This window comes from Bradyrhizobium acaciae (assembly GCF_020889785.1).
GTDB lineage: Bacteria > Pseudomonadota > Alphaproteobacteria > Rhizobiales > Xanthobacteraceae > Bradyrhizobium > Bradyrhizobium acaciae.
The window spans coordinates 1-113,915 of sequence record NZ_JACMYK010000003.1 but is presented as its reverse complement, the minus strand read 5'-3'; the positions used below and the strand labels follow the sequence as shown (position 1 = coordinate 113,915).

103 protein-coding genes, 1 pseudogene and 1 riboswitch (1 of these 105 running past the window's edge) are annotated in these 113,915 nt (G+C 64.7%); of the genes and pseudogenes, 36 read left to right on the top strand and 68 right to left on the bottom strand.

Annotated features, from left to right (window positions below; all coding sequences use genetic code 11):
• The 3 genes from urtC to urtA all read right to left on the bottom strand — a co-directional run.
• Positions 1 to 670: the 5' portion of an urea ABC transporter permease subunit UrtC gene (gene urtC, locus H8A92_RS02860; protein WP_229194347.1), read on the bottom strand. The gene continues 464 nt to the left of window position 1, outside the view; only the first 670 of its 1,134 coding nucleotides appear in the window; it begins with the start codon at positions 668 to 670; its stop codon lies beyond the left edge, outside the window.
• A 17-nt stretch (positions 671 to 687) separates the two neighbouring features.
• Positions 688 to 1,614, bottom strand: a complete 927-nt coding sequence (gene urtB / locus H8A92_RS02855; RefSeq protein WP_229194346.1) for an urea ABC transporter permease subunit UrtB — start codon at positions 1,612 to 1,614, stop codon at positions 688 to 690.
• Between the two features lie 115 nt (positions 1,615 to 1,729).
• The gene (urtA, locus tag H8A92_RS02850; protein WP_050400067.1) at positions 1,730 to 2,992 is read right to left on the bottom strand and encodes an urea ABC transporter substrate-binding protein; all 1,263 of its coding nucleotides are present in this window, start codon (positions 2,990 to 2,992) and stop codon (positions 1,730 to 1,732) included.
• Positions 2,993 to 3,161: 169 nt separating this feature from the next.
• Here urtA and H8A92_RS02845 point away from each other — a divergent pair, with 169 nt between their 5' ends.
• On the top strand, positions 3,162 to 6,530 hold the full coding sequence (locus H8A92_RS02845) for a hybrid sensor histidine kinase/response regulator (protein WP_229194345.1): 3,369 nt from the start codon (positions 3,162 to 3,164) through the stop codon (positions 6,528 to 6,530).
• Positions 6,520 to 7,446 (top strand): response regulator transcription factor, encoded by a 927-nt coding sequence (locus H8A92_RS02840; protein WP_229194344.1) that lies wholly within the window; start codon positions 6,520 to 6,522, stop codon positions 7,444 to 7,446. The genes H8A92_RS02845 and H8A92_RS02840 overlap by 11 nt, the downstream gene beginning before the upstream one ends.
• Positions 7,447 to 7,511: 65 nt before the next feature.
• Here H8A92_RS02840 and H8A92_RS02835 read toward each other — a convergent pair whose 3' ends face one another.
• Positions 7,512 to 8,504: an AraC family transcriptional regulator gene (locus H8A92_RS02835; RefSeq protein WP_229194343.1), complete on the bottom strand. Its 993-nt coding sequence runs from the start codon at positions 8,502 to 8,504 to the stop codon at positions 7,512 to 7,514.
• 129 nt (positions 8,505 to 8,633) lie between these two features.
• Here H8A92_RS02835 and H8A92_RS02830 point away from each other — a divergent pair, with 129 nt between their 5' ends.
• Together H8A92_RS02830 and H8A92_RS02825 are read left to right on the top strand one after the other, a co-directional pair.
• Positions 8,634 to 9,170: a carboxymuconolactone decarboxylase family protein gene (locus tag H8A92_RS02830; protein WP_229194342.1), complete on the top strand. Its 537-nt coding sequence runs from the start codon at positions 8,634 to 8,636 to the stop codon at positions 9,168 to 9,170.
• 402 nt (positions 9,171 to 9,572) lie between these two features.
• Positions 9,573 to 9,764 carry a hypothetical protein gene (locus H8A92_RS02825; protein ID WP_229194341.1) on the top strand — a complete coding sequence of 64 codons (192 nt, stop codon included), beginning with the start codon at positions 9,573 to 9,575 and terminating at the stop codon, positions 9,762 to 9,764.
• Between the two features lie 36 nt (positions 9,765 to 9,800).
• Here H8A92_RS02825 and cobF read toward each other — a convergent pair whose 3' ends face one another.
• The 6 genes from cobF to cbiE are packed head-to-tail and all read right to left on the bottom strand — an operon-like array spanning position 9,801 to position 14,921.
• Complete coding sequence (cobF, locus tag H8A92_RS02820; RefSeq protein WP_229194340.1) at positions 9,801 to 10,547, bottom strand: precorrin-6A synthase (deacetylating); 747 nt, start codon at positions 10,545 to 10,547, stop codon at positions 9,801 to 9,803.
• A gap of 7 nt (positions 10,548 to 10,554) precedes the next feature.
• Positions 10,555 to 11,283 (bottom strand): uroporphyrinogen-III C-methyltransferase, encoded by a 729-nt coding sequence (cobA, locus tag H8A92_RS02815; protein ID WP_229194339.1) that lies wholly within the window; start codon positions 11,281 to 11,283, stop codon positions 10,555 to 10,557.
• Positions 11,280 to 12,590, bottom strand: a complete 1,311-nt coding sequence (locus tag H8A92_RS02810; protein ID WP_229194338.1) for a cobyrinic acid a,c-diamide synthase CobB — start codon at positions 12,588 to 12,590, stop codon at positions 11,280 to 11,282. The genes cobA and H8A92_RS02810 overlap by 4 nt, the downstream gene beginning before the upstream one ends.
• Complete coding sequence (gene cobM, locus H8A92_RS02805; protein WP_229194337.1) at positions 12,587 to 13,378, bottom strand: precorrin-4 C(11)-methyltransferase; 792 nt, start codon at positions 13,376 to 13,378, stop codon at positions 12,587 to 12,589. Before cobM ends, H8A92_RS02810 begins: the two co-directional genes overlap by 4 nt.
• Positions 13,375 to 13,743 (bottom strand): cobalamin biosynthesis protein, encoded by a 369-nt coding sequence (locus H8A92_RS02800; protein ID WP_229194336.1) that lies wholly within the window; start codon positions 13,741 to 13,743, stop codon positions 13,375 to 13,377. The genes cobM and H8A92_RS02800 overlap by 4 nt, the downstream gene beginning before the upstream one ends.
• Positions 13,740 to 14,921, bottom strand: coding sequence for a precorrin-6y C5,15-methyltransferase (decarboxylating) subunit CbiE (cbiE, locus tag H8A92_RS02795; RefSeq protein ID WP_229194335.1), 1,182 nt, complete (start codon positions 14,919 to 14,921; stop codon positions 13,740 to 13,742). Before cbiE ends, H8A92_RS02800 begins: the two co-directional genes overlap by 4 nt.
• Between cbiE and H8A92_RS02790 the strand changes: the two genes are divergently transcribed.
• Positions 14,920 to 15,669, top strand: a complete 750-nt coding sequence (locus H8A92_RS02790) for a cobalt-precorrin-6A reductase (protein ID WP_229194334.1) — start codon at positions 14,920 to 14,922, stop codon at positions 15,667 to 15,669. The two genes, cbiE and H8A92_RS02790, sit on opposite strands and share 2 nt — an antisense overlap.
• On the opposite strand, the gene cobJ is transcribed toward H8A92_RS02790, so the two are convergent.
• The 7 genes from cobJ to H8A92_RS02755 are packed head-to-tail and all read right to left on the bottom strand — an operon-like array spanning position 15,645 to position 23,552.
• Positions 15,645 to 16,379 (bottom strand): precorrin-3B C(17)-methyltransferase, encoded by a 735-nt coding sequence (gene cobJ / locus H8A92_RS02785; RefSeq protein WP_229194333.1) that lies wholly within the window; start codon positions 16,377 to 16,379, stop codon positions 15,645 to 15,647. The genes H8A92_RS02790 and cobJ overlap by 25 nt on opposite strands.
• Positions 16,376 to 17,107 carry a precorrin-2 C(20)-methyltransferase gene (locus H8A92_RS02780; RefSeq protein WP_229194332.1) on the bottom strand — a complete coding sequence of 244 codons (732 nt, stop codon included), beginning with the start codon at positions 17,105 to 17,107 and terminating at the stop codon, positions 16,376 to 16,378. The genes cobJ and H8A92_RS02780 overlap by 4 nt, the downstream gene beginning before the upstream one ends.
• Before the next feature lie 2 nt (positions 17,108 to 17,109).
• Positions 17,110 to 17,739 (bottom strand): precorrin-8X methylmutase, encoded by a 630-nt coding sequence (locus H8A92_RS02775; RefSeq protein WP_229194331.1) that lies wholly within the window; start codon positions 17,737 to 17,739, stop codon positions 17,110 to 17,112.
• A complete protein-coding gene (gene cobG / locus H8A92_RS02770; protein ID WP_229194330.1) occupies positions 17,739 to 18,902 on the bottom strand; it encodes a precorrin-3B synthase in 1,164 nt (387 codons plus the stop codon). Before cobG ends, H8A92_RS02775 begins: the two co-directional genes overlap by 1 nt.
• Complete coding sequence (cobN, locus tag H8A92_RS02765; protein ID WP_229194329.1) at positions 18,899 to 22,147, bottom strand: cobaltochelatase subunit CobN; 3,249 nt, start codon at positions 22,145 to 22,147, stop codon at positions 18,899 to 18,901. The genes cobG and cobN overlap by 4 nt, the downstream gene beginning before the upstream one ends.
• Entirely contained in the window at positions 22,147 to 23,181 is a 1,035-nt protein-coding gene (cobW, locus tag H8A92_RS02760; protein ID WP_229194328.1) for a cobalamin biosynthesis protein CobW, read from the bottom strand. Before cobW ends, cobN begins: the two co-directional genes overlap by 1 nt.
• On the bottom strand, positions 23,178 to 23,552 hold the full coding sequence (locus H8A92_RS02755; protein ID WP_229183828.1) for a DUF1636 family protein: 375 nt from the start codon (positions 23,550 to 23,552) through the stop codon (positions 23,178 to 23,180). The genes cobW and H8A92_RS02755 overlap by 4 nt, the downstream gene beginning before the upstream one ends.
• Before the next feature lie 93 nt (positions 23,553 to 23,645).
• Positions 23,646 to 23,856, bottom strand: a riboswitch (cobalamin riboswitch).
• A gap of 36 nt (positions 23,857 to 23,892) precedes the next feature.
• On the opposite strand from H8A92_RS02755, the gene cobO reads away from it, so the two are divergent.
• On the top strand, positions 23,893 to 24,546 hold the full coding sequence (gene cobO, locus H8A92_RS02750; protein ID WP_229194327.1) for a cob(I)yrinic acid a,c-diamide adenosyltransferase: 654 nt from the start codon (positions 23,893 to 23,895) through the stop codon (positions 24,544 to 24,546).
• 11 nt (positions 24,547 to 24,557) lie between these two features.
• The gene (locus H8A92_RS02745) at positions 24,558 to 26,006 is read left to right on the top strand and encodes a cobyric acid synthase (RefSeq protein ID WP_229194326.1); all 1,449 of its coding nucleotides are present in this window, start codon (positions 24,558 to 24,560) and stop codon (positions 26,004 to 26,006) included.
• On the opposite strand, the gene cobD is transcribed toward H8A92_RS02745, so the two are convergent.
• Positions 26,003 to 26,971 carry a threonine-phosphate decarboxylase CobD gene (gene cobD, locus H8A92_RS02740; RefSeq protein ID WP_229194325.1) on the bottom strand — a complete coding sequence of 323 codons (969 nt, stop codon included), beginning with the start codon at positions 26,969 to 26,971 and terminating at the stop codon, positions 26,003 to 26,005. The two genes, H8A92_RS02745 and cobD, sit on opposite strands and share 4 nt — an antisense overlap.
• 11 nt (positions 26,972 to 26,982) lie before the next feature.
• Positions 26,983 to 27,924, bottom strand: a complete 942-nt coding sequence (gene cbiB, locus H8A92_RS02735; protein WP_229194324.1) for an adenosylcobinamide-phosphate synthase CbiB — start codon at positions 27,922 to 27,924, stop codon at positions 26,983 to 26,985.
• 126 nt (positions 27,925 to 28,050) lie between these two features.
• On the opposite strand from cbiB, the gene cobU reads away from it, so the two are divergent.
• The 6 genes from cobU to H8A92_RS02705 all read left to right on the top strand — a co-directional run bounded on the left by cobU (position 28,051) and on the right by H8A92_RS02705 (position 31,669).
• Positions 28,051 to 28,554, top strand: coding sequence for a bifunctional adenosylcobinamide kinase/adenosylcobinamide-phosphate guanylyltransferase (gene cobU / locus H8A92_RS02730; RefSeq protein WP_229194323.1), 504 nt, complete (start codon positions 28,051 to 28,053; stop codon positions 28,552 to 28,554).
• 46 nt (positions 28,555 to 28,600) lie between these two features.
• Positions 28,601 to 29,233: a 5,6-dimethylbenzimidazole synthase gene (bluB, locus tag H8A92_RS02725; protein WP_229194322.1), complete on the top strand. Its 633-nt coding sequence runs from the start codon at positions 28,601 to 28,603 to the stop codon at positions 29,231 to 29,233.
• Positions 29,211 to 29,555 (top strand): hypothetical protein, encoded by a 345-nt coding sequence (locus H8A92_RS02720; protein ID WP_229194321.1) that lies wholly within the window; start codon positions 29,211 to 29,213, stop codon positions 29,553 to 29,555. The genes bluB and H8A92_RS02720 overlap by 23 nt, the downstream gene beginning before the upstream one ends.
• Positions 29,552 to 29,743 (top strand): CbtB domain-containing protein, encoded by a 192-nt coding sequence (locus H8A92_RS02715; RefSeq protein WP_229194320.1) that lies wholly within the window; start codon positions 29,552 to 29,554, stop codon positions 29,741 to 29,743. Before H8A92_RS02720 ends, H8A92_RS02715 begins: the two co-directional genes overlap by 4 nt.
• A 10-nt stretch (positions 29,744 to 29,753) precedes the next feature.
• Positions 29,754 to 30,491 (top strand): CbtA family protein, encoded by a 738-nt coding sequence (locus tag H8A92_RS02710; protein WP_229194319.1) that lies wholly within the window; start codon positions 29,754 to 29,756, stop codon positions 30,489 to 30,491.
• A gap of 62 nt (positions 30,492 to 30,553) precedes the next feature.
• Positions 30,554 to 31,669 carry a LacI family DNA-binding transcriptional regulator gene (locus H8A92_RS02705; RefSeq protein ID WP_338026492.1) on the top strand — a complete coding sequence of 372 codons (1,116 nt, stop codon included), beginning with the start codon at positions 30,554 to 30,556 and terminating at the stop codon, positions 31,667 to 31,669.
• Positions 31,670 to 31,680: 11 nt separating this feature from the next.
• Here the strand turns inward: H8A92_RS02705 and H8A92_RS02700 are convergent, their stop codons facing one another.
• Together H8A92_RS02700 and H8A92_RS02695 are read right to left on the bottom strand one after the other, a co-directional pair.
• Entirely contained in the window at positions 31,681 to 32,091 is a 411-nt protein-coding gene (locus H8A92_RS02700) for a (R)-mandelonitrile lyase (protein WP_163152635.1), read from the bottom strand.
• Between the two features lie 159 nt (positions 32,092 to 32,250).
• Positions 32,251 to 33,882 carry a flavin-containing monooxygenase gene (locus tag H8A92_RS02695; protein WP_229194317.1) on the bottom strand — a complete coding sequence of 544 codons (1,632 nt, stop codon included), beginning with the start codon at positions 33,880 to 33,882 and terminating at the stop codon, positions 32,251 to 32,253.
• 182 nt (positions 33,883 to 34,064) lie between these two features.
• On the opposite strand from H8A92_RS02695, the gene H8A92_RS02690 reads away from it, so the two are divergent.
• Positions 34,065 to 35,291, top strand: a complete 1,227-nt coding sequence (locus tag H8A92_RS02690) for an ABC transporter substrate-binding protein (protein WP_229194316.1) — start codon at positions 34,065 to 34,067, stop codon at positions 35,289 to 35,291.
• 250 nt (positions 35,292 to 35,541) lie between these two features.
• Here the strand turns inward: H8A92_RS02690 and H8A92_RS02685 are convergent, their stop codons facing one another.
• From H8A92_RS02685 to H8A92_RS02630, 12 genes are all read right to left on the bottom strand, one after another.
• Positions 35,542 to 36,375 carry an inositol monophosphatase family protein gene (locus tag H8A92_RS02685; protein WP_229194315.1) on the bottom strand — a complete coding sequence of 278 codons (834 nt, stop codon included), beginning with the start codon at positions 36,373 to 36,375 and terminating at the stop codon, positions 35,542 to 35,544.
• Between the two features lie 57 nt (positions 36,376 to 36,432).
• Entirely contained in the window at positions 36,433 to 37,623 is a 1,191-nt protein-coding gene (gene mmsB / locus H8A92_RS02680; RefSeq protein WP_229194314.1) for a multiple monosaccharide ABC transporter permease, read from the bottom strand.
• Entirely contained in the window at positions 37,620 to 39,200 is a 1,581-nt protein-coding gene (gene mmsA / locus H8A92_RS02675; RefSeq protein WP_229194313.1) for a multiple monosaccharide ABC transporter ATP-binding protein, read from the bottom strand. Before mmsA ends, mmsB begins: the two co-directional genes overlap by 4 nt.
• A 66-nt stretch (positions 39,201 to 39,266) precedes the next feature.
• Entirely contained in the window at positions 39,267 to 40,334 is a 1,068-nt protein-coding gene (gene chvE / locus H8A92_RS02670; protein ID WP_274613197.1) for a multiple monosaccharide ABC transporter substrate-binding protein, read from the bottom strand.
• Between the two features lie 600 nt (positions 40,335 to 40,934).
• Positions 40,935 to 41,651, bottom strand: coding sequence for an HAD family hydrolase (locus tag H8A92_RS02665; protein ID WP_229194312.1), 717 nt, complete (start codon positions 41,649 to 41,651; stop codon positions 40,935 to 40,937).
• Positions 41,648 to 42,580 carry a CbbX protein gene (gene cbbX / locus H8A92_RS02660; RefSeq protein WP_229194311.1) on the bottom strand — a complete coding sequence of 311 codons (933 nt, stop codon included), beginning with the start codon at positions 42,578 to 42,580 and terminating at the stop codon, positions 41,648 to 41,650. The genes H8A92_RS02665 and cbbX overlap by 4 nt, the downstream gene beginning before the upstream one ends.
• A 110-nt stretch (positions 42,581 to 42,690) precedes the next feature.
• Positions 42,691 to 43,116, bottom strand: a complete 426-nt coding sequence (locus tag H8A92_RS02655) for a ribulose bisphosphate carboxylase small subunit (RefSeq protein WP_229194310.1) — start codon at positions 43,114 to 43,116, stop codon at positions 42,691 to 42,693.
• Between the two features lie 12 nt (positions 43,117 to 43,128).
• On the bottom strand, positions 43,129 to 44,592 hold the full coding sequence (locus H8A92_RS02650) for a form I ribulose bisphosphate carboxylase large subunit (RefSeq protein ID WP_106319280.1): 1,464 nt from the start codon (positions 44,590 to 44,592) through the stop codon (positions 43,129 to 43,131).
• Between the two features lie 31 nt (positions 44,593 to 44,623).
• Positions 44,624 to 45,706, bottom strand: a complete 1,083-nt coding sequence (gene fba, locus H8A92_RS02645; RefSeq protein WP_229194309.1) for a class II fructose-bisphosphate aldolase — start codon at positions 45,704 to 45,706, stop codon at positions 44,624 to 44,626.
• A gap of 15 nt (positions 45,707 to 45,721) precedes the next feature.
• Complete coding sequence (tkt, locus tag H8A92_RS02640; protein WP_229194308.1) at positions 45,722 to 47,746, bottom strand: transketolase; 2,025 nt, start codon at positions 47,744 to 47,746, stop codon at positions 45,722 to 45,724.
• On the bottom strand, positions 47,743 to 48,618 hold the full coding sequence (locus H8A92_RS02635) for a phosphoribulokinase (RefSeq protein WP_229194307.1): 876 nt from the start codon (positions 48,616 to 48,618) through the stop codon (positions 47,743 to 47,745). The genes tkt and H8A92_RS02635 overlap by 4 nt, the downstream gene beginning before the upstream one ends.
• 10 nt (positions 48,619 to 48,628) lie before the next feature.
• Positions 48,629 to 49,636 carry a class 1 fructose-bisphosphatase gene (locus H8A92_RS02630; RefSeq protein ID WP_229194406.1) on the bottom strand — a complete coding sequence of 336 codons (1,008 nt, stop codon included), beginning with the start codon at positions 49,634 to 49,636 and terminating at the stop codon, positions 48,629 to 48,631.
• Between the two features lie 178 nt (positions 49,637 to 49,814).
• Here H8A92_RS02630 and H8A92_RS02625 point away from each other — a divergent pair, with 178 nt between their 5' ends.
• Together H8A92_RS02625 and H8A92_RS02620 are read left to right on the top strand one after the other, a co-directional pair.
• On the top strand, positions 49,815 to 50,741 hold the full coding sequence (locus H8A92_RS02625) for a LysR family transcriptional regulator (protein WP_229194306.1): 927 nt from the start codon (positions 49,815 to 49,817) through the stop codon (positions 50,739 to 50,741).
• A 141-nt stretch (positions 50,742 to 50,882) separates the two neighbouring features.
• Positions 50,883 to 52,580: an ATP-binding protein gene (locus H8A92_RS02620; RefSeq protein ID WP_229194305.1), complete on the top strand. Its 1,698-nt coding sequence runs from the start codon at positions 50,883 to 50,885 to the stop codon at positions 52,578 to 52,580.
• A gap of 3 nt (positions 52,581 to 52,583) precedes the next feature.
• Here H8A92_RS02620 and H8A92_RS02615 read toward each other — a convergent pair whose 3' ends face one another.
• Both H8A92_RS02615 and H8A92_RS02610 read right to left on the bottom strand, forming a co-directional pair.
• Complete coding sequence (locus H8A92_RS02615; protein ID WP_229194304.1) at positions 52,584 to 53,006, bottom strand: hypothetical protein; 423 nt, start codon at positions 53,004 to 53,006, stop codon at positions 52,584 to 52,586.
• Positions 53,006 to 53,710: a TetR/AcrR family transcriptional regulator gene (locus tag H8A92_RS02610; RefSeq protein WP_229194303.1), complete on the bottom strand. Its 705-nt coding sequence runs from the start codon at positions 53,708 to 53,710 to the stop codon at positions 53,006 to 53,008. Before H8A92_RS02610 ends, H8A92_RS02615 begins: the two co-directional genes overlap by 1 nt.
• 157 nt (positions 53,711 to 53,867) lie before the next feature.
• Between H8A92_RS02610 and H8A92_RS02605 the strand changes: the two genes are divergently transcribed.
• The gene (locus H8A92_RS02605; RefSeq protein WP_229194302.1) at positions 53,868 to 55,055 is read left to right on the top strand and encodes an HlyD family secretion protein; all 1,188 of its coding nucleotides are present in this window, start codon (positions 53,868 to 53,870) and stop codon (positions 55,053 to 55,055) included.
• An 8-nt stretch (positions 55,056 to 55,063) separates the two neighbouring features.
• Entirely contained in the window at positions 55,064 to 56,665 is a 1,602-nt protein-coding gene (locus H8A92_RS02600) for an MDR family MFS transporter (RefSeq protein WP_229194301.1), read from the top strand.
• A gap of 37 nt (positions 56,666 to 56,702) precedes the next feature.
• Here H8A92_RS02600 and H8A92_RS02595 read toward each other — a convergent pair whose 3' ends face one another.
• The 3 genes from H8A92_RS02595 to H8A92_RS02585 all read right to left on the bottom strand — a co-directional run bounded on the left by H8A92_RS02595 (position 56,703) and on the right by H8A92_RS02585 (position 59,810).
• Complete coding sequence (locus H8A92_RS02595) at positions 56,703 to 58,346, bottom strand: benzoate-CoA ligase family protein (RefSeq protein ID WP_229194300.1); 1,644 nt, start codon at positions 58,344 to 58,346, stop codon at positions 56,703 to 56,705.
• 150 nt (positions 58,347 to 58,496) lie between these two features.
• Positions 58,497 to 59,312 (bottom strand): alpha/beta hydrolase, encoded by an 816-nt coding sequence (locus tag H8A92_RS02590; RefSeq protein WP_229194299.1) that lies wholly within the window; start codon positions 59,310 to 59,312, stop codon positions 58,497 to 58,499.
• Positions 59,313 to 59,315: 3 nt separating this feature from the next.
• On the bottom strand, positions 59,316 to 59,810 hold the full coding sequence (locus tag H8A92_RS02585) for a MarR family winged helix-turn-helix transcriptional regulator (RefSeq protein WP_163152594.1): 495 nt from the start codon (positions 59,808 to 59,810) through the stop codon (positions 59,316 to 59,318).
• Between the two features lie 293 nt (positions 59,811 to 60,103).
• Between H8A92_RS02585 and H8A92_RS02580 the strand changes: the two genes are divergently transcribed.
• On the top strand, positions 60,104 to 61,270 hold the full coding sequence (locus tag H8A92_RS02580) for an ABC transporter substrate-binding protein (protein ID WP_229194298.1): 1,167 nt from the start codon (positions 60,104 to 60,106) through the stop codon (positions 61,268 to 61,270).
• An 80-nt stretch (positions 61,271 to 61,350) separates the two neighbouring features.
• Entirely contained in the window at positions 61,351 to 61,803 is a 453-nt protein-coding gene (locus H8A92_RS02575; RefSeq protein WP_229194405.1) for a cupin domain-containing protein, read from the top strand.
• A 314-nt stretch (positions 61,804 to 62,117) separates the two neighbouring features.
• Here H8A92_RS02575 and H8A92_RS02570 read toward each other — a convergent pair whose 3' ends face one another.
• The 10 genes from H8A92_RS02570 to H8A92_RS02525 all read right to left on the bottom strand — a co-directional run bounded on the left by H8A92_RS02570 (position 62,118) and on the right by H8A92_RS02525 (position 75,330).
• Positions 62,118 to 63,359 (bottom strand): flavin-dependent oxidoreductase, encoded by a 1,242-nt coding sequence (locus H8A92_RS02570; protein ID WP_229194297.1) that lies wholly within the window; start codon positions 63,357 to 63,359, stop codon positions 62,118 to 62,120.
• 311 nt (positions 63,360 to 63,670) lie between these two features.
• Positions 63,671 to 64,066, bottom strand: a complete 396-nt coding sequence (locus H8A92_RS02565; RefSeq protein ID WP_229194296.1) for a RidA family protein — start codon at positions 64,064 to 64,066, stop codon at positions 63,671 to 63,673.
• Position 64,067: 1 nt separating this feature from the next.
• The gene (locus H8A92_RS02560; RefSeq protein WP_229194295.1) at positions 64,068 to 64,907 is read right to left on the bottom strand and encodes an enoyl-CoA hydratase family protein; all 840 of its coding nucleotides are present in this window, start codon (positions 64,905 to 64,907) and stop codon (positions 64,068 to 64,070) included.
• A gap of 10 nt (positions 64,908 to 64,917) precedes the next feature.
• On the bottom strand, positions 64,918 to 65,697 hold the full coding sequence (locus tag H8A92_RS02555) for an SDR family NAD(P)-dependent oxidoreductase (RefSeq protein WP_229194294.1): 780 nt from the start codon (positions 65,695 to 65,697) through the stop codon (positions 64,918 to 64,920).
• Positions 65,694 to 68,009 carry a bifunctional salicylyl-CoA 5-hydroxylase/oxidoreductase gene (locus tag H8A92_RS02550; protein WP_229194293.1) on the bottom strand — a complete coding sequence of 772 codons (2,316 nt, stop codon included), beginning with the start codon at positions 68,007 to 68,009 and terminating at the stop codon, positions 65,694 to 65,696. The genes H8A92_RS02555 and H8A92_RS02550 overlap by 4 nt, the downstream gene beginning before the upstream one ends.
• A gap of 336 nt (positions 68,010 to 68,345) precedes the next feature.
• Positions 68,346 to 69,881: a sugar ABC transporter ATP-binding protein gene (locus H8A92_RS02545; protein WP_229194404.1), complete on the bottom strand. Its 1,536-nt coding sequence runs from the start codon at positions 69,879 to 69,881 to the stop codon at positions 68,346 to 68,348.
• An 11-nt stretch (positions 69,882 to 69,892) separates the two neighbouring features.
• On the bottom strand, positions 69,893 to 71,014 hold the full coding sequence (locus tag H8A92_RS02540) for an SMP-30/gluconolactonase/LRE family protein (protein ID WP_229194292.1): 1,122 nt from the start codon (positions 71,012 to 71,014) through the stop codon (positions 69,893 to 69,895).
• Complete coding sequence (locus H8A92_RS02535) at positions 71,014 to 73,164, bottom strand: ABC transporter permease (RefSeq protein WP_229194291.1); 2,151 nt, start codon at positions 73,162 to 73,164, stop codon at positions 71,014 to 71,016. Before H8A92_RS02535 ends, H8A92_RS02540 begins: the two co-directional genes overlap by 1 nt.
• A 99-nt stretch (positions 73,165 to 73,263) precedes the next feature.
• Positions 73,264 to 74,289, bottom strand: coding sequence for a sugar ABC transporter substrate-binding protein (locus tag H8A92_RS02530; RefSeq protein WP_229194290.1), 1,026 nt, complete (start codon positions 74,287 to 74,289; stop codon positions 73,264 to 73,266).
• Positions 74,290 to 74,367: 78 nt separating this feature from the next.
• Positions 74,368 to 75,330, bottom strand: coding sequence for an ABC transporter permease (locus tag H8A92_RS02525; RefSeq protein WP_163152649.1), 963 nt, complete (start codon positions 75,328 to 75,330; stop codon positions 74,368 to 74,370).
• A 154-nt stretch (positions 75,331 to 75,484) separates the two neighbouring features.
• Between H8A92_RS02525 and H8A92_RS02520 the strand changes: the two genes are divergently transcribed.
• On the top strand, positions 75,485 to 76,480 hold the full coding sequence (locus tag H8A92_RS02520; protein WP_229194289.1) for a LysR family transcriptional regulator: 996 nt from the start codon (positions 75,485 to 75,487) through the stop codon (positions 76,478 to 76,480).
• 11 nt (positions 76,481 to 76,491) lie between these two features.
• Here the strand turns inward: H8A92_RS02520 and H8A92_RS02515 are convergent, their stop codons facing one another.
• Both H8A92_RS02515 and H8A92_RS02510 read right to left on the bottom strand, forming a co-directional pair.
• Positions 76,492 to 77,715 carry an ABC transporter substrate-binding protein gene (locus H8A92_RS02515; RefSeq protein ID WP_229194288.1) on the bottom strand — a complete coding sequence of 408 codons (1,224 nt, stop codon included), beginning with the start codon at positions 77,713 to 77,715 and terminating at the stop codon, positions 76,492 to 76,494.
• Positions 77,716 to 77,774: 59 nt separating this feature from the next.
• On the bottom strand, positions 77,775 to 79,931 hold the full coding sequence (locus H8A92_RS02510) for an alpha/beta hydrolase fold domain-containing protein (RefSeq protein WP_229194287.1): 2,157 nt from the start codon (positions 79,929 to 79,931) through the stop codon (positions 77,775 to 77,777).
• Positions 79,932 to 79,995: 64 nt separating this feature from the next.
• On the opposite strand from H8A92_RS02510, the gene H8A92_RS02505 reads away from it, so the two are divergent.
• Positions 79,996 to 80,679, top strand: coding sequence for a TetR/AcrR family transcriptional regulator (locus H8A92_RS02505; protein WP_229194286.1), 684 nt, complete (start codon positions 79,996 to 79,998; stop codon positions 80,677 to 80,679).
• Between the two features lie 10 nt (positions 80,680 to 80,689).
• Here H8A92_RS02505 and H8A92_RS02500 read toward each other — a convergent pair whose 3' ends face one another.
• Both H8A92_RS02500 and H8A92_RS02495 read right to left on the bottom strand, forming a co-directional pair.
• Positions 80,690 to 81,553, bottom strand: coding sequence for an SDR family NAD(P)-dependent oxidoreductase (locus H8A92_RS02500; protein ID WP_229194285.1), 864 nt, complete (start codon positions 81,551 to 81,553; stop codon positions 80,690 to 80,692).
• A 4-nt stretch (positions 81,554 to 81,557) separates the two neighbouring features.
• Positions 81,558 to 82,115 (bottom strand): carboxymuconolactone decarboxylase family protein, encoded by a 558-nt coding sequence (locus H8A92_RS02495; protein ID WP_229194284.1) that lies wholly within the window; start codon positions 82,113 to 82,115, stop codon positions 81,558 to 81,560.
• Between the two features lie 204 nt (positions 82,116 to 82,319).
• Between H8A92_RS02495 and ilvD the strand changes: the two are divergent.
• A pseudogene (gene ilvD, locus H8A92_RS02490) lies at positions 82,320 to 84,163 on the top strand (dihydroxy-acid dehydratase).
• Between the two features lie 13 nt (positions 84,164 to 84,176).
• On the opposite strand, the gene H8A92_RS02485 reads toward ilvD, so the two are convergent.
• The 4 genes from H8A92_RS02485 to H8A92_RS02470 form a co-directional block, all read right to left on the bottom strand.
• The gene (locus H8A92_RS02485) at positions 84,177 to 84,392 is read right to left on the bottom strand and encodes a hypothetical protein (RefSeq protein WP_163152564.1); all 216 of its coding nucleotides are present in this window, start codon (positions 84,390 to 84,392) and stop codon (positions 84,177 to 84,179) included.
• Between the two features lie 1,159 nt (positions 84,393 to 85,551).
• Positions 85,552 to 86,601, bottom strand: a complete 1,050-nt coding sequence (locus tag H8A92_RS02480) for a hydroxyacid dehydrogenase (protein ID WP_229194283.1) — start codon at positions 86,599 to 86,601, stop codon at positions 85,552 to 85,554.
• Between the two features lie 15 nt (positions 86,602 to 86,616).
• A complete protein-coding gene (locus H8A92_RS02475) occupies positions 86,617 to 87,513 on the bottom strand; it encodes an amidohydrolase family protein (protein ID WP_229194282.1) in 897 nt (298 codons plus the stop codon).
• A gap of 4 nt (positions 87,514 to 87,517) precedes the next feature.
• Positions 87,518 to 88,483 carry a Bug family tripartite tricarboxylate transporter substrate binding protein gene (locus H8A92_RS02470; RefSeq protein WP_229194281.1) on the bottom strand — a complete coding sequence of 322 codons (966 nt, stop codon included), beginning with the start codon at positions 88,481 to 88,483 and terminating at the stop codon, positions 87,518 to 87,520.
• Positions 88,484 to 88,661: 178 nt separating this feature from the next.
• Here H8A92_RS02470 and H8A92_RS02465 point away from each other — a divergent pair, with 178 nt between their 5' ends.
• Both H8A92_RS02465 and H8A92_RS02460 read left to right on the top strand, forming a co-directional pair.
• A complete protein-coding gene (locus tag H8A92_RS02465; protein ID WP_229194280.1) occupies positions 88,662 to 89,237 on the top strand; it encodes a thiamine pyrophosphate-binding protein in 576 nt (191 codons plus the stop codon).
• An 8-nt stretch (positions 89,238 to 89,245) separates the two neighbouring features.
• Positions 89,246 to 89,848, top strand: a complete 603-nt coding sequence (locus H8A92_RS02460; protein ID WP_229194279.1) for a thiamine pyrophosphate-dependent enzyme — start codon at positions 89,246 to 89,248, stop codon at positions 89,846 to 89,848.
• Between the two features lie 135 nt (positions 89,849 to 89,983).
• Here H8A92_RS02460 and H8A92_RS02455 read toward each other — a convergent pair whose 3' ends face one another.
• From H8A92_RS02455 to H8A92_RS02435, 5 genes are all read right to left on the bottom strand, one after another.
• The gene (locus H8A92_RS02455) at positions 89,984 to 91,045 is read right to left on the bottom strand and encodes a ketopantoate reductase family protein (RefSeq protein WP_229194278.1); all 1,062 of its coding nucleotides are present in this window, start codon (positions 91,043 to 91,045) and stop codon (positions 89,984 to 89,986) included.
• Between the two features lie 175 nt (positions 91,046 to 91,220).
• Complete coding sequence (locus H8A92_RS02450) at positions 91,221 to 91,610, bottom strand: DUF1236 domain-containing protein (protein WP_163160259.1); 390 nt, start codon at positions 91,608 to 91,610, stop codon at positions 91,221 to 91,223.
• Between the two features lie 215 nt (positions 91,611 to 91,825).
• Positions 91,826 to 92,623: an NYN domain-containing protein gene (locus H8A92_RS02445; RefSeq protein WP_229194277.1), complete on the bottom strand. Its 798-nt coding sequence runs from the start codon at positions 92,621 to 92,623 to the stop codon at positions 91,826 to 91,828.
• Between the two features lie 158 nt (positions 92,624 to 92,781).
• On the bottom strand, positions 92,782 to 93,189 hold the full coding sequence (locus H8A92_RS02440) for a hypothetical protein (RefSeq protein WP_229194276.1): 408 nt from the start codon (positions 93,187 to 93,189) through the stop codon (positions 92,782 to 92,784).
• A gap of 169 nt (positions 93,190 to 93,358) precedes the next feature.
• Positions 93,359 to 95,488 carry an acetate--CoA ligase family protein gene (locus tag H8A92_RS02435; RefSeq protein WP_229194275.1) on the bottom strand — a complete coding sequence of 710 codons (2,130 nt, stop codon included), beginning with the start codon at positions 95,486 to 95,488 and terminating at the stop codon, positions 93,359 to 93,361.
• A gap of 225 nt (positions 95,489 to 95,713) precedes the next feature.
• On the opposite strand from H8A92_RS02435, the gene H8A92_RS02430 reads away from it, so the two are divergent.
• The 3 genes from H8A92_RS02430 (at position 95,714) to frc (ending at position 99,553) form a co-directional block, all read left to right on the top strand.
• Positions 95,714 to 96,409 (top strand): GntR family transcriptional regulator, encoded by a 696-nt coding sequence (locus H8A92_RS02430; RefSeq protein WP_163160266.1) that lies wholly within the window; start codon positions 95,714 to 95,716, stop codon positions 96,407 to 96,409.
• A 72-nt stretch (positions 96,410 to 96,481) separates the two neighbouring features.
• Entirely contained in the window at positions 96,482 to 98,215 is a 1,734-nt protein-coding gene (gene oxc / locus H8A92_RS02425) for an oxalyl-CoA decarboxylase (protein ID WP_229194274.1), read from the top strand.
• Positions 98,216 to 98,275: 60 nt separating this feature from the next.
• Positions 98,276 to 99,553 (top strand): formyl-CoA transferase, encoded by a 1,278-nt coding sequence (frc, locus tag H8A92_RS02420; protein ID WP_229194273.1) that lies wholly within the window; start codon positions 98,276 to 98,278, stop codon positions 99,551 to 99,553.
• 135 nt (positions 99,554 to 99,688) lie between these two features.
• Here the strand turns inward: frc and H8A92_RS02415 are convergent, their stop codons facing one another.
• Positions 99,689 to 100,252, bottom strand: a complete 564-nt coding sequence (locus H8A92_RS02415; RefSeq protein WP_229194272.1) for a fascin domain-containing protein — start codon at positions 100,250 to 100,252, stop codon at positions 99,689 to 99,691.
• A 509-nt stretch (positions 100,253 to 100,761) separates the two neighbouring features.
• Between H8A92_RS02415 and H8A92_RS02410 the strand changes: the two genes are divergently transcribed.
• Entirely contained in the window at positions 100,762 to 101,244 is a 483-nt protein-coding gene (locus H8A92_RS02410) for a hypothetical protein (protein ID WP_229194271.1), read from the top strand.
• A gap of 77 nt (positions 101,245 to 101,321) precedes the next feature.
• On the opposite strand, the gene H8A92_RS02405 is transcribed toward H8A92_RS02410, so the two are convergent.
• The 3 genes from H8A92_RS02405 to H8A92_RS02395 form a co-directional block, all read right to left on the bottom strand.
• Complete coding sequence (locus H8A92_RS02405) at positions 101,322 to 102,449, bottom strand: GNAT family N-acetyltransferase (protein WP_229194270.1); 1,128 nt, start codon at positions 102,447 to 102,449, stop codon at positions 101,322 to 101,324.
• A 211-nt stretch (positions 102,450 to 102,660) separates the two neighbouring features.
• The gene (locus H8A92_RS02400) at positions 102,661 to 102,894 is read right to left on the bottom strand and encodes a helix-turn-helix domain-containing protein (protein ID WP_338026493.1); all 234 of its coding nucleotides are present in this window, start codon (positions 102,892 to 102,894) and stop codon (positions 102,661 to 102,663) included.
• An 11-nt stretch (positions 102,895 to 102,905) separates the two neighbouring features.
• On the bottom strand, positions 102,906 to 103,460 hold the full coding sequence (locus tag H8A92_RS02395) for a DUF2975 domain-containing protein (protein WP_163160249.1): 555 nt from the start codon (positions 103,458 to 103,460) through the stop codon (positions 102,906 to 102,908).
• A 138-nt stretch (positions 103,461 to 103,598) separates the two neighbouring features.
• On the opposite strand from H8A92_RS02395, the gene H8A92_RS02390 reads away from it, so the two are divergent.
• The 7 genes from H8A92_RS02390 (at position 103,599) to H8A92_RS02360 (ending at position 110,828) form a co-directional block, all read left to right on the top strand.
• On the top strand, positions 103,599 to 104,105 hold the full coding sequence (locus H8A92_RS02390) for a DUF2147 domain-containing protein (RefSeq protein WP_229194268.1): 507 nt from the start codon (positions 103,599 to 103,601) through the stop codon (positions 104,103 to 104,105).
• A gap of 364 nt (positions 104,106 to 104,469) precedes the next feature.
• Positions 104,470 to 104,607, top strand: a complete 138-nt coding sequence (locus H8A92_RS02385; RefSeq protein WP_229181634.1) for a hypothetical protein — start codon at positions 104,470 to 104,472, stop codon at positions 104,605 to 104,607.
• 259 nt (positions 104,608 to 104,866) lie between these two features.
• Positions 104,867 to 106,159, top strand: a complete 1,293-nt coding sequence (oxlT, locus tag H8A92_RS02380) for an oxalate/formate MFS antiporter (RefSeq protein WP_229194267.1) — start codon at positions 104,867 to 104,869, stop codon at positions 106,157 to 106,159.
• A 240-nt stretch (positions 106,160 to 106,399) separates the two neighbouring features.
• Positions 106,400 to 107,713: an oxalate/formate MFS antiporter gene (oxlT, locus tag H8A92_RS02375; protein WP_229194266.1), complete on the top strand. Its 1,314-nt coding sequence runs from the start codon at positions 106,400 to 106,402 to the stop codon at positions 107,711 to 107,713.
• Between the two features lie 288 nt (positions 107,714 to 108,001).
• The gene (locus H8A92_RS02370) at positions 108,002 to 108,436 is read left to right on the top strand and encodes a CBS domain-containing protein (RefSeq protein WP_229194265.1); all 435 of its coding nucleotides are present in this window, start codon (positions 108,002 to 108,004) and stop codon (positions 108,434 to 108,436) included.
• Between the two features lie 250 nt (positions 108,437 to 108,686).
• Positions 108,687 to 109,682: an NAD(P)H-dependent flavin oxidoreductase gene (locus tag H8A92_RS02365; RefSeq protein WP_229194264.1), complete on the top strand. Its 996-nt coding sequence runs from the start codon at positions 108,687 to 108,689 to the stop codon at positions 109,680 to 109,682.
• A gap of 177 nt (positions 109,683 to 109,859) precedes the next feature.
• Entirely contained in the window at positions 109,860 to 110,828 is a 969-nt protein-coding gene (locus H8A92_RS02360) for a zinc-binding dehydrogenase (RefSeq protein WP_229194263.1), read from the top strand.
• A gap of 56 nt (positions 110,829 to 110,884) precedes the next feature.
• On the opposite strand, the gene H8A92_RS02355 is transcribed toward H8A92_RS02360, so the two are convergent.
• From H8A92_RS02355 to H8A92_RS02345, 3 genes are all read right to left on the bottom strand, one after another.
• A complete protein-coding gene (locus H8A92_RS02355) occupies positions 110,885 to 111,379 on the bottom strand; it encodes a septal ring lytic transglycosylase RlpA family protein (protein ID WP_229194262.1) in 495 nt (164 codons plus the stop codon).
• Between the two features lie 313 nt (positions 111,380 to 111,692).
• Positions 111,693 to 112,544, bottom strand: a complete 852-nt coding sequence (locus tag H8A92_RS02350) for a DMT family transporter (protein WP_229194261.1) — start codon at positions 112,542 to 112,544, stop codon at positions 111,693 to 111,695.
• Between the two features lie 84 nt (positions 112,545 to 112,628).
• Positions 112,629 to 113,243: a TetR/AcrR family transcriptional regulator gene (locus tag H8A92_RS02345; protein ID WP_229194260.1), complete on the bottom strand. Its 615-nt coding sequence runs from the start codon at positions 113,241 to 113,243 to the stop codon at positions 112,629 to 112,631.
• Positions 113,244 to 113,915 lie beyond the last annotated feature (672 nt).

The window sequence follows — 113,915 nt, the reverse complement described above, 5'->3', positions numbered from 1 at the left end:
CGAGCTTTGTCAGCCGGATGAATTGCGCGGCGACGATGCATCCGAACAGCAGCACAACCTCGACGAAATACAGAATGAACTTGGCGTGATCGGTGCGGATGTCCCAACCGTGCAGCGTGCGCAAGTCGGTAATGCCGTTGATGCCGCCGGTGTAGCCCTGCTGTCCCACGATCAGAATGGTGAGGATCGCGGCGATCGCCTGCGTGATGATCGCAAAGTAGACGCCGCCGACCCGGCGCTTGAACATCGCGGCGCCGATGATCAGTGCGAAGAACGCGGGAACCAGCAAGATCGCCAGCAGCGTGACTGGGAAGCTGTGGAACGGCTTCCAGAAGAAAGGCAGCGAGGTGAGCTGGTTCCAGTCCATGAAGTCGGGGATGCCCGGCGTCGACTGGATCTTGGTGTTCGCGACCGAGGACGCCTCGAGCTTGAGGTACATCGCCATGCAGTAGCCACCGAGGCCGAAGAACACACCCTGCCCGAGGCTCAGGATGCCGCCATAGCCCCAGCACAGCACGAGGCCGATGCCGACGAAGGCGTAAGTCAGGTACTTGGCAACGAGGTTGAGGCGGAAGATATCGAGCGACAGCGGCAGGATGAGAAGCAGCAGCACCGCGAGCGCAAGGAAGCCGAGCAGTTCGGAGCGATTGAAAAAGCGCGAGTTGATCATGACCAGCCTGCTTGTTCTTATTTGCGGACCTTGAGCGCGAACAGCCCCTGCGGACGCACCATCAGGATCCCGACGATCGTCAGCAGCGTGATCACCTTGGCCATCGATCCCGACAGGAAGAACTCCAGCGTCGACTGGGTCTGCGAGATCGAGAAGGCGGAGGCGATGGTGCCGAACAGCGAAGCGGCGCCGCCGAACACCACGACCAGGAAGGTATCGACGATGTAGAGCTGGCCGGCGGTCGGCCCGGTCGAGCCGATCATCGTGAAGGCCGAGCCCGCAATGCCGGCAATGCCGCAGCCCAGCCCAAAGGTGTAGCGATCGACCTTCTCGGTGTTGATGCCGACGGCGCCCGCCATCACGCGGTTCTGCACCACGGCGCGCACCTGCTTGCCCCAGCTCGACCAGAACAGGATGTAGAAGACGACGATCGTGATCAGGATCGTCAACGCCATCACGAACATGCCGTTGATCGGGATCTGGATGGAGTCGGTCGCCTGCCAGGAGCCCATCATCCATTCCGGCAGCTCAACGCCGACCTCACGCGCGCCGAAGATCGAGCGATAGGCCTGCTGCAGGATCAGGCTGAGACCCCAGGTCGCCAGCAGCGTGTCGAGCGGACGCTTGTAGAGATGACGAATAAGCGCCCACTCGACCAGCATGCCGAGCGCGCCGGAGGCGATGAAGGCCAGGATCATCGCGATGAAGAAGTAACCGGGGAACAGCCAGGGCGCGACGTGCTGCACCGCGTTCGAGGTCATCCAGGTGACGTAGGCACCCAGGATCATGAACTCGCCGTGCGCCATGTTGATGACGCCCATCTGGCCGAAGATGATGGCAAGCCCCAGCGCCATCAGCACATAGACGGAGAACAGGATGAGCCCGGCAAATCCCTGCATCGCAAGGATGGCGCCGAGATCGCTGATCGAATAGTCGCCGAACATCTATCGTCCTCCAATCCAGGGCATGCGCCGCGACAAAGCGGCGCCCGATCGGCGGCGTGGGCGGTGACGTCCACGCCGCGATGCGTTGAGAGAGGTTGCGCCTAGGCGCCAAATCTCACTGGTAGCCCTTCGGGAACGGATCCGGCTCGACCAGATCGGCGGTCTCGTAGATCAGCTCATACTGGCCATCGGCCTTGGCGCGTCCGACACGGGTCTTCGACCACAAATGATGGTTCTCGTGGATCCGGACATAGCCTTCCGGCGCGCCCTTGAACTCGACGCCGGGGGAAGCCGCCGCGATCTTGTCGATGTCGAAGGAGCCGGCCTTCTCCACCGTCAACTTCCACAGCCACGGGCCGAGATAGGCGGCCTGGGTGACGTCTCCGATCACGGTCTTCTCGCCCCACATCTTCTTGAACGCCGGCACGAAGGCCTTGTTGTTCGGGTTGTCGAGCGACTGGAAGTATTTCATGCAGGCATAGGCGCCGGCGATGTTCTCGCCGCCGATGCCGTCAATCTCGTCTTCGGTGACCGAGATCGTCAGCAGCGTCTGCTTCGACAGGTCGATGCCGGCCGCCTTGAGCTGCTTGTAGAACGCGACGTTCGAGCCGCCGACGATGATCGCGTAGATCACGTCGGGCTTGGTCAGCTTGATCTTGTTGATCACCGAGTTGAACTGGGTCGAGCCGAGCGGGAAGTATTCCTCGCCGACCACCTTGCAGCCCTGCAGATGGTTCTCGATGTGCTTGCGCGCGATCTTGTTCGAGGTGCGCGGCCAGATGTAATCCGAGCCGAGCAGGTAGAAGCTCTTGGCGCCCTTGGTCTTGTTGACCCAGTCGAGGCCGGCGATGATCTGCTGGGTCGCTTCCTGGCCGGTGTAGATGACGTTCTTGGACTGCTCGAGGCCTTCGTAGAAGGTCGGGTAGTACAGCATGCCGTTGTACTGCTCGAACACCGGCAGCACCGCCTTGCGCGAGGCCGAGGTCCAGCAGCCCATCACGGCCGCGCATTTGTCGTTGACCAGGAGCTTCTTCGCCTTTTCCGCGAAGGTCGGCCAGTCGCTCGCGCCGTCTTCCTGGATGAACTTGATCTTGCGGCCGAGCACGCCGCCGGCGGCGTTGATCTGCTCGATCGCCAGCTTCTCGGCCTCGACCGACCCGGTCTCGGAAATCGCCATGGTGCCGGTCACCGAATGCAGGATGCCGACCGTGACTTCGCTATCGGTGACTGCAAGACCCGTGGTGTTGACCGCGGAGGTTGCAGGAACGTCGGCAAAAGCGGGCCGGCCCAGCATCGAAACGGCCGGCAATGCAGCCATTCCCATCAAGAGCTTGCGCCGGAGCGGCGACTTCAGGCCTGGTTTGGTTTCGTCTGACATGAGCACCCCATCTGGTTCGAGAACGCTTATTGATCGGGCGAGGATTGCTCACTTTTGTGCAGCGCACTGATACGTGAGATCGCGTATACTGCACCGCAAAATAGCGACGTAGGTTTTTGGTACGGGATTTGCCCGCGATCAGCGCATCGTGGACCAGGAGTTCAAACGAGTGGCAGGGCGGCAGCGGATAGACCGCGTCAGGCGCCAATACAATCAATGGGTCGCCAACCAGACGCTGGAAGACTACGCGCTGCGCTTCACCGCCAAGAGCGCGCGGCGCTGGTCCGCCGCCCGCGTGGCCAACACGGCCCTCGGCGCGATCTCCTTCCTCGCACTGGAGGCAATCGGCGGCACCATCACGCTGAACTATGGCGCGATGAACGCCTCCGCCGCGATCCTGGTCGTCAGCGTCATCATCTTCCTCTGCGGACTGCCGATCGCCTACCATGCCGCGAAAAGCGGCATCGACATCGACCTGCTGACCCGCGGCGCCGGCTTCGGCTATATCGGCTCGACCATCACCTCGCTGATCTACGCCTCCTTCACTTTCATCTTCTTCGCGATCGAGGCGGTGATCCTGGCCAGCGCGCTGGACATGTGCTTCGGCATCCCACGGCCGATCGGCTATTTGATCAGCGCGGTCGTGATCATTCCGCTCGTCGTCTACGGCATCACGCTGATCAGCCGCTTCCAGCTCTGGACCCAGCCGCTGTGGGTGATCCTCCACATCATGCCGTTCGCCGCGATCGCCTGGGCTAACCCGCATTCGTTCACCGAGTGGCGCAAGTTCGCCGGCGAGCACGGCGATCCCGCAGGGAATCTCGACCTGCTGCTGTTCGGCACGGCCGCCTCGGTGGTGTTTGCGCTGGTCGCGCAGATCGGCGAGCAAGTCGACTTCCTGCGCTTCCTGCCGCGGGACCGGCGTACCTCGCGCAAGGCCTGGTGGATCGCGTTGCTGAGTGCCGGTCCAGGCTGGATCGTGCTCGGCGCGCTCAAGCTGCTGGCCGGCTCGTTCCTGGCCTTCTTCGCGCTCAGCCACGGCGTCTCGGCCGAGCACGCGGCGGAGCCCGCCAACATGTATCTCGAGGCGTTCCGCTACGTGCTGTCGCAGCCGGATCTCGCAATGGCGCTGACCGGCACCTTCGTGATCCTGTCGCAGGTCAAGATCAACGTCACCAACGCCTATGCCGGCTCGATCGCCTGGTCGAACTTCTTCTCCCGCCTCACCCATTCGCATCCCGGCCGCGTGGTGTGGCTGGTGTTCAATGTCGTGGTCGCGCTGCTGCTGATGGAGATCGGCGTCTACAAGGCACTGGAGCAGACGCTGGCGCTGTACTCCAACGTCGCGATCGCCTGGGTCGGCGCGCTGGTCGCCGACCTCGTGATCAACAAGCCGCTCGGCCTGCGGCCGCAGCACATCGAGTTCAAGCGCGCCCATCTCTGCGACATCAATCCGGTCGGCGTCGGCGCGATGACGATCGCGACCGTGGTCTCGATCAGCGCGTTCTACGGCCTGTTCGGCCCGACCGCGAAGGCGCTGTCCGCCTTCGTCGCGCTGGCGGTCGCCTTCATCGCAGCTCCCCTGATTGCCTGGGCGACCGACGGCAAGTACTACATCGCCCGCAAGCCGAAGCGGAGCTGGCAGAACATTGAATCGATCCAGTGCTGTATCTGCGAGCATGCCTTCGAGCCCGAGGACATGGCCGCCTGCCCGGCCTATGCCGGCCCGATCTGCTCCTTGTGCTGTTCGCTCGACGCACGCTGCCACGATCTCTGCAAGCCGCATGGGCGGATCGGCGCGCAAGTCGCGGATGCGCTGGGCAAGGTGATGCCGCAGCCGATCTACGCCCGCATCAACTCGCAGCTCGGCCATTACCTCGGCGTGTTCGCGGTCTCGGCCGGCCTCGTGGCGCTGGTGCTCGGCCTGATCTACCTGCAGACCACGGCCGCCGTGCATGCCAACGAGCTGTTGGCCGACGTGCTATGGAAGGTGTTCTTTGCCCTCACGCTGATCATCGGCGTCGTCGCCTGGCTGTTCGTGCTGGCGCAACAGAGCCGGCGCGCCGCGGAAGAGGAGACACGCCGGCAGACCACCTTGCTGATCCAGGAAATCGACGCCCACAAGCGCACCGATGCTGAGCTGCAGCGCGCCAAGGAAGTCGCCGAGTCGGCCAATCTCGCCAAAAGCCGCTACGTGGTCGGCCTCAGCCACGAGCTTCGCTCGCCGCTCAACGCGATCTCCGGCTACGCGCAACTGCTGGAGCAGGACGATAGCCTTCACGTGCGGCCGCGCGAGCAGGTTCGCGTGGTCCGCCGCAGCGCCGATCATCTGTCGGGACTGATCGACGGCATTCTCGACATCTCCAAGATCGAGGCCGGCCGGCTCTATCTGTCGCGCGACGAGGTGCGGCTGAACGATTTCCTCGAGCAGCTGGTCGGCATGTTCCGCCTGCAAGCCGCCGCCAAGGGCATCGACTTCGTGTTCAGGCGGCCGACTGTGCTGCCGCTCGTGGTCTATGCCGACGAGAAGCGGCTGCGGCAGATCCTGATCAACCTGCTGTCGAATGCGATCAAGTTCACCCAACACGGCGCGGTGCAATTCGTGGTGCACTACCGCAGCCCTGTCGCCGAGTTCGAGGTGATCGATACCGGGCCGGGCATCCAGCCCGACGATCTCGAACGGATATTCGCGCCCTTCGAACGGGGCGCGCTCGGCGTCACCCAGCCGCAGACCGGAACAGGGCTTGGGCTGACCATCAGCCGCCTGCTCGCGGGCGTGATGGGCGGCGACATCAAGGTGTTGAGCACGGTCGGCACCGGCAGCACGTTCCGCGTCAAGCTGCTGCTATCCGAGGTCACCAATCCGCGCCGCGATGCGCCGGTCGACGCTCCCGTCTACGGCTATCACGGCCCGCGCAAGACCATCCTGATCACCGACGATGACCCGACCCACCGCGACCTCCTGCGCGAGATCCTGGCGCCGCTCGGCTTCATCCTGCTCAGCGCCCCGGATGGGCCAGGCTGCCTGGCGCTCGCGCAGCATTGCCGGCCCGACATGTTCCTGCTCGATATCTCGATGGCCGGCATGGACGGCTGGACCGTCGCCGAAACCTTGCGCTCCGAAGGCCATCACCAGGCACGAATCCTGATGATCTCGGCCAGCGCGCTGGAGGCCCATGGTGCGCCGCTGGCGCAGCCATTCCACGACGGTTATCTGATGAAGCCGATCGACATCCCGCGGCTGCTGGAGACCATCCGCCAACTGCTCAAGATCGAGTGGCAGTATGAGGCCGAGCAGGCTCCGAGCCCGCAATGGAAGCCCGAGAACGGCTCGCGCCCGCCGGTGAAATATGTGGAAGAGCTGATCAGCCTTGGCCAACTCGGCTATATCAGGGCGATCCAACTCAAGCTCGACGAGATCGGCAACGAACATCCCGAACATGCCGATTTCGTCGGCCAGATGCGCACGCTGATCGACCGGTTCGATCTCGACCAATATATGGCGACGTTGAAGACATTGCACAGCCATGACCATTGAACAAAGAAAGCGCGACGTCGCGCTCGTCGTCGACGACTCGCCGGAGACGCTGCGTCTGCTGACCGACGCGCTCGACGGCGCCGGCATGACCGTGATGGTCGCGCTCGACGGTGCATCTGCGATGCGCATCGTCGACCAGATCACCCCCGATATCGTGCTGCTCGATGCCGTGATGCCCGGCATGGACGGCTTCGAGACCTGCAAGCGGCTGAAGCGCGACGCCGGGCTCGACGGCGTGCCGATCATCTTCATGACCGGGCTTGCCGAAACCGAGCACATCGTGCGCGGGCTGGAAGCCGGCGGCGTCGACTATGTCGCCAAGCCGATCGTTGTCGAGGAGATGCTGGCGCGGATCCGGGTCCATCTCGCCAATGCGCGGATGACACAGAGCGCTCGCGCAGCGCTCGACGTTTCCGGCCGCTACCTGCTCGCCGTCAACAGCGCCGGCGCACTGCTGTGGGCGACGCCGCAGGCACAGCGGCTGCTCTCGGATACGCTTGCCGACGCCGCCGACAATTTCGTGCTGCCGGAGCCGATGCCGCATTGGCTTGAACAGGCGCAGAAGGGTACGGCGGGAAAGAAGACCGCGACCGTGGCGTCATTCCCCGGCAACGAGCAGCTTCGTCTGCAGTTCATGGGAAAACTCGGTCCCAACGAGTTCCTGCTGCGGCTCGCCAAGGACACCAGCGGCGATATGCCGGCCGAGTTCTCCAGCGAGCTCGGCCTGACCACCCGTGAGGGCGAGGTGCTGTCCTGGCTCTCCAAGGGCAAGACCAATCGCGACATCGCGCAGATTCTGGGCCTCAGCCCGCGCACCGTCGACAAGCACCTCGAGCAGATCTATGCCAAGCTAGGCGTCGAGAACCGGACCGCCGCCGCCGCGATCGCGGTCAACGCCAGGCATCGCAAGTCTTGACCTAGCTCTTTGCACTCAACTCGCGCTCCGGAACGTGCGCAACGAATGGCAACGCACGCAGGACGCTACGCCTGCGCAGGCGAACTCCCATCCGGATCAGCCGGTGCGCCAGGTCCGGCCAACACATCCTCTCCGGAGCGCTGCACCTTTCGCCACTGCGCCGGCGTCACGCCCATCTGGCTCTTGAAGGCGCGCTGAAAGGCGGCCTCGGACTGGTAGCCGGCCATCTCCGCAACGGCGCCGGTCGACAGCGATGATCTCTTCAACTCGTTCGCCGCAAGCGTCATCCTGATATCGGTGAGCAGATCGCTGGGCGACCGTCCGAGCTTCTCCTGAAACTGCCGAGCCAGCGTGGCGCGCGACATGTTGCAGAGACGCGCAAGCTCGGGCAGCGACCATGCGCGCGCAGGCTGGTTGAACATGGCCGCCACCGCCGGAGCAAGGCGGGGATCGCCGACCAGCGCAAGCAGACCGCGTGAGCTGTCATCGGTCTCGCTCGCAAGCCGCAGCACAAGCGCAAACATCGCCGTGGACAACGCGTCCAGCATGGCGCGGCCGCCCAGACGGTCGTCGGCCGTTTCGCTGCGCATCAGCGACACCAGTCCGGCGAGCTGTGCCGCCGTCCCCTTTCCCGTCCGCGCGCCGGCATGCACGACAAGACGCGGCGGAAGGTAACTGCGCAACACACGGTCGTGGGGAGGTGCAATCGCGAAGTGCCCGCACAACAGGTCAAGCCGCTCGTCCGACCCGAGGTTTTCGCTGATCGTGAAATTCTGTGCCGCCCGGTTGCGTGGCGGCAGCGGTGCCGCCCCGCTGCCGTCATGCATTACGTGTCGCGGGTTGCCGGGCAGCAGAAGGATGTCGCCGGTCTTCAGCAGCAATGGGCGGCCGCCCGCGGGATCGTCCAGGATCGCCGAGCCGGCAAGCACCGCATGATAGGGGATCTCGTTGCTCTCCCCCGGCCCCTGCTCGATGCGCCAGGGCACGCTGTAGCTGCAGCGAATATCGAGCCGCCCGCGCACCGGCATCATCTCGAATAGCCGGCTGAGCCAATCCATGGCCAATCCCCCAAAGGCAGTTCATGAGACGATTGAGCATATAATCGAGCAATATGAACATTCAATGTCTCAAATCCGTCTCCTATTGTCGCTCCGCAATCGTTCACCACCCAAACACGGAGTTGCACCATGTCTCGTCTCTCAGTCCCCGATCTCGAAACCGATACCGGCCCGTCGGGCCAGATCTACGCCCAGATCAAGAAGGCGGCCGGTAGTGTCCCGAACGCCTATGCTGCGATCGCCGCCCACGGCCCGGCCGCGCTCAAGTCGATGCTCGCCGCCGATGCCGTGCTGGCCGGCGGCAGCCTGTCGAAGCGCGATCGGGAGATCATCAAGCTCGTGATCAGCGCTGTCGGCGGCTGCGATTACTGTGTCGCCGCGCATTCCCACCTCGGCAGGCTCGCCGGCGTGAACGCCGACGCATTGAAGCAGATCCGCGATGGAGCGCCGACCGGCGATGCCAGGCAAGACACGCTGATCGGCTTCGTCCGCAAGCTTGCGCAGTCGAGCGGCACCGTCAGCGACGAGGATTTCGCCGCGATCAAGGCTGCCGGCTACAGCGACGCGCAACTGGTCGAGATCAGCCTGGCGTTTGCGACCATCGTCTTCACCAACGTCTTCAACCGCATCAACGACACCGACATCGACTTCCCCGCAGTCGCGTGAAGCGGCGGGGCCCGGATGTGGTTCGCCTGACCACGCAATAGACGATCTCGGCTGATCGCGATTGATCGCCGGTGTGCCCTTGCGCGCACCGGCGATCGCGCGCTGCCGAGCGATTGAGCGCCCGTAGCATCTCTCGACCACAGCGACATGGCAGCCATCATTGTCGCGCAGGTCCGACCGTCTGTGACCGTCTAAGGCCGTTTCATAACGCATTGCCGGATTTGCGGAATGCGTTGAAATTGGCCACCCGCTCTACGCGATCGGCTACGCCACTTCCCGCTCGCCGAGGACGCATCGTTTATTCCCATGCAGGAATGGTCCGCAGCCCCTCCGGCCGTGACCATAGTTCCGCCGCGCGGTCTGGGTTACAAAATACCGCCGGTGTTGTTCTGGGGTGAGTTGATGAAGAAGGACGACGTCACGTGTCCGCGCTGCAGGGCCGGATTTCGACGCCTTGAGCTGGCCTCCGGATCAGCAAGCAAGGGCGAGTATCGCTGCCCAGTCTGCGAGACGACGCTCGAGCAGTTCGACGGCGACAGTCTCGTCGCCTATCGCCTCACCATCCAGCCTTCCATTCGCGGATTGAAGACCTGAGAGTCACAGCGCATCGCGTGCCGACGCGATCCGCGATCACGCTCGTTTCAGGACATAGCAGTCCATGATCCAGCCGTGCTGCGCGCGCGCCTCCTGCCGCGCGGCGACGATGCGCGGACCTGTCTCCGCAAGATCCCCCGCCATGAGGATCTGATCGGGCATGCCGAGATAGGCGCCCCACCAGATCTTTAGGCCCTCCGGATCCAGCGCCTGGAAGGCCGCTCCGCCGTCGAGCATCACGACGATGGTGTCGACGCCGGCCGGCCAGCCGCCCTCGCGCAGCCGCCGGCCGGTCGTGACCAGGAAGGGCTCGCCGATCTCATTGAGCGGCAGCGCATGCGCCGTGCACAGCGCCTGGATCGAGGTGATGCCCGGGATCATTTCGATCGATGGCCGCGGGTCGAGCCGCTGCGCAATCCGCAGGCTGGAGTCGTAGAGCGAGGGATCGCCCCAGATCAGCAGCGCGACGCGCCCCTCGCCGCCGAGATGACGGGTGATTTCCTGCGACCAGATTGCGGCGATCGCATCATGCCAATCGTCGACACCTTTGCGGTAGTCCTCTACGCCGGCGTCGCGCACCGGCAGGTCGAACTCGGCAATGCGCGTGCGGTCGTTGCTCAGCGCTTGCGCGCAAATCGCTCGCCGCAATTCGGCGAGGTCCGACTTCGCGATGCCCTTGCGCGGGATCAGGATCAGATCGGCGTCATTGATCGCCGCGATCGCAGCAAGGGTGAGCTGCCGGGGATCGCCGCAACCGATGCCGATCAGCGAAAGCGTCAACATCGCCGCTTCACTTATCTTCCGGCGCGAGCGCGCCGAACAAAATGATCGCAGCCGCCGTCGCAGCGCCGGCATGCGTGAGTTGTTCGGCCAGCTCCGCAATCGTGGTGCGGACAAGCCGCTCGTCAGCGTGGCCGAGGGACTCTGCCAGGAGTGCAGGCGTCTCGGGAGCGAGGCCATGCGCGATCAGCCTTGCGGCCAGCGCCGGGAACGTGCGCCGCCCCATATAGACGACCGTGGTCGCTTCCGGATCGGCCAGCGCCGCCCAGTTCAGGTCCGCAGGCAAGCCGCCGGTGACATCGGCACCGGTCACGAACTGGACCCGGCGCGACGTCAGCCGTCGCGTCAGCGGGATGCCGGCTTGCGCTGCGGCAACCGAGGCCGAGGTCACGCCGGGAATGATCTCGTAGCGGATGCCGGCCGCGCGCAGCGCCTCGATCTCCTCCTCGAGCCGTCCGAAAATGCCGGCGTCGCCCGACTTCAGCCGGACCACCCGCACGCCGGTCGCCGCATAGTCGACCAGCAGCCGGCTGACATGATGTTGCCTCGCCGACAGCCGCCCGGCGCGCTTGCCGACCGCGACAAGGTTGGCGCCGGCGCGCGCCATATCGAGGATCGCGCCCGAAGCGAGGTCGTCGTAGAGCACCACGTCGGCCTCGCGCAGCCGTGCGGCTCCCTTCATGGTCAGAAGCTCGGGATCGCCGGGACCGGCCGAGACGAAGGAGACCATTCCGCTCACCGGTCCTCCGCAATCAGATGGAAGAACGTACCCGTTGCATTGCCTCGCCGCGATCCCGTCTCCGCAACGATCGCGCCGGTCGCATCGCGCACCACAGCCAGCGGCGTGTCCGGCTGCGCGACGATCGTCGAATAGTGAAATTCGTGACCGCGCAGCCGTGCTCCGAAACCGTGTCCGGGCATCGGTGCCGCAAGCTCGGCGAGCCGGTAGCCCAAATGCATCCGACGCTTGGCGTAGCTCGTCTCGAGGCCGAGCAATCCTGCCATCGGATGGCGCACGCCGTCTGCATCGGTGAGCGCTGTGCCCAACACCATGTAGCCCCCGCACTCGCCATGTACCGGCTTGGTCTCGGCAAAGGCACGCAGCCCTCCGAGGAATCGGCTGTTGACGGCAAGCCGCCCGGCATGCAGCTCGGGATAGCCGCCGGGCAACCAGCACACATCGGCATCCGTATCGGGGCCCTCGTCGGCGAGGGGCGAGAACGTCACGATCTCAGCGCCGGCCGCGCGCCAGGCTTCCAGCATGTGCGGATAAACGAAGGAGAATGCGGCGTCACGCGCGAGCGCAATGCGTTGGCCGGGCGGTGTGATGTCCAGGCTGGGCGCGGCCGATTGCGGCGACCAGACCCGCGCCGATCGCATCACAGCGTCCAGATCGACATGCTCGACGACGAAGCGTGCGGCTTCGTCGATCAGGCCGTCGATCTGAGCCTGCTCTTCCGCCTGCACCAGGCCGAGATGGCGCTTCGGAAGTGCGATCTCGGCGTGCCGGGGCAGCGCGCCCAGCACCGGAATGCCTGCACCTTCCATGGCACTGCGCACCAAGGCTTCGTGCCGCGCACTGGCGACACGGTTGAGAACGACGCCTGCCAGCCGCACACCGGCGCGGAAATCGCGCAGTCCCGCGGCGATCGCCGCCGCCGTCTGTGCCTGGCCGGAGGGGTCGATCACCAGCAGCACCGGCCATCCCATCGTCTCGGCAATGTCGGCGGTGGCGCCGGTGCCGGAGACGCCAGGCGCGGCGACACCGTCGAACAATCCCATCGAGCCCTCGGCCAGCACGAGATCCGCATCCGCGCCGCGGCTTGCCAGATGGGCGATCGCTTCGCGCGCCATCGCCCAGCTATCGATGTTGACCGACGCGCGTCCTGTCGCGACCGCGTGAAAGGCAGGATCGATGTAATCAGGTCCGCTCTTGAGGCATTGCACCTTCAGCCCGCGGCTGCGATAGGCACGGGCCAACGCCAGGGTCAGTGTCGTCTTGCCGACGCCCGATGCAGGTGCCGAGATCACGAGGCCCGCGGTCATTGCGATGATCCTGTCTCCGGAAAGCGCGGCTCCGCCCCCACCGGCCGGTAGCGGCGGTCATAGTCGGCCGCATAGAGACGGCTTTCGGCGAATTCACCGGCGCCCAGCGTCTTGCCGACCAGGATCAGCGCCGTGCGTTCGAATTCGGGTCCAATGGCGGCATCGAGCGTCGCAAGCGTGGCGCGCACGATGCGCTGGTCCGGCCAGCTCGCGCGCCAGACGATCGCGACCGGACAGTCTGCGCCATAATGCGGCGTCAGCTCGGCGATGACCTTGTCGAGCAGATGGATCGAGAGATGGATCGCGAGCACCGCGCCGGTCGCGGCAAACGCCGCAAGCGTCTCGCCATCAGGCATCGCGCTCGCCCTGCCCGGCGTGCGTGTCAGCACCACCGATTGCGCAAGACCCGGCAGCGTCAGTTCGGACTCCAGCGCCGCCGCAGCCGCCGAGAAGGCCGGCACGCCAGGCGTCACCGAATACGGAATCTGCAGCGCGCGCAACCGGCGCAGCTGTTCGCCCATCGCCGACCAGATCGAGAGGTCGCCCGAATGCAGCCGCGCGACATCCTTGCCCTCCGCATGCGCCGCGGCGATCTCGGCGATGATCTCGTCGAGCGAGAGCGGCGCCGTGTTGACGATGCGCGCATCCTTCGGGCAATGCGCCAGAACGCCTGACGGCACCAGCGACCCCGCATAGAGACAGACCGGGCAAGAGGCGATCAGATCGCGGCCGCGCAGGGTCAGGAGGTCGGCGGCGCCGGGCCCAGCGCCGATGAAATGCACCGTCATTCGCCGTCTCCTTCCGCGATCGCCGCGGTGGCCATTCGATCCTGCGACGTCGCCCTGACCGAGATCAGGCGCGCACCGCGCCCTGCTGCCGCGACCGCGGCGGCTTCAGCGACGGAGCCCGTTCCGAACCTGGCCTTGATAAGCTCCGATTGCGTCGCGGTCTTGATCTCGGCCAACGTCGCGGCGGGGATGCCGCGGATCGGCAACCCCAATTCCCGTGCCAGCACTTTCAACGCGACCGCATCGGCCTTGTCACTCACCGTTGCAACCGCCGCAAGCCCTTCGCAGCCGCCGGCGGCGTCGAGTGCTTCGCGCAAGGATGCGACGCTGGCTTTGCCCCGGAATCCCAAGCCCGCGACCTTCATCTGATGGCGCTCCATTGCACGATCGGCCGCGCGGCCTTCCAGGAGCGATACCGGCCCAGTGGCTCGGCCTGCGCAATCTCGAGGCGCATCAGTTCGCCGCCATGGCGCTGGTGCAGATCGGAAAGGAGCGCCTCGGTTTCGAGCGTCACCGCATGTGCAACCAGCCGCGTTCCCGGCGCGATGCGCGGCCAGATCGCATCGAACATATCCGCGTCGAGGCCGCCGCCGATGAATACGGCATCGGGCGCCGCGAGGTCCGATAAGGCCCCGGGCGCCTCGCCTTCGATGATGGTCATCCGATGCGTCACGCCGAAGCCCGCAGCATTGCTGCGAATATTGGCGGCGCGCTCGGCGCGTGCCTCGACCGCGATCGCAGTCCCGCCGCAGAGCACCCATTCGATCGAGATCGAGCCCGAGCCCGAGCCGACATCCCACAGCCGCTCGCCGGGCCGTGGCGCAAGCGCCGACAGCGCGAGTGCGCGGACCGGCCGCTTGGTCAGTTGCCCGTCATGCACAAAGAGCGCGTCCGAGAGACCCGAGCTGCGTGCGATCCCCTGCGCTCCCCGCGCCTCCAGCGCCACCGCGACCAAGCTGCCGTGGGAATCGCCTGCATAATTGTCGGCGCGATGTTGCGTAATGGATTCACGCGGTCCGCCGAGCGCCGAAAGCGTCCACATCGCTGACGCCCCCCAGCCACGCTCGGTGAGCCAGCGCGAGAGATCGGACGCCGCATTGCCGGCGCGCACCAGGCAGATGATCCGAGCATCGCGCACGAGGTGCAGTAACAGCCGCTCGAACGGTGCGGCATGAAGGCCGAGACAGATGACATTCTCGAGCCGCCAGCCCAATCGCGCCGCAGCCAGCGAGAACGTCGATGGCGCGGAGTACGCGATCCACTCGCCCGCCTGCAACTTCTCGACGAGGCTTCCGCCGGCGCCGTGCCAGAACGGATCGCCCGAGGCGAGCACCACCGTCGGACGACCGCGGCATTCAAGCACGATCTCCGCATCGAACGGCACCGGCCAGGCACGGCCACGCCCGGTAATGCCGGCCAGCGCGAGATGCCGTTCGCCGCCGAAAACCACCTCCGCCTCACCAAGCGCCTTTCGGCTTGCATCAGAGAGGCCGGCAAGGCCATCTTCGCCGATACCGATGATGGTCAACCAGGGATTATTCATGACGCGCGCCCTGATCCTGGGCGGAACGGCCGACGCCAATCTGCTTGCCGACGCGATTGCCCGCGCCGGCATCGACGCGGTCTATTCCTATGGCGGCCGCACCGCTGCCCCTGCCGAACAGCCTCTGCCGACCCGGATCGGCGGCTTCGGCGGCGTCAGCGGGCTTGCCGATTATCTGCGTCACGAAGCCATTACGCATGTGATCGACGCGACGCACCCCTTTGCGGCAGAGATGAGCCGGAACGCGATCACCGCCTGCGCGCAAACCGCAACGCCATTGCTCGCGCTCGAGCGCGCGCCTTGGGACAAGATTTCCGGCGATCGCTGGATCGAGGTCGCGGACGTCGTAGCCGCGGTCGCGGCCTTGCCGGACAGCCGCGCCAACATATTCCTCGCGATCGGCCGCCAGCACATCGCGCCCTTCGGTGTTCGGCCGCAGCATGCCTATACGCTGCGTTTCGTCGACCCGCCCGAGCAAGCGCTGCCTTTGCCCGGTGCCGACATCATTGTCTCGCGCGGTCCATTCACGCTCGAGGGCGAGCTCGAGATGATGCGTGCACGTCGCATCGCGTGGATCGTCGCCCGCAACTCCGGCGGAACCGGCGCGCGCGCCAAGATCGATGCCGCCCGCGCGCTCGGCCTTCCCGTCATCATGATCACGCGGCCGCATCTGCCCGACAGGCCGCGGGTGGAAAGCGTGAGCAAGGTGATGGAGTGGCTCGGTCATCGGACCTGCCTCGGCGCATAAACCCAGCGGCCGACCCGCCGCGTCGCTGAGTTGCAGACGATCACGAGCGTTCGCATGTCGGCCATTTCCGGGCTCGCGTCCCGCAGTTCGACCGTCTCGATCCGTTGCTCGGGCGCGCTGACGGCGCGTGCGAAGATCACGATGCGCTCGCCGCAGCCCGCCTGTTTCAAAATTTCCAGCGTCCGCGCGAACCCTTCCGGCCGGCTGGCCGAGCGCGGATTGTACATCGCGATCGCGAAATCGGCCTCGGCGGCGAGCCGTAGCCGCTTCTCGATCAGCGGCCACGGCTTGAGATTGTCGGAAAGGTTGATCGCGCAAAAATCATGGCCGAGCGGCGCGCCGGCGCTCGCCGCCGCCGCCAGCATCGCCGTCACGCCGGGCAGAACGCGAATGGAGAGGTCTTGCCATTGCGGCGCGTCCTCCAACGCTTCGAACACCGCGGATGCCATCGCAAACACCCCCGGATCGCCCGAGGACACCACGACGACATGCCGCCCCTCGGACGCCAGCCGCAGCGCCTCGCCGGCGCGCTGCAATTCCACGCGATTGTCCGAAGGATGCAGCGTGAGCCCGTCGCGCGGCTGCACACGGGTCACATAGGGCGCATAACCGACGATGTCGGTCGCATTTGCGAGCGCAGCGGAGACTTCCGGCGTGATCAGCGCCTCGTCGCCCGGCCCCAGTCCCGCGATGGTCAGCGTGCCGGTCATGGCGCCGCCTCCCGGCGCCGCCCCAAGCCATGCACCAGCACGATCGCAAAATACGGACAATCGGCCTCGCCGATGTCAGCGAGCCGGGCGACGCGCTGATCCGGCATGGTGCCGCGCTCGACCAGCCACGCATCGTCGAGACGGCCGGCGGAGGCGAGCGCGCGGCGGATCTTCGGAAGGTTGCGGCCGGTCTTCATCACGACCAGCGCGTCGGAGCTGCGCATCCGCTGCGCAAGCTCCGCCTCCGGCAGCGTACCCATCAGCACGGTGGTCACATCGTCGGCGAGCGCGATCGGCTGGCCGACCGCATTCCAGCAGCCGACCATGCCGGGAATGCCGGCAATCACCTCGATCTCGACGCGTCCCTGCAGGCGCGCATGCAGATGCATGAACGAGCCATAGAAATAGGGATCGCCCTCGCAGAGCACGACGACATCGATTTCACGCGCCAGCCGCGCCAGTCGCTCGGCCCATGCGTCATAGAAATCGGCGAGCAGCCGCGTGTAGTCCGGGCTGTCGAAAGCGATCTCCGTGGTGACGGGATATTCCATCGGATATTCGTTGACGCCGGCGGCGAGCATGCCGTCCACGATCCGCCGCGCCTGGCCGAGCTGCCCCTTCTTGCGAAAGTATGCGACATGCTTCGCGGCGCGCACCATATGGTCGGCGCGCACGCTCATCAGGTCGGGATCGCCAGGGCCAAGCCCGCAGCAGATGATGCGTCCCATCGCTATTCGCTCCGGCTTGCCAGCGCGTTGACGGCGGCAACCGTGATCGCCGAACCGCCGAGCCGTCCCTCGACCGTCAGCGCCGGCACGGGCGGCTCAGCCATCAATGCCGCCTTGGATTCGGCCGCGCCGACAAAGCCGACCGGACAACCGATGATCGCCGCCGGCCGCGGGCAATCGGCATCCTCCAGCATGTTGAGCAGATGGAACAGCGCCGTCGGTGCATTGCCGATCGCGACGATGGCGTCGGCCAGATGCGGCCGCCACAGTTCGAGCGCGGCCGCCGAGCGCGTATTGCGCATCGATTGCGCGAGCTCGGGCACGGCCGGATCGCCGAGCGTGCAGATCACCGCGTTGCCGGCCGGCAGCCGCGCGCGCGTGATGCCTTCCGACACCATGCGCGCGTCGCAGAGGATCGGTGCGCCGTTCTGCAAGGCAGCGCGCGCGCGCGCGGCCATGCCAGGTGTGAAGTGGACATGCTTCTCCAGGCCCACCATACCCGCGGCATGGATCATGCGCACCACTACCGGCTCCTCGTCTGACGTAAAGCGCGCAAGGTCGGCCTCGGACCGGATGGTGGCAAAGGACTGGCGATAGATCGCTGCGCCGTCGGTCTCATAGACGTGCGGCATCAATGGCCTCCCGTCAGCGCGGTGGGATTTGCGACGAGGTACGAACCGCTCAGGCCTCGCATGACCGGCACATCCCGCGTCGTGCCGCGGCGGATGAGGTCGAAACCTTCGCCTGACGCAACAAGGGTGACATCAGCCGAACCGGAATGGGCACAGCCCTTGGCGCAGCCGGAGACATGAAGCCGGGCACCCGCCGGGATATGCCGCGCGAGCACCGATGCCAGCGTCCGCGTATCTGCATGCGCCTCACCGCAGCGCGGCGCGCCGCTGCACGCGATCACGCGCAGCGCCGGATCATCGGCCTCGGTGACGAGATCCGACCCACGAGGCATCTCATGCATCCCCTCCGCCAACATCATCCGCCACGGCGTCATGCGAACAGCCTGCGCGCTCGCAGCAAGCTGGCTGAGCATCTGGTGCGGCATTTGCCCGAACGCTACGCCAACTATCGCACCCACCGGATAGAGGCCCGGTACCGGGTCTGCCGATCGGGCGACGGGCTCGGCATCACCACGAAGTGAATCGGGAAGCGTCGCACCGCTGGCCAGATGGGCAGCCATCCGTCGCCTCTCCCCATTGGCTCCGCCAAAGGCGGCGAACCATTCGGTCAGGGTCAGCGCGACCTGCACCGCCTCCTGCCGCGTGACCGAACGCCCGAACTGTGCGCCATCGGCGCGGACCAGCAGCGCTCCGCCGCGAGCGCGCTCGATCCTGACGTCCGCCGACGCGCCAGCCAGCACGCGCACGTTGCCATCATCGATAGCGAAACCGAACTTGGTCGGAAGGTCGAGCAAAGCGCCGGCAAGCACGCGCTCAAGCTCGGCCGCGAGCGAGGGTGTATCGTCACCGGCGGTCCAAAATGGCGTCACCAGAACGTTGCGCTGCGCCTCGGTATCCGAGTCCGAGTCCAGCAATCCGAGCCCGGCGAGCCCATCGATCAACGGCGGATAACTCTCGTCGCTGACGCCGCGGATCTGGAGATTGGCGCGGCTGGTCAGATCGATCAGGCCGTTACCATGTCGCGCAGCCAGCTCAGCGATTCCTGTCGCCTGCGCCGCCTCCAGCCGTCCGCCATGCGGACGAATGCGCACCACGAGGCCGTCGCCCGACTGCATCGGCCGCAACGCGCCCGGACACCAGCCCTTGATCGCAACCGCGCTCATGAGGCCTCCTGCAGCGCGGCCGCAATCGAATTGCGCCGCGTCTGCCACAGCGACGCGTCATGCAGCCGGGTGAAGCAGGTCTCAATCGCAGCCAATGCCGCCGGATTCTCGCGCGCCATGAACGCGCGAACCTCGTCATTGCCGAGCGTCGCGTCGTAATAGAGATCGAACAGATGCGGCGGCACTGCACCGGCGAGATGCGCGAACGCCGCCATGTGCTCCAGCGTCGCTGATATCTCGGCGGCACCGCGGAAGCCATGGCGCATCATGCCGGCGATCCATGCCGGATTGGCGGCGCGCGCCCGCACCACCCGCGAGATTTCCTCGGTCAGCGAGCGGGCATGCGGCTGATCCGGCCGCGTTGCATCGAGGTGGTAGAGCGACGGGACCTTTGCGCCAAGCCGTCCGGCCGCAGCGGCGATGCCCGCCTCATGCGCGGCATAGTCCGCCGCCAACAGCAGATCAGTCTCCGGCAAATCCTGAGTGTGGACAAAACTGTCGGCAGCAGCGAGCCGTGTCTCGATGCCGGCGCGGTCCGGCCGTATCTCGCCATCGGCCGCGATGGCCCAGGACGATGCCGACAGCCAGGCTTCGCCGGCCGCCTCGCGCGCTTCCGCTGTGAAGACATCAGGGATCGACGCAATACCGGCGCCATAATGTCCGGGGCGCGGACCGAACACGCGTGCGATGCGCTGTCGGTAGGGATTCTCGTCCGCCTCGTCACCGCGTTCGGCCAACGCCTCCGTCGCCGCTTCGAATAGCTGAGCCAGCCCCGAAAAGACGTCGCGGAACAAGCCCGACACGCGCAGCGTGACGTCGATGCGCGGACGCCCGAGCTCTGCCGGCGCGATGATGTCGTAGCCCGACACCCGACCCGCCCCATGATCCCAGCGCGGCGCGATGCCGGCGAGATGCAGGGCCATCGCAAAATCTTCGCCGGCGGTGCGCATCGTCGACGAGCCCCAGAGGTCGACGACGAGCCCCTTCGGCCAGTCGCCGTGATCCTGCAGGTGACGGCGCAGCAACTCCTCGGCGAGTTTCACGCCCTGCGCATGCGCCGACGGCGTCGGCACCGCGCGCGGATCGACCGCAAACAGATTGCGTCCGGTCGGCAGCACGTCGCTGCGTCCTCGCCAGGGCGAGCCCGACGGCCCCGGCGCAACACGCCGGCCGGCGAGTGCATCAAGCAACGCCGCCTTCTCCGCCTCACCGCAAGCGCCCTGCCCGAACACATGCAGGCCGTCGCCGAACTGGCTTTCCTTGAGATCGCAGACGAAGCGATCGATCTGCGGAATGGCCTCGGCCGCCGAGACCGATGCGGCGAGACCGAGATCGTCCTCCAACCCGGCGATGCGCGCTTCTTCGCGGATCGCAGCAATCAGCCGCTGCCGCCGCGCCGGATCGAGACCGTCGGCGGTGGAGTACTCATCAAGCAAGCGCTCGAGACGACGCAAGCCCTCCGGCACCGCCGCCTGTGCCAGCGACGGCGGCAGATGGCCGATCGTCACGGCACCGATCCGGCGCTTGGCCTGCGCCGCCTCGCCGGGGTCGTTGACGATGAAGGGATAGACAACGGGTAGATCGCCGATCAGTGCCTCGGGCCAACACGCCGATGACAGCGCAACCGACTTGCCCGGCAGCCATTCCAGCGTTCCATGCGCGCCCATGTGGACGACGGCATCGATGCCCTGCTGCCTGAGCCACAGATAGAACGCGATGTAGGCATGGCGCGGCGTGCGCGAGAGATCGTGATAATCCGCATCGCGGTGACCGGCCTCGCCGCGCTCCGGCTGAACCGCGATGATCGACTTGCCGCACTTGACCGCGGCGAAATGAAATGAACCGTCACGGCAATCGGGATCATCCTCCGGCGCGCCCCATGCGCGCGCAAGGTCGTCCTGGAGCTGCTGCGGAAGCCCGGAGATCGCCGCGCGATACTCGGCCAGGCTCCACGTCAACGTCCGGCGCAAGAGCACATCCCCCAGCGACCTCACCGGCTCGAGATCAAAACCCGCAGTGGCGAGATCGGCCAGCAACGCCTCGACCGAGGCAATCGCATCGAGACCCACGGCGTGCGCGATCTGGTGCGGACGGCCCGGATAGTTCGAGAGCACGAGCGCAAGCTGCTTTTGCTGCGCCGGCTTGCCGGCAAGCCGATGCCAGGCTGCCACGCGCGCGGCGACCGCTGCAACGCGCTCCGCATCCGGCCGATGTGCGAGATGCACGAACTGCAGGTCGGGATCGCGTTCGCCCGGCGACTTGAAGCTCACGACGCCTGCGAACAGGCGGCCGTCGACCTCCGGCAGCACGACGTGCATCGCAAGATCGCCGGGTGAAAGACCACGCAGTGACCCAGCCCAATCCTCGCGCTGCGCCGTCGACAGAGCGACCTGGAGCACCGGGCACGATGCGGCATCGAACGGCGTCGTGCCATCGTCACCCACCGCTGAGAACGCAGTCACATTGACGATTGCGGCCGGAGCGCATTGCGCGAACTGGGCCCGCAGCCAATCGGCCACGCCCGCCGCCTTCAGCGAAGTAACGAAGACGCCGTGGGCATCGAAACCCTTTTCGCGCAACGCATCGATCAATGCATCGACCGGCGCCGTGTCGCCGGCCGCCAGATACGAGCGATAGAAGGTCACGAGCACCCGCGGCCGGCCATCTGATGCCGGCAGCATTGGGACGACACCGCGCCTTGAATCATAAACGCCGATCTCGGGAAGATCGATCTCGCCGACGACGGGCCCGGCATAGAGTCCGGACGCCAGCGCCAGTTGCGCGATCACGGCCTGCGCGGCAACCGAGCCACCCTTGTCGCACAACACCTTCAGGCGGCGCAGCGTCGAAACCGGCAGGGTGGAGAATTCATCCAGCCGCAGATCGTCGCGGCCATCGGCCGGCAACACCACCAAAGCGATGCCGCGCTCCTTCGCCAGCCGATGCACCGCGGCCAGCCCGTATGACCAATAGGGTTCGCCGCCGATCAGCCGAACCAGGATGCCGCGCGCATGCGCCAGCGTCCGCTCGATATAGGTATCGACCGACAGCGGATGGCGCAGTTCCGCGAGATTGGCGAGCCGCAGCGACGGCAACGCGGCGTGGCCGCGCCGCCAGCCGGCCGCGAAAGCCGCGAGATCGCTGTCGGAGAACGACAACACCACGAGATCGGCCGGATCCTGGCCGAGGTCCCTGGGTGTCGCGGTCTCCTCAAGGCCGCGGCTCTCGCGGAATACGACGTGCATCAGACACCAAGCCGTGCCTTGATTGCGGCCTCATCGATATCGCCGTGTTCGCCGATCACGACGAGCTTCGACTGCCGCGGGCGACCGCCCCAGGGCATGTCGAACTGATGCCGCACCCGATCGCCGACGGACTGCACCAGCAACCGCATCGGCTTGCCTTCGACCGCGATGTAGCCCTTGGCGCGCAGCACGTTCTGCTCGCGCGCAAGTCCCTTGATCGAGGCGACCAGCGCTTCGATGTCAACGATCTCCGGAAGATCGATCACCACGGAATTGAAATCATCGTGCTCGTGTTCTTCTTCGCCGTCGTGATGCGACGGACGCGACGCGAGATCGTCTTCCGCCGCGGCGCCGAGCCCCAGGATGACCCGCGCGTCGATCGTGCCATCGACGACGGGCAGCATCGGCACCTCGCGCGGCATTTCGGCCGCGATGGCCTCCTTGGCCGCCCTGATCCCTTCCGCCCCGGCGAGATCGGCCTTGGTCAGCAGCACGAGATCGGCACAGGCGATCTGGTCCTCGAACACCTCCGACAGCGGCGTCTCGTGGTCGAGATTGTCGTCGGCCGCGCGCTGCGCATCCACCGCGGCCACGTCGGGCGCAAACCGGCCGGCGGCAACGGCCTCGGCATCGGCCAGCGCGATCACGCCGTCGACCGTGATCCGCGAGCGGATCTCCGGCCAGTCGAACGCTTTCAAGAGTGGCTTCGGCAAAGCGAGCCCCGAGGTCTCGATCACGATGTGATCGGGCCGCACGGGGCGCGCCAGCAGTTGCTCCATCGCAGGGATGAAATCGTCGGCGACGGTGCAGCAGATGCAGCCATTGGCGAGCTCGACGATGTTCTCGGTCGGGCAATTAGCATCTGCGCACGACTTCAGGATGTCGCCGTCGACACCCTCGCTGCCGAACTCGTTCACCAGCACCGCGAGCTTCTTGCCGTTGGCGTTGCGGATCAGATGCTGGATCAGCGTCGTCTTGCCGGACCCGAGAAAGCCAGTCACGACGGTGACAGGAACCTTGGCGAGCGTGGTCATTCGGCGGCCTCCGGCACGACGGGAAGAGGTGGAATTCGGGCAAGCGACTGCTTGCGGAAGATTTCAGGACGGCTGCGCCACGGCACGATGCCGTCGGGCGCCGCGGCATAGGCAGATGCGCCGGCGATCACATCCCTGGCATTGTCTGCCGACAGGCGACCATAGACATAGGACCACCGCCCCGGCGCGCTGAGCGCGACCGAGCAGCCCTGGCTGCACGCCGACAGGCACTCGACGGGAACCAGATTGACGTCGTCGGGCACGCCGGCCTCAACAAGCGCGGCATGCAGGCGCGCACCGGGCGCGGTCTCACCTTCGGCCAGCGTCTGGCCGGCACGGCAGGTGATGCAGACATGAAGTGTAACGCTCATCGCCCTTCCTGGATTAACAACGGGAAGCGATGAGGCACACGAACCTGACGTGGACAGGCCCGTTCCCCGTCGCGGAACACCCCGTCCGCCGGTCTCAACTTCGCTGCGTTGGCAGGTCTCCCGGCTTGCGGAGCAGGATTTCTCCCTTGATGCCCACCTTCCCGACTCCTCGCGGAATCAGTGGCTTGGACATCTCTCCGGTCACGGTCGCGGGGGCGGCTGCAGTTCAGGCTCCATTTGCGGAGCCCTATCGCATTCCCTCTTCGCCTGTCGTAGGACAGGAACCAACGCGGGCCCACCATTCGTCCAAGCCTCGCACTTGTCAAGCCGAAGGAACGTGATGATTTCAGATGGAAACGACGCTGAGGGCGGCGCCGTCGGCACCGATTCTTCGCTGGATGCGCGCCATGCCGACAAGATGGCGAAAAAGAAGGCCGCCCGCGACAAGATCATGGCGACCAAGAGCGGTGAAAAGGGCCTGATCATCGTTCATACCGGCGCCGGCAAGGGAAAATCGTCCTCCGCCTTCGGGATGATCGTGCGCTGCGTGGCGCACGGTTTTCCCTGCGCCGTGGTGCAGTTCATCAAGGGTGCCTGGGATACCGGCGAGCGCCGCCTGCTCACCGGCCATTTCGGCGATCTCTGTCAATTCCACGCGATGGGCGAAGGATTCACCTGGGAGACGCAGGACCGCGCCCGCGACATCGCAGCCGCCCAGGCCGGCTGGGAAAAAGCCAAGCAGCTGATCGCAGACCCGAGCTTGCGCATGGTGGTGCTCGACGAGATCAACATCGCGCTGCGCTACGATTATCTTGATATCGGCGACGTGGTCGAGTTCCTGACGACGTCAAAGCCGCCGATGACGCATGTCGTGCTCACCGGGCGCAACGCCAAGGAGGAATTGATCGAAATTGCCGATCTCGTCACCGAGATGACGCTGGTGAAGCATCCGTTCCGGTCCGGCATCAAAGCGCAGCCGGGCGTCGAGTTCTGACAGACAGCACCATGGCGCGCGCATTGATGATCCAGGGAGCCGGTTCCGACGTGGGCAAGTCGCTCATCGTCGCGGGTCTCGCACGCGCCGCGAGACGACGCGGCCTGCGCGTGCTGCCGTTCAAGCCGCAGAACATGTCGAACAACGCTGCCGTCACTGTCGATGGCGGCGAGATCGGACGCGCGCAGGCCCTGCAGGCGCTCGCCGCCGGCGTCGAACCGCACACCGACATGAACCCGGTGTTGCTGAAGCCGGAGACCGACGTCGGCGCCCAGATCATCGTGCACGGCAAGCGGATCGCGACCGCGCGCGCACGGGAATATGCCGGCATGAAGCCCTCGCTGATGGGCCCAGTGTTGGAAAGTTTTGGGCGTCTGAAGGATCGCGCCGATCTCGTGCTGGTCGAGGGCGCCGGCAGCCCGGCCGAAGTGAACCTGCGCAAGTCCGATATCGCCAATATGGGCTTTGCGCGCCGGGCCGACGTGCCCGTGGTATTGGTCGGCGACATCGACCGCGGCGGCGTGATCGCGCAGCTCGTCGGCATCCAGGCGGTGATCGACCCCGAGGATGCCGCGATGATCCAGGGTTTTGTCATCAACAAATTCCGCGGCGATCCGTCGCTGTTCGACGACGGCTACCGCATGATCGAAGCCCGCACCGGCTGGCGCGGCTTTGGCGTGCTGCCCTGGTTCGCACGCGCCGGTGAGCTTCCTGCCGAAGACGCACTCGGGCTCGGCGAGGCGCGCAAGCCCGGCCGGTGCAAGATCGCGTTTCTGGCGCTGTCGCGGATCGCCAATTTCGACGATCTCGATCCGCTGAAGCTCGAGCCCGGTGTCGATCTTGTGATGGTGCGACCGGGCGAAGCCATCCCTGGTGATGCGAAGCTCGTCATCCTGCCCGGCTCGAAATCGACCCGCGGCGACCTCGCCTTCCTGCGCGCGCAGGGCTGGGACATCGATTTGCTGGCGCATCATCGCCGTGGCGGTCATGTGCTGGGCCTCTGCGGCGGATATCAGATGCTTGGACGCAACGTCGCCGACCCCGATGGGATCGAGGGTCCCGCCGGCGAAACGCCCGGCCTCGGGTTGCTCGATGTCACGACTGTCATGACCGAACAGAAGACGCTGACGCGCGTCAGCGCGGTGCATGCTGCAACCCATCAACCGATCAGCGCCTACGAAATCCACATCGGGCGCACCGACGGGGCGGATCGCGCCCGGCCTTTTGCAACGCTTGACGGCGTGGCAGAGGGTGCGGTTTCCAGTGATGGGCGCGTACACGGCAGCTATCTGCACGGCCTGTTCACTTCAGACGAATTTCGCAAGGCGTTCCTTGCCCAGCTCGAGATCCCCGCGGCGGATCAGCCGTACGGCGCGAGGGTTGAGGGTGCGCTCGACGCGCTGGCCGAGCACATCGAGACCCATCTCGATGTCGAAGGCCTGCTCGCGCTGGCGCGCTAAACCGGCAGCACGGCGGAAAGGCGGGACCACTCGGTCTCGCTGCCCGGCAGACCGAGGCGCAACCAGCCCGGCTTTTGCTGGAAGACGCGCGACCAGATCTGCGCACGGGCAAGCTTCTCCTGCGCGGCCAGCGCATCGCCGACATCATAGAGGCGGAACAGCGACGCGCCACCGACCAGCGTCCAGCCCTGCACGCGCGCCTCCGCATCGAGCCGGACGCAGTCGTCCGCCAAACGCGCAGTCGTCGCCTTTGCCCAGTCGCGATCGAGCAAGGCGCGCCGCCCGATCGCTATTGCGGCACCGGAAACCGGCCATGGTCCCGTCATCGCGGCAAGCGCGGTGATGTCAGCCTCGCTGCCGAGAGCAAAGCCGAGCCGCAAGCCGGCCAAGCCATAGAATTTCCCGAATGAACGGAGGATCAGCAGACCCGGTCGTCCTGCTTCCGATGCCAGCGAGACGTCGGGTACAGCGTCCGCAAAGCTCTCGTCAATGACGAGCCGGCCAACGCGCGGCAACAGCGCGAGCAGTTCGTCCCGATCATGGCGTCTTCCATCGGGATTGTTCGGATTGACGACGATGGCAATATCCGCACCGGCAAGCGCTGCGAGATCGGACACCTCGGCAACGTCCCAACCGGCGGCCGCCGACAATACCGCAGCATATTCATTGTAGGTCGGCGCCAGGATGCGCGCCCGTCCCCGAGGCGCGAGGCGCGGCAGCAACTGAATGGCGGCCTGTGCACCGCCCATCGCCACGACCGGCGCGTCGGTCGCGTAAGCCTGCCGCGCGGCGGCGTGAAGGGACTCGATCTCGGATCGCGACGGCAACGCGTTCCATTGCCGCGGCTCGACATCGACCACGGGATAAGGCACCCGATTGATCCCGGTCGACAGGTCGATCCAGTCTTCCGCAGCTCCGCCGAAGCGCTGCTGGGCGACGTCGAGATTTCCGCCGTGCTCTCGCATACGTCGGTCTCTTACAGCAACGCCAGGGCGACGAACACCCCGGCCAACAGCATCATGGCGCGACGATAGAGCTTCAATCCGGCGAGGACGTCGGCGGCCGCCGGATCGCGCGCGCCCTCATTCAGCCACGGCTCGTCCGCGACGCTGCCGTGATAGATGCGGGGCCCGCTGAGCCGCACGCCGAGCGCGCCGGCCATCGCCGCTTCCGGCCAGCCGCCATTCGGCGAGCGATGGCGGTGCGCATCGTGCAGCATGCATGACCACGCCCGCGAACGGTTTGGGGCGAGCAGCACGAACAGAAGCCCGGTCAGCCGCGCCGGAACGAGATTGGCGAGATCGTCGATCCGGGCCGCGGCCCAGCCAAAGGCTTCATGCCGCTTGGTGCGATGCCCGATCATGGAGTCCAGCGTGTTGATCGCCTTGTAACCGAGGATTCCCGGCAGGCCGAACAACGCGCCCCAGAACACCGGCGCGACGATGCCGTCGGAGGCATTCTCGGCGAGACTCTCGATGGTCGCGCGCGCGATGCCGGCATCGTCGAGCGTTGCCGGATCGCGTCCGACGATCTGCGCGACCGCAGAACGTGCGGCCGTGATATCGCCGGAGACAAGCGGATCTGCCACCGCGTCGACATGGTCATGCAGCGAGCGCAGGGCCACCAGCGGCCACGCCAGGACACCCACAAGACCGACGCGAACCCATCCGGATGCCAGCACGGACTGAACGGCCCAACCGATCGCCGTCGCCAGCGCGATCACCATGATGGCCGCCGCAACACCTGCCATGCGCCGAAACGAAGGCGCATCGGCGTCCCGGTTCCAGCTGCGGTCGAGGAGATTGATCAGCCGGCCGAGCCAGGTCACGGGATGGCCGATGCGTGCAAACAACGCAGGCGGCCAGCCGATCAGGGCATCCAAAGCCATCGCCACCGCCATTGCTCCCGCAAAAAACACGCACCCTCTCCCTGCCGCGATCCTCCTGATGCGCAAGACATCGGCCGAGTGCAAGCCCTCCGTGGCGGATTTCGGCTTTGTGTTTCACCGCGATTGGTGGTTAGAGCGGACGTAACAGGAGATTGCATGGCCGTCATTCTGATCACGGGCGGAGCCCGATCCGGGAAAAGCCGGCGTGCCGAACTTCGTGCGCGCAGCTTTCCCGGGCAGCCGGTCTATATCGCCACTGCCGAGGCACTCGATGCGGAAATGGACGAGCGGATCGCAAAACATCGCGCGCGGCGCGGCAGCGACTGGATCGAGCGCGAGGTGCCGCTCGATCTGGTGGAGGCGCTCTCCGAGACCGACAATGGCGGCGCAAGGCTGGTCGATTGCCTGACGCTGTGGCTGTCCAATTTGCTGCATGCGGAGCGCGACTGGTCGCAGGACGTCGCGCGGCTGGCGGATGCCTTGTCGCGCCAGCGCAGCCCGGTCATTCTTGTCACCAATGAGGTCGGCCTCGGCATCGTGCCCGACAATGCGCTGGCGCGGACCTTCCGCGATGCCGCCGGTCTGATGAACCAGAGCATCGCCGGCGCGGCGGACGAGGTCGAGTTCGTCGTTGCAGGCCTGCCCATGAAGCTTAAGTAATGAAGCTTAGATGATGTCTGCGATCGATCCTGCCAAAGACCCCACGATGGTCTCATTCGACGATACGTTTCGCCGGCAACTGCACGAGCTGTTCGTGTGGCGGCGCGACGTGCGCCGCTTTCGAACCGATCCCTTGCCTGACGGGTCGATCGAGCGGCTGATCGAGATCGCCTGCCTGTCGCCATCGGTCGGGTTGAGCCAGCCCTGGCGGTTCGTCATTGTCGACGATGCGGCGCGGCGCCGCGCCGTGATCGACGACTTCAAGACCTGCAACGCCGATGCGCTGCGATCCTACTCAGGCGAACGCGCCGCAAAATATGCGGCATTGAAGCTATCGGGCCTTGAAGAGGCACCCGGCCATCTCGCCGTGTTCGCCGAGAAGACCGACCAGATCGGCTCCGGCCTCGGCCGCGCGACGATGCCGGAGACCTCTGAATATTCCGTAGTGGCCGCGATCTGCTCGATGTGGCTCGCCGCGCGCGCCGAAGGCATCGGGCTCGGCTGGGTATCGATCCTCAATCCAGGTCGCATTCATGAGATCCTGGAGATACCGGAAGCCTGGAAATTCATCGGCTACCTCTGCATCGGCTACCCCCAGACAGAATGCGACCGTCCGGAACTCGAGCAGGCCAAGTGGGAATCACGGCGAGGCCCAGGTGAATTCACCATCCGGCGCTGAAAGCGCGCGAGCGGTCAGCGCCGCCGCCAATAGCGATGTCCACTGGCGCGCCGACATCGCCTCCCTGGTGTTTGCCGTTCCGGAGCACAGCGCGATCTGCGCGGTGCACCGGGGCGCGTTTCGCACGCTGCTCGACGTGGACCCGACGCCGGAGGCGTGCATCAGCTATTTCGCGCGGTACGGAGACGTGTTCAGGGCGGCGGCACACGCCAAGATTCTCCGTAAGCGCATACCTCTCGGAACAAACCTGCATCTTACCAGTCGCGACATCGCCCGAAAGCTGCTAGAAGCCGACCAAATCGAACGTGGAGAACGATCATGAGCCAGTCCCAGACCGCGCAAGCCCAGCATCTGCCGGTCGCGACCCGACACGTCGGACGGCTTGCCCAGTCGCTGATTGCGATGACGCTCGGCCTGTTCATCGTCGGCGTGGTCGGCTTCTCGCATATCGACGTGATCCACAATGCCGCGCACGACGTGCGCCACTCCAACGCATTCCCCTGCCACTGACCCCGTCGGCATGAGCACGTTTCGCTCGATCGTCTTCGCGTCGGTCATCGCCGGATTCATCGTTGGCCTGGTCGTCACCGCGGCCCAGCAATTCGGCACCGTTCCCCTGATCCTCAGGGCCGAAGTCTATGAGAAGGCGGCCGAGCACAAGCACGAAGCCTCGGCGCCGCCGCAGGCGATCCTCGTGCACGATCATGCAGACAATGCTCATGGTGCGGAGGCCTGGGAGCCGAAGGACGGCTGGGAACGCAACCTCTATACGGCCGGCGCGAACATCCTGACCGGAATCGGCTTCGCGCTTCTGCTTTGCGGCTTCTTTTCGGTTCGGAGCGGTGCGACCGGTGAGGCGATCTCGTGGCACGAAGGCCTGATGTGGGGCCTCGCAGGTTTTGCCGTCTTTACCCTCGCGCCGGGCCTTGGGCTGCCGCCCGAATTACCCGGGGTCCCTGCCGCGCCGCTGCTCTCGCGCCAGATCTGGTGGACGATGGCGGTGCTGGCCACCTCGGCCGGTCTCGGGCTGATCGTTTTCCGGCGCTCGGCACCCGCCGCGATCGCCGGCGTGGTCCTGATCATGCTGCCGCATTTGATCGGTGCGCCCGAGCTTGAGCATGTCGAGACCAACGTGCCGTCGTCCTTGTCGCATCAGTTCGTGGTCGCGGTCACGCTGACCAGCCTGGTGTTCTGGTCGCTGCTCGGCAGCCTGACCAGCGCGGCGTTCGCCTATTTCGACCGGCCCACATCGGCGTAACGTCACGACATTAGCGACAGGAATCATTTGAGATTCGCGGCGGAGCCTGATTAGGTTCGGCGATGCCGTCCGGCGCGCCCGCAATCGGCGCGTGGCGGCGGCAATGCCGAACCGACAGGGCCCAGCTACCCATGACCAAAGCGCGACGGACACGACCGACGATTCGTGACGTCGCGGCGGAGGCCGGCGTGTCCGTCTCAAGCGTCAGCCGCACGCTCAATGGCGGCATCTACACCAGCGCGGAACTGCATGCCCGCATCATGCGCGCGGTGAAGCGCCTCGGCTTCGAGCCCGACCAGGCAGCGCAGGCGCTGCGCTCGCGGGCATCGCACACGATCGGCTGCATGGTGGCCGATTTCTCCAATCCGCACTACACCGGCATGGTCAGCGCAGCCGAGGAGGAATTCCAGCGCGCCGGCTTCCTCCTGATGCTCGCCGCGACCAAGCACGAGGAGGCGCGCGAGACGGCATTCCTGTCGGCGGTGCGCCGGCGCCAGATGGATGGATTACTGTTGTTCGCCGGCGACAACTCCCACAAGGACTTCATGAAGGGATTGGCGACGCTCGATCTGCCCTGCGTCACCGTCGACCGCGAGGTGCCGGATAGCATCCCGGTTCGCGTCGATCACCGCGGCGGCGCGCTGGAGGCGACGCGATATCTGATTGGCCTCGGCCATCGCCGGATCGCGCTACTCACCGGAAGCGCCGCAGTGCTGCCGAGCTCGGAGCGGCTCGCGGGTTACCGGCAGGCACACCAGGAGGCGAAGATCGAGGTCGATGCAGGCCTGATCCGTGCGCACATGCAGGGCGCCAACACCGCCTTCAGCTCGGTGTGCCAGCTTTTGCAGTCGGCCAAGCCGCCGACCGCGATCATCTCGCTCGGCACCAGCATGCTGGCCGAAGTGCTGGAGGCGATCACGAGCAACGGCCTGCGCTATCCGCAGGACGTCTCGATCGTGTGCAGCGGCGACACCGACCTCGCCCGCCACGCGACGCCCGCCATCTCGGCCTTGAGCTGGGACATGAACGAGGTCGGCCGCACCGCTGCGCGATTGTTGCTGGAGCGGATCCGCGACAGCGACAGGCCCGGTAGCAGCGCCCCGGTGTTCCTGCCGACGCGCCTCATCCTGCGCCATTCCTGCGCCGCGCCCCCGACGCCCGCACGCGGACGGAAATAGCCTGGCACCAGTCAATCCGCCTGCGGCGCCGCTGCGTATTGCGCATCGGAAACGTGCTCCATCCAGGTCGCATAGTCGCCGTCAAGCGTCTCGTGGATCGCAATGTGGCTCATGCCCGTGGTTGGTGCCGCGCCGTGCCAGTGCTTCTCGCCCGGCGGGATCCACACCACATCGCCCGGTCGGATCACCCGGATCGGACCGTCCCAGCCTTGCACATAGCCGGCGCCGGCAGTCACGTAGAGCGTCTGACCGAGCGGATGCGTGTGCCAGGCCGTGCGTGCGCCCGGCTCGAAGGTGACGCGCGCGGCCTGCACCCGCGCCGGAGCGGGTGCGTTGACAATCGAGTCAGCCCAAACGGTGCCGCTGAACCACTCGGCGTTACCGCGCCGGCTTGCGATTGATCCTGCACGCTTGATGTCCATCTTCTGTCCTCCGACTGTTCCAATCTGGAAACGGTTCCAACGTATCGTCATTGTGAGCGAAGCGAACCAATCCACGGCTACCGGTCGCGCGGAGCGATGGATTGCTTCGACGCTATCGCTCCTCTCAACGACCAAGGACGACGGTGCCCGCCCCTGGTGTCAGCGCAGCACAAAGCCTTCATAATTGCGCTGCGCAATCTGCGCGATCCGGTGGCGATAGCCCTGGCCGACATAGGGCATGAACACGCGCGGCTTCCCCGCGATGTTGGCGCCCTGGTACCAGGAATTGGCCTTCGGATAGAGCGTGCGGCTGGCAGCATCCGCAACATGCGCCATCCACGCGCGTTCGGCATCGCGCTCCGGCTCGATCCGCGTCAATCCCTTGGCGCGCATGCTGCCGAGGCAAGCCGTGATCCACTCGACATGGTTCTCGCAGGCATGGATCACGTTGCCGATGACAGATGGACTACCCGGCCCGGTCACGACGAACAGGTTCGGGAAGCCCGACACCATCAGGCCGAGATAGGCACGGGGTCCGTCGGCCCAGGCCTCGTTCAACGTCACACCATTGCGCCCGCGGATGTTCATCGCGGCGAGCGCCCCGGTCATCGCGTCATAGCCGGTCGCCAGCACCAGCGCATCGAGCGCGAACGACCGCGCCGCGGTCTCGAGGCCGGTCTCGGTGACCGTCGTCAGCGGCTCCGCGCGCAGATCGACCAGTTCGACATGCGGCAGATTATAGGTCGTGAAATAGCCGGTATCGATGCAGATGCGCTTGACGCCGAGCGGATAATCCTTTGGTGACAGCGCCTCCGCCGTCGTCGCGTCGTCGACCATGCCGCGGATCTTGTCGCGCACGAAGTCGCAGGCGACGTCGTTGACGGCCTCATCGGTCAGGATGTTGGGAAACGCGGTCAGGATGCCGCCGCCGCCCTGCTCCCAGAGCTGTTCATAGCGCGCCCACTGGACCTCCCGCGCCGGTACCGGTGCGTCGAACGCATTCGACGGCACCCGACCGAACTCCGGCGTCTCGAGGCTCTCGCGATATTTCGCGATCATCGGCTCGGCGGCTGCGATATCGGCGTCGGACAGCGGCGCATTGCGTGCCGGCACCGAATAGTTCGGCGTGCGCTGGAAGACGGTCAGGCGGCTCGCCGACTTCGCGACCATCGGGATCGTCTGCACGCCTGACGAGCCGGTGCCGATCACCGCGACACGCAAGCCCGAGAAGTCGATCTCCTGATGCGGCCACTGCCCGGTGTGATAGATCGGCCCGCGAAATCGCTCCACGCCGGGCAGTTTCGGCTTGTTGGGAACAGAGAGATTGCCGGTCGCCATCACGCAAGTCGATGCAACGATGCAATCGCCACGATCGGTGCGCACCGTCCAGCTCTCGCCGGCCTCGTCCCAATCGGCGCTGATGACGCGCGTAGCGAAGCGGATCAGGGAGCGCAGCTCGAACCGGTCGGCGACGTGCTGCGCATAGCGCAGGATTTCGGGCTGACCGGCGTATTTCTCGCTCCAGCGCCATTCCCGCCGCAGCTCCTCCGACCAGGTGTAGGAATAGAGCAGGCTTGGTATGTCACAGCGCGCGCCGGGATAGCGATTCCAGTACCAGGTGCCGCCGACATCCGACGCGGCCTCGACGCCGATCACCTTCAGCCCGAGCTCGCGCAACCGATAGATCGCATACAGCCCGCCGAAGCCGGCACCGACCACGACGGCATCGCATTCGGCAACCAGCGGCGGCCTCGACCCATGGTCCGGGCTCGTCTGCTCCAGTCTGCTCATTTGTCACATCTCTCCGGCCACAGGAATATTGCCATCGGTGGGAACGCGCGCTAGTCTGGAAACGTTTCCAGACCGGAAGCGCATACGATAATTGTCGCCGGGCGTCAACGCGCCGGCCCCCGACAAGGGAGGCCGCGCATACGTCACCAGGCGACCGGGAATCATCAGGGAGTGACCAAGGGATGTTGGACGGCTTTTGTCTTCGCGCGTGCGTAGCGCTCGCGGCAACGATCGGCGCGCTGTCGCCGGCTCTCGCGCAGAAGAGCTATGGCCCGGGGGTCTCGGATACCGAGATCAAGATCGGCAACATCATGCCCTATAGCGGCCCAGCGTCCGCCTATGGCGCGATCGGCCGCACCGAAGCGGCCTATTTCAAGATGATTAACGATCAGGGCGGCATCAACGGCCGCAAGATCAACTTCATCAGCTATGACGACGGCTTCTCGCCGCCGAAATCGGTCGAGCAGGCGCGCAAGCTGGTTGAAGGCGACGAGGTGCTGCTGGTGTTCCAGCCGCTCGGCACCGCGCCCAATGTCGCAATCCAGAAATATCTCAACGGCAAGAAGGTCCCTCACCTCTTCATCGCCTCGGGTGCGACGCGTTTCGGCGATCCCCAAAGCTTTCCCTGGACGATGGGCTGGCAGCCGAACTACCAGAGCGAGGGACGCATCTACGCCAGGTACATCCTGGACAAATACCCGAACGGCAAGATCGCGGTGCTCTGGCAGAACGACGATGCCGGCAAAGATGCGCTCAAGGGGCTGCGTGACGGCCTCGGCGACAGAGCGAGCAGCATGATCGTCGCCGACAAATCCTACGAACTGACCGATCCGACGCTGGATTCGCAGATCGTGGCGCTGCGCGCCTCCGGCGCCGACATCCTGTTCACCTGGGCGGCGCCGAAGGGCGCGGCGCAGACCATCAAGAAGGTCGCCGAGCTCGGCTGGAAGCCGACCTTCTTCCTGACCTCGACCGCGACCTCGGTCGCCTCGGTCATGCGCGCCGCGGGCGTCGAAAACTCGCAGGGCATCATCTCGGTCGCTTACCTCAAGGACCCGACCGACACGATCTGGAACGACGACGCCGAAACCAGGGAATGGCGCGCCTTCATGGACAAGTACATGCCCGACGGCGACAAGACCAACGGCAACCACGTCTATGGCTACGCCGCCGCGCAAACGCTGGCGCAGGTGCTCAAGCAGTGCGGCGACGATCTCACGCGCGAGAACGTCATGAAGCAGGCCGCCAGCCTGAAGGATTTTGCGCCGAGGATGATCCTGCCCGGGATCAGGATCAACACCGGCCCGAACGACTTCCGACCGATCGAGCAGTCGCAACTGATGCGGTTCGAAGGCGAGAGCTGGAAGCTGTTCGGCAACATCATCACCGGCGAGGTCGGCAGCGAGTAGGACTCCTGTGCTGCCTGTTCAATGAGAGGACGGAACGGGACGCAAAGCTGGGGCAATTCGTATTGCGAGAGCGCCAAGCTGCGTCCCCATCCTCAGCTGTCATCGCCCGGCTCGACCGGGCGATCCAGTACGCCGCGGCCTTTCGATTCAAGCACCAGCGCCTCTGGAATACTGGATCACCCGCATGCGCGGGTGATGACACCGAACAAGCCGTTTGACATTTGAATCACAGTTCGTGCATCTCCCGCCCCTATCCCGCCGGCGTCAGGATCGCCTGCTGTGCCGCATGCCAGCTCGCTTCGTCGGGCGCGCAGAGCAAGCCACCGGTCAGATTGACCGGCTTGTAGGGTGATCCGTCGAAATGCGCGCTGTAGCCGCCGGCCTCGCGATGCAACAGCCAGCCGGCGGCATGATCCCACGGCATCAGCTTGTTGTAGAACAGCAGGTGGCAATGGCCTGACGCCGCCATGCGATACTCGTGCGCTGCGCATCGGAGCCAGGCGCTGGCGCCGAGCTTGGACAGATTGCCGGCCACGATTGCGCGCAGCGGCTCGGGCAGGAAGTTGACGCCGACCACCGCGTCCATCTGCTTGACCGGCACCGCCGGCGCCACCTTCAAATCATGCCGCCTGCCATCCGGCAGCTCGAGCCACGCGCCCTCGCCGCGCAGCGCGAATGCGGTATCGTTGCTGACGGGATCATGGATCGCGCCGAACACGATCTCGCCGCGCATCGTGGCGGCCACCATGCTGCCGAACAGCGGCAGGCTGGAGGTGAAGTTCCGGGTGCCGTCGATCGGATCGATGACGAAGGCAAGCTCCGCCGTTCCGACCTGATCGAGCGCGGCCGGGTCACGCGCCGTGCCCTCCTCGCCGATCACGGCAGCATTCGGAAACGCCCGCAGCAGCGCCGCCGATATCGCCTGCTCGGCGAGTTCATCGGCTTCGGTGACGACGTCGAATGCCGATGTCTTGGTGCGGACCTCGATCTCCCGCACGCGGCGGAAGCGCGGCATGATCTCGCTGCGGCCGACCTCGGCGAGAATGTTTCCGATGGTCAGAGCATCGGCATGGGACAGTTTCACGCGGCATACTCCTGCGTTGCGTCAGTATCCAATCGTGGAATCATGACTGCGCGGCAGTCACCGGCGCTGGTTGTAGACATCGATACAGACGGCGCCAAGCAGGACGAGGCCCTTGATCACCTGCTGATAGTCGATGCCGATACCGAGGATCGACATGCCGTTGTTCATCACGCCCATGATCATGGCACCGACCACCGCACCGCCGACCCGGCCGACGCCGCCATAGGCCGACGCGCCGCCGATGAAGCAGGCGGCGATCACGTCGAGCTCGAAGCCGAGGCCGGCCTTCGGCGTCGCGGTGTTGAGCCGTGCGGCGAACACCAGCCCGGCGAGCGCGGCGAGCACGCCCATGTTGACGAAAGTGAGAAATGTCAGCTGTTCGGTCTTGACCCCCGACAGTTTCGCCGCCTTGGCGTTGCCGCCGACAGCATAAATCTGCCGGCCGACCACGGTCCTCAGCGTGACGAAGCCATAGAGCGCGATCAAGGCCGTCATGATCACCAGCACGTTCGGCAGGCCGCGATGCGAGGCGATCAGATAGGTGAAGTAGAGCACTGCTCCCGCCAGCGCGATGCTCTTGACGACGAAGAACGCATAAGGCTCCACCTCGATGCCGTGCGCCTGCTCGCGGGCCCGGCTCTTGGCGCTCGCCAGCACCAGCACGAACGCCAGCACGACGCCGATCAGGAGCGACGTCGGGTAGAGCGTGCCTGCACTGGGGAAGAGTTCGGGAATGAAGCCCGATGACAGCTTCTGGAAGGTCGACGGGAACGGCCCGAGCGACTGCCCTTGCAAGACCGCGAGCGCAAGACCCTTGAACACCAGCATACCCGCCAGCGTCACGATGAAGGACGGAATCTTGAAATAGGCGACCCAGTAACCCTGGGCTGCGCCGATCGCGCCGCCGAGCAGGAGGCAGGCGATGAACGCAATCGGATAGCCGACATGATAGCGCACCATCAGCACCGCCGCGACCGCGCCGACGAAGCCAGCGACCGAACCGACCGAAAGATCGATATGCCCGGTGACGATCACCAGCAGCATGCCGAGCGCCATGATGACGATGTAGCTGTTCTGCAGCACGAGATTGGTGAGGTTGAGCGGCTGCAGCAGCGTGCCGTCGGTGACGATCTCGAAGAACAGCATGATCGCGAGCAGCGACAGCAGCATGCCGTAATTGCGCAGATTGTTCTTGATGAAGCCGGAATGCCTGGGAGACTCGGGAAGTGACACCGTCTTGTCGGTCATCGCGCCTCTCCTCCGGCACGTGCCACGCCGTCATCGGCGCGGCTTCCAGACATTCTGACATTGCGCATGATGGCGCGCATGATCTTCTCCTGGGTCGCATCGTCCTTGTCGAACTCGCCGACGAAGGCGCCGTCATTCATCACGCAGATCCGGTCGCAGATGCCGAGCAGCTCGGGCATCTCCGACGAGATCACCACGACGCCCCTGCCCGCCTCGGCGAGCTCGTTGATGATGGAATAGATCTCGTACTTCGCCCCGACGTCGATCCCGCGGGTCGGCTCGTCCAGCAGCAACACCTTCGGATCGGTCATCAGCCATTTCGACAGCACGACCTTCTGCTGGTTGCCGCCCGAGAGGTCACCGGTCGCCTGGTAGACGTCGGAGCAGCGGATCCGCATCCGGGTGCGATAGTCGCTCGCGGCCTTCAGCTCGACGACATCGTCGATCACGCCGCGCTCCGATACCTTGCGGAGGCTTGCCACCGTCACGTTCTTGCGGACGTCGGCGGCAAGGATCAGCCCGAGCTGCTTGCGGTCTTCGGTGACATAGGCAAGTCCGGCAGCGATCGCCGCCGGCACGCTGGAGAGATCGGCCTCATCTCCGTCGAGCCGGACCTTGCCGGAGATGTTGGTGCCCCAAGCGCGGCCGAACAGGCTCATGGCGAACTCGGTGCGGCCGGCGCCCATCAGGCCCGCGATGCCGACCACCTCGCCGCGGCGCAACTTGAAATCGACGTTCTTAATCACCTGCCGCTCGGGATGCAGCGGATGATACACCGACCAGTTCTCCACACTCATCACGGGTTCGCCGATCTCGGCGCTTCGCTCCGGAAAGCGATGCGCGAGATCGCGGTCGACCATGCTGCGGATGATGCGGTCTTCCTCGATGCGCTCGGTGCGGCAGTCGATGCTGTCGACGGTGCGGCCATCGCGGAGCACCGTGATGCGGTCGGCGACCCGCGCGACCTCGTTCAGCTTGTGCGAGATCAGGATCGAGGCGATGCCCTGCTCGCGGAAGGCCAGGAGCCGTTCGAGCAAGGCGGCGCTGTCCGCCTCGTTGAGACTTGCGGTCGGCTCGTCGAGAATCAAAAGGCGCACCCGCTTGGACAGCGCCTTGGCGATCTCAACCAGCTGCTGCTTGCCGACGCCGAGGTCGGTGATCAGCGTATCCGGGGACTCCCGCAAGCCCACCTGCGCCAGCAGCTCGGCCGTCCGCCGATGCACCGCGTGGCGGTCGATGACGCCGAAGCGCGACGGCGGATGCGACAGAAAGATGTTCTCGGCAATCGACATCAGCGCGATCAACGCCAGTTCCTGATGGATGATGATGATCCCGAGCGCCTCGCTGTCATTGATGTCGCGGAATCGCCGCTCCTCGCCGTCGAATACGATCGACCCGTCATAGCTGCCGGCGGGGTAGACCCCGCTCAGTACCTTCATCAAGGTCGACTTGCCGGCACCGTTCTCCCCGACCAAGGCATGGATCTGCCCTGCCTCGACGGTGAAGCTGACGTCGCGCAGCGCCTGCACGCCGGCAAAGCTCTTGCTGACGCCGCGCATCTCAAGCATTGCCGTCATCGGATCATGTCCTGCAGCGTCGATCGTCCCCGGCACGGTGCGCCGCCGCTCTCCCGGCTGCGCGCCTTACTCGAATTGCGAGCGCTTATAGTAGCCGCTGTCAATCAGGACTTTCTCCCAATTGGTCTTGTCCACCACGACCGGCTTGAGCAGATAGGACGGAACCACCTTGACCCCGTTATTGTAGGTCTTGGTGTCGTTGACGCTGACCTCCTTCTTGCTCAGCACCGCATCGACCATGTCGGCCGTGACCTTGGCGAGATCGCGGGTGTCCTTGAAGATGGTCGAATATTGCTCGCCGCGCAGCATCGCCTTGACCGAAGGCACTTCCGCATCCTGCCCGCTGATGAACGGCATCGGCTGGTCCTTGCTGCCGTAGCCGACGCTCTTCAGCGAGGAGATGATGCCGATCGAGAGGCCGTCATAGGGCGACAGCACCGCGTCGACGCGCTTTTTGCCGTAGAAGGCGCTGAGCAGATTGTCCATCCGCGCCTGCGCGGTCGCGCCGTCCCAGCGCAGGGTGGCAACCTTGTTCATGCCCATCTGGCCGCTGCCGACCACGAGCTTGCCGCTGTCGATATACGGCTTCAACACCGACATCGCGCCGTCGTAGAAGAAATAGGCGTTGTTGTCGTCGGGCGAGCCGCCGAACAGCTCGATGTTGAAGGGGCCCTTGCCGTCCTTCAGCCCCAGTGCATTCACGATCGAGCTCGCCTGCAGCACGCCGACCTGGAAATTGTCGAAGGTCGCGTAGTAGTCGACATTGGGGGTATCGCGGATCAAGCGATCATAGGCGATCACCGTGATGCCCTGGGCCTTGGCCTGCTTCAGGGCGTCGGACAGCGTGGTGCCGTCGATGGCCGCGATGACCAGCACCTTGGCGCCCTTGGTCACCATGTTCTCGACCTGGGAGAGCTGGTTCGGAATGTCGTCTTCGGCATATTGCAGATCGGTGCCGTAGCCGCGCTCCTTCAGCACCTTGACCATGTTGTTGCCGTCGTCGATCCAGCGCGCCGAGGATTTGGTCGGCATCGCGATGCCGATAGTCGGCTTGCTCTGGGCCAGCGCATCCGATGCGGCCGCGGAGAGACCTGTCAACGCCAGCGCAAACAAGGCGGTCTTCAATCTGAACATGCTTCGCTCCCTCGATTTTTTTGAGTTGGATACCGTTGTCGTCGACAGCGTCAATCGGTGGCTATCATTCCTGGGCTGGCCGCAGGTCTACGGCGATGGCGGATCCGCGCCGGGACCGTCACCAACCGAAATTGCGGGATGTCGATTGAACCCGTCAACAGCGCCAATGCTCGCTCCGCACGATCAGCCAAGTCGATCAGCCATGTCGATCCTGCCATGCCGGGTTCACCCGCGAGCCATGTCGTGGGACGGATGAGGTGGAGGACCATGAGGCGCCTGTCTCCCGGAATCGCCGGCGAGCGCCGGCGTGCGCCAGAGCGTCTGGCGGTACGGCACGTGCCTCCGGCCACTTTTGGTGGATGGCGCCCCATGGATACAAGCACCGACTGACAATTTATTTCACCGTCCGAATAAATTCATCGGAAAGCGGAGGATCATGAGATGCAATCTCCCGGAATTACCCACCTTCAACTAGGTGGCGTCGCTGCTTCAGGCAACCTTCGGTGGGATTGTGCCCTTGCCATGCCAGGGATGCAAGGGTCATTTATTTCACTAAACGAATAAATTGATCGGGACTGTCGCGGGCGATGGCAGCGGCCTTCAGGCATCGATGTTAGAGAGATCATCGACGACAAGCAGCGCCTCGGCGAAATCGTCATCGCTGAAATAGGTGCTGCGGGTGATGACCACGGGAATGCCGGCCTGCGCCGCGGCGGCGAGGCCGTTGCCGGAATCCTCGACCGCGATGCAATCCGCCGGCCCGAGCCCGAGCCGCGCCAGCACCTCGACATAGACATCCGGCGCCGGCTTCTTGCGCGGCACGTCGTCGCCGGCGACGATCACCTCGAACAGATCGCCCCAGTCCACCCCAAGCGCAACCGAGAGCAGCGCCTCGATATTGCCATGCGAGGTCGTCGTGGCGATCGCCAGGCGCTGGCCGCGGCGGCGCGCGCTGGCGAGCCAGGCCCGGACGCCCGGCCGCAACGGGCAACCGCCTCCCGCGATCAGCGCCGCGTAACGCGCGGTCTTGATCCGGTGCAGGTCGGCGATCTCGGCGAATGTCAGCGAGGGAACCGCGTTGCGCTGGTCGAAGGCGCGGATGCGCTCCTTGCCTCCGGCCGTGCGAAGCAGCCGCGCGTAGGTGACCTGGTCCCAGAACCAATCAAGCCCTGCTTCGGCAAACGCCTCATTGAAGGCGCGGCGATGCACTTCCTCGGTCTCGGCAAGCGTGCCGTCGACATCGAAGATCAAGGCACGCGCGCTTGCGATGATGTCGCGCATCCCCGCGGAGCGGATCATCGCGAGCGCCTGGTTCATCGTCCCTCGCCCGCCCCCTTCGCGAACACGCGGCTGGCAAGCACGTCGCCGGCCTCGATCGACATCACGTCGTCGGCGGTGAGCGTGCGGTCGAGCTTCGCCATGATCCGGTTGGCCTGGCGCAGCCGGATGCGGTCGAGCGCGTTGCGGATCGAGCGCGCATTGGAGAACAGCGGCTGTTCCTTGCGGATGCCGATGTACCGGGTGAAGGCCTCGCGCGCTTCCGGGGAGAAACGATAATTCTGCTGCTGCAACATCAGTTCGGCGATCCACAGCAACTCCGCGTCCGAATAGTCGGGGAAGTCGATGTGATGGGCGATGCGCGAGCGGAACCCCGGATTGCTCTGGAAGAATTTCTCCATGCGGTCGCCATAGCCGGCCAGGATCACCACCAGATCCTCGCGCTGCTGCTCCATGATCTGCAGCAGGATCTCGATCGCCTCCTGGCCGTAGTCACGCTCATTCTCGGGACGGTACAGATAATAGGCCTCGTCGATGAACAGCACGCCGCCCATCGCCTTCTTCAGGATCTCCTTGGTCTTCGGCGCGGTGTGGCCGATATATTGCCCGACGAGATCATCGCGGGTGACGCTGATGACGTGGCCGCGGCGCACGAAGCCGAGCTTGTGCAGAATGCCGGCCATCCGCAGCGCAACCGTGGTCTTGCCGGTGCCGGGATTGCCGGTGAACGACATATGCAGCGTCGGGAATGTCGTCGCCAGCGCCATCTTCTGCCTGATGCGTTCGACCAGCAGGAGCGATGCGATCTCACGGATACGGGTCTTCACCGGCTTCAGGCCGATCAGTTCGGAATCGAGCTGGTCGAGCACGTCACCGATGCCGAGGTCGGCGAATTCATGGCGGAGATCGATGGTCTGGAGCGGGGTCTCACTGATCTGTTCGCTGATCTGTTCTTGCGCTTGCGTCATTATGCTCTCGCTTTCAGAAAAGCTCCGTCGCCGCTGCGGCGACGACGGAGAAGTGCATCCGGACCAGACGGTCGAGGGAGCAACCCGCCTGGCTTGTCAACCGGACGCGGTCACTGATCTGCGTAGCGCTTGCCCTCGGGGCGATCAGCCGCGTAGGAATGCGTCGCGTAACGAAGGTTGCGTCCGGCAGCCTCCGAGCGGTCGAGCCGGAAGCCCGGCTCCTCGCGCGGCCGGTTGACGATGAAGGAGATGCGAACCGACTCCCAGCCGTGGCCGGAATCAAAGCCGCAGATCCGGATGTAGCGGTCGCCATAGACCCGCCGGCAATCGGCGAGTTCCTTCATGATGCCGGCCGCATCGCGCAAGTCGAACATCGGCAGGCCCCACATGTCCCAATAGGTGTTGCGGGGATGCGGATCGTCGGTGAACTCGATGTTCACCGCCCAACCCTTGTCGAGACAGTATTGCACCTGCGCAGCGATCTGCTCATCGGTGAGATCGGGCAGGAAAGAGAAGCAGCCTTGGGTCACGCGCATGAGAACCTCCTGTCAGACCGCCATGCTCGGCGTGGGAACGAAATCGGGGGCGTCCGTCGATTCGTAGTTGAAGGTGACGTCCTTCCAGACATCGAGCGCCTCGCGCAGCGGCGTGCAGGTCTGCGCCGCCTTGGCCAGGATCTCCGGGCCCTCGTGGACGTAGTCGCGTCCCTCGTTGCGGGCGAGGATCATGGCTTCCAATGCAACCCGGTTGGCGGTGGCGCCGGCCTGGATGCCGCGGGGGTGGCCGATGGTGCCGCCACCGAACTGCAGCACCACGTCCTCGCCGAGCAGGTCGAGCAGCTGGTGCATCTGGCCGGCGTGAATGCCCCCGGAGGCCACCGGCATCAGCTTGTTGAGGCTTGCCCAGTTCTGGTCGAAGAACACGCCGTGCTCGAGCTGCATCGGGTTGAAGTCCTCGCGGCAGATGTCGTAGTAGCCCCGCGTGGTGTTCGGATCGCCCTCGAGCTTGCCGACAACAGTGCCGGCATGGATGTGATCGACACCGGCGAGCCGCATCCATTTCGCGATCACGCGGAACGAGACGCCGTGGCTGCGTTGCCTCGTGTAGGTCGAGTGGCCGGCCCGATGCAGATGCAGGATCATGTTATTCCTGCGGGCCCATTTCGCCATCGACTGGATCGCGGTGTAGCCGATGACAAGGTCGATCATGACGATGTTGGAGCCGAGCTCATGGGCGAATTCGGCGCGTTCGTACATGTCCTCCATGGTCGCCGCGGTGACGTTGAGATAGGTGCCCTTGATCTCGCCGGTCGCGGCCTGGGCGCGGTTGACCGCTTCCATGCAGTACAGGAAGCGCTCGCGCCAGTGCATGAAGGGCTGCGAGTTGATGTTCTCGTCGTCCTTGGTGAAGTCGAGCCCGCCTTTCAATGCTTCATAGACGACGCGGCCGTAGTTGCGGCCGGACAGGCCGAGCTTCGGCTTCACCGTGGCGCCGAGCAAGGGGCGGCCAAACTTGTCGAGCCGCTCGCGCTCCACCACGATACCGGTTGCCGGGCCCTGGAACGTCTTCACATAGGCGACCGGCAGCCGCATGTCCTCGAGCCGCAATGCCTTCAGCGGCTTGAAGCCGAACACATTGCCGATGATCGACGCCGTCAGGTTTGAGATCGAGCCCGGCTCGAACAAATCGAGGTCGTAGGCAATGTAGGCGAAGTAGCTGCCGGGCGAGTTCGGCACCGGATCGACGCGATAGCACTTCGCCCGGTATTTCTCCGCGGCGGTCAGCCGATCGGTCCACACCACGGTCCAGGTCGCAGTCGAGGATTCGCCCGCCACCGCCGCGCAGGCTTCGGTCGGATCGACGCCGTCCTGCGGCGTGACGCGGAACAGCGCGATGACGTCGGTGTCCTTGGGCTCGTAGTTCGGCTCCCAATAGCCCATCCGCTTGTATTCCATCACGCCGGACTTGTAGCGATCCTTGCCACGTACGGTCATCGATTGCTGAATGTTCATCTGAATCTCCTGTCTTTCGCTGGCCATTTGCTCAAGCGGCCTGGGTCATCTTTCCAATCTGCGGATCGAGCGCGCCGGCGCGATAGCGACGGGCCATTTCAGGCAGTGCCACGACCTTGATTTTGGCGGCATTCCCGGCCGTGCCGAACTGCTCGAAGCGGTCACGGCAGAGTTCGCGCAGCGCATCCATCGCCGGCTTGAGGAATTTGCGCGGATCGAACTCGCTCTTCGACTGCGTCGCGACCTTGCGGAAGGCTGCCGCCATCGCCAGCCGGCAATCGGTGTCGATATTGACCTTGCGCACGCCATGCTTGATGCCGCGGACGATCTCCTCGACCGGGACGCCCCAGGTCTGCGGCATCTCGCCGCCGTACGCGTTGAACATGTCCTGCAGCGGCTGCGGCACCGAAGACGAGCCGTGCATCACCAGATGCGTGTTCGGCAGGCGCGCATGGATCTCCTCGACCACGCGCATCGCCAGGATCTCACCGTCGGGCTTGCGCGTGAACTTGTAGGCGCCATGCGAGGTGCCCATCGCGATCGCGAGCGCGTCGACCTTGGTGGCGCGGACGAAATCAACCGCCTGGTCGGGATCGGTGAGCAGCTGGTCGTGGCTCAGCTTGCCTTCGACGCCGTGACCATCCTCCTGCTCGCCGCCGCCATGCTCGAGCGAGCCGAGCACGCCGAGCTCGCCTTCGACCGACGCGCCGACCCAGTGCGCCATGTCGGCCACCCGGCGGGTGATATCGACATTGTAGTCATAGTCGGCCGCGGTCTTGGCGTCGGCCTTCAGCGAGCCGTCCATCATGACAGAAGTGAAGCCGTAGCGGATCGCGGTGGCGCAGGTCGCCTCCTCATTGCCGTGATCGAGATGCAGGCAGAGCGGGATCTGCGGATACATCTCCTCCAGCGCATCGATCATCTTCGCCAGCATGATGTCGTTGGCGTAGGACCGCGCGCCGCGCGAAGCCTGGATGATGACCGGCGCGTCGCAAGCAGCCGCCGCCTCCATGATGGCGAGGCCCTGCTCCATATTGTTGATGTTGAACGCCGGCACGCCGTAGCCGCGTTCGGCGGCGTGGTCCAGCAATTGCCTCAGTGTGATCCGCGCCATCGTGGCGTCCTCCTTTCAATTCGCTCGTTGAATGAGCTGTTTTGCGCTGGCGGCGACCGCCGCAGGCGTGATACCGAATTCGCGGTAGAGCACGTCAGCCGGCGCCGAGGCGCCGAAGCCGGTCAAGCCCACGAACGCACCGTCCTCGCCGAGCCAGCGCGCCCAGTCGCCTTCGACTGCGGCTTCGACGCCGACGCGCGGGACGCTGCCCAGCACTTTCACGCGATAGTCGCTCGGCTGCTGGCGGAACAGGTCGAAGCACGGGGCCGAGACGACCGCGGCCTGTACCCCGTCTTCCGCCAGCAGCCTTGCGGCTTCGAGCGCGATCGCCACCTCCGAACCCGTTGCAATCAGGGTGACGTCACGCGCGAAGGCCGGCTCGACGAGAACGTAGGCGCCGAGCGCGACCTGGTTGTCCTTGCTGCCGTCACGCACGGTCGGCAGCGCCTGCCGCGACAGGCAGAGGATCGACGGCGAACTCTCCGCCTTCAGCGCGCAATCCCAGGCTTCCGCCGTTTCGACCGCATCGGCCGGGCGGAACACCAGGACGTTGGGAATCGCGCGCAGCGCCGCCAGATGCTCGACCGGCTGATGCGTCGGCCCGTCCTCGCCGAGTCCGATCGAGTCATGGGTCATCACATGGATGACGCGGATGCCCATCAGCGCTGCAAGACGGATCGCCGGCCGACTGTAATCGGCGAAGCTGAGGAAGGTGCCGCCATAGGGAATGAACCCGCCATGCAGCGCGATGCCGTTCATCGCTGCCGCCATGCCGTGCTCGCGGATGCCGTAGTGGATGTAGCTGCCGTCGAGCGTTTCCGGCCGCACCGAAACCTGCGACTTCGCCAGCGTCAGGTTGGAGTGCGTGAGGTCGGCCGAGCCGCCCAGCAGATTCGGCAACGCCTCCGCGATCACGTCGATGACCTGCTGCGAGGCCTGTCGCGTCGCGAGCTTCGGCCGCTCGGTTGCAAAGCGCTCGAGGAGCGCCGCCATCGCCTTGGTATAGGCGCAGGGCAGTCTCCGATTCAGTGCGTCATGAAACGGCGACCGTCCGCCCTTGTCTGCCTTGCAGGCGGCACGCGAACGCTCGATCCACGCCCGCCGCGCGTCGCGGCCACGGCCGCCGAGCTCGCGCCATTCGGCCAGAACCACATCGGGGATCTCGAAGGCCGGATACGGCCACCGCAGCGCGCTGCGGGTCTTCGCCACCTCATCGGCACCGAGTGGCGCTCCGTGCACCTTCTCGCTGCCCTGCCGGTTCGGCGCACCGAACCCGATCACCGTGCGGCAGGCAATCAGCGACGGACGATCGCTCGCGCGTGCCTGCCTGATCGCCGCGGAGATTGCCTGCGGATCGTGGCCGTCAATGCGGCAGACGTTCCAGCCGCTGGCCGCAAACCGCGCAGCCTGATCGTCCGAACAGGACAGCGAAGTCGCACCGTCGATCGAGATGCGGTTGTCGTCGAACAGAACGATCAGCCGGTTCAGCCGCAAATGGCCGGCGAACGAGATCGCCTCATGGCTGAGGCCCTCCATCAGGCAACCGTCGCCGGCGATCACATAGGTGTAGTGGTCGACGAGGTCGTCGCCGAAACGGGCATTCATCAATCGCTCGGCCAGCGCCATGCCGACCGCGGTCGCGATGCCCTGCCCGAGCGGTCCGGTCGTGGTCTCGACACCAGGCGTATGGCCATACTCGGGATGCCCCGGGGTCTGCGAGCCCCACTGCCTGAACGCCTTGAGCTGATCGAGCGTCATGCTCTCGTAACCGGTGAGATAAAGCACCGCATAGAGCAGCATCGAGCCGTGCCCCGCAGACAGCACGAAGCGGTCGCGGTCGGGCCATGTCGGATCGGCCGGATCGAACTTCAGGAAGTCGGTGAACAGCACGGTGGCGACATCGGCCATGCCCATCGGCATGCCGGGATGGCCGGATTTCGCCTGCTCCACCGCGTCGATGGCGAGGAAGCGGATGGCGTTGGCCATCTCGTCGTGTGCGACGTCAGGGCGGCTGGCAACGGACGCAAGTGCGGTCGTCATATCGTTCGCCTCTTTCGTTCGATCAGTTGCAGGATCAGCGGGGTCAGGATCAGCTGCATCGCGAGGTCGAGCTTGGCGCCGTGCACCACGATCGAGTTGGCGCGCGACATGAAGCTGTTCGGGATCATCGAGAGCAGATAGGGAAAATCGATGCCGCGCGGGTTCTTCAAGCGGATCACGACCATCGATTCATCGGGCGTCGGGATCCAGCGCGCGATGAATGGATTCGACGTGTCGACGGTCGGCACGCGCTGGAAGTTGATGTCGGTCTCGGTGAATTGCGGGCAGATGTAATTCACATAGTCCGGCATGCGGCGCAGGATGGTGTCGGTCACCGCCTCGGTGGAGTAGCCGCGATGGCTGCGATCGCGGTGCAGCTTCTGGATCCATTCGAGATTGATGACCGGCACGACGCCGATCTTGAGGTCGGCGTGCTGCGCGACATTCACCTTGTCGGTGACCACGGCGCCATGCAGACCCTCGTAGAACAGCAGGTCGGAATTCTCGGGCAGCGCCTCCCAAGCGGTGAAGGTGCCGGGCTTGGCGCCGTAGAGCCGCGATTCTTCCTCGTCGTGCACATAGTGCCGCGTCGTTCCGGTGCCGGTCTCGGCATAGTCGCTGAACAGCTTTTCCAGTTCCTCGAACAGATTGGTCTCGGGGCTGAAATGGCTGAAGTGCTTGTTGCCGCGCTCGGCCTTCTCCGACATCATGCTGCGCATCTCGGCGCGGTCGTAGCGGTGGAAGGCGTCGCCCTCGATGTAGGCCGCAACCACGTTCTCGCGGCGGAAGATGTTCGCGAACGTCTTCTTCACCGAGGTGGTGCCGGCGCCGGACGAGCCGGTGATGGAGATGATGGGATGTCGACGAGACATGCGCTCCCCCTCAGCGGAACAGGCCGCGCCGCGCGAACAGCGGGGCATCGCTGCTCTCGAACAACGGCTCGACGGTCAGGTGGATCGCATCGACGTCGCGCACGGCGCGCGCCGATCCCATGATGAGCGGAACCCGCTGATGCGGCGTCCGTGCCGATAGTTCGAGGATGCGCGCCCGGCCACTCGACGCGGCGCCGCCCGCCCATTCCATGATCAGTGCGATCGGATGCGCCTCGTACAGCAGGCGCAATCGGCCTTCGCGGTAACCCTGGCGCGCATCCGCCGGATACAGGAACACGCCGCCCCGCATCAGGATTCGGTAGGCTTCCGCCACCAGCGAGCCAATCCAGCGCATGTTGTAGTCCTGCCCGAGTTCGCCATTCACCCCGGCGAGGCAGTCGTCGATGTAGTTGCGCACCGGGCTGCTCCAGTGCCGCCGGTTCGAGGCATTGATGGCGAACTCCGACGCGCCCTGCGGCACCCGCAGGTCGCGCCCGGTCAGGACGAACTCGCCGGTTCGCGGGTCGAGCGTGAAACAGTCGACGCACTGGTCGAGCGCCAGCACCAGCACGGTCTGCGGACCGTAGATGAAGCAGCCGGCGGCACATTGCGCGGTGCCGGGCTCGAAGAAGGTCGAGATGGCGTCGTTGCCCTTCGGCCGGATCGAGAAGATCGTGCCGATCGAGACATTGTTTTCGAGATTGGCGGAGCCATCGAGCGGATCGATCGCGACACAGAGCGGCGCGTCGGGATCGAGCGTCTCGGGCAGCTCGACCTCCTCGGACAGAACCGCAGCGACCGGCGCGGCCCCCAGCGCGTCGCGCATCAGGCGGTCGGCGACGATGTCGATGGTCTTCTGGCGATCACCGTCCGGATTGACGCCGCCGCTCTCGCCGCCGATGCCGGCGAGCGGCCCGGCGGCAATGATGCGCGACAGCTCGATCGCGGCACCGGCAAGCGCTTCGATCACCGTGACGGTCACGGCACGCAACGGGTTGTGCTGCGTCGGCCACTCCAGATGGGCATGTAATGCAGGACGAATCTCCACCGGCCTCTCCCTATGATCGCGCCCTCTGTCCCGAGGCTTCGAGAGGCGACCTCAGGGAGTCGCCTTCGCCGTATCAACGCGCGAATTGCCCAATTAGGGAAATTTTATTATCTTTGGTCCGAGCAAAGTATTTCTTATGGAGCTTGTCATGGCCGGCAACTTCTCGCGGGATCTCACCATCCGCCAACTGCGCGCATTGTCGACCTTGCACGAGGCCGGCTCGATCACGTCCGCGGCCAACCGCTTGAACCTGACACAGCCGGCGGTGACGCTGCAGCTTCGCAACCTGCAGGCGCTCGCGGGCTTGCCGCTGATCCAGCGCACCGGCGACGGCATGGCGCTGACGGATGCCGGCGCGCATGTGCTGACGCTGGTCGAGCGGATCGAGGCGGCGTTGAAGGATTGCGAGCAATCGCTCGACATGATCGCGGGCCGGAGCGGCGGCCGCGTCGCGATGGGCGCGGTCTCTACCGCGAAATACTTCGTGCCGTTCGCGATCGCAGCGTTCTCGCGCCGCTTCCCCAAGATCGAAGTCACGCTGCGGATCGGCAACCGCGAGGAGATCCGCGACGCGCTGCGCGGCTACGATCTCGACATCGCCGTGATGGGCCGGCCGCCGGCCGATGTCGAGGTCGAGATGAAGCCGCTCGGCCGGCATCCGCACTTCATCATCGCCGCACCCGATCATCGGCTGGCGCGGCGCCGGCACGTCGCACCGTCGGAGCTCGCCAATGAAACCTTCATCACCCGCGAGCAAGGATCAGGCACGCGGATGCTGATGCAGCAATATTTCGAACGGGTCGGGCTGGAGCCGAAGCTCGGCATGGCCATGGACAGCAACGAGACCATCAAGCAGGCGGTCATGGCAGGGCTCGGCATCGCCTTCATCTCCCAGCACACGGTATTCCATGAGCTGGAGGACGGCCGCCTGGTGGTGCTCAAGGTGAAGGGCTTGCCGATCGTCCGACAGTGGCAGGCGATCCGGCGCACCGACAAGATCCTGCTGCCGCCCGCGCAGGCGATGCTGGACTTCCTCGGCAAGGAAGGCTGGCGGTATCTGCCGAATTCCCATTAGCCGCAGCGCGCGCGATCTAAAAAATCGAGCCGGTACCGTATGTTAACCATTGAAGTTCCGGCAGACGCATGTCACATCTTGAGTGCGGTCGCGGACCGTATCCCTGCGTGGGAGGATGAACTGCAAAATCAGTCCCCGCCGATGCCTGACTTCAAGGCGTTATTCGAGGCGGCGCCCGGCCTGTATCTGGTGCTGACGCAGCCCGACTTCCGTATCGTGGCAGCAAGCGACGCCTATCTGCGTGCCACCAAGACCGAGCGCGCGGCGGTCCTCGGACGCCACCTGTTCGAGATCTTTCCCGACAATCCGGACGATCCGGCGGCAGACGGAGTGCGGAACCTGCGCGCTTCGCTCGAGCGCGTGGTCCAGTTCCGTCGCCCCGACACCATGTCGGTGCAGAAATACGACATCCGCAAGCCCGAGTCGGAAGGCGGCGGATTCGAGGAAAAGTACTGGAGCCCGCGCAATACGCCGGTGTTCGGGCCGACCGGACAATTCATCTACATCATCCATCGGGTGGAAGACGTCACCAGCTTCATCCAGCTGAAGCAGCGCGGCGCCGAGCAGGCCGAACTGACCGACCGGCTGCGCGAGCGCACCGAGCAGATGGAAGCCGAAATCTTCATGCGCGCCCGCGAGGTCGAGGCCGCCCGCGAGCAACTGGAAACCGAGCAGAAGCTGCGCCAGGTGCAGAAGATGGAGGCCGTCGGGCACCTCACCGGCGGCATCGCCCATGACTTCAACAACATCCTGACCGTCATCACCGGCCTGATCGACATCCTCGCCGAGGCGGTCGAGCACGATGCCGCGCTTTCGTCGGTGACAAAAATGATCAGCGACGCCGCATTTCGCGGCGCCGAGGTGACCAAGCATCTGCTGGCGTTCTCGCGGCAGCAGCCGCTGCAGCCGCGCGAAGCCGATCTCAACACGCTGGTGCAGGACACCGCGCGGCTGCTGCGCCCGTCGCTCGGCGAGCAGATCGAGATCGATACCGCGCTCGAGCCCGACGCCTGGCCGGCCTTCATCGACCCCAACCACATGGCGACCGCGCTGCTCAATCTCGCCGTCAATGCCCGCGATGCGATGCCCGACGGCGGCAAGCTGATGCTGGAGACCAGCAACGTCATCCTCGACGAGGTCTATGCCGCCGCCAATCCCGACGTGCGCGCGGGCGAGTATGTGATGGTCGCGGTCAGCGACACCGGCGGCGGAATCCCTGCGGCAATCCGCGACAAGGTGTTCGAGCCGTTCTTCACCACCAAGGACACCGGCAAGGGCACCGGCCTCGGGCTCAGCATGGTTTACGGCTTCATCAAGCAGTCCGACGGGCATCTCAAGATCTATTCCGAAGAGGGCCACGGCACGTCGATCAAGCTCTATCTGCCGCGCAGCATGGGCGACATGGTCGACGTCGAGCCGCCGCCTCCGGTCGACACCCGAGGCGGCAATGAATCCATCCTGGTCGTCGAGGACGATCCGCTGGTCCGCAATTACGTCAGCGCCCAGCTCGAGCAGCTCGGCTACCGCACCATGGTCACCGCCAACGGCCCCGAAGCCCTGGCTGCGGTCGAGAAGGGCTTCGTCTGCGACGTGCTGTTCACCGACGTCATCATGTCCGGCGGCATGAATGGCCGGCAGGTCGCCGATGCCGTGATCGCCAAGCTGCCCTCGGTGCGCGTGCTCTTTACATCAGGCTATACCGAGGACGCGATCATCCATCACGGCCGTCTCGACCCCGACGTGACGCTGTTGCCGAAGCCTTACCGAAAAGCCGATCTGGCGCGCATGATCCGGCAGGTGCTGACGCAGCCTCCCGCAGCAGCGGTGGCCGCCAAGTAACGCTTAGGGTCCAAAGCTCGAACGGCTCTGGATCTTCCAGGCGCCGTCGAGCAGGCTCAGCACATAGAGGGAATCGTAGACCCCGATGACCGATCCGTCCTCGCGATAACGGGTGTAGCGGACGGCGTAGTGGGCTTTGGCCGGCGAGGACTGGACAAGCTTCGTCTCGTTCCAGGCGCTGTGGTGCCAGCCGTCCTGTTTGCGCAGCCGCTCGAACAGGTCCATCGGATTGTTGCCGGCATGCTGATAGACGGTGACCACGCCGCCGGCGATCCGCACATGCGGGAAGTGCATCAGCGCATCCATGGCCGCGGCGTCATAGCGATTGAGCGCTGCCATCCAGCGCGTCAGCACATCCTCGCACCTCGCCTGATCGTCGCGCGAGATCTGCGCCTCGACGGTGTAGGTCGCGGCCGGCTCCGGCATCATGCGTCTCCGCTCTGTTTCTTGATCTGGTCGGCCGGCACGGCGCATCCCGAGAGGAACAGCGCCGCACAGGCCTTGGCGCGCGCTTCGATCTCGTTGCGCGTCAGCACCGGCTTGTGCCCGAACATCACGTCGCGCTGCGGCTTGAACACGAACATGCCGAGCAGCATGCCTGCGGCCACCTCGGCATCATCAAGCACGATCCGCCCTCGCCGCTGCTGCACGCCCAGCCAACTCGCCAGCGCCGCGATGGTCCGCTGCATGGCCTTTTCGTAGAACGTCTCGGCAATGTCGGGAAATTTGTCGCTCTCCGCCAGGATGATCCGTTGCAGCGCGATCACCTCGGCATCGAGAATGAGCTCGGCGCAAGTTCGCAATGCAGCCTCCAGCGCCGCCGCAACGTTGCGACCGTCGCAGGCGCCGAGATTCACGATGGACACGAACCGGTCCACCCTGTCGGTCACCATGCCTTCGAACAGCGCCAGCTTGGTCGGGATCAAACGATAGAGCGTCTTGGTGGAGACGCCGGCACGGCAGGCCACGTCGGCGATACTTGCCGCCGCGAAGCCGCGCTCGGAGAACTCGCGCCGCGCTGCCTCATAGATCAGCGCACGCGTCTCATCGTCGGAACGAAGCTGCGGCCGCCCGCGACCGCGCCGCTCCGGCACGCTTTGCTCAGTCTGGACTTTGTCGTTCCGGTTCATCCGCGAGCCATGCTTTTAGATGATGACTGTCATTCTATTGACAGTCCCAATATGGGCTCTATTTTGGAAAACATCAAGTTTCCTAATTAATCCCGTGACCGGATACCGAGATTGACAAGGTTTTCCAACGGGATAGAGCAGATCAGGAGCGCCTGCCATGAGCCAGCATGAGACATCATTCAAGGCCGAAAGCCAGGTTCCGGCCGAGACCGCCAAGCAATTGATCGCCGCCCCGGAGGCAGCCAAGCCGGCCGCCGCCAAGGGCAAGCTTCGCCGCCTGCTGCTGACGGGCGCGGCGCTCGCCGCCCTCGCGGGCGGGGCATGGTACGGCTGGGATTACTGGACGGTCGGCCGCTTTCAGGTCTCGACCGACGACGCCTATGTGAAGGCCGACAACACCACCATCGCGCCCAAGGTGTCCGGCTATCTCAGCGCGGTGCTGGTGGGTGATAACGAGCACGTGCGTGCCGGCCAGATGCTGGCGCGGATCGACGATCGCGATTTCAAGGTCGCGTTGGATCAGACCAAGGCCGACGTCGCCGCCGCTGAAGCTGCGATCACCAGCAAGCGCGCGCAGCTCGACGTGCAGCAGTCGGTGATCGAAGCGGCCCGCGCGACGCTCGCCGTCGACACCGCGACGCAGACCTTCGCCGAGCAGGAGAACAAGCGCTACACCGACCTCGCCGGCACCGGCTTCGGCAGCGTGCAGAACGCGCAGCAGGCGCAGTCGCGCTACGCCAGCGCGCAGGCCGCCGTCGCTCGCGATACCGCAAACCTCGCCTCCGCGCTGCGCCAGGTCGAGCTGCTCAAGGCCGACATCGCCCAGGCGATCGCGGCGCAGGCCCGGGCGACCGCGCTCCAGCATCAGGCCGAGCTGAACCTCGGCTACACCACCATCACTGCCCCGATCGACGGCGTGGTCGGTAACCGCACCCTGCGCACCGGCCAGTTCGTCCAGGCCGGCACGCAATTGATGTCGCTGGTGCCGGCCACCGGCGCCTATGTGATCGCAAACTACAAGGAGACGCAGCTCACCAACGTCCGCAAGGGCCAGCCGGTCGAGATCGAAGTCGACATGTTCCCCGGTCAGGTCGTGCGCGGCCATGTCGACAGCCTGGCGCCGGCGAGCGGCCAGGAGTTCGCTCTGCTGCCGCCGGATAACGCCACCGGCAACTTCACCAAGGTGGTGCAGCGCATCCCGGTAAAGATCGTGCTCGACGCAACCAATGTCGACCTGCGGCCGGGCATGTCGGTGATTCCCTCCATCGCGACGCTGTCGCGTCCGACTGAGGAAGCTCCGCACGCAAAAGCCACGCCGAAACTCGCTGTCGCCTCATTCAAATAGGTGATGTCATGTCCGATCTCGCGCTCTCCTCCGCCGCCGCGCCCCGCGCCGCCGTAGATCCCAATCGCGCCAGTCTGACCGTCTGGATCTCGATCCTGGCGGCCATGATCGGCGCCTTCATGGCGATCCTCAACATCCAGATCACCAACGCCTCGCTGCTCAACATCGAGGGCGGCATCGGAACCGGCGTCGACAATGGCTCCTGGATCTCGACGTCCTACCTGATCGGCGAGATCGTGGTGATCCCGCTCACCGACTATCTCAGCCGGGTGTTCTCGTTCCGCAAGATCATCATCAGCTTCGCCACGCTGTTCGCAGCCTTCTCGGTCGCCTGTGCCTTCACCCACGATCTGCCGTCGATGATCGCGATGCGCGGCCTGCAGGGCTTCTTCGGCGGCGTGCTGATCCCGATGGCCTTCACGCTGGTTTTCACCAAGCTGCCGAAGCCGCAACAGCCGATCGGGCTGGCGATGTTCGCGCTCGCGGTAACCTTTGCGCCGGCGATCGGCCCGACCATCGGCGGCTACCTGACCGAAAATTACGGCTGGCAGACCATCTTCTTCGTCAACGTGATCCCGACCGCTGTCATGGTCGCCACCCTCTCTTTCACGCTGGAGCGCCAGCCGATGCAACTGCATCTGCTGCGCGAAGGCGACTGGCTCGGCATCATCACGATGGCGATCGGTCTATCGTCGCTGCAGGCGGTGCTGGAGGAAGGCAACAAGGACGACTGGTTCGGCTCGCCCTTCATCGTCAAGCTCGCGGTGATCGCCGCGGTCAGCCTGACCCTGTTCATCTGGATCGAGCTGGTCGTCGAGAAGCCGCTGCTGCGGCTGCGGCTGCTGACCCAGCGCAGCTTCGGCTTCGGCACCATCTCGGCCGTATTCGTCGGCTTTGCGCTGTTCGGCTCGGTCTATCTGCTGCCCGCCTATCTCGGCCAGGTGCAGCGCTACAATGCCGAGCAGATCGGCCAGGTGCTGGCCTGGACCGGCCTGCCGCAGCTGATCCTGATCCCGCTGGTGCCGAAGCTGATGCAGCGCTTTGATGCCCGCCTGATCGCGTTCACCGGCATGGCGCTGTTCGCGGTCTCCTCCTTCATGAACATCCAGATGTCGCTCGACTATTCAGGCGACCAGTTCTTCTATCCGAACATCGTTCGCGCTGTCGGCCAGGCGATTACGCTGGCGCCATTGTCCGCCATCAGCCTCGGCAGCGTCGCGCCGCAGGATGCGCCGGCGGCCTCCGGCATCTCCAACATGATGCGCAACCTCGGCGGCGCGATCGGCACCGCGCTGCTCTCGACCATCGTCACCAAGCGCGAGCAATTCCACTCCAACATTATCGGCCAGTCGGTTCATCTCGGCCGCGACGAGGTGCGGACCCGGATAGCCGAGGTCACCAACTACTTCCTCAGCCACGGCATCTCGGACCCCGCCACCGCACACAACCAGGCGATCGTGGCGATCGGCAACATCGTGAAGCGTCAGGCGCTGGTGCTTGGCTTCAGTGACGCCTTCGCGGTGATCGGCGTCGTGCTGGTGCTCGCCGCGATCGCGATCGTTCTGACCGGCAAGCCGAAGAGCGCGGCCGGCAGCGCCGGCGCGCATTGAAGTCGAGGGCGACAGCCACGGCCGTCGCCCTGCCCCCTCAGCTCGCCTCGCGCAGCTTGAAGCGCTGGATCTTTCCGGTCTGGGTCTTCGGCAACGCCTCGACGAAAGCGATCGCGCGGGGATATTTATACGGCGCGATCGTCGCCTTGACGTGATCCTGCAACATTTTGACCTCGACATCGTCGGTTCGCGCACCCTGCTTCAGCACGATGAACGCCGAGACGATTTGTCCGCGCTCCTCGTCCGGCGCACCGATCACGGCGCATTCCGCGACATCGGGATGCGCGAGCAGCGCCGCCTCAACCTCGGGGCCGGCGATATTGTAGCCCGCCGAGATGATCATGTCGTCGGCGCGCGCCACGAACGACAACCGGCCGTTCTCGTCGCTGACAAAGGCATCGCCGGTGATGTTCCAGCCGTCGCGGACATATTTGGTCTGCCTGGAGTCCGCGAGATAACGGCAGCCGGTCGGCCCGCGAACCGCAAGCTTGCCGACCTGGCCCGGCGGCAGCTCGTTCATGTCCTCGTCGACGATCCGGGCTTCGTAGCCCGAGACGGGCGTGCCCGTGGTGCCCGCGACGGCGCTGCCGGTGCGATTGGTGATGAAGATATGCAGCAGCTCGGTGCTGCCGATGCCGTCGAGGATCGGCTTGCCGGTCTTCTTCGTCCAGCTCTCGAACACCGGCGCCGGCAACGTCTCGCCGGCCGAGACCGCCAGCCGAAGCGAGGACAGATCGGCGCCCTTGTCCATCGCGGCCATCATCGCGCGATAGGCGGTCGGCGCGGTGAAGCAGATCGTTGCCTTGTAGGTCTCGATGATCCGGATCATCTCGCTCGGCGCAGCGTTCTCCAGCAGCGTCGCGGTGGCGCCGAAGCGCAGCGGGAAGATCGCGAGCCCGCCGAGGCCGAACGTAAAGGCGAGCGGCGGCGAGCCGACGAAGACGTCGTCCGGCGTCACCTTGAGCACTTCCCTGGCATAGCCGTCCGCGACGATCAGGAGATCGCGGTGGAAGTGCATCGTCGCCTTGGGCTCGCCCGTCGTGCCCGACGTGAAGCCGAGCAGCGCGACATCGTCGCGGCCGGTCTTCACTGCATCGAACTTGACCGGCTTGTTCAACGCGATCCGATCGAGCTCGGCGTCATGGTTCTGCGTGCCGTCGAAATTGACGACCTGCTTGAGGAATTTGCTGGTCTTGGCACAGGCCACCAATTCGTCTGCGATCCGGCTGTCGGTCAGCGCCAGCGCTATCTCGGCCTTGTCGACGATCTTGGCCAATTCGCCGGCGCGCAACATCGGCATGGTGTTGACGACGACGGCGCCGGCCTTGGTCGCCGCGAGCCACGCCGCCACCAGCGCCGGGTTGTTGCCCGAACGGATCAGCACGCGATTGCCGGGCTTGACGCCGTAATTCTCCACCAGCGCATGCGCCAGGCGGTTCGACCAGTCGGTCAATTCCTTGTAGGTACGCTGGCGGCCGTTGCCGATCAGCGCGATGCGATCGCCCATCCCTTGCTCGACGATGCGGTCGGTCAGTTCGACCGCGGCGTTGAGATAATCGGGATATTTGAATTCCGGACGGTCGAGCAGCAGCTGCGGCCATTGCTCTGACGGCGGCAGGTTGCGCCGCGCGAAATCGTCGACATGCCCGGATGGGCCGAGCCCGGGAAATTCACCTGACATTCGATCGCCCCTCGCTTTCCATCCAGAAAGGCCAAAGACCAATATCGAGAAGACCAGTATCGAGGACGCCCGGCAGCGTTCCGATCGCCAATCATTTTATACTTAAAATAATTTGACGCAAGGGTGCAGAATGGGCGCGCCGCTAGAATCTTAGATTCGTGTGAGCTGCCTCAACCGCGCCACCATCACCGACGCCGGGTCGGCGAGCGGCGCGATCGCGGTGAAATGATTGGCGTCGGGCACAGTGCCGAACCGGGTCGCCACGCCGGCCTTGCCCCAGACATCGACGATGCTTCGGCTCTGCCGATGATATTCGGCGCTCTCGGCGCCGCCGACGACGGCATCGAGCGTAGCGCCGGCGGGGGCTTTCCAGAGCAGCGGGCTCGCCGCCCTTGCTGCGTCGCGGTCAAGGCCAAGCGCCTTGTTGATGGTGGTGCCGACCAGCGGCTCGAGCTCGAACAGGCCGGAGATCGCGTAAGCAGCCCTGACCAGATTGTTCGGCAACGACGCGTCGAAGGCCGGCCAATCGGTCGCGAGCATGCACGCGGCAAGATGTCCGCCGGCGGAGTGTCCCGACACGACCAGCGGCCGGCCGAGTTTTGCAAGTTCACGGCACGCCGCGCGCAGCTCGCCGATGATGTCAGCGACCGAGACGGCGGGGCAAAGATCGTAGCTCGGCACCGCGACGCTGATGCCGTGGCCATTGAGGCCGCGCGCGCAGTGGCTTGAGGACGAGCCGTCGAGCGCCTGCCAGTAGCCACCGTGGATGAAGACGACGAGCGGCCCGCCACGGTCGCCCTCGAACAGGTCGATGACGTTGCGGGCGCCCGGACCATAGGTCAGCCGTCGCGGCGGGTGTTGCTCGCGATAGGCCGCGGCGTCCCTCGCCCAGCCGGCCATCAGCGCCGGATTTTCCGGCACCCGTGCCCGATTGTTGTATTCGACCTCGTAATCGATCCCGGTCACGGCTTAAGCCGACCTCGCCTTGGCAGAGCGCTGCGCCGAGCCCTTGGCCTTGGCGAGCAGCCGCATCAATTCGCGGATATCCTTCGGCGAGAGGTCGCCGAAGACATCGGCGATCCATTTCTCGTGCTCGGTAGCCATCTTGCGGAATTCAGCGCGGCCGAGCTTGGTCAACCGGATGAACTGCACGCGGCGATCGGTCTCGGAGGTGCGGCGGTCGAGATGGCCTGATTCAACCAGGCGCTCGACCAGCCCCGTGACGTTGCCGTTGGACACCATCATCCGCTTCGAGAGATCCGACAGCGTCATGCCGTCGGACACCTTGTCGAGCTGGGCCATCAGGTCGAAGCGCGGCAGCGTGACGTCGAATTTCTCGCGCAACCGGCTGCGGACCTCGCCTTCGATCAGCGTGGTACAGGTCAAGAGGCGCAGCCACAGCCTGAGCTCGGTGCCGTGATCGTCAGGCAGTTCGACGGCTTTGGTTTCAGAATCGAGGTTCATGCGGCGATTGTGCCTCCGCGGCGGGTTCCTGTCGGACCGGTTACTTTGAGCTTCAAGCAATTCGCGGCGCGCCGCAAGGACAATTGCGAATCCTGGCCGGTGCGCCGGCGCGATCCTGCAATTTCTTTAAACTTCAAGCAATTGGCGCGGCGCTTGCATGTGCAGCACTTGCATGCTGCGCGACGATCGCCCTGACGCATTGCCACATCGCTTGCAGCGGTCGCGCGCGTCAGACTAAGCTGAGGCAAAACAGGCTGAGACCAGGTCATCAAGGCAATGGTTGGGGGAGTGAGATGAAGCAATCGACGAAGCTCGTGGGATTGGCGGCGCTGCTGGGTATCGCAATCACGCCGGCGGCAGCGCAGGACAAGATCAAGATCGGCGTGCTGGTCACGACCTCCGGTCCGGCCGCGGCGCTCGGCCAGCAGGTCCGCGACGGCTTTGCGCTCGCGGTCAAGGACCTCGGCGGCAAGATGGCCGGTCGCGATGTCGAGATCGTCAATGCCGACGACGAGCTGAAGCCCGACGCTGCCGTGGTCAAGGTGCGCGGCCTGCTCGAGCGCGACAAGGTGGATTTCGTGGTCGGCCCGATCTTCTCCAACATCCTGCTGGCGATCCATCGCCCGGTCACCGACAGCAAGACCTTCCTGATCAGCCCGAATGCCGGCCCCTCCAGCTATGCCGGCAAGGAGTGCAACCCGTTCTTCTACGTGACCTCGTACCAGAACGACCAGGTACACGAGATCCTCGGCAAGGTGGCGCAGGACCGCGGCTACAAGCGCGTCTACCTCTTGGTGCCGAATTACCAGGCCGGCCGCGACTCCGTCGCCGGCTTCAAGCTCGACTACAAGGGCGAGATAACAGAGGAGTCCTACACGCCGCTGAACACGCTGGATTTCCAGCCCGAGCTGTCCAAGATCGCCGCGCAGAAGCCGGACGCGCTGTTCACCTTCATGCCCGGCGGCATGGGCGTCAACCTCGTCAAGCAGTACAAGCAGGCCGGCGCCACCGTGCCGGTGCTCTCCGCCTTCACCGTCGACGAATCCACTTTGCCCGCGCAGCAGGACGCCGCGGTCGGCATGTTCGGCGGCGCGAACTGGGCACCGAACCTAGACAATCCCCAAAGCAAGAAGTTCGTTGCGGCCTATGAAGCGGCCTACAACGGCGTGCCCGGCACCTATGCCATGCAGGCTTATGACGCAGCGCTGCTGATCGACAGCGCGGTGAAAGCCGTGAAGGGCGATCTCTCCAACAAGGACGCGGTCGCGGCCGCGCTGAAGAAGGCCGACTTCACCTCGCTGCGCGGTAACTTCAAGTTCAACAACAACGGCTATCCGATCCAGGATTTCTATCTCACCAAGGTCGCGAAGCGGCCCGACGGCAAATTCCAGACCGAGATCGTCGAAAAGGTGTTTTCGAACTACGGCGATCGCTACGCCAAGGACTGCGCCGCCAAGTAAGTCACGAAGCGTCTTCACGCGAAGAGGACACCGGTTCGCGTGAAGAAACCGCGTCAAACAAAAGAGAGGGAAACATGACGATGAAAGACGAGATCGCCGGCATCACCCGCGCCAATGAAGGCATGCAGGGCATTTCCTGGAGCATCCTTGGCCAGACCTACGTGCCGAAGAGCCGCACCGAGCATTCCTTCTCCTGGCACGCCACCTTCCCGCCGGGCGCCTTCGTTCCCCCGCATATCCACCCCGACCAGGACGAGTACCTCTACATCCTCGAGGGCAAGCTCGACTTCATGCTGAACGGCGCCGATGAATCAGCCACGCCAGGCGATCTGGTGCGGCTGCCGGCGGGCAAGCCGCACGGCATCTTCAACAAGTCGCAGCAGACGGCCAAGACGCTGTTCTGGGTGTCACCGACGCGCAGGCTCTACGACCTGTTCTGGGCGATCCACAACATGAAGGAGCAGAACCCGGAGGACGTGGTGCGGCTCGCCGCTGAGCACAACATCCATTTCCTGCCGCCGCCTCCGGCGTAACGTACGCGCTGGCTTCTCTCCGTTACACTGAGGAGTGCGCAGCGCGTCTCAGGGGGCGAGCACAGCGAGCCTCGAAGGATGACGGGACTGAAGGCGGGACAACATGTCCGACGTCGTCCCTGCGAAAGCAGGGACCCATATCCACAGGGTTTAATTGTTGAGGAAGGCTGTGGCCCCAGCCCTGCGCAACAATGGCCTTCGGTGGTTATGGGTCCCTGCTTTCGCAGGGACGACACTGAATGTTTGGTGCCGCTCCTCCGCCATACATTCACATTCTCTCAGGGGTGACGGATCGACGGATCGGACGTTCTCCCCTACTGCCGCGCCACCACGCGCGCGGCAAACCCGGCCTTGGCCGCATAGCCGCGGACGATCGCCTCGCGCGCTTCGTAATTGAGGATGGTATCGACGTCGGTAAAGCCCTGCGGCGCAAGCTGCTCGACGGCGTCGATCACACCCTCCGGCCCACCGCGGCGGTTGGAGGCGACGATGTCGGCAGTCATCGGCAGCCGCTGCCGCTCATAGGCGGCCAGCGCCTGACGCGGATGCTCCGATCGCGCCAGCATATCGGCGAGGCAGCGCGCATCGAGGACGGCCTGCGACGCGCCGTTAGAGCCGACCGGATACATCGGATGCGCGGCGTCGCCGAGCAGCGTGACCCGGCCGCTCGACCAGTATGGCAGCGGATCGCGGTCGCAGCACGGATACTCCCAGAACTCCGGCGTCGCGTTGATCAGCCCAGCAAAGTCGACCTGCGGGATCGTGAAACCAGTGACATAGGGCGTCATCTCGTCGCGCCGGCCGAGATTGGACCAGCCCTCGCGGCGCGGCGGCGGCGAAGAGCCGTCGCCGATCCGCACCAGCACCGCCCAATTGGTGAGACGGCTCGCCGGGCTCGACCCCGGCGCGATCGGATAGATCACGGCCTTGGCGTTCAGCCCGCCGGCGATGATCATCGAGCGTCCAGTCAGGAACGCCGGCCAATCGGTGGCGCCGCGCCACAGCATCAGCCCGTTCCAGCACGGGCCACCCTCGTCCGGAAACAGCGTCTGCCGCACTTTTGAGTGGATGCCGTCGGCGCCGATCAGGATGTCGCCGCGCGCGGTGTGCACATGGGCGCCACTGCGGTCGAAGAAATAGGCCGAGACGCCGCCCTCGTCCTGCGTGAGGGAGCCGAGCCGGCAGCCGGTGCGGATCGCATCCGCGCCGAGCCGGTCGATCACCGCCTGATGGATCACGCTTTGCAGGCGGCCGCGATGGATCGAAAACTGCGGCACGTCGTGGCCTGCATCGAGCCCGCGCTTCTCATGCCAGACCTGCTGGCCATGCCGCGTCAGGTAGAACAGCTCATAGGTACGGATCGCGACCTCGTCGAGCTTGTCGAGCAGACCGAGCCCCGCCAGCTCGCGGATCGCGTGCGGCAACGTGTTGATGCCGACGCCGAGCTCGCGGATCGTCTCCGACTGCTCGTACAGCTCGCAAGCGATGCCGCGTGAGCGCAGCATCAATGCGGTGGTGAGGCCTCCGATTCCGCCTCCGACGATAATCGCCTTCATCGTCCCTTACTCCACTCACAACAGGACGTTTTTACGCTTTGGGCTAGGGTCGCATGGCCCGTATCCCGGCCGCAAGCGGGTTTGTGGCGTTGCCCCTTGCCTGAGCCGTGCTGGTTCGCCTTAGGATTAACATTCGCTCAGCACATTTCCTTCTATCTCCGTCACCCCCGCGCAAAGGCTTCGCCTTTGTCGCTGGAGGAGCCACGAAGCGGCGTCTCGAAGGGTCGACGGCCATCAGCTGGGCCGTGCATCCTTCGAGGCTCGCTCCGCTCGCACCTCAGGATGACGGAATAGACAAGCCTGCGTCACTCCTAATCCGGCACCACCGCGAACGCCTGGATTTCTACCTTGGCGCGGTCCTCGATCAGGCCGGCAACCTGGATTGCGGTCATCGCAGGAAAGCGCCGGCCGATCACGTCGCGATAGACCGCACCGATCTCCTTCAGCCGCGCAGAATATTCCTTGCGGTCGAGCAGGTACCAGGTCATCGAGACGATGTGCTCGGGCCCGGCGCCCCCGGCGGCGGCGACCGCGACGATGTTGCGCAGGGTCTGGCCGATCTGCGCCACCAGATCATCGGTCTCGAACACGCACTGCCCGTTCCAGCCGATCTGGCCGGCGATGAAGAGCTGTTTGCCGCGCGCGGCCATGCCGTTGGCGTAGCCGATCGGCTTCGTCCACCCTTCCGGTTGCAGGATCTCGATCATCTCAATTGCCCTCGAAAGCCGGTTTCTGCTTGGCGGCAAAGGCCTCGAAGGCGCGGCGGAAGTCGCCTGTCACCATGCAGATCGCCTGCGCCTGCGCTTCGGACTCGATCATCTCGTCGACGCCCATCGCCCATTCCTGGTTGAACATCGTCTTGGTCACGCCATGCGCGAACCACGGTCCGTCCGCGAGCGAGCGCGCCAATTCATGCGCGGCAGCCGCAAGCTCCGCCGGCGGCACCAGGCGGTTGTGAAAACCCCAGGCAAAGCCTTCGTCGGCGGTCATCGCGCGGCCGGTGTAGAGCAGATCGGCGGCATGGCCCTGCCCGATCACGCGCGGCAGCAATCCGCATGCGCCCATGTCGGCGCCGGCAAGGCCGACGCGGGTGAACAGGAAAGCGGTCTTGGCCTGCGGCGTGGCCAGCCGCAGGTCGGACGCCAGCGCCAGCATCGCGCCGGCCCCGGCGCAGATACCGTCGATCGCGGCGACGATGATCTGCGGGCATTTGCGCATCGCGCGCACCACCTCGCCGGTCATGCGGGTGAAGGCGAGCAGGTCCGGCATCGCCATCCGGGTCAACGGCTCGATGATCTCGAACACGTCACCGCCGGAGCAGAAATTGCCCTCGGCGCCGGTCAGCACGATGGCACGGACGTCGGAGGCAGATTTGAGGTTGGTGAAGAGGTCGCGCAGCTCCTCGTAGGACTCGAAGGTCAGCGGATTCTTCTTGTCCGGCCGGTTCAGCGTGATCGTGGCGACGCGGCCGCTCGCATCCGTCGACCAGCGGAAGTGCTTTGCGGGATAATCCTTGAACGGCCGGAGCTTTGCTTTCATCTCGGACATGATTTTTCCTTCACCCGGTAAAGACTTCGCCGCCGGCAACCGCGACGGCTTGTCCGTTGATTGACGATGCGCCCTCGGAGGCGAGCCAGAGGATGGTGTCGGCGACCTCCTCCGTCATCACCAGCCGTTGCATCGGATTGACTTTTGCGAGCGCGGCGCGCGCTTCCTGCTCGCTGCGGCCGGTCTTGGCGACGATGTTGGCCGCGGCATCCGCCACCAGCGGCGTATCGGTGTAGCCGGGACAGACTGCATTCACGGTGACGCCGCGCCGCGCATATTCCAGCGCCAGCGAGCGCGTCAGCCCGATGACGCCGTGCTTGGCCGCGACATAGGCTGACACGTAGGCGTAGCCGGTGAGGCCCGCGGTCGAAGCCACGTTGATCACGCGGCCGCGGCCGCGCCGCGCCATCCCGGGCAACGCGGCCCGCGTCACCAGGAAAACGCTGGAGAGATTGCTCGCCAGCATGTCCGACCACAGCGTTGCATCCGTCTTGTCGAACGGCGCGCTGCCGGCCTTGCCGGCATTGTTGACGAGAATATCGATCGGACCGGCCTCGGCCTCGATCTGCGCGACGCCCTTGGTCACCGCAGCCTCATCGGACACGTCGATCGAAACAACTGCGCCGGTATGCTTGTCGAGCGATGCCGCAGTCGCTTTCAGCGCATCGATGCGGCGTCCAGCGATGCTGACGCGCACGCCGGCCTTCGCCAGCGCGATCGCCGTCGCGGCGCCGATGCCGGAACCGGCACCGGTCACCAGCGCATGTGCGTTGGGCCAGAAGCGTGTCATGCCTTCCCTCCCGCGGCGGCGCGTTCAAGATTGGCCTCGTATTGCGACTTACCCGACACATATTGCTTCGGCCAGCCGATCTGCTTGACGCCGATCTTGGCGGCTTCGTGCAGCGTCCAGGCCGGATCGGCGAGATGCGGCCGCGCGATGGCGCAGAGATCGGCACGTCCGGCAGCGATGATCGAGTTGGCATGATCCGCCTCCGAGATCGCGCCGACCGCGATGGTGGCGATGCCGACCTCGTTGCGGATCTTATCGGCAAACGGCGTCTGGTAGAGCCGGCCGTAGATCGGATGGTCGTCTGCCCAGACCTGCCCCGAAGAGCAATCGATCAGGTCGGCACCGGCCTGCTTGAACAGCTTTGCAAAGGCGAGCGCATCCTCGGGCGTGTTGCCGCCCTCGGCCCAGTCGTGACAGGACAGGCGCACCGACATCGGCTTGGCCTCCGGCCACACCGCGCGGACGGCGCGGAACACCTCCAGCGGATAACGCGCGCGGTTCTCGATCGATCCGCCATACTCGTCGGTGCGGCGATTGGTCAGCGGCGACAGGAAGCTCGACAGCAGATAGCCGTGGGCGCAGTGCAGCTCCAGAATATCGAAGCCCGCGGCGGCGGCACGCCTCGCGGCAGCAACAAACTGGTCGCGCACCTCATCCATCTCGGCGCGGCTCATCGGCTCCGGGACCTGGCCGTCGGGCAGATAGGGCACCGGCGAGGCCGACACCAGCGGCCAGTTATGGTCCGGCAACGGCTCGTCCATGCCCTCCCAGGCGACGCGGGTCGAACCCTTGCGGCCGGCATGGCCGAGCTGGATGCCGATCTTCGCCTGCGAATTGCGATGGACGAAGTCGACGATGCGCTTGTAGGCCGCCGCCTGCGCATCATTCCAGAGGCCGCAGCAGCCGGGCGTGATCCGCGCCTCCGGCGAGACGCAGGTCATCTCGGTGAACAGCAGGCCGGCGCCGCCGAGCGCGCGGGAGCCGAAATGCACCAGATGAAAGTCGTTCGGCACGCCCTCCTCCGCCGAATACATCGCCATCGGCGAGACGATGATCCGGTTATGCAGCGACAGGCCACGGATGTGGAACGGCGTCAGCATCGGCGGCGTGACGCGGTCGTTGGTGGCGGGCACGCCGTTGCGCTCGGCGAACCAGCGCTCATAGCCTTCGAGCCAGGTCTTGTCGCGCAGCCTTAAGTTCTCGTGGCTGATGCGCTGCGAGCGGGTCAGCAGCGAATACATGAATTGCTCCGGCTCCAGCGTATCGGCATAGCGCGAGCCGACCACCTCGAACCATTCCATCGCATTGCGCGCGGCATTCTGGATCCGCGCCACGTCGACCCGGCGCAGCTCCTCGTAAGCCTTCAGCACCGCGGGAATGTTGTCCTTGGTCGCGCCGTGGATCTTGAACTGGCTGGTGAGCTCGATCGCGTCTTCCAGCGCCAGCTTGGTGCCCGAGCCGATCGCGAAATGCGCGGTGTGGGCGGCATCGCCCATCAGCACGACATGGCTGTTGCCGTTGAACGCGGTCCACTTGCCGCAGATCAGCCGAGGGAATGACAGCCAGGCCGAGCCGCGCAGATGCCGCGCGTTGGAGACCAGATGATGGCCTTCAAGGATTTCCGCGAACACATTCTCGCAGAACGCTATGGAAGCGCCCTGCTCCATCTTGTCGAGGCCGTGAGCGAGATAGGCTTCCTCGGTGGTTTCGACGATGAAGGTCGCCGCGCCCTCCTCGAACTTGTAGATGTGCGCCTGGAACCAGCCGTGCTCGGTCTTGCGGAAGTCGAAGGTGAAGGCATCGAACGGGCGGTCGGTGCCGAGCCAGATATAGCGGTTCGGCCGCATCAGCATGTCGGGCCTGAAGGCCTCGGTGTATTTGGCGCGGATCTTCGAGTTGACGCCGTCACACGCCACGATGAGATCGGCATCGGGGAACTCGAGGTCCGAATTGACCTCGCGCTCGAAGATCAGCTCGACGCCGAGCTCCTCGGCCCGCGCCTGCAGGATGTTGAGCAGCCGCTTGCGGCCGATGCCGACGAAGCCGTGGCCGGTGGTGCGCATGCGGCGGCCCTTGATCAGGACCTCGATGTCATCCCAGTGATTGAACGCCTGCTCGATCGTGTCTGATGTGACCGGGTCCCATTTGCGCATGTTGTCCATGGTCGCATCCGAGAACACCACGCCGAAGCCGAAGGTGTCGTAGGGCCGGTTGCGCTCGACCACGGAAATCACGTGCGTGGGATCCAGCATCTTCATCAGGATGCCGAAATAAAGCCCGGCCGGCCCGCCTCCAATGCAAACGATACGCATGGCGTTCTCCCGTTGGCTTCGGCGGATCGGGCAGGTTCCTCCCGCCAGCCGACGCGGCATATTATTTTATACTTAAAATAATTGTCAAGGACTGTTGGTGCCTTGCTCGACGCTCGTCATCGCCCGGCTTGACCGGGCGATCCAGTATTCCAGAGGCAGTCGTGATTGAACCGATAGGCCGCGGCGTACTGGATCGCCCGCCTTCGCGGGCGATGACAGAGAAGGATGCGGCCGTCATTCCCCGGGGGGCAATTGCGACTGGCGGCGACGCGGGAGCGTCCGCAATTGCGCACCGGGGAATGACGATGGAGAAAGGTCGGGTCGCGCCGCGGGACCTCAATGCACCGCGGCGTACAGGATCTTGTCCTGGGTCGCGTCCGCCGCGTCGAACTCGGCGACGATGCGGCCGGTGCGGGCGACCAGGATGCGGTCGGAGACGGCGAGGATCTCCGGCAGATAGGACGAGATCACCACCACCGCCTTGCCCTCGTCGGCGAGACGGCGGATTTCGCCGTGGATGTGCGGGATGGTGCCGACATCGACGCCGCGCGTCGGCTCGTCGAAGAAGATGATCGAGGGCTCCTGCACCAGCGTCTTGGCCAGCACCACCTTCTGCTGGTTGCCGCCGGACAGCTCGATGATCCGCGCCTTGCGCTGCAACGCGCTGATCTTGAGCCGGTCGACCCAGTAGTTGGCGAGCTTGCTGCGCTTCGCGCGCGACAGCAGGAAGCTCCAGCCCTTCCTTGTGGCGAGGCTGCCGAGATAGACGTTGTCGTCGACCACCATGGTCTCGAAGAAGCCGTTGGCCTTGCGGTCCTCGGTGATGTAGGCGATGCCGTCGTTGATCGCCTGCCGCGGCACGCGGTAGCGGATCGGCTTGCCGCGCAGGCGGATGGTGCCGCCATTGACCAGGTTGCGCTTCAGCGCGCCGTAGATGATCTTGGCGATCTCGGTGCGGCCGGAGCCGATCAAGCCGGCGATGCCGACCACCTCGCCGGCATAGACCGAGAACGACATGTTCTTGACCGCCATGCCCATGGTGACGTTCTCGACCGTCAGCACCTTCTCACGGCGCTGATGGGTCTTCGCTTTGCCGCCATAGACCGCCTGTGCCACCTCGCGGCCGACCATGTGCTGCACCAGCGCGTCGCGGGTGAGCTGCTTGGCGGGCGCCGTGATCACCAGCTTGCCATCGCGCAGCACGGTGATGCGATCGGCGATCTGCAGCGATTCCTCGAGCGCATGCGAAATGTAGATGATCGAAACGCCGCGGGCTCGCAGGTCGCGCACCAGATGGAAGAAGTGGACGATCTCCTCCGGCGTCAGCGATGCGGTCGGCTCGTCGAAGATGATGATGCGCGCCTTGTTGTAGATCGCGCGCGCGATCTCCACCATCTGCTTCTTGGCGGTGCCGAGCAGCGCCACCGGCGTTGCCGGATCGACGTGGAAATTGAGCGACTGCAGCAGCTGCTGGGCCTGGATGTTCAGGGTGCGGAAGCGCGTCAAGAGCTTCTCGTTGCCGAGCTCGATGTTCTGCGCCGCGGTCATGGTCGGCACCAGGCTGGTCTCCTGATAGACCATGCAGATGCCGGCATCGAGCGCGTCGCGCGGTTGCTCGAAATTGGCCGATTTGCCGTCGAGCAGATAGTCGCCGGAGGTGAGATTGATCGCGCCCGCAATCGCCTTGCACAGCGTCGACTTGCCGGCGCCGTTCTCGCCGACCAGCGCATGCACCTCGCCGGGATAGAGGTCGAAGTTGACGCCCTCGATGGCGTGGACGCCGCCATAGATCTTGGAGCCGTTGCTGATCCGCAGCACCGGCTCGCGGGCTGCGGACGTCTCAGCGCTTTTGGTCGCGGTCGCCGCCTGCATCACACCGTCATTCATCGCAGGTCTCCCGTATGGAGCAGCAGGCGTCCGGCGCCGCGCGCGGCGATCACGATACCCGAAGGCGTCGCGCAGGCGGCGGTGATGCCGTGGAAGCGGCCGCCGGCACGGCTGTGCAGGCTGTCGGTCGCATCGCCCTCGGCATCGAGATGCACCAGCAGCCCATAGGAGCGCGGCGGCGCCCACGGCTTCTGGATGCCGAGCGCCTTGACGCTGCCGATCTGCATCGGCTCCAGGCAGTCGCTGCCGCCGACCAGCGCCGGCGCCACCCAGTATTCGGGCGGCATCGTCGCCATCATCTCTTCGCGGAAATCGTCTTCCTTGAGCACGAACTCGATCAGATGGGTGCGGCGCGCGAACATGCCGAGCAGGAGCCCGCCATGGCCGTCCGGATGCAGCCGCGCCGGATAGCCCGGCATGTTGGCGGCGATGGTTTCGCGCGGACCAAGCCCATTGCCGCCAAGCGCGAACCGGCTGAGCCGATGCGCCCAGCTCTCGGTGAGCCACAGGCTCTTGCCATCAGCCGAGACCATCACGCCGTAGGGATATGGCAGGTCGCGCAGCAGCACCTGCGCATCGTCGAGGCCGGCGCCGCAGCTGATCAGGCGGCCGCCGGCGCGCTTCTCCATCAGATCGTGCCGCCACTCGCCGGGGCGGCGGCCGGCGCTGCCTTCGACGGCATAGATGCGGCCATCGGGCGCCGCCGTGACCGACAGCAGGCCGACGAGCGCACTGCCGCCGGCAGACTCCAGCCAGCGCGGCGCGGGCTTGGCGGGATCGATCGCGGCAAGCCCCCTGCCCGCGACGCACACCAGCAGTCGGCCGTCCGGATGCAGCGCGAGCCCGCCGGCATCGTCCTCGAACTCGGCGACGACCGTACGTGTCGCGAAATCCGCACCGCTGAGCTTCAGCACCTGGCGGCCGGCGGAGACGTAGACCGCGCCGTCGGCGGCGGCGATCACATCGTCGACGCCGGGCAGCGGCTCGCCGATCGGAACGGCTGAATCGAGCCGATCGTTCGGGCTCATCGCGCCGTCGAGCGGCGGGATCGCGTTCTGGCCGCCGTCGCGGTCGATGACGCTGCGGATGTCGCGCAGCAGATGATCGAAGAATCCCATTATTTCGCCACCCTGCCTGTTACGCGACTCTTGGCGCCCCAGTACGCGTCGTAGCCGGTCCAGCTGTCGTCGACGCCGTCGAGCTTGATGCGGCCGATCCGGTTGTTCTCGAGCCCGCCGAGATAGAGATAGCCCTGATGCTCGCGCATCGAGGTCAGGGTCGAATGCGAGATGCCAGTCGGATCCCACCACGACTCCAGCGCCTCGCCCTTCTCGTTGAACTTGAGCACGCAGCCATGGTTGAGCGCGGGCGCCAGCCACTCGTCGGTCGGCACCTGCTTGACCATGCGCAGCCGGAAGCCGGGCTTGCGCGCGGCGAGGTCGAAGGTCGGCGTGCGGATGCCGACCAGCGCCAGCCAGTAGGTGCCGTCGGAGGCGCGGTTGATGTTGTCGGGGTTGCCCGGCAGCTCGTCCATCAGCACTTCGGTCTTGCCCTTGTTCGGGCCGTCGATCCAGTGGCGGAACACCTTGCACAGCGAGGTCGACGCAATCAGGATCGATTTGCCGTCATGGGAGACGCAGATCCCGTTCGGGAAATAGAAGTGGTTGATCACCGTCCGCGTCGTCTTGGTCGCCGGATCGTAGCAGACCACCCGACCGTTCGGCCGGCCCTCGAGGATGTCGAGGGTGTTGGTGGTCATCTCGTAGCGCGTGGTGCAGTCGCTGAAATAGATCTTGCCGTCGGGCGCGATGTCGAGATCGTCGGCCATGCGCAGGCGGCTGTCGTCGTTCAGCTTGTACCAGGTGCGGTTGGTCTCGTCGGTGACCTTGAAGATGCGGCCATCGGGCGCGACGCCGTAGACGCCCATGCCGGCGACCGCGACGATCAGGTTCTCGTCGCGATCGAACTGCATGCCGAGCGGCCTGCCGCCGATATGGGCGAACACCTCGCGGGTTTCGAAATTCGGCCCGGAGAAGCGGATCACGTTGCCGTCTCGGGTCGAGCCGTAGAGCCGGCCCTGGCGATCGAGGATGACGTCCTCTGGCCCCTCGACCTGATCGACGCCGATCGCCTGCGCCTTGATCAGCCGGTCATTCTGCGCGTAGGGCGACGCCGCGCCGGGCTGCACCGCCGGCGCCGAGGCCAGCGGCACGAAAGCCGGATTGACATAGATCTTCTGGATCGCCTTGCCGCGGTTCTTCGACCATTTGACGTCGATGCCGACGGCGGCGAGCAGGATCATGCCCGTCACAGCCGAGGTGACGTAGCCCGGGATGCCCATGCGGACGAGGCCGTTGATCAACAGGAAGATGATCAGCGCGCCGATCATCGCGCGCCACACTGTGCCCTTGCCGCCGGCCAGCGACACGCCGCCGAGCACCACGGCGGTGAGCGCCTGGAATTCCCAGCCCACGCCGGTGGTGGAATCCGTCGAGGCCTGACGTGCCGCGTAGAAGATGCCGCTCGCCGCGCACAGCGTGCCCGACAGCACATAGGTCATGAACAGCATCAGGCGGACGCGGATGCCGGCATGACGCGCCGCCTTGCGGCTGGCGCCGATCGCCGTGAGATGCCAGCCGTAGCGCGAGCGCGACAGGAAGATGTGGCAGATCACGAGCACCACGAACAGGGTCGCCGCATTGACGGGAATGCCGAGCACGCTGCCGCCGCCGACGAAGTCCCAGGCGTCGCTCTCGACCGAGTTGGTCGCGAACACCTGGGCGTAGCTGGTGTTGAGCAGATTGACCGAGGCGCGCAGGATGATCAGCGTCACCAGCGTGGTCAGGAACGGTCGCGTCTTGAGGAAGCCGATCAGGAAGCCGTTGATGCTGCCGAGCAGCGCGCCGACCAGCAGCGTCGCCGGAATGGCGAGGCCGACCGGCCATTCCCGCACCAGCAGGAAGTACAGCGCCGCGAAATTGCACAGCGCGAAGATCGCGCCGACCGACAGGTCGATGCCGCCGGTGACGAGGCAGAAGCCCATCGCGAGCGCGACGAAGCCGAATTCGGCGAACAGCCGCAGCAGCGACACCGAGTTCTGCACCGAGGCGTAGTCGGGAATGGTGAGCGCGAAATACGCCCACAGCCCGATCATCACGGTGAACGGAACGACCGGCTCGAACCACTGTTTCAGCAACAGCTCCGACAGCAGGAGCCGGGGTGAAAATCGCCGCACCGATGCGGAAAAGGAATCAACTGCCATCGACATCGTCAAAGCACTCCCTCGATCCGGTTTCACGTGTCCGGATTCTGATCCTTGATACAGCCGACGCGGGAATGCCCCCCGCGCCGGCTGTCTCGCGCCTTGTTAGTTTTTCTTGGGTAGCGCGAAGCAGGTGCCGCCGAGCGAGGCGTTCGACTTGTCGATCCAGATCGGCCGCGTGTAGTAGGACAGGTTCTTCGTGCCGGGCTTGTCGCCGGACATCAGCAGCGTCTCGGCTGCGAACATCAGGTCATGGCCCTGCTCGGTCGCCTTGTAGCTGAGGAATTTGCTGAAATTGCCTGAGGTGACCTGGTCGCAATCGAGCTGCGAGCCCTCGCCCGAGGCGAACACCTTCACATCGTCGATCTTGCCGGCATTGCGGATCGCTTGCGCGGCGCCCGATTCCATGATGCCCCAGAAGCCGATCGAGGCGCAGAGATCGGGATGCTGCTGGATCACAGTGGCGGTGACGTTGAGCGCGGTGTTGGCATCCCAGTTCGCCGCCTGGTTCGACACCACCTTGATATTGGGATCCTTGTTCAGCACCTCCATGATGGCGCCGACCTGGTCGACGCTGGCGGCCGCGGTCAATTCGCCCTGCACGATCTGCACCTTGCCCGACTTGCCGGAACCAGTGCCGCAGGCCTTGACGGTTTCGTTCGCGAGCATCCGGCCGATCTCGCGCCAGTCGACACCGACAAAGGCGCCTGACTTGTAGTTCGAGGCCATGTTGACCTGGATCACATGCGTGCCCTGGGCCTCGGCGCGCTTCAGGTCCTTCATCAGCAGCGTCACGCTCGGATTCTGCACGATCAGGACGTCGGGCTTCTGGTCGACCAGCGCGGTCAGCGCCTGCTGCATGGCCGACGGATTGTTGTTCGGGTCGCGCACGACGTATTTCATGCCGCGCCACTCGGCCTCTTCCTGCACCACGCGGCCCCATTCGTCGGACAGCGGAACGCCGAGCGCGATCGGCAGATAGGCGACGGTCTTGCCTTGCAGCGACTTGTCGTAGGCGGCGCGCAATTCGCGCCCGGCCTTGGTACCTTCCTCCTGCGCCGACGCCGCGAAGGGCATCGCGGCAAACGCCACACCGGCGAGCAGGATCGTCCAGAACTTGGTCGTCTTCATCGTCTCCTCCACACAAAATTCTTTTGATTGATTTGGAATTGTTTTGATTGGTACGGCCGCGCGGCTAGTCGCCTTGATTCAGTCCCCTTGCCGCGCGGTCTCCTCGTCGCGGGGATGCAGCCAGTTGTCGAGCACGATCGCGGCCAGCAGCACCACGCCCTTGACGATGTTCTGCACCTCGCTGTTGACGTCCATGATGGTGAAGGCGTTGAGCAGCGTGCCGATCAGGATGCAGCCGACCACGACGCTGAACACGCTGCCGCGGCCGCCGATCAGGCTGATGCCGCCGATCACGACGACAAGCACGACGTCGAAGATCATGGTGCCTTGCGTGATCGCCATCTGCATGCTGCCGGTGGTGCCGACCCAGACCAGGCCTGCAATCCAGGCGAGCAACGCAACCAGCACGTGCTCCAGCACGATCAGCGGTCGCAGCGGGATGCCGGTCAGCCGCGCGGCCTCCGGATTGTCGCCCTGCGCGTAGATGAAGCGGCCGATCGAGGTGCGCGACAGGAACAAGTGCATCGCGATCGCTGCGACTGCGAACACCAGGATCGGAACCGGAATGCCGAACAGCCGTCCGGCGCCGAGATACATCAGGCCCGGCGCATCCTTCGGCGCATAGACCACCCAGGCCGGCGCGATCCAGAACGCGAGGCCATAGATCACGAAGCCGGCGGCCAGCGTCACGAACAGCGCCGGCGCCTCGACGAAGGCGACCATCACGCCGTTGACGACGCCGATCAGCACCGCAATTGCCAGCGCCAGCAGCACTGCCGTGAAAACAGGCATGCCGTTCTGCATGTAGATCAGCGCGATCGCCCAGGAACCCGCCATGATCGCGACCTCGGAGAGGTCGATGCCGCGGCTGATCACGATCAGCCCCATGCCGAGGCCGAGCACGCCGAGGATCGAGATACTCCGCAACAGGTTGAGGAGATTGGAGACGGTGGCGAAGCCGTTCAACGTCAGGCCGAACACGACCAGAAGCGCGATCGTGATCAGGAGCACGATCTGCTCCTGGCTCGGTTTTGCAAACATTGCGCCCGAGCGAGATGATGCCGCAGGGACAGCAACGCCGCGCGATGGCGATTGCACGCTCATCGTTTCCTCCAGGTATTATTTTGCTTGAGACTTTAAGAGTGCCAACTCATATTCGTCAAATGCATTCGACGGATAGGGACGGATCATTTCCATGCATGTACGCGACGTCGATCTGAACCTGTTCGTGGTGTTCGACGCGATCTACACCGAGGGCGGCGTCAGCCGCGCCTGTTTCCGTCTCAATCTGACGCAGCCCGCGGTGAGCCACGCGCTGAGCCGGCTGCGCGCGATGTTCAACGATCCGCTGTTCGTGCGCCGCCACCACCTGATGACGCCGACCCCGTTGGCGCGCCAGATCATCACCACCGTGCGCCAGGCGCTCAACGGCCTCGAGACGACGCTGACCCACACCAACCGCTTCGATCCGGCCAGGACGCCGAAGCGATTCGTGATCGGCCTGCGCAACAATCTCGAAGCGCCGATGCTGAGCGCGCTGGTCAACCGCATCAGCGCGGTGGCGCCGCTGGTCGAGATCGCGACCGTGCGCAGCGAGCGCAACAATCTGGAGCGCGAGCTTGCCGCCGGCACGCTGGATGTCGCGATCGATACGCTGCTGCCGCTCTCGACCGAGGTGCGGCGCGAGCAGATCCTGACCGAGCATATCGCGGTGTTTGCCCGGCGCGGCCATCCCGAGCTCGGCACGCGGCTCGACAAGACGGCCTATCTGCGCATGGAGCATGTCTGCGTGACGTCGCGCCGCAGCGGCGTGTCATTCGAGGACTTCCAGCTCCAGCGCCTCGGCCTGACCCGCACCGTTCGCCTGACCTGCCAGAATTTCGCGACCGCCTGTCATGTCGTGAGCCGCAGCAACATGCTGCTGACGGCGTCGGAAAGCGCCGCCTCGGTGCTGGAGGACCCGGGGCTGTTGCAGTGCTTCCCCTGCCCGTTCCCGATCAGCCCGCACGTCAATTATCTCTACTGGCACGCCACCGCCGAGGGCGACACCACCAATCAATGGCTGCGCGAGCAGCTCCGCGCCGCCGCTTCGTTGCTGGCCGGAAGCCGCTTCAGCAAGAAGAACCGGCGCGCGGCCAAGACGCGGCCGAAGGTAGGAGTTCCGATGCCGACCAGTCTCGCCGCTGAATAGCAGCGGTATTCTTATTGATTCACCAGCCGGCACTTGGACGTGGACAGTGGCTGAAAGGCTTCAGCCGCCGGGATGGTCTCCTCCACCGCATAATAGTCCCATTTCTGCTTGACGTCGGCCGGCGCCTTCACCTTGACGAGATACATGTCGTGGATCATGCGGCCGTCCGCGCGGATCCTGCCGTTGCGCGCGAACATATCGTCGATCGGCATCGACTTGAGCCGCTGCATCACAGCTGCCGCGTCGTCGGTCTTAACCGCCTGTACGGCCTTCAGGTAATTGGTCACCGCGGAATAGGCACCGGCCTGCACGAAGTTCGGCATCTTCCCGACCTTGGCAAAGAAGCGCCGGCTCCATTGCCTCGAGCGGTCGTCGAGGTCCCAGTAGAACGGTTCGACCAGCAGCATACCCTGCGTCGCCGCCGCGCCGAGCGCGTTGACCTCGGTGATCGTACCGACCAGCGGCACGATGGTCTGCCCCGGCGTGATGTTGAAATCCCTCGCAGCCGTGATGGAGTTCAGGAGATCGGCGCCGGCGTTGGCGAATCCGATTACCTTGGCCTTCGAGGCTTGTGCCTGCAGCAGGAAGGACGACAGGTCGGTGGTGCTGATCGGGTGATAGACCGTGCCGAGCACCGTGCCACCGGAGCGTATGATGGCTTCCGAAGCTTCCGCCACCAGGGATTTCCCCAGTGCGTAGTCGACGGCGACGAAATACCAGGTCCCCAGGCCCAGCGACTTCACCAACCGCGCCTGACCGTTGGTGAACGAATAAGTGTCCCAGGTATAGCTGATCGTATTGGGCGAGCACTGCTCATTGGTGAGCCGCATTGAGCCGGAGCCGGTGACGATCAGCATGCGTTTTTTGGTTTCCGCGACGCTCGACACCGCCAGTGCGACACCGGAATTGATGACGTCGGTGATCAGGTCGACGCCGCCGGTATCGTACCATTGCCGCGCGATGCCGGTGGCGACATCCGGCTTGTTCTGGTGATCCGCGGAGATCAGTTCCACCTTGAACGGCGGCTTCTCCTGCTCGACGAAATCGTCGATCGCCATCTGCGCGGCCGCAACTGCACCCGCACCGGCGAGGTCGGAAAACACGCCGCCCATGTCGGTGAGAACGCCGACCTTGACGGTGCCGTCGGAAATCCCCGTCGTCTCCGCCAATGCACCCGTGCATCCTGCGGCCAGCATTGCGGCAACCAGCCACGCAATCAAATTCCGAATCCTCATGACAACTTCCCCGTTCTGACGCGGCTTCGGCGCGCTTTTGTCGTGCGTGGCGACGCGAATTATTCGGCAGCCGCCCGCTTCATGTCATTGCGACGCAGATTGCGGCGGGCCCAGACGGCGACCTCCTGCATCGTCGTCTGCGTTTCCGGGAGGAACGGGAAGATCGGATAGACGTGGACCGAATCCTCGACGATCCGCAATGTCACATCGACACCGGCCTTCTCGGCGCGCTCGGCCAGCCGCGTGGCATCGCTGAGCAGCACTTCGCCCTGGCTTGCGGTGACGAACAGCGGCGGCAGCCCGGTCAGATCGCCGAACAGTGGCGATACCAGCGGGTCGGTCGGCTCGTGGCCCTGGAAATACGACGCACCCATGAAGGTGAGCAGGTCGCGGTTGGCCGCGGGATCGTCGCCGTTGAAAGCACGAATAGTCGGGCCTGACAGGGTCAGATCGGCGAATGGCGCCACCGAGAGGATCGCCGCCGGCAACGGATCGCCCGCGTTTCGGAGCGCCAGGACGAGCGCAACGGCCATGCCGCCGCCCGCCGACTCGCCGGAGACCAAAATCGAGCTTGCATTGACGCCACGTGCCAGCAATGCGCGATAGGCCGCCACCGCATCGTCGATCGCGGCGGGATAGGGATGCTCCGGCGCGAGCCGGTAGTCCACCGTATAGCAGGCGCCATCTACCGCCGCGGCAAGACGGCTTGCATATTCCAGCGAGCCCTTGGCGGAGCCGATCAAGTAACCACCTCCGTGGAAATGCAGCACGACATTGCCGCGCGGCACATTCGGCGCCGCGACGCGCCAGGCCTTGACGTCACCCAGTTCGTCCTCCACCGCAGTGGTGTCCGCGGGCAGCGGGAAGTTCGTGGTGAGGAAGCGGTCATAGGCCTCGCGCAATCCGTCATGTCCGCGCGCCACATCTTCAGGCCGAAAAGCGAATTTCCAGAGATCGAAGGCGCGCTGGCCCTCGGGACGGCGCAAGCGCTTGCCTTCGCGCAGGCCCGTGACATTGAGCACCTCGCCGGGCGCCCCCTCCGTGGCTTTCACGACGTCATAATCCCACGCGAGGCCCCAGCTGGTCTCGGCGAGCGGATCGATGCGCGCCATGCCCTTCCAGCGACCGTTGCGATCCCGTATGCGGTTGGCCTCGGTCTCATGCATCAGCTTGACCACGGCGCGCGCGCCGGCCTGGATGCGCGTGGTGCGCGGCAGCCGCCGCTGCTCATAGTCCCTCAGCGCGCCCGGCACATCGTCCTGACGACGCGACAGCACGCGCGCAAGGGTCCAGGCGTCCTCGATGCTCTGGCCGGCGCCCGCGGCAAGAAACGGCACCATCGGATGGGCTGCATCGCCAAGCAGAGTGATGCGGCCGGAGCTCCAGCTGTCGATCGGATCGCGATAATACATGCCGGTGATGAAGGCGCTCCGGCACTGCTCGAGCATTTTGCGTGCGCGCGGCTCGGCGTCCTCGAAGGAGCGCAGCATCTCGGAAGTGTCGCCGCTCTCGTCCCAGGATTCGCGAGTCACCTCTTGCGCGGGTACCGAGGCGAGGATGCTGTAGAGATTTTTCGGCCGCACCCAATAGGTGATCAGCGTCCGGCCGGGGCCGAACCAGTAATTGCCGCGCTCCTCCAGATTGAGCCCTTCGAGACGCTCTGCTGGAATCAGCGAACGCCACATCAGGATGTTGGCAAAGTGCTTCTGCTCCGGTCCCCGCAAATGCTGGCGTACCACCGAATGGATGCCGTCGCAGCCGACCAGCACGTCGCCGCGCACGATCTCGCCATTCGCAAGCTTCGCCTCGACGCCGCCCGCGTCCTGGGACACCGCCACGCAGCGGGCGCCGAGCCGCTTGGATTCCGCCGGCACCGCATCAGACAGAATCTGCACCAAATCCGCGCGATGGATGTTGTACATCGGCGCCCCGTAGCGCTTCGCGGCCTCGTCGCCCAAGGGAGCCTGGTACATCATCTTGCCGGAGCGCAGGTCGCGATAGTCATAAGACTGCGGCTTCACGCCGACGCTGCGGATCGCGGTCTCGAGCCCGAGCTCGCGCAGCACGATCGCTGCGTTGGCGGCGATCTGGATACCGGCCCCGATCTCGCTCAGCCCTTTGGCCTGCTCCAGCACAAGCGCGTCAACGCCTTGATGACGCAGCGCAATCGCAGTAGTCAATCCGCCGATACCGCCGCCCGCAATGAGCACCCGCATGGTTTGTCTCCGCCCTATAGTCGAATTAAGTGATTTCGCTTAAATTAGGTCAGGATCAGTTCGCATGTCAAGCAGGCGAAGAACCACGCGCGCGAGTTCGGAAGAAACGCGGAACCAGATCAAGGCCGCGGCACAATTGCTGTTTGCCCGGCACGGTGTCGACGCGGTCACCGTGCAGCAGATCGTCGATGCCGGGGGGCAGCGTAACAACGCAGCCCTGCACTACCATTTCGGCTCCAAGGAGGAATTGATCCGCCAGATGGTGGTCGACGGCGCCACGGTGCTCGACGGGCGTCGACGCGAGATGCTCGACGAGATCGAGGCGCGCGGGGGTCCCAAAAGCATCAGGGAGGTGCTGCTGGTGCTGGTCATGCCCGTCATCGAACTCGGCGAGGACGAACGTTGGCACGGATATATCCGCTTCACCACGAACCTGCAGGCCTCAGATCCGAAGGCGTTGCGCGACGCGCTCAACGGCCGTTGGAATGCGAGCTATGTCGCGTGCTTCAACTACCTGAAGACGATGCTCCGTCTGCCGGCGCCGATCGTGGAACAGCGCCTTTCAATTTTCGCGATCTACGCCAACGCGATCCTGTCGGCGCACGAGGCCGCCGTCGAGTCGCGCAACACCAAGAGCAGCCGCCTTTGGGGGCAACCGTTCACGATCGAGAATATCCTCGATACGCTTGAGGCTACGCTCACCTGCCCGCTCTCGCAGGGCACCTCGTCGAAGCTGCCGGCAGGCTAAGGCGCGTCGGTCACATCCCGCTCAAGCCGCTGTCGACCGCAAGCGTCTGCGCGGTGACGTAGACGCTTTCATCCGACATGAAGAACAGCACCGCATAGGCGATCTCCCACGCAGTTGCCTGGCGGCCGAACGGGACCTGGCTCTTGCCGCGCGACGGCCGACCCGCACCGGCCTCGCGGCCGTTCGGGGTGTCGACCAGCCCGGGATAGACCAGATTGGCGCGGATGCCACGCCGCGCGCCGGTGTGCGCGATGTTGCGCATCAGGCCGCCGAGCGCGGCCTTTGAGGAATCATAGACCGCCATCTGCGATCCCGCCTTCAACGCCGCGATCGACGAGATGAAGACGATCGAGCCGCCGTCCTCGAATTTCGGCAGAGCGGCGCGGCAGCACAGCATCGGCCCGCGGACATTGACGTCGTAGATCCGGTTCCACTCCTCCGCGCTGACATTGTCGAGCCCGGTCTTGCCGAAGGTACCGATGTTCAGCACCATGCCGTCGAGCCCGCCCATGGCGTGATGAGCCTCATCAATCATCCTGATGACGTCGGCCTCCTTGGTGACGTCGGCGGCGATCGCGAAGCCGCGGCCGCCGTCGGCGGCGATGCGCGCGACCGTAGCCTCGGCCGAGCCACGGTTGAGGTCGGCGACCGCGACATGCGCGCCCTCGCGCGCGAACAGCAGGCTCATGGCGCGGCCGTTGCCGATCGGATCGGTCGCGGCGTCGAACACACGCTGGCCGCCGCCGACCACCAGGATGCGGCGGCCTTTGAGCCGCCCCCTGCCCGGCGCGATACCTGACGATTCCGCGCTCAGCGGACGGACATAGCGGTCAGGCTTCGCGTCTTGCGAGGTCCCTTGCGGAGTCTCGGACATCTCATCAACCCCGCTTCTTGCTGGCCTCGTACACGACCATGCCGGCGGCCGGATCGAGATCGGTCTCGGTGGCTTCGGTCAGGCGTGCCATCATCATGTAGAAGCCGAGCGTGACGATCGCCTCGACGATCTCCTGATCGCTGAAATGCTCGCGCACCCCTGCGAAGGCCGCGTCGCCGACGCGCACCTTCTCGACCACCTCGCGGCCGAAGCCGAGCAGTGCGCGTTCGGCGGCGTTGAGCGAGGGATCGTCGTAATTGCCGCGCTCGACGGCGTCGATCTGCGGCTGGGTGACGCCGACACCGAGCGCAATCGGCACATGCTGGCGCCATTCATAGGCGCCGCCCTCGAGCTGCGCGGCCTGCAGGATCAGGAGCTCGCGATTGACCGCGGAGAGCTTTTGTTTGTGCAGGATCGAATTGGCGAGCCGCATTGCCGGGATCATGTTGGTCTCGGCGTGGGCCATCATGCGGAAGATGTTGAGCTTGACCGGCATGCGGTCGAACGCCGTGCGGATGTCGCCGCTGGTGGTATCCGGATCAATCAAAGGCAGCCTTGCCACGTGTCTCTCCCTTTTTCGTTTGTTCGTTGTCTTGCTATCCGTGCGTCCACCTAATGCACCGGGCTGACCGAGATCAAGCCGACCGTCCGGCATTGCCCGAATTGCGGGGTTCAGCCATGCGGTTCCGCGCTTGAATCCACATCCGCGGGCGGGCATAAGGATCGGCATCTCCCTGAAAAAATGACCATAGCCCAAGGATTTACGATGCCCGCCTATCGCTCCCGCACCACCACCCACGGCCGCAACATGGCGGGTGCTCGCGGCCTCTGGCGCGCCACCGGCATGAAGAACGAGGATTTCGGCAAGCCGATCATCGCGGTGGTCAATTCCTTCACCCAGTTCGTGCCCGGGCATGTGCATCTCCAAAACCTCGGCCAGCTGGTGGCGCGGGAAATCGAGAAGGCCGGCGGGGTGGCAAAAGAGTTCAACACCATTGCGGTCGATGACGGCATCGCGATGGGCCATGACGGCATGCTCTACAGCTTGCCCTCGCGCGAGCTGATCGCCGACAGCGTCGAATACATGGTCAATGCGCATTGCGCCGACGCGATGGTCTGCATCTCCAACTGCGACAAGATCACGCCTGGCATGCTGATGGCGACGCTGCGCCTCAACATCCCGACCGTGTTCGTCTCGGGCGCCCGATGGAATCGGGCAAGGTCCTGCTCAAGGGCAAGAAGCGCGCCGTCGACCTGATCGACGCGATGGTTGCGGCCGCCGACTCCAACGTGTCGGACGAAGAGGTCGAGGTGATCGAGCGCTCGGCCTGCCCGACCTGCGGCTCCTGCTCCGGCATGTTCACCGCGAATTCGATGAACTGCCTGACCGAGGCGCTTGGCCTCGCGCTGCCCGGCAACGGCTCGGTGCTGGCGACCCATGCCGACCGCAAGAGCCTGTTCGTCGAAGCCGGCCATCTGATCGTCGATCTCGCCCGCCGCTATTACGAGCAGGACGACGCCAAGGTGCTGCCGCGCAACATCGCGAACTTCAAGTCGTTCGAGAACGCGATGACGCTCGACATCGCGATGGGCGGCTCGACCAACACCGTGCTGCATCTGCTCGCCGCCGCCCGCGAGGGCGAGGTGCCGTTCACGATGGCCGACATCGATCGTCTCTCCCGCAAGGTGCCGGTGCTGTGCAAGGTCGCGCCCTCGGTGCCGGACGTCCACATGGAGGACGTGCATCATGCCGGCGGCATCATGGCGATCCTCGGCGAACTCGACCGCGCCAGGCTGCTGACGACCGACGGCCCGACCGTGCACGCCGCGACATTGAACGACGCGCTGAACCGCTGGGACGTGGTGCGGACCACGAGCGACAAGGTGCGCAACTTCTACTGCGCCGCCCCGGGCAACGTGCCGACCCAGGAAGCCTTCAGCCAGGATCGCCGCTTCGACGAGGTCGATCTCGATCGCGAAAAAGGCGTGATCCGCAACGCCGAACATGCCTATTCCAAGGATGGCGGCCTCGCCGTGCTGTTCGGCAATCTTGCGGAAGACGGCTGCATCGTGAAGACCGCCGGCGTCGATCAGAGCATTTTGAAGTTCTCAGGTCCCGCCCGCATCTTCGAGAGCCAGGACGCGTCGGTCGACGCCATCCTCGGCAACAAGGTCAAGGCCGGCGATGTCGTGCTGATCCGTTATGAAGGTCCGCGCGGCGGCCCGGGCATGCAGGAGATGCTCTACCCGACCAGCTACCTGAAGTCGAAGGGGCTCGGAAAGGCGTGCGCGCTGATCACCGACGGCCGCTTCTCCGGTGGATCGTCGGGCCTGTCGATCGGCCACGTCTCGCCGGAAGCCGCCGAAGGCGGCCTGATCGGCCTGGTCGAGGAAGGCGACGTCATCGAGTTCGACATCCCGAACCGCAAGGTCAACCTCAAGGTCGACGATGCAGAACTCACGCGCCGTCGCGCTGCGATGGAAGCCAAGGGCAATGCGGCGTGGAAGCCGGCGGCGCCGCGCAAGCGCGCCGTCTCGACCGCGCTGAAGGCCTATGCGGCGTTCGCGAGCAGCGCGGCGAAGGGCGCGGTGCGCATCCTGCCGGAGTGATCGGCAACAAGTGCTAAGTCACATGCAGGTCGGCCGCCTCGATCCGGATGCGGTCGGCATGCAGTGACCAGTCGCACAACGATTGTTCCTGGCAGAATTTGACCTTGGCCATCTCGGTGGCCTGACCTTCGCTCAAGGCGTCGATCTCGAGCGCGCCCTGGCAGACCTCGCGCTCGCGGCCATTGCCGCCGAGCACGTCCTTCATGAAATGAACGACAAAGCGTGACATGGAACCCTCCCCGCTGGACCGGAAGAGCCGGGAGTACCGCTTTAGCACTAACGCGAAATGGGGTTGAGTTAATTCGGCGCCAGCGGATGCGGCGCTTCGCAGCGGGTGGAAAACTACGCGCCGGCCTGAGGCAGGCTGGCGGCCGCAATCGCGACGATCTGCGCAAGACGGCGGCCGATTTTCGCGGGCGCGTTGCGGAGCAATAACTGGACCTGTCGCATGGCACGTCTTCCTTCGGTGTCCGGAATGGTCGGGCACATCGGGAAAATGGCGACTTCGGGCTAAGCCGTCGATATCTCAGGGAAAATAACAACGGACGCGTTGCGGCGCGGCGGTTTGGCAGTGGGTTTGTTGCCCGGATCGCGGTGTTGGCGAGGGAGATTTTCTCCGGCTTTTTTTGTGGGCCGCCGCGTCACGCTTCTGGCCTCGCTAGTGAGGGACGCATGGCGGAAGGGTTCCCTCCCCCCTTGCGGGGGAGGGCTAGGGAGAGGCTACCACACGGCACACTCTCTCCCTTTGAACTCCAACGACGCGCGATCGGAATTGCGACGGTTGTGCCCTCGGCAATCGTCTCGCGCGGGGCCACCCCTCTCCCCACCCTCACCCGCAAGGGGAGAGGGAGCCTGGCCAGCGTGCTCACCTAACACGAGGCCGCGCCACCTTCCTGGCATGAACCCGAACGTCTTCTCGAACCGCTTCGCATACACCGGCCAGACCTCGGGATTGACGATGCGCGGCGGGCGCGCCTGCCCGATTTCGGAATATTGGAAATTTATCCCTGAGTTGCCCGACACGTCAAGTTGACTCATTGAACACCGGCAGCGGCCAGCTCCTTTGCATGGGGTTGTTTTCGATATTTTGGCCGCGCGGCCGCGGCACGCCTCTCGCCGTGCTAGTGAGGGACGCACCAACGGCAGGGTTCCCTCCCCCCTTGCGGGGTCCGAGGCGAGCGAAGCTCGCTCTCGAGGTTAGGGAGAGGGGTGCCACACGGCACACTCTCACCCTTCGAACTCCAACGACACGCGATCGGAATTGCGACGGTCGTGCCCTCGGCAATCGTCTCGCCTGCGGCCACCCCTCTCCCCAACCCTCTCCCGCAAGGGGAGAGGGAGCCTGGCCAGCGTGCTCACCTGACAAAGGCGAGAGCTACCACCACCACCTATCCCGGCATGAACCCGAACGCCTTCTCGAACCTTTTCGCATAAACCGGCCAGACCTCGGGGTTGATGATGCGCGGCGGGCGCTTGCCGTCGAGGGCGTCGAGGATCTGCTCGGCGGCGATGCGGCCCATGTTGATGCGCGCCTCGCGGGTGACGCCGGCGGTGTGCGGGCTCGCCAGCACATTGTCGAACTGCAAGAGCGGATGATCCGGCGGCGGCGGCTCCTTGGCCCAGACGTCCAGACCGGCGCCGGCGATGCGTTTTTCGCGGAGCGCATTCTCCAGCGCCTTCTCATCATGGATGAAGCCGCGCGCTGTGGTGACGAAATAGGCATGCGGCTGCATCAGCGCGAATTCGCGCGGGCCGATCATGCCCCGGCTCTTGCTGTCGAGCGGACAGGAGATCGAGACGAAGTCCGCGCGGCGCAGCAGATCGTCGAGCTCGACCTTCTCCCCGCCCCGCTTCGCCATCTCCTCCGCGGTGAGATACGGATCATAGGCGATCACCTTCATGTGCAGCAGGCCCCTGCACAGCTCGGCGATACGGCGGCCGACATTGCCGAGACCGACGATGCCGACCGTCTTCTCCTTCAGCTCGTTGCCGATCAGGTCGTTGCGGTTGACGTTGGCCTCGCGCCGCAGTCGGCGGTCGGACTGGATGATGCGCTTCGACAGCGTCAGCATCATGCCGAGCGCGTGCTCGGCGACCGAATTGGCGTTGCCGCCGGACTGGTTAACCACCAGCACGCCCGCCGCGGTGCAGGCATCGACGTCGACCGGATCGAAACCGGCGCCGTTCGAGGAGACGATCAACAAATTCGGCGCCCGCTTCAACAACTCCGCATGGGCATGGAAATGCGGCGCCAGCTCATCGCGCGCGGCGCCGATCTGATAGGCATGCGCGTCAGCGAGCACCGGCGCGAACGTCGCCTCCGGCGTCTCGTTCTCCAGGCGATCGAGCCGGACATCCGGCCGCTTCTTCAGGATGTCGACGTAGATCTCGTGGGCGAGGTATTTGACGTAGAACACGCGCTTGTTGTTGACGGTCATGTCTTCGAGCAGCCTTCAGTTTGGGAAGCCATAGAGTCGTGCGGGATTGTCGACCAGGATGCGGTGCCGGGTGGCGGCATCCGGCGTCCACTCCTGGAACAGCGTCAGCAGATGGCCGGCATCGGGCATTTCGCCCTCGACGCGCGGATGCGGCCAGTCGCCGCCCCACACCAGCCGTTCAGGGTTGGCCGCGACCAGCGCTTCGTGGAACGGTCGCGCATCCGGATAATCCGGTGCGCGCCGGCTCAGGCGATGCGCGCCTGACAGCTTGGCCCAGCACCAACCCTCGCCGACCGCGCGCAGCAGGCTCTGGAAACCCGCGGTGTTGATCCCTGCGGCAGCATCGGTGCGGCCCATGTGATCGACCACGACAGGCAGACCGAGCGCCTTCAGCGTCGGGATCGTGTCGGGCAGATCCTTCACGTCGATCCAGAGCTGCAAATGCCAACCGAGCTCGGCCATGACGGGCGCATGCGTCTCGGCGACCCCAAGCGGAATGCCACCGCGATAGTGCAGCTGGCCGCCGCGGAAGAAATGGTTGAAGCGCAACGCGCGGACGCCGAGCACATGCCATTGCCGCAGCGTGCCCGCCGCGACTTCGGCATCGGCCACCGCAACGCCGCGCAGCCGCGCCGGCTCGCGCTGCAACGCATCCAGCATCGCCGAATTGTCGCGGCCATGCGCGCTGCCCTGCACCAGCACGCCGCGGGTGAACCCGAGCGCATCGAGCATGCCGAGATAGCTCGCAAGCGGTGCGTCAGGTGGCGTGTAGCTGCGATCGCCGGCATAGGGAAAGCGATCCGCCGGGCCGAACACATGGGCATGGGTATCGCAGGCCTTCGGCGGCAGCTTCTCCCGGGGCGGCGTCACCGGACGCGGCGGCAGGCAGGCGGGAATCTCCGATGCAGCCATTGGTTTACTCCGCCTTCATGCCGGCCGCCTTGATGATCGGCCCCCACTTGTCGTAGTCGGCCTTGATCTTGGCGGCGAATTGCTCCGGCGTGCTCCCGATCGAGATCGCGCCGAGCTTGCCGAGCCGCTCCTTCACGGCATCGGTGTTCACCGCTGCGACGAAATCATGCGAGATCTTCGCGACGAGATCGGCGGGCATGTTACCGGGACCCAGCAGGCCCCACCACACCTCGGTGTCGTAACCCGGCACGGTCTCCGACATGCTGGGCACATCAGGCAGGAACGGCGCGCGCGACGCCGCGGTCACCGCCAGCGCGCGAACCGTGCCGGCCTGCAACTGCCCGACCGATTCCGGCCCGTTGTTGAACGACATCGGAATCTGCCCGCCGAGCAGATCGTTGATCGCCGGCGCGCCGCCCTTGTAGGGGATCGCGTTGAGATCGATCTTGGCAAGGTTGTTGAGCAACTCGCCGGCCAGATGGGTCGAGGTGCCGTTGCCGGCATGGGCAAACGAGAGAGTGCCAGGCTTTGCCTTCGCCGCCGCAATGACGTCGCCGACCGACTTGAACGGAGAGTCCGCGCGCACCAGCAGCACGTTCGGCGACGATGCCAAGAGCGAGATCGGCGAAAAATCCTTGAAGGTGTCGTAGGGCAGCTTTGGATAGAGGAACGGATTGGTGGCGTGGCCGCTCGCCACCATGATCAGGTTGTAGCCGTCGGGCGCCGAGCTCGCGATCGCCTGCGAGGCGATCACGCCGCCGGCGCCCGGCCGGTTCTCGACCACGATCGACTGCGTCCAGATCTTCGACACCGCTTCGGCGAGCGTTCGCGTCAGCACGTCGACGCCGCCGCCGGGCGGATATGGAACGAGAACGTGAACGGCCTTTGCCGGGTAAGGCTGCGCGGACGCGAGCCCGGCCACGACCATGGCCGCTGCCGCAATGGCGGTCCGCCAGACCCATCCGGCCATTGATGCCTCCGTCCCTTGATCGTTCTATTGTTACCGCCTGTATCGCACGGCAGTTCAGCGCTGCGATGGCCGAATTCCGCAGGTCGCGTTGCGGACGCGACATGTTGACAATCACCTGCGCCGCGTCAAGTTTTGTGCCGCAAGCGACCGTCAGCGTCGCGCGAGCAGGGAGAACGGGATGGCGGCCGCGGAACACGCCTCGTCCAAAGATAAAGCCAAGGATAAGTCCCAGGATGCGGCGACCACCTGGCACGGCATCGTGCTGCAGACGCTGAAGCGGAACGAGATCAAGCTGGTGCCCTATGTGCCAGACCGGGTGCTGACCACGCTGATCAAGGATCTGCACGCCGATCCCTACTTCACGACATTTCCGACCGCGCGCGAGGAAGAGGCCGTCGGCATCGTCTCGGGCGCCTGGATGGCCGGCATGCGCGGCGCGGTGCTGATGCAGACCTCGGGCTTTGCCACGCTCGCCAACGTGCTGGCCTCGCTCGCGGTGCCCTACCAGATCCCGCTGATCATGTTCGTCTCCGAGCGCGGCACGCTCGGCGAGTTCAATTACGGCCAGGCGCTGGTCTGCCGCACCATGCGCCCGGTGCTGGATTCGCTCGCCATGGAGCACCACACCATCACAAGGCTCGACGAGCTCGAATTCATCGCCGACCGCTCGATCAAGCAGGCCGTCACCACCCAGGCGCCGGTGGCGCTGATCCTCTCGCCGCTTTTGACCGGCGGCAAGACCTTCGACAAGTGAGATCAGCCATGACCAACACTCCCGCGCGCAACACCAAGGTGATGAACCGTTTCGATCTCACCCGGCGCCTCGTCGCCGGGCTGAAGGACGAGGCCGTGATCGGCGGCATCGGCAACACCAATTTCGACCTCTGGGCCGCCGGGCACCGCCCGCAGAATTTCTACATGCTGGGCAGCATGGGACTGGCGTTTCCGATCGCGCTCGGCGTCGCGCTGGCGCAGCCGAAGCGGCGGGTGTTCGCGCTCGAAGGCGACGGCTCGCTGTTGATGCAGCTCGGCTGCCTCTCGACCATCGCAACGCTGGCGCCGAAGAACCTGACCATGGTGGTGATGGACAACGGCATCTACCAGATCACCGGCAGCCAGCCGACGCCTGCCGCCGGCCACACCGACATCGTCGCGGTCGCAATCGCCTGCGGCCTCGCCAGCAGCTCATGGGCCGCCGACGAGGACGATTTCGAGCGGCTGATCGAACAGTCGAAACAGGCGGCCGGCCCAACGCTGATCGGCGTCCGCATCGACGACAAGCCCGGCACCGGCACGACAAGGCGCGATCCCGTGCAGATCCGCGAGCGCTTCATGCATGGCATGGGCGTGCGGCAGCTGCTGTAGGCAAGCTCCCGCGGCCTGCACCTCCGTCATTGCGAGAAGCAAAGCGACGAAGCAATCCATGCATCGGCGCACGCAGTGGACGGATTGCTTCGCTGCGCTCGCAATGACGGCAGTCGGGCGCTCATTGAGTCCCGCTCAATTCATCCGCAACTCGGTGATGTGTCGGGGATCCGGCTTCAGCTCGCCGCGTTCGACCCGCTTGACGATGTCGGTCAACGCGGCGTTGGCATTGCAGGCGAGGCCGAGCTTCTCGCCCTCGCGCACCACGACCCCGTTGAGGAATTCGATCTCGGTGCGGCGGCCCTTCTGCATGTCCTGGCCCATCGAGGGGCGCTGTGCCGATGAGGTGCGCTTGCTGTCCTTGAAGCGTTGCTCGTCGCAGGCGCGGGTCGCGGCCTCGTCGCCCTCGCCGGCCCGGGCGATCGTCTCCGGCGGCAGATGCAGGATCTCCTCCAGCTGATAGCCCTGCGCCTGGCCGACACGGATCGCCTCGCTGCCGAGCCGCGTCGAGAAGCGGCGCAGCAGCTCGCTTTGCAGCACCTCGCCGCCCGCTAGACCCGTGCAGGCCGAGAGCCCGTTGCCCATCACGTTGGCGACGAGCTTGGACCAGCGCTCGCCCCAGAGATTCGAGGTGACCTTGGCGCTGTCGGAATAGCCGACCAGCCGGCACACTTCCTCCGCCCGCGCGGTGATGCGGCCATGCACCTCGCCGGCGCGAAACACGGTGTGATCAGCCCCGCCCTTGCCGGCGCCGCGATGGATATGGCCGGGCTCCGGCAGATTGACGGTGATGCTGCTGGCGATGCAGCCGAGCGTCTTGCCCCAGCCGACGATGCCGGCGATGGTCTCCTCGTTCATACAGTTCTGCAGCGAGACGACATAGCCGTCAGCCGCCAGATATTGCCGGATCAGCATCGTGGCCCAGGCCGTGTCGTAGGACTTCATGCAGACGAAGGCGATGTCGACCGGCTTCTCTTTCGCCAGTTGCTGCGCGTCGGTGACGTGCAGCGCCCGCACCGGCACCGAGAATTCGGCGACGTCCATCGCGTGGGTGACGCGCAGCCCGTGCTTGCGCATGTGCGCGACATGCTCAGGCCAGGGATCGATCAAGGTGACGTCCTCACCCGCCTGCGCCATGTGCGCGCCGGCGTAGCCGCCGACCGCACCTGCCCCGACGATCGCGATCTTCCGACCCATGCTTCCAATCCCTGTCGTTAAGGCAGACGCTTGCTGCGTCCGTTTGCCGACCAGTCTAGGGATCGGACCGTCAGGCCAACCGGCCTCCTCATGAAAAAAGCGGGCCCGTGCCATGCGAAAATCCCCGCAGGCGGCGTGCCCGCGAGGATCTTCGCAGTCTGAAATATCGGCGCGATCAGTCGATGATCTTGACGACCCGGCGGGTGCGCGGCTCCACGATCACGCGGCGATCATTGACGACCGCGTAGCGATATTCGGTGTAGCGCGGCACCGGCCGCAGCACGACGGTGTCGGGCAGCGGCTCGCCGACCACGACGCGCTCACGCACCACCACCGAGGGTTCATCGCGCGGGATCGACGTGATCACCGCATTCGGAATCTCGAGGCCGGCGCCGACCGCAGCACCAACCGTGCCGCCGACGATCTCGCCGACCGGGCCCGCGATCTCGCCACCGGTCCGCGCACCGTTTGCGGCGCCCGCTGCAGTGGTCGACTGCGCGAAGGCCGAACCGGACGCGAGCAGCGACGCAGCAGCGACAAGGGAAACGGCAAAACGCTTGTTCATGATTGTCCTCCTCCGAGTTGCAAGACGCCCCTTCAACATCGCAGGAAACGAGACGTTCCAGTTCCAGCACGCAACTTGCGCGCAAATTCCAGTTCCGCCGCAACTCGCCTGAGTTCCCGCACAAAATGAAAATGCCGCTTGATGATGCCCGAGGCGGCATTCATGCTTCGTTCAGATTCAAGGTTGGCTCAGAGCAGGCCCGCGCCGCGCGCCGCTCAATCCGGCGCCTTTTGATCGGTTCGCCGTCTCGGCGCGCGCCGTCGTGAAGCTGGCCGGCTCGGCGGCGATGCAGCCTCCGGCTTGATGCGGATCCGCATCGCACCGCCCTTCGGATTATCGATCTCGAAGGCGTTTGTCCTGCGGACCAGTTCGCCCAGCGTGCGGAAGCCGTAGGTCCTCTGATCGAAGTCCGAGGCGACATTGGCAAGCTGGCGCCCGACCTCACCAAGAGTGACCCAGCCATCCTCGCTTGCGATCTGGCTCGTCACCTTCTTGATGATGGGCGCGGCCGCCTCGGGCGGCTGCAACGGCTTGGGGCGCACGGTCGTGTCCTGATTACTGGTCACGCCGCCGCGCAAATTCTCGGTATAGACGAACCTGCGGCAGGCCTGCCGAAAACTCTCCGGCGTCTTCTGCTCGCCAAACCCGAACACGTCGATGCCATGCTCACGAATGCGGGCGGCAAGCCTGGTGAAATCGCTGTCCGACGACACCAGGCAGAAGCCGTCGAACCGGCCGCTGTGCAGCAGGTCCATGGCGTCGATCACCAGCGTGATGTCCGATGCGTTCTTTCCGGTCGTGTAGGCAAACTGCTGCTGCGGGATGATGGCATGCTTCGACAGGATGTCGGCCCAGGCCCTGGATCGCGGGTTGGAGAAGTCGCCATAGATGCGGCGCACGCTGGCTTCGCCGATCTTGGCGATCTCCTCGAACAGCCCATCGGCGATCTTCGCCGATGCATTATCGGCATCGATCAGAACGGCCAGACGGGGCGAACGGAGTTCGGAAGGCATGGCATTTCTCGGCTGGGACACGATGGAACAAGATTCCGGCAGACAGCTCCGGAACCGGCACGGCCGCCGCCATCGGAGCACATCGCGCGTCCCAGGCATAGACTCGGCAGCGGTCGGACGGACGTTCGCCGCTGCGGCAGCCCTCCGGCTGCGCGGGGTCAGATCACCTCGCCGAGGTCGATCGCCCGCCTTGCGAACTCGATGGCCTTCTCGGCGTTGATCGCGTCCGCTGTCGTTGTCGCCTCATCGCGCACCGATGGCGGAGACGCGATCCGGATCTTCTTGCCGTTCGATCGGCGGATGGTGGCGCGCCAGCGATCGACATCGCGCCGATAGGCATCGATGACGAAGTCCCGATAGGTGACGCCGCTCATCAGCGGCTGGATCGATGGCGCTTCCGGACCGGCCGGCCGGCTTGCGACATCGCGCACCATCTCGACAATCAGCTCGACGGCATGTTCGCGGCCGACGCCGCTCGTGTTCCTGAGCAGATAGCTCACCGCCGCGCCGATCTGCGCCCTGGCGCGATCATCGCTCGCAAAATCCGAATCGACCTGGATTGACATATGGGGAAAACGCCTCCGTGCAGCCACGAGACGTTTAATCGGCCCCCCGTTAAAGCCGGATTATCCGTTAGGCCCCGATTTCTCGGATGCCGTTAACCGGGTCTTGATGCCGCTTCGGGAGGTATCCGAAGCGGCATCGCTTGTTGGCCCAGATCAAGGCTGGATCAGGTCACAGCAGGCCCGCGCCGCGCGCCCATTTGTACTTGGCGCCCAGCACCTCGACCGGCAGTTCCGTCGAATAGGCGTAGGCCGGAATGCCGTTCTGGTAGAGATATTCGGCGGCCTCCTCGACCTCGACGTCGCCGGCGAGCGAGGCGACGATCGGCTTCACGAAGCCCTTGGCCTCCATCTCCTTCTTCACCTCGACCATGTTGCGCGCGAACACCATCGGCGGCGTCACGATGGTGTGCCAGTAGCCGAGGATCAGTGCGTGGATGCGCTCATCCGACAGGCCGAGCTTCACCGTGTTGACGTAAGTGATCGGCGGCTCGCCGCCGGTGATATCCACAGGATTTCCGGCCGCGCCGAACGGCGGGATGAACTTGCGGAACGCCGCATCGAGATCCGGCGGCATCTGCATCAACGACAGGCCGTTGTCGACCACGGAATCCGACAGCAGCACGCCGGAGCCGCCGGCACCGGTGATGATAAGGACGTTCTCGCCCTTCGGCGTCGGCAGCACCGGCACGCCGCGGGCGAATTCCAGCAATTGCCGGAGCGAGCGGGCGCGGATCACGCCGGACTGCTTGAACACGTCCTCGTAGATCTTGTCATTGCCGGCGAGCGCGCCGGTGTGCGACGACGCGGCTTTCGCACCCGCAGAGGTGCGGCCGGCCTTGAGCACGACCACCGGCTTCTTCTTGGAGACGCGCTTGGCGGCTTCCGCGAAGGCGCGGCCATCCTTCAGATCCTCGCAGTGCTGCGCGATCAGATTGGTGTTGGGATCCTGCTCGAAGAAGGCGAGCAGATCGTCCTCGTCGATGTCGGACTTGTTGCCGAGCCCGACAATCGCCGACACTCCCATCTTGGCCGAGCGCGAGAAGCCGATGATCGCCATGCCGATGCCGCCCGACTGCGACGACAGCGCGGCGTGGCCCTTGACGTCGTAGGCGGTGCAGAACGTGGCGCAGAGATTGGCCGGCGTGTAGTAGAAGCCGTAAATGTTCGGCCCCATCAGGCGGATGTTGTACTTCTTGCCGACCTCGACGATCTCGGCCTGCAATTCGGGCGCGCCGGCTTCGGCGAAGCCCGAGGGAATCAGCACCGCGCCGGGGATTTTCTTCTCGCCGCATTCGGCGAGCGCGCCGGCGACGAATTTCGCGGGGATCGCGAACACCGCGGTGTCGATCACGCCGGGCACGTCCTTGACGCTCTTGTAGGCCTTGTAGCCGAGGATCTCCTCGGCCTTCGGGTGGATCGGATAGATCTCGCCCTTGTAGCCGCCGTTGATGAGGTTCTTCATCACGGAGTTGCCGATCTTGCCGTCCTCGGCGGAGGCGCCGATCACGGCTACGCCCTTCGGCTGCATGATGCGGCTCATCGCCGCGACGATCTCCTCGGTCGGACGCGGCGCCGGGCGCGGCTTGTAGTCGAAGTCGACGACGATGCGGACGTCGGCCGCGATCGCGTTCTTGCTGGTGGCGAACACCGGGTTGAGGTCGAGCTCGACGATCTCGGGGAAATCGCTGACCAGCTGCGACACCTTGACGATGACGTCGGCGAGCGCCTCGCGATTGACGGGCTCGCCGCCGCGCACGCCCTTCAGCATCTCATGGGCCTGAATGCCGTCGAGCATCGACAGCGCGTCGTCCTTGGTCGCGGGCGCGAGGCGGAAGGTGATGTCCTTGAGAATCTCGACCAGCACGCCGCCGAGGCCGAAGGCGACCAGCTTGCCGAACGAGCCGTCGGTGATCGAGCCGACGATCACCTCGGTGCCGCCGCCCAGCATCTGCTGCACCTGGATGCCGTTGATCTTGGCGTCGGCCTTGTACTTCCTGGCGTTGGCGAGAATGGCCTCGTAGCTCTTCTCGGCGTCGGCTGCGCTCTTGACGCCGACCACCACGCCGCCCGCCTCGGTCTTGTGGAGAATATCGGGCGAGACGATCTTCATCACGACCGGGAAGCCCATGTCGGAGGCGATCCGGGCGGCCTCGGCGGCCGACTTGGCGACGCCTTCCTTCGGCACCGGGATGCCGTAGGCGTCGCAAACCACCTTGCCTTCGGGCGCGGTGAGGCTCGTGCGCTTGTCGGCCTTGACCGCATCGAGAACTTTGCGGACCGCATCCTTTGAATTTGACATCGGCTTCCTCCTGGGACAAATTTTATGGCATTTGGTATGCCAGAAACGCAATTGTCAAGCTCGCAGGCTCACCGGGTGCTCAAAAATACCGAAAAATATAGGTCGCTTGACATTCTGGTATTTGGCATGCCAAAAATCTAAGGTAATTTCTTCTGCTAAGAAGACGTCTCCAAGAGGAGGAGACGAGTCGTGCCTGACCCGAAACAGACCAAGGCGTCACCCACCATGGCTGACACAGATATCGCCATCGTCCGGATCGCGCCGGAGACAAGCTTCAAGAACAAGGCCTATGAGGCCTTGAAGGAAGCCATCCTGAAGATGGACATCTACGCGACGCCCGAGCCGGTGATGCTCGACGAACGCGCACTGTCCGAGCGTCTCGGCGTCAGCCGCACGCCGATCCGCGAAGCCATCGCGATGCTCGAGCAGGACGGCTTCGTGAAGACCGTGCCGCGCCGCGGCATCATCGTGGTTCGCCGCACCAAGTCGGAGATCGTCGACATGATCCGCGCCTGGGCCGCACTCGAGAGCATGGCCGCGCGACTGATCACGACCACCGCGCGCAAGAAGGACATCTCGGCGCTGCGCGACTTCTTCAAGGACTTCAGCGACGATCGCCTGCCGCAGGATCACGTCGAGGAGTATTCCAAGGCCAACATCGCCTTCCACCAGGCGCTGATCTCGCTGTCGGAATCGCCTGTGCTGGTCGATCTCACCAACGACCTGCTGCTGCACGTGCGCGGCTATCGCCAGCTCACGATCGGCCGCAAGGACCGCACCGCGACCTCGCTGCCGGAGCATCTCGGGATCATCGAGGCGCTGGAAGCGCGCGATACCGAACTCGCCGAAAAGCGCGCGCGCGATCACACGCTTGGCCTTGCCGCCTATGTCGAGGCGCACGGTCAAGAATTGTTCACTTAGGTTTTAGAGTCCACTCACGCTTCAGACGACGATCAGATCGTCCGAACAAGAACGATCAGGGAGACGATGCCGATGCTGAATACCGCTACGAAGTCCGAGGCACCGGGCACCGAGCAGGAACTGACCGATGGCTTCCATCTCGTCATCGATGCGCTCAAGCTCAACGGCATCGACACCGTCTACGGTGTGCCGGGCATCCCGATCACGGACCTGGGCCGCATGGCCCAGGCGGCGGGCATTCGCGTGCTCTCGTTCCGCCACGAGCAGAATGCCGGCTATGCGGCCTCGATCGCCGGCTTCCTCACCAAGAAGCCCGGCGTCTGCCTCACGGTGTCGGCACCCGGCTTCCTGAACGGCCTCACGGCGCTCGCCCACGCCACCACCAACTGCTTCCCGATGATCCTGGTCTCGGGCTCGTCCGAGCGCGAGATCGTCGACCTGCAGCAGGGCGACTATGAGGAGATGGACCAGCTCGCGATCGCCAAGCCGCTGTGCAAGGCGGCGTTCCGCGTGCTGCACGCCCAGGACATCGGCATCGGCCTGGCGCGAGCGATCCGCGCCGCGGTGTCCGGCCGGCCGGGCGGCGTCTATCTCGACCTGCCCGCAAAGCTGTTCGGTCAGGTCATGGACGCGGCAGCCGGCGAGAAGTCGCTGGTCAAGGTCATCGACGCAGCGCCCGAGCAGATCCCCTCCCCGTCATCGGTCAAGCGCGCGCTCGACGTGCTGAAGAGCGCAAAGCGCCCGCTGATCATCCTCGGCAAGGGCGCCGCCTATGCGCAGGCCGACGAGGCGATCAAGACTTTCGTCGAGAAGAGCGGCGTGCCGTTCCTGCCGATGAGCATGGCCAAGGGCCTGTTGCCCGATCTGCATCCGCAATGCGCGGGCGCGGCGCGCTCGACCGTGCTGAAGGAAGCCGACGTCGTGATGCTGATCGGCGCCCGCCTCAACTGGCTGCTGTCGCATGGCAAGGGCAAGACCTGGGGCGAGGCCCCGAAGAAGTTCATCCAGGTCGACATCGAGCCGAAGGAAATGGATTCCAACGTCGAGATCGTCGCCCCCGTGGTCGGCGATATCGGCTCCTGCGTCTCCGCGTTCCTCGACGCGATGGGCGCGAACTGGTCGGCCGCACCGAGCGACTGGCTCGCGACCGTCGCCAAGAAGCGTGACGACAACGTCGCCAAGATGGCGCCGAAGCTGATGAGCAACGCCTCGCCGATGGATTATCACGGTGCGCTCGGCGCGCTGCGTACGATCATCGCGGAACGTCCGGACACCATCTTCGTCAACGAAGGCGCCAACACGCTCGATCTCGCCCGCGGCGTCGTCGACATGCACAAGCCGCGCAAGCGGCTCGACGTCGGCACCTGGGGCGTGATGGGCATCGGCATGGGCTATTCGATCGCGGCCGCGGTCGAGACCGGCCTGCCCGTGCTTGCAGTCGAAGGCGACAGCGCCTTTGGCTTCTCCGGCATGGAGGTCGAGACCATCTGCCGCTACAAGCTGCCGATCTGCGTCGTGATCTTCAACAATGACGGCATCTATCGCGGTACCGACGTCAACAGCGCAGGCGACGATCCGGCGACCACCGTGTTCGTCAAGGGCTCGCGCTACGACAAGATGATGGAGGCCTTCGGCGGCGTCGGCGTCAACGCCACCTCGCCGGACGAGCTGAAGCGTGCGGTCAACGCGGCGCTGGATTCCGGCAAGCCGACGCTGATCAACGCCGTGATCGATCCGGCGGCGGGCTCCGAGAGCGGCCGCATCGGCAACCTCAATCCGCAGAGCGTTCTGCAGAAGAAGAAGTAACCCCTTAAACCCCATCACTCCCTGCGGGTGCAGGGGCAGACAGAGTACGGAGCAAAAGATATGACCAAGGCGCTCAAGGGCGTTCGCATTCTCGATTTCACCCACGTCCAGTCGGGTCCGACCTGCACGCAATTGCTGGCCTGGTTCGGCGCCGACGTGATCAAGGTCGAGCGCCCCGGCGTTGGCGACATCACGCGTGGCCAGCTGCAGGACATCCCGAACGTGGACAGCCTGTATTTCACCATGCTGAACCACAACAAGCGCTCGATCACGCTCGACACCAAGAACCCGAAGGGCAAGGAAGTGCTCACGGCGCTGATCAAGCAGTGCGACGTGCTGGTCGAGAATTTCGGCCCCGGCGTGCTCGACCGCATGGGCTTCCCCTGGGAGAAGATCCACAGCATCAACCCGAAGATGATCGTCGCCTCGATCAAGGGCTTCGGCCCCGGCCCGTATGAGGATTGCAAGGTCTACGAGAACGTCGCGCAGTGCACGGGCGGCGCCGCCTCGACCACCGGCTTCCGCGACGGCCTGCCGCTCGTCACCGGCGCGCAGATCGGCGACAGCGGCACCGGGTTGCATCTCGCGCTCGGCATCGTCACCGCGCTCTATCACCGCACCCATTCCGGCAAGGGCCAGCGCGTCACCGCGGCGATGCAGGACGGCGTGCTCAACCTCGCCCGCGTCAAGCTGCGCGACCAGCAGCGCCTCGCCCACGGCCCGCTGAAGGAATACAGCCAGTTCGGCGAAGGCATTCCGTTCGGCGATGCCGTGCCGCGCGCCGGCAACGATTCCGGCGGCGGCCAGCCCGGCCGCATCCTGAAGTGCAAGGGCTGGGAGACCGACCCGAACGCCTACATCTACTTCATCACCCAGGCGCCGGTCTGGGAGAAGATCTGCGACGTGATCGGTGAACCCTCCTGGAAGACCGATCCGAACTACGCCAAGCCGCCGGCCCGCCTGCCGCGCCTCAACGAGATCTTCGCCCGCATCGAGCAGTGGACGATGACCAAGACCAAGTTCGAGGCGATGGAGATCCTCAACAAGGACGACATCCCCTGCGGCCCGATCCTGTCGATGAAGGAGATCGCGGAAGACCAGTCGCTGCGCGCGACCGGCACCGTGGTCGAGGTCGATCACCCGACCCGCGGCAAGTACATCTCGGTCGGCAACCCGATCAAGCTGTCGGACTCGCCGAGCGAGGTCGCCCGCTCGCCGCTGCTCGGCGAGCACACCGACGAGATCCTGCGCGAGGTGCTCGGCTTCTCAGATCACCAGGTCGCCGAGATCCACGATTCCGGCGCACTCGATCCGCCGCGCAAGCAGGCCGCCGAGTAAAGGGCAGCGCGTCTCACCATCAAAGGCCGCCGGCTTCGGCGGCCTTTTTTCATCCGTGGTAAGCGCCGTAGGTTCAGATCGTCGGCGCTGCAACAAGCAACGCCGACGACGTCTCTGGTTCGCGCTTTCGCCGTCTCAAGTTTTGATCGGAATGGCGGAGACGTGGAACACCTCGAGGTTGCCGGGCGTCCATTGCGGCAGGGATCCCGGGGCATAGTACTGGCAGTTGACAAAGCCGCTTCCATTGCCCTGCCGCGACGCGACTCCGGCTGCATTCATCCGCAGGTAGGCATTCGGATAGTTGAAGGAGCGGATCGCAACGACGGGACTGTTGGGGATCGAGACGAACTGGAACACCTCATCGTTTCCGGGCACAGCTTGCGGCTGCACACCTTGGGGATAGTACTGACAGTTGACCGTTCCGCTTCCGTCGGCGTTGGCCTCAGTGACGCTCGAGCCGTCCATGCGCAGATACGCATTCGCGGAAACGATCGATCGAAGCGCGAAAGCCGTGTCGGAGACTGGAACGAAGAAGAAGACCTCGTCGTTGCCCGTCGCGGTGATCGGCTCGCTTCCCGGGCTGTAGAACTGACTATTGACGGTGCCGCTGCCGGCGCAGTTAGAGCTCGTCACCGCGGAGGTGTCCATGCGCAGGAAAGCGAAGCGGTTGCTCGCGGAACGAATCCAGATGTCTGCCATCACGCTGTTCTCCTCGGAGAGGGTTTCTCCAGTTGGAAACTGGCGAACCGCGAAGCTGTCGTGGCGCCAGCCGATATCGCGAGAGTTCGCCAGGCGATCCCGCTTGCTTTCGACCCTAGTGCACGCCAAGATTGTATTGCCGTGATCCACGTCACAATCACACAATCCGCATCCGCACGCGTCCAAGCGAGGGGCAGATCGAGGCGATGCCGCCGACATTGGCCGGATTTCGCAGAGAGCCGCCAATGTCATTCGAGTAAGGCCATCGCTCAAGCAACACCACAAATGGCTGCGGCCAAACGCGGCCATTTTTTATTGGTCGAAGCAAGCGCCTCAGACCTGTTTCTTGGAAGCCGAGGCGTCAGGACGCCGCGATGTTTTTGGCCGCAGCGAGGCCCGCCTTGGGCACAACTGCCCCCCTCATAAACGTCCGATCATGTGCTACCCTTCACTGTCCCGCTTCCGTGGGACAGATGTATTTTTAATCTATTTTTCAGGAGGGGAATGCCATGCGAACTCACGTATTACCCCTATTGATCGTCATCTCCGTGCCCTCTGCGTTTGCAGCCGAAGTGCCCAAGGAGGGCAACTACGACTACACCGCGTGCTGGTCCGGCACGAACAACATGATCAACTTCTCCAAGACCCACACCGCAGCAAGTTACGAAATGACGGGTGCTATCCGCAGCACGACACCCGGCGGCATGTTTGACAAGCATACCTTCCGCTGCGTCGGAATGACTGCTTCGCTCGACGGCAAGAACACCGGATCCACGGTGTGCGAGGCCATTGATGCAGATGGCGACAAGCGCTTGTCATCCTTTACTATCGGGAGCGACGGCAAGGTCACCCGCGAGAATGTCGTCGGCACTGGAAAATACGAAGGCATGGTTGCAAGCGGCACGGTCCAGCCACTCGGGCCCTTTCCGGTCATCAAGGTCGGAACATTTCAGGACTGCAATCACCAAACCGGCACCTACAAGCTGAAGTAAGGTACCAGCACCGGAATGCCGCCGTTCAAACGGCGGCATTCCCACCACTGCATGACCAAGCCCGCGCATCTGCCCCGCTACCAGAGATCGCGATAGTTCGCGAACCTTCGCAGGGTCTTGTCGTAGCGGGCCGGCACGATCCAGGGCAGCAGCAGCTTGAAGATCACGTTGGGAAGCGGAGAACGAAGCCGCACATAGAGGTCGAGCGGATCGAGATCGTGCCGCATCCGGAATTTCGGCTCGTAGCTGAGACCCGTGCTTCGCAGCCACTTGTAGCCGTTGGCCATCGCCCAGTTCATCATGTCGCGAATGGTGTAGTAGTAGAGATGGAGGTCGAGGGCGACGGCATAGTCCAGCCCGACATACTCCCAGAACAGACTGTCGTCCTCGAGCATGCAGAGGCTGAAGGCGACCGCCTTGCCGCCCCGGCGCCAGATGAAGAAGCGGACCTTGTCCTTCATGTCGCTGCCCAGCCGGCGCAGATAGTCGGCTGTCAGCTTCTCGAAACGGAATTTCGAACGATCGAAGACCTGCAAATAGAGCGGATGGATCTCGTCGACGGCATCGCTTGCGTCATCGGTGACGCTGAGGGCTATGGTTTCGCCGTCGGTTGCCTTGAATTTCCTGCGCAGCTGCCAGCGCGCGGACCGTGACAGCGCGCTTTGCATGTAGCCGTCGAAATCGTCGTGCTCGATGTTGAGCGCCGTCATCGGCATGCTCGGCGCGCGGGCGAAGCCGCGCCGCATGAAGCACTCCAGCGCCGGCCGGTAGCGCGCAGGGAATTCCTTCAGGACAATGAGCTGCGCCCGGCACGACTTTGCGAGATCGACGATCTCGCGGCAAAGAATCTCCGCGATCTCGCCAGGCGGCACCGTGTCTGATCCGGCGAGATGTCCTTCTCCGGCGAAGCACCCAACCATCAAGGTGCGCATCTTGAGGAATCCGGGAACGACGCGTCGGATGCGCGCCAGCAGCGGCTGCCATCCCGCGCCAAGTCCTTCGAGAATATCCTGCTCGAGAAGAAAAAACGGCTGCACCGCCTGGATGCAGTCTGCCCGATCGATGATCGCAACGTACCGGTACTCGACGCCGTCGCGGAGCGTATCCTCCACGATCTCGAAATAGCGGTGATCCTTGCGCAGGTCGGCGAAGGTGGCAGCCCAAGCGGGGCAACCCTCGATCTCGCCGCGCGTCAGTATCTTCACGTAAAACCGCGCTGAAGCAGCGGCCGCGTCGACTACACTTGTTGTACCAACCAGGCTGACTGCGTCTGACGCCACGCATTGCTCCGGATGATGCTAAATTTTTCAAATATGGTCTGAATGTAACCGATTTTTTCGGAAGTTTCTGCGCCATCCGCGCAACAGGCCATTGTTTTCCACGATGACGAGAAGGCGGCGGGGACCGTGCGTCGGATCAACCACCCTCGCCTTCACCCCCCTCATGCCCCGGCACGTACTCCAGAATGTCTCCCGGCCGGCAGTCCAGCTCGCGGCAGATCGCCGACAGCGTCGAGAAGCGCATCGCCTTCGCCTTGCCGGTCTTCAGGATCGACAGGTTCTGGATCGAGATGCCGATCGCGTCCGCGAGGTCTCCGAGGCGGCGCTTGCGCTTTGCGAGCATGACATCGAGGTTCACCACGATGGGCACGAGCATCACCCTCAGATCGTCAGGTCGTTTTCGGACTGCAACAGGATGGCGTGATCGAGCACGAATTTCAGTGCCATCAGGAAAACGCCGCCTGCGATCGTGCCGACGTCGACGTTGTAGCTCGGCAGAAAGAATTTGATGTCGCCGGTTCGATACAAGACATAGAGCACCGCATTGGTCGTGATCGTATCGACGAACGGCCAGACCACCAAAAAGATCCCCATCCACCAGACACCCTGTAACGTCTCGGACACGAAGATCCGCCCGTTGGCGAATCGGTTGACCATGCGATGAAGGATGCCGATCAGCACGGCGTAAAACGATACCCCAAGCGCGAACAGCGACCAGAACAGCATCTTGCCCAAGGTCGACATCGTGAGCGGGTTGGCGACGATGCTGGCGCACTTGGCCTGCTCGCCGATCAGACTTTCAGCGATCGCGGCCGAGGCGGTGGTGGTGCGGTAATAGGCCAGCCACAGCACGACCGGCAATGCGGCCCAGATCACCCAGAACGCCCGATCGAGCCGGCGAAACCAAAGCTGGCGCTGCTCACGAACCGATCTCACCATCACATCCATCCAAAATTTTTTTTGCCGAACCAGGCCGTTACGGCCGCGCCGCATCATGCTGCGGTAATGTTGTTGACTCAACCTTAAACGTGATTTATTTCATGTTTATCATGAAATTTTTCATGAAGAAGGTGGATGATGACGGTACTCCCAGACCAAGACGGCCTTCGTAGGGCCCTGAAGCAGTTGATCCGCGCGCACCTGACGCGCCGCCTGATCGTAGCCGCGTTCCACATCCCGCTGCTTGGCAGCGCCGCGGATGCCGCCAAAGCCACCGACAAGGCCAGCGATCCGGCCGGCGTCTGGCTGACCCAATCCGGCGACGCCAGGATCAAGGTCAACCGCTGCGGCAACGCGCTGTGCGGCCGCGTCGTCTGGCTGAAGGAGCCGATCGACAAGACCACCGGCAAGCCGCAGCGCGACGACAAGAACGCCGATCCCGCGCAGCGGACGCGGCCGGTGATGGGCATCTCGCTCTTCATCAACATGCAGCCCGCGGGCCCCAACAAATGGGCCGGCCGGATCTACAACGCCGATGACGGCAAGACCTATGAGAGCTCGGTGACGCTGGTTTCGGCCGGCACGCTGAACGTGCGCGGCTGCATGGGAACGCTGTGCGCGGGGGAAGACTGGACGCGGTGAAGGGATCTGGCCCCGACCCTTCTCCGGCCAAGAAGAAAAGCAAACCCGTTAACTCAAGGCCGCCCCATTTGGGCGGCCTTCTTTATGACGGCCGTGCCCTGCCGACCCGGCCGCCCTCCCGTCTAAGCACAGGGATTCCCGGGCCTGGTGAACGCGCCGATCGACCGGAGGGCCGCGACCGGTCCGGGACCCGGCTTCAGGGCTTACCCGTGACCTGGGATACCAATCCGCCCATTTTGCTGCATTGCACAGTCGCCTATGCTGCTATGCAAACAAACGCGTTGTATCTGGCATCTGGTATACATAGTTTGGCTGCAGATGATGAGCCGGCCCGTTGCTGGCCCTCTAGTGAAAGGGGACCCCAATGTCCAAGACCACCGCATTCGCGCTCGCGCCCTCCTCCACCCTGCTCGGCCGCCTGCTGGCCTCGATCGACCGCCTGCTGATGAAGAGCGCGGAGATCTCCAACCGCAATGGCGACCTGCCGCGCGTCGGCCTCTAAGGCACAACGATTCCGGAGGCACTCGCCGGGACTGCTTCGGGCGCAAGATGCGACTGACGCTAAACCTTCGACCAATGGCCCCGATTTTTCGGGGCCATTTTTTTGCGCGCTGAACCAGCGTGCGCGCACATGCGAGACTTCTGCGGCATAAGCGCACGCAGACCCTGCGACAGCTTGAACCTTGGCATATCGGATACCAAGATGATCGCGCGCGCGCGCCAAAATCAGAATGACGACAAAGCGCGCACTGGGAGGATTAATGTCGGACATGGTTCAGGCAACTGCGGCCCCCGGGGCCGCACGGGTCAGCGATACCTATCGCTGGACGCAACTCGCGATCGGCGTCGCCGCGATGGTGATGATCGCAAATTATCAGTACGGATGGACGTTCTTCGTCCCCGACATCCAGAAGAAGTTTGGATGGGATCGCGCGTCGATCCAGTGGGCCTTTACGCTCTTTGTATTGTTCGAGACCTGGCTGGTGCCGGTCGAAGGTTGGTTCGTCGACAAATACGGTCCGCGCCTCGTCGTGCTGATCGGCGGCATCCTCTGTGCGGTCGGGTGGGCGATCAACGCGCACGCGACCTCGCTGAACGGCTACTATCTCGGCATGATCATCGCGGGCATCGGCGCCGGCGGCGTCTACGGCACTTGCGTCGGCAATGCGCTGAAATGGTTTCCCGACAAGCGCGGACTTGCCGCGGGCATCACCGCAGCCGGCTTCGGCGCGGGATCGGCACTCACGGTTGCGCCGATCCAGGCCATGATCAAGGATTCCGGTTTCCAGACCACCTTCCTCCATTTCGGTCTCGGCCAGGGCATCATCATCGTGCTGCTCGCCTTCTTCCTGCTCTCACCGAAGGCGGGACAGGTCCCGGCCGTCGTGGCCAATGCCAACATCATCCAGACCCGACGCAACTATCAGCCGACCGAAGTGCTGCGGCAGCCGATCTTCTGGCTGATGTACTTCATGTTCGTGATCGTCGGCGCCGGCGGCCTGATGGTGACGGCGAACCTGAAGCCGATCGCGGTCGACTGGAAAGTCGACAGCGTGCCGGTCACGCTGATGGCGGTGACGATGACGGCCGTGACCTTCGCGGCCACAATCGACCGCGTCCTCAACGGTCTGACGCGTCCGTTCTTCGGCTGGATATCCGACATGATCGGCCGCGAGAACACGATGTTCATCGCCTTCGGCATGGAAGGCTTCGGCATCTGGATGCTGTACCTCTGGGGCCACGATCCGGTGTGGTTCGTGCTGCTGTCGGGCTTCGTGTTCTTCGCCTGGGGCGAGATCTATTCGCTGTTCCCCTCGACCTGCACCGACACGTTCGGCGCCAAGTTCGCAACGACGAATGCGGGCCTGCTCTACACCGCGAAGGGCACCGCCGCGCTCCTGGTGCCGATCGCCAACTACATGCAGCAGTCGTCGGGCCATTGGGACAACGTGTTCATCATCGCAGCCGGCGCCAACATCCTCGCCTCGCTGCTCGCGATCGCCGTGCTCAAACCGTGGCGCAAAATCGTGGTCGCGAAATCGGCGCCGGCGTAAGCAAGTCGCCTCTCTCGCTGACGAAAACGCCCGGCCAAACTCCGGGCGTTTTTCATTTTCCGGCATCCACCACGAACCCGGATCGACCCGAAGCATGCCAGATTTGCTGCGACGCAGCAGAAGATCGGCTTGCTTTCTGGAATATAGTATACCAAGCTCCACTGAAGCGCTTGCGACGATACGCCACAATAATTGCGACACTGGGTCTCACGAAGACCAAGGCGCGCTCGGGAGGATTTGATGGTTTCCAGCAATACTGCCGTCACACAAGCTCAACCTTCGTCCAGTGGCTTCCGCTGGCTGCAGCTCGTCATGGGCATCGTCTGCATGGCGATGATCGCGAACCTGCAATACGGCTGGACGCTGTTCGTCGATCCGATCGACGGCGCGCATCACTGGGGCCGCGCGTCAATCCAGTTCGCCTTCACGATCTTCGTCGTGACCGAGACCTGGCTGGTGCCGGTGGAGGCCTGGTTCGTCGACAAATACGGTCCGCGGATCGTCATCATGTTCGGCGGCGTCATGATCGCGCTCGCCTGGGTGCTGAACTCCTACGCCGATTCACTCACCGTGCTCTATGCCGCGGCTGTTGTCGGCGGCATCGGCGCCGGCTCGGTATACGGCACCTGTGTCGGCAATGCGCTGAAATGGTTTCCCGATCGCCGCGGCCTCGCCGCCGGCGCAACTGCCGCCGGCTTCGGCGCGGGTGCTGCGATCACCGTGGTGCCGATCGCCAACATGATCGCCTCGAGCGGCTATCAGACCGCGTTCTTCGATTTCGGCATCGGGCAAGGCCTGATCGTGTTCCTGCTCGCCTTCTTCATCCAGAAACCCACGGTGACGCTCCCGCCAAAGAAGAAGCAGCTCAATCTCCCGCAGACCAAGATCGACTTCACCCCGCCGCAGGTGCTGCGCAGCCCGATCTTCTGGGTGATGTATCTGGTGTTCGTGATGGTCGCCTCCGGTGGCCTGATGGCGGCGGCGCAGATCGCGCCGATCGCGCACGACTACAAGATCGCGACGACGCCGGTCTCGCTCGCCGGCTTCCAGATGGCCGCGCTGACCTTCGCGATCTCGCTCGACCGCATCTTCGACGGGTTCGGACGGCCGTTCTTCGGCTGGGTCTCCGATAATATCGGCCGCGAGCACACCATGTTCATCGCGTTCGGCACCGGCGCGCTGATGCTGCTGACGCTGTCGACCTGGGGCCACAATCCGCTGGTGTTCGTGCTGGCGACCGCGGTCTATTTCGGCGTGTTCGGCGAGATCTACTCGCTGTTCCCGGCGACCAGCGGCGATACCTTCGGCTCGAAGTTCGCGACCACCAACAACGGCATGCTCTACACGGCGAAGGGCACCGCTGCGCTATTGGTGCCGGCCGCCAGCATCGTCGCCGCCAGCTATGGCTGGCAGGCGGTGTTCGTGATCGCGGTCGCCCTCAATGCCACCGCGGCGCTGATGGCGCTGTTCGTGATCAAGCCGATGCGCCGCGCCTTCATCCACGGCAACGAGGCTGCCGCCGCCGAGACCGCGCCGGGCGCCAAGACAGCCTGATAAGCAAGACAGCCTGATAAGACAGCCTGATCCCGATATCTTGATGCTGAATCCAAAGAGGCGCACTTCGGTGCGCCTCCTTCTTTTTGTCGCACACAGGCATACCAGATACCAATGCGCAGCAGATGGTCGATCTAGCCTACCCTCAAGTTCGCTCACAATCGTCCGAAACGTCAGCAAACCTGCCTATTTAAGCTGTTTCCCGGTGGTAAATTTCCATGACGGCCCGTTGACAATTGGTATTTTGTATACCAGACTCGACTTATCGATGACCCCAAGGAGGTTGCCATGCAAGTCGGAGATATCCTGCGCAAGAAGACCCCTCGCGTCGCAACTGTTCGCATGAACGAGACGGTGGCGATCGCCGCGCAACTGATGCGTGCCAGCAATATCAGCGCGCTCGTGGTCAAGGACGTCGTTCGCACCGAGGGCAACACCTGCGCCGGCATGTTCACCGAGCGCGACGTGGTGCGCGCGATCGCCGAACACGGTGCAGCCGGCGCCAGCATGAAGGTGTCGCAGTTCGTCTCGGTACAGCAGCTGGTGTCGTGCACATCGAGCGACACACTCGAGCACATCCGCCATCTCATGACCAAGCACCACATTCGGCATGTGCCCGTGATCGACGACTACAGCCTGATCGGCGTCGTCAGCATGCGCGACATCGCGGCCGCGTTCGACGAGGAGACCTCCGCGTTGAACAAGCACGCCGTGCCGGCGTAACACGCAGCTCGATATCCGTTACGCTCTCAGCCAGGCGCTGCGTGCTCGATCAGCAGCGCCTGAGCAATTGACAGAAACTGTCTTCCCCGCCCTCGCCTGACCGCCGCGCCCCGTCATTTCCGCATGGGCGCGCCGCAGGTCGCTGGTAGACATTTGCCTGACCGGACGGCATCCTTCTCCTCGACATCCCATAACAACACCGTGCGCTGCCGTCCGCGACACGGAAAATCCTGATGGAAACGAGGGCAGAATGATCAAGACACGCTTCACCGAAATGTTCGGCGTCGACCACCCGATCGTGCAGGGCGGCATGCAATGGGTCGGCCGCGCGGAGCTCGTTGCCGCCGTCGCCAATGCCGGCGCGCTCGGCATGATCACCGCGTTGACGCAGCCGACGCCGGATGATCTGCGCAAGGAAATTGCGCGCTGCCGCGAGCTGACCGACAAGCCGTTCGGCGTCAACCTGACCATCCTGCCCGCGATCAAGCCGCCGCCCTATGCCGAGTATCGCCAGGCCATCATCGAGAGCGGCATCAAGATCGTCGAGACCGCCGGCAACAAGCCGCAGGAACATGTCGACGAGTTCAAGAAGCACGGCGTCAAGGTGCTGCACAAATGCACCAGCGTCCGCCACGCGCTCTCCGCCGAGCGGATGGGCGCCGACGCGATCTCGATCGACGGCTTCGAATGTGCCGGACATCCCGGCGAGGACGACACCCCGGGCCTGATCCTGATTCCGGCCGCCGCCGACAAGGTGAAGATCCCGATGATCGCCTCGGGCGGCTTCGGCGATGCCCGCGGCCTGGTCGCCGCGCTCGCGCTCGGTGCCGAAGGCATCAACATGGGCACGCGCTTCATGTGCACCAAGGAAAGCCCGATCCATCAGCTCGTGAAGGAACGCATCGTCGCCAATGACGAGCGCGAGACCGAGCTGATCTTCCGCACCATGCGCAACACGTCTCGCGTCGCCAAGAACGTGATCTCGACCAAGGTCGTGCAGATGGAGAAGGAAGGCGCCAAGTTCGAGGACGTCCGCGAACTGGTTGCCGGCGCCCGCGGCAAGATGGTCTACGCAACCGGTGATGCCGACGAAGGCATCTGGTCGGCCGGTCAGGTGCAGGGCCTGATCCACGACATTCCGTCCTGCGCCGAACTCATCTCGCGCATCGTCGGCGAGGCGGAAGCGATCATCCACGAACGGCTGGAACGCATGACGGCCGGCGCCAAGCGCCAGGCCGCGGAATAAGCGGGCGGGAGCAAAGACCGTTATCCGTCACCCTGAGGTGCTCGCGAAGCGAGCCTCGAAGGGCGACGGCCACCGATGGGACCGTTCATCCTTCGAGGGCCGCTGAAGGAGCGGCCACGTCAGGATGACGGAAGTCAGAGTCACCTCGCGTCAGACGACACAAACGAGAAGAAGCCCATGAAAGCCTACGTATACGGCGCCAACGGACCTGAGATCGCCGACGTCGCGAAGCCCACACCGAAGGGCGCGCAAGTGCTGGTCAAGGTTCACGCCTGCGGCCTGAACCGCGCCGATCTCGGCATGACCAAGGGCCACGTCCACGGCGCAGCCGGCGGCGTCGGCACCGTGCTCGGCATGGAATGGGCCGGCGAGGTCGCCGAGCTCGGTCCCGATGCCAAGGGCGTCAAGGTCGGCGACAAGATCATGGGCTCCGGCGGCGCGGCGTTCGCCGAGTACACGCTGGCCGATCACGGCAGGCTGTTTCGCAGCCCATCGAACATGAACTTCGACGAAGCCGCTACGCTTCCCGTCGCGCTCGCCACCATGCACAACGCCGTCGTCACCAATGGCGCGCTGCAGCCGGGCCAGACCGTGCTGATCCAGGGCGCGAGCTCCGGCGTCGGCCTGATGGCGATGCAGATCGCAAAACTGAAGGGCGCAAAACTCGTGGTGGGCTCCTCGACCGACGCGATGCGCCGCGGCCGGCTGAAGGAGTTCGGCGCCGATCTCGCGGTGGATTCCAAGGATCCCGGCTGGGTCGATCAGGTGCTGCAGGCGACCAATGGTGAAGGCGTCGACCTGATCGTCGATCAGGTCTCAGGGCCAGTTGCAAACCAGAACCTGAAGGCGACCAAGGTCAAAGGCCGCATCGTCAATGTCGGCCGGCTCGGCGGCACCCATGGCGATTTCAACTTCGACCTGCATGCCGCGCGCCGCATCCAGTATATCGGCGTCACCTTCCGCACCCGCTCGATCGAGGAAATCAGAGAGATCTTCGACGAGGTGCGCAAGGACATCTGGCCCGCGGTTGAAGCGCGCAAGCTGCAACTGCCGATCGACCAGGTCTACAAATTCGTCGACATCGGCAAGGCGTTCGAACACATGGAAGCGAACAAGCACCTCGGCAAGATCGTCGTGACGCTGTAGCGTGCGTAGGGCGGATGAGGGCGGCGTAATCCGCCCTCCTCTTTCGCGTGCGACGTTCAGCCGACCGGTCCGGGACTCCAATAGTCCCCCGCAAGTGGGCTCACCTTTACGTCGGGAATGACTCCGAGCTCGAGGCTTGGGTCGAAATAGCGCATCGTTCGCTCATTGAGGTCGATGATGCGGCCAGGCCTGAGTGGCCCCACATCATTGATCTTGACGATGACCTTCTTGCCGACAGCCTCGACCAGCGCATATTTCGGCCTCGCGCCGAATTCGACCCCTCCGAACTTCCGACGCAGACTTGTCTTGATGGCAGCCGCCCAGACCGAGCGATCATAGCGCTCGCCGGAGGCTGTGCTCGGACCGCCCTCTTCCTTGCCGGGCCTAAATGGATTGTACATGGACGCCGCGCCAACGATCGCATCTCCACAGGCAGCATTGACGACGTCGCTTGAATGAACGGTACCGATTTCACTTCCAGTAGCGGGGCCAAAAATGGCGAGCGCAACCACGGCGCCGCAAACTGCGGCGCTCGAGCCGAACAGCATCATAACTCCTTGACTGATTTTTTTGATCGTTCGGTTCCCGACTCCGCAAACATGGTCGCGAACGTGGAGACGTTACGCGGGCCAATTCTTTCGCGGATTCGTGCCAATTCCGGCAACGGAACCATCGCGGGAACCTAGGCGGTCCCACACAGTGTTTTTAATTCTCGCCCGACTAAGACAGAGATTGCGTCAGCAACATGACTGAACAAAACTTCTTCGGCAGCGAGTCAACAGTGCCTCCACGTCACTTTCCGCACCCGCTCGATTGAGGCGATCCACGCAATCTTCGACGAGGTGCGCGGGTGGCCACCCCTCCTCACGCTCGACTCGGTCTTACCTGTGTAATGGCGACGCCGGAGATCGCGAGCAGCCCACCGACGACTAGCTTCGGCGTCACGCGGTCACCAAGAAACAACACGCTCGAGATCAAGGCGAACACAGGAATCAGCAAGCCGAAGGGGGCGATGCGGTCCATCGAGCATCGCGCGATCAACCAGAACCAGAGGCCGAACCCGACAATCCCGCCGATGAAGATGGTGTAGGCGAGCGCCAGCCAGCCGCGTCCATCCGCCGTGACAAGGCTCGCCGCTTGTCCATACTCGAGCAGCAACGACATCAGCATCACCTGCGGCACGGTGAGCAGCGACGACCACCCCATCAACATCAGCGGATCAAACGGGCCATAGCGTTTGGTCAGGACGTTGGACACGGCGAATGCGAAGGCTGCTCCGATCACAAGCAGCAGCGGCAAGGCGTTCGCCGACGGGCCGGGCTCCGCTGTCAGCACCACGCCGGCGAACGCAAGCACCACGCCGGCAGATGTGGCGAGCGACGGCCGCTCCGCGAGCAGCGGCCAGGCCAGCAGCACGGTGAAGGGCGGCGCGAGTTGATAGGCGATGGCCGACATGCTTCCCGAGCCGAGCCGGAGGCCGACATAAAACAACCCGAAGTTCAGCCCGCCGAGAAAGAGCGAGATGATGGCGATCGGGCCGAATTGTTGGCGCGTCGGCGTTTTGACGAACGGGACAAGCAGCAGCGCCATCGCCAAAAAACGCAGCGCGAGGAAGAACAGCGGCGGAAATTCCGTCACGCCCACTTTAATGACCACGAACTGATAACCCCAGAGCAAGGGAACGGCCAACGCGCAGACGATCTGGATGGCAGACATGGCATCCTTCCTTTCAAGACCGATCGGTCCATATGTCGAGACGCCAGCCGCCGAACCGTCCAAACAAAGACGTCCTAACCTCACTTATCTGATGAAGCGGTCGAGCAGCGCGTCAGCGGTGGCTTGCGACGTGGTCTGTGTCGACGCAGTCTTGGCGACCACGCGCAGCCCTTCGACGAAACAGACCAGAATTCGAGCGGCGCTTGCAGGCTCGACGCCATCGGCCAATTTTCCCGCGGCCTCCGCCCGGGAGAATGCGTCTGCCATCCTGGCCTCCATGGCCCTGAAAAAGCCCGCGGCGCGACGGTTGACTTCAGCATCCTGGCCGGCCAGTTCCATCGCTGTCGCCACCAACAGGCATCCGCGCCGGCCATTGGCACCGCGCGTCCGCTCCACGTAGCCAGCGAGGTAAGCGCGCAGGCCGTCAACGGGCGCTCGGCGGGGATCGAGTTCGACGTCGATCCGGGCCAGGGCATCGGCAATGTAGCGATCGAGCGCGCGCAGGAACAGCGAATGCTTGTCGCCGAAAGCGGCATAAAGGCTGCCGCGCGAGAGCTTCGTCGCACGAAGCAGGTCCGGCAGCGCGGTAGCATGATAGCCGCGCGACCAGAACACATTCATCGCGCGCTCGACGGCGGCTTCCACGTCGAAGCTTCGCGGGCGGCCACGGGGCGACTGTACTGCGGTTTGGTGGCTCATCGTCGATATATAGACCGATTGGTCCTTAATTCGCAAGAGGCTGTCCACGGTAGTCCGCAGGATGGATTTCGCTTCGCTCTACCCATCCTGCGATGCACGTTATCGTGACGATGACTGTTGCCGGTTCGACACGACGGGCAACTCAGCAAAACGCGTCAATCCTTCGTCACAAAAATAATTCGCTTTATCGGAAATGTAACTCGGTGTATGGTCTGGCCGTCTCATCCGATCGAGGGGCGCTTCGCGATCGTCACGGGTGTTGGGTGAGATGCGGTGGCCGCCGCGTGTGTGACGGACGAGCATGCACGAGGCGGACGGTGAAGTCGTGTGGTCCTGACGCCCCAGTGGCAGGTGTCTTCCTGCAAAGCAGACGCTATGCAGGGACGGTGACAAGCAAGCCCGGTCTCGCCGGGGAGAGCACGAAGTAAGCCGTCAACCCATCGCGCAGGGAATGCCGGAGTGTTTCCGCTGAACCTGTATGCTCGTGTGCGTTTTCGTTTCCACTTTTGCACACGAGACCGCGGGTGCAGCGCGCACCCGGCATTCCCTGCGCCCTCTTCCGAGGGCGAACGAATTTGCAAAGCTCGGGCGAAACGCGCCGCGAGAAGGCGGATGTATGGTTGGGTTGGCAGGTCGCGCAACACATCCAGTGTCGTCCTGGCGAAAGCCAGG

Coding starts and splice junctions, on each gene's coding strand:
- urtB (WP_229194346.1), bottom strand. CDS start 1,614: ATGTTCGGCGACTATTCGATCAGCGATCTCGGCGCCATCCTTGCGATG.
- urtA (WP_050400067.1), bottom strand. CDS start 2,992: ATGTCAGACGAAACCAAACCAGGCCTGAAGTCGCCGCTCCGGCGCAAG.
- H8A92_RS02840 (WP_229194344.1), top strand. CDS start 6,520: ATGACCATTGAACAAAGAAAGCGCGACGTCGCGCTCGTCGTCGACGAC.
- H8A92_RS02835 (WP_229194343.1), bottom strand. CDS start 8,504: ATGGATTGGCTCAGCCGGCTATTCGAGATGATGCCGGTGCGCGGGCGG.
- H8A92_RS02830 (WP_229194342.1), top strand. CDS start 8,634: ATGTCTCGTCTCTCAGTCCCCGATCTCGAAACCGATACCGGCCCGTCG.
- H8A92_RS02825 (WP_229194341.1), top strand. CDS start 9,573: ATGAAGAAGGACGACGTCACGTGTCCGCGCTGCAGGGCCGGATTTCGA.
- cobF (WP_229194340.1), bottom strand. CDS start 10,547: ATGTTGACGCTTTCGCTGATCGGCATCGGTTGCGGCGATCCCCGGCAG.
- H8A92_RS02810 (WP_229194338.1), bottom strand. CDS start 12,590: ATGACCGCGGGCCTCGTGATCTCGGCACCTGCATCGGGCGTCGGCAAG.
- cobM (WP_229194337.1), bottom strand. CDS start 13,378: ATGACGGTGCATTTCATCGGCGCTGGGCCCGGCGCCGCCGACCTCCTG.
- H8A92_RS02800 (WP_229194336.1), bottom strand. CDS start 13,743: ATGAAGGTCGCGGGCTTGGGATTCCGGGGCAAAGCCAGCGTCGCATCC.
- H8A92_RS02790 (WP_229194334.1), top strand. CDS start 14,920: ATGACGCGCGCCCTGATCCTGGGCGGAACGGCCGACGCCAATCTGCTT.
- cbiE (WP_229194335.1), bottom strand. CDS start 14,921: ATGAATAATCCCTGGTTGACCATCATCGGTATCGGCGAAGATGGCCTT.
- cobJ (WP_229194333.1), bottom strand. CDS start 16,379: ATGACCGGCACGCTGACCATCGCGGGACTGGGGCCGGGCGACGAGGCG.
- H8A92_RS02780 (WP_229194332.1), bottom strand. CDS start 17,107: ATGGGACGCATCATCTGCTGCGGGCTTGGCCCTGGCGATCCCGACCTG.
- H8A92_RS02775 (WP_229194331.1), bottom strand. CDS start 17,739: ATGCCGCACGTCTATGAGACCGACGGCGCAGCGATCTATCGCCAGTCC.
- cobG (WP_229194330.1), bottom strand. CDS start 18,902: ATGAGCGCGGTTGCGATCAAGGGCTGGTGTCCGGGCGCGTTGCGGCCG.
- cobN (WP_229194329.1), bottom strand. CDS start 22,147: ATGCACGTCGTATTCCGCGAGAGCCGCGGCCTTGAGGAGACCGCGACA.
- cobW (WP_229194328.1), bottom strand. CDS start 23,181: ATGACCACGCTCGCCAAGGTTCCTGTCACCGTCGTGACTGGCTTTCTC.
- H8A92_RS02755 (WP_229183828.1), bottom strand. CDS start 23,552: ATGAGCGTTACACTTCATGTCTGCATCACCTGCCGTGCCGGCCAGACG.
- cobO (WP_229194327.1), top strand. CDS start 23,893: ATGATTTCAGATGGAAACGACGCTGAGGGCGGCGCCGTCGGCACCGAT.
- H8A92_RS02745 (WP_229194326.1), top strand. CDS start 24,558: ATGGCGCGCGCATTGATGATCCAGGGAGCCGGTTCCGACGTGGGCAAG.
- cobD (WP_229194325.1), bottom strand. CDS start 26,971: ATGCGAGAGCACGGCGGAAATCTCGACGTCGCCCAGCAGCGCTTCGGC.
- cobU (WP_229194323.1), top strand. CDS start 28,051: ATGGCCGTCATTCTGATCACGGGCGGAGCCCGATCCGGGAAAAGCCGG.
- bluB (WP_229194322.1), top strand. CDS start 28,601: ATGGTCTCATTCGACGATACGTTTCGCCGGCAACTGCACGAGCTGTTC.
- H8A92_RS02715 (WP_229194320.1), top strand. CDS start 29,552: ATGAGCCAGTCCCAGACCGCGCAAGCCCAGCATCTGCCGGTCGCGACC.
- H8A92_RS02710 (WP_229194319.1), top strand. CDS start 29,754: ATGAGCACGTTTCGCTCGATCGTCTTCGCGTCGGTCATCGCCGGATTC.
- H8A92_RS02705 (WP_338026492.1), top strand. CDS start 30,554: ATGCCGTCCGGCGCGCCCGCAATCGGCGCGTGGCGGCGGCAATGCCGA.
- H8A92_RS02700 (WP_163152635.1), bottom strand. CDS start 32,091: ATGGACATCAAGCGTGCAGGATCAATCGCAAGCCGGCGCGGTAACGCC.
- H8A92_RS02695 (WP_229194317.1), bottom strand. CDS start 33,882: ATGAGCAGACTGGAGCAGACGAGCCCGGACCATGGGTCGAGGCCGCCG.
- H8A92_RS02690 (WP_229194316.1), top strand. CDS start 34,065: ATGTTGGACGGCTTTTGTCTTCGCGCGTGCGTAGCGCTCGCGGCAACG.
- mmsB (WP_229194314.1), bottom strand. CDS start 37,623: ATGACCGACAAGACGGTGTCACTTCCCGAGTCTCCCAGGCATTCCGGC.
- mmsA (WP_229194313.1), bottom strand. CDS start 39,200: ATGACGGCAATGCTTGAGATGCGCGGCGTCAGCAAGAGCTTTGCCGGC.
- chvE (WP_274613197.1), bottom strand. CDS start 40,334: ATGTTCAGATTGAAGACCGCCTTGTTTGCGCTGGCGTTGACAGGTCTC.
- H8A92_RS02665 (WP_229194312.1), bottom strand. CDS start 41,651: ATGAACCAGGCGCTCGCGATGATCCGCTCCGCGGGGATGCGCGACATC.
- cbbX (WP_229194311.1), bottom strand. CDS start 42,580: ATGACGCAAGCGCAAGAACAGATCAGCGAACAGATCAGTGAGACCCCG.
- H8A92_RS02655 (WP_229194310.1), bottom strand. CDS start 43,116: ATGCGCGTGACCCAAGGCTGCTTCTCTTTCCTGCCCGATCTCACCGAT.
- H8A92_RS02650 (WP_106319280.1), bottom strand. CDS start 44,592: ATGAACATTCAGCAATCGATGACCGTACGTGGCAAGGATCGCTACAAG.
- fba (WP_229194309.1), bottom strand. CDS start 45,706: ATGGCGCGGATCACACTGAGGCAATTGCTGGACCACGCCGCCGAACGC.
- tkt (WP_229194308.1), bottom strand. CDS start 47,746: ATGACGACCGCACTTGCGTCCGTTGCCAGCCGCCCTGACGTCGCACAC.
- H8A92_RS02635 (WP_229194307.1), bottom strand. CDS start 48,618: ATGTCTCGTCGACATCCCATCATCTCCATCACCGGCTCGTCCGGCGCC.
- H8A92_RS02625 (WP_229194306.1), top strand. CDS start 49,815: ATGGCCGGCAACTTCTCGCGGGATCTCACCATCCGCCAACTGCGCGCA.
- H8A92_RS02620 (WP_229194305.1), top strand. CDS start 50,883: ATGCCTGACTTCAAGGCGTTATTCGAGGCGGCGCCCGGCCTGTATCTG.
- H8A92_RS02615 (WP_229194304.1), bottom strand. CDS start 53,006: ATGCCGGAGCCGGCCGCGACCTACACCGTCGAGGCGCAGATCTCGCGC.
- H8A92_RS02610 (WP_229194303.1), bottom strand. CDS start 53,710: ATGAACCGGAACGACAAAGTCCAGACTGAGCAAAGCGTGCCGGAGCGG.
- H8A92_RS02605 (WP_229194302.1), top strand. CDS start 53,868: ATGAGCCAGCATGAGACATCATTCAAGGCCGAAAGCCAGGTTCCGGCC.
- H8A92_RS02600 (WP_229194301.1), top strand. CDS start 55,064: ATGTCCGATCTCGCGCTCTCCTCCGCCGCCGCGCCCCGCGCCGCCGTA.
- H8A92_RS02595 (WP_229194300.1), bottom strand. CDS start 58,346: ATGTCAGGTGAATTTCCCGGGCTCGGCCCATCCGGGCATGTCGACGAT.
- H8A92_RS02585 (WP_163152594.1), bottom strand. CDS start 59,810: ATGAACCTCGATTCTGAAACCAAAGCCGTCGAACTGCCTGACGATCAC.
- H8A92_RS02580 (WP_229194298.1), top strand. CDS start 60,104: ATGAAGCAATCGACGAAGCTCGTGGGATTGGCGGCGCTGCTGGGTATC.
- H8A92_RS02575 (WP_229194405.1), top strand. CDS start 61,351: ATGAAAGACGAGATCGCCGGCATCACCCGCGCCAATGAAGGCATGCAG.
- H8A92_RS02570 (WP_229194297.1), bottom strand. CDS start 63,359: ATGAAGGCGATTATCGTCGGAGGCGGAATCGGAGGCCTCACCACCGCA.
- H8A92_RS02565 (WP_229194296.1), bottom strand. CDS start 64,066: ATGATCGAGATCCTGCAACCGGAAGGGTGGACGAAGCCGATCGGCTAC.
- H8A92_RS02560 (WP_229194295.1), bottom strand. CDS start 64,907: ATGTCCGAGATGAAAGCAAAGCTCCGGCCGTTCAAGGATTATCCCGCA.
- H8A92_RS02555 (WP_229194294.1), bottom strand. CDS start 65,697: ATGACACGCTTCTGGCCCAACGCACATGCGCTGGTGACCGGTGCCGGT.
- H8A92_RS02550 (WP_229194293.1), bottom strand. CDS start 68,009: ATGCGTATCGTTTGCATTGGAGGCGGGCCGGCCGGGCTTTATTTCGGC.
- H8A92_RS02545 (WP_229194404.1), bottom strand. CDS start 69,881: ATGCAGGCGGCGACCGCGACCAAAAGCGCTGAGACGTCCGCAGCCCGC.
- H8A92_RS02540 (WP_229194292.1), bottom strand. CDS start 71,014: ATGGGATTCTTCGATCATCTGCTGCGCGACATCCGCAGCGTCATCGAC.
- H8A92_RS02535 (WP_229194291.1), bottom strand. CDS start 73,164: ATGTCGATGGCAGTTGATTCCTTTTCCGCATCGGTGCGGCGATTTTCA.
- H8A92_RS02530 (WP_229194290.1), bottom strand. CDS start 74,289: ATGAAGACGACCAAGTTCTGGACGATCCTGCTCGCCGGTGTGGCGTTT.
- H8A92_RS02525 (WP_163152649.1), bottom strand. CDS start 75,330: ATGTTTGCAAAACCGAGCCAGGAGCAGATCGTGCTCCTGATCACGATC.
- H8A92_RS02520 (WP_229194289.1), top strand. CDS start 75,485: ATGCATGTACGCGACGTCGATCTGAACCTGTTCGTGGTGTTCGACGCG.
- H8A92_RS02515 (WP_229194288.1), bottom strand. CDS start 77,715: ATGAGGATTCGGAATTTGATTGCGTGGCTGGTTGCCGCAATGCTGGCC.
- H8A92_RS02510 (WP_229194287.1), bottom strand. CDS start 79,931: ATGCGGGTGCTCATTGCGGGCGGCGGTATCGGCGGATTGACTACTGCG.
- H8A92_RS02505 (WP_229194286.1), top strand. CDS start 79,996: ATGTCAAGCAGGCGAAGAACCACGCGCGCGAGTTCGGAAGAAACGCGG.
- H8A92_RS02500 (WP_229194285.1), bottom strand. CDS start 81,553: ATGTCCGAGACTCCGCAAGGGACCTCGCAAGACGCGAAGCCTGACCGC.
- H8A92_RS02485 (WP_163152564.1), bottom strand. CDS start 84,392: ATGTCACGCTTTGTCGTTCATTTCATGAAGGACGTGCTCGGCGGCAAT.
- H8A92_RS02480 (WP_229194283.1), bottom strand. CDS start 86,601: ATGACCGTCAACAACAAGCGCGTGTTCTACGTCAAATACCTCGCCCAC.
- H8A92_RS02475 (WP_229194282.1), bottom strand. CDS start 87,513: ATGGCTGCATCGGAGATTCCCGCCTGCCTGCCGCCGCGTCCGGTGACG.
- H8A92_RS02470 (WP_229194281.1), bottom strand. CDS start 88,483: ATGGCCGGATGGGTCTGGCGGACCGCCATTGCGGCAGCGGCCATGGTC.
- H8A92_RS02465 (WP_229194280.1), top strand. CDS start 88,662: ATGGCGGCCGCGGAACACGCCTCGTCCAAAGATAAAGCCAAGGATAAG.
- H8A92_RS02460 (WP_229194279.1), top strand. CDS start 89,246: ATGACCAACACTCCCGCGCGCAACACCAAGGTGATGAACCGTTTCGAT.
- H8A92_RS02455 (WP_229194278.1), bottom strand. CDS start 91,045: ATGGGTCGGAAGATCGCGATCGTCGGGGCAGGTGCGGTCGGCGGCTAC.
- H8A92_RS02450 (WP_163160259.1), bottom strand. CDS start 91,610: ATGAACAAGCGTTTTGCCGTTTCCCTTGTCGCTGCTGCGTCGCTGCTC.
- H8A92_RS02445 (WP_229194277.1), bottom strand. CDS start 92,623: ATGCCTTCCGAACTCCGTTCGCCCCGTCTGGCCGTTCTGATCGATGCC.
- H8A92_RS02440 (WP_229194276.1), bottom strand. CDS start 93,189: ATGTCAATCCAGGTCGATTCGGATTTTGCGAGCGATGATCGCGCCAGG.
- H8A92_RS02435 (WP_229194275.1), bottom strand. CDS start 95,488: ATGTCAAATTCAAAGGATGCGGTCCGCAAAGTTCTCGATGCGGTCAAG.
- H8A92_RS02430 (WP_163160266.1), top strand. CDS start 95,714: ATGGCTGACACAGATATCGCCATCGTCCGGATCGCGCCGGAGACAAGC.
- oxc (WP_229194274.1), top strand. CDS start 96,482: ATGCTGAATACCGCTACGAAGTCCGAGGCACCGGGCACCGAGCAGGAA.
- frc (WP_229194273.1), top strand. CDS start 98,276: ATGACCAAGGCGCTCAAGGGCGTTCGCATTCTCGATTTCACCCACGTC.
- H8A92_RS02415 (WP_229194272.1), bottom strand. CDS start 100,252: ATGGCAGACATCTGGATTCGTTCCGCGAGCAACCGCTTCGCTTTCCTG.
- H8A92_RS02410 (WP_229194271.1), top strand. CDS start 100,762: ATGCGAACTCACGTATTACCCCTATTGATCGTCATCTCCGTGCCCTCT.
- H8A92_RS02390 (WP_229194268.1), top strand. CDS start 103,599: ATGATGACGGTACTCCCAGACCAAGACGGCCTTCGTAGGGCCCTGAAG.
- H8A92_RS02385 (WP_229181634.1), top strand. CDS start 104,470: ATGTCCAAGACCACCGCATTCGCGCTCGCGCCCTCCTCCACCCTGCTC.
- oxlT (WP_229194267.1), top strand. CDS start 104,867: ATGTCGGACATGGTTCAGGCAACTGCGGCCCCCGGGGCCGCACGGGTC.
- oxlT (WP_229194266.1), top strand. CDS start 106,400: ATGGTTTCCAGCAATACTGCCGTCACACAAGCTCAACCTTCGTCCAGT.
- H8A92_RS02370 (WP_229194265.1), top strand. CDS start 108,002: ATGCAAGTCGGAGATATCCTGCGCAAGAAGACCCCTCGCGTCGCAACT.
- H8A92_RS02365 (WP_229194264.1), top strand. CDS start 108,687: ATGATCAAGACACGCTTCACCGAAATGTTCGGCGTCGACCACCCGATC.
- H8A92_RS02360 (WP_229194263.1), top strand. CDS start 109,860: ATGAAAGCCTACGTATACGGCGCCAACGGACCTGAGATCGCCGACGTC.
- H8A92_RS02355 (WP_229194262.1), bottom strand. CDS start 111,379: ATGATGCTGTTCGGCTCGAGCGCCGCAGTTTGCGGCGCCGTGGTTGCG.
- H8A92_RS02350 (WP_229194261.1), bottom strand. CDS start 112,544: ATGTCTGCCATCCAGATCGTCTGCGCGTTGGCCGTTCCCTTGCTCTGG.
- H8A92_RS02345 (WP_229194260.1), bottom strand. CDS start 113,243: ATGAGCCACCAAACCGCAGTACAGTCGCCCCGTGGCCGCCCGCGAAGC.